Source organism: Stenotrophomonas sp. GW821-FHT09E08, from assembly GCF_059416125.1.
The window spans coordinates 1-112,545 of sequence record NZ_JBWKOO010000016.1 but is presented as its reverse complement, the minus strand read 5'-3'; the positions used below and the strand labels follow the sequence as shown (position 1 = coordinate 112,545).

Here is a 112,545-nt window from a genome sequence, read left to right as displayed (position 1 = left end):
GCAGGACCAGAAGCAGCAGGCAGCGGCCTTGGAAGTCGACCGCCGCGATCGCGCAAAGACTGTTGCCTCGCTGGACGAGCGCTTCAAGGACCAGCGCGAGAAAGAACAGGCGCTGGGCCAGGATGCCAAGGCGCTGGAAACGCTGCTGGCCAATCTGCGTGCGGCCGCCGCCCGTGCCGAGGCCGAGCGTCGCGCGGCTGCGCGCCGTGCGGCAGCGGAGAAGGCCGCTGCCGAACGTGCGGCACGGCAGGCCGCCGCGCAGGGCCGGCCGCCGCCGCCCACCAAGGTGCCGCCTGCCGTGGCCTCGGCGCCCGCCCCGAAGGTAGGAGGCCTGGGCTGGCCGTTGTCCGGCAATCTGCTGGCGCGCTATGGCGGCAAGTTGCCTGACGGTCGCACCAGCAGCGGTGTGCTGATCGGCGCACCGGCCGGTAGTACCGTTACTGCGGTGGCCGATGGCACCGTGGTGTTCTCCGACTGGATGACCGGCTACGGCATGATCCTGATCGTCGACCACGGCAACGGCTACATGAGCCTGTATGCCCACAACGACACCCTGCTGAAGGATGCCGGTGCCCGGGTCAGTCGTGGCGACGCGGTGGCCAAGGTCGGTAATTCCGGCGGCCAGGGCGTGACCGCGCTGTACTTCGAGCTGCGGCGTGGCGGGCAGCCGGTCAATCCGGACAGCTGGCTGCAGCGGCGCTGAATCCAGCGCTACCGCAGGCATGGCGGATTCAACGGGAATTTAGCTGTGCTTCGCGCATAATCGGCGCATGTGCCTTGGGCACGATGCCATCGTCGACAGGAGTGATCCATGCGCGCAGCCCGTACCGCCACCCTCTTGCTGGCTCTGTTGCCAGCGCTGTCCTGGGCGCAGCAGACCGCGCCCGCCCCGAGCCAGGAAACCAGCGGGCAGGCGGCGAACAGCGAGGAGGCGGTGACCTCGAAGGTACCGCTGGAGGAGATCCGCCGTTTCGTGGCCGTGTACAACGCGGTGCGTGCTGCCTACGTCGACCCGGTCGATGACAAGAAGCTGATGCAGTCGGCGGTGCGCGGCCTGCTGCTCGACCTTGATCCGCACAGCACCTATTTCAACAAGGAAGACGCGCAGGCTTTCGACGAACAGGCCAGCGGCGCCTACGAAGGCATCGGCGTGGAGCTGCAGCAGCAGCCGGACAACGCCAGCATGAAGGTGATCGCGCCGATCGACGACACGCCGGCGGCCAAGGCCGGCATCCTCGCTGGTGACCTGATCATCGCCATCGATGGCAAGCCGATCAGCGCGATCGACGCCAGCGAGCCGCTGCGGGGCGCCGCCGGAAGCAAGGTGGTGCTGACGATCGTGCGCGAGGGCAAGCCGAAGCCGTTCGATGTCAGCCTCACCCGCCAGACCATCCGCGTGACCAGCGTGAAGAGCCGCATGCTCGAACCGGGTTACGCCTACATCCGCCTGAGCACCTTCCAGGCCGATACCGGTTCTGATTTCCAGAAGCACGTGCAGCAGCTGCAGAAGCAGTCCGGTGGCCAGCTCAAGGGTCTGGTGCTGGATCTGCGCAGCAACCCGGGTGGCCTGCTGACCGCTGCCGTGCAGGTGGCCGATGATCTGCTCGACAAGGGCAATATCGTCAGCACCCGTGGCCGCATCAGCATCAGCGATGCCCGTTTCGACGCGACCCCGGGCGACCTGCTCAAGGGCGCACCGGTGGTGGTGCTGGTCGACGCCGGTTCGGCCAGTGCTTCGGAAGTGCTGGCCGGCGCGCTGCGCGACAACAAGCGTGCGCGCGTGGTCGGCAGCCGCACCTTCGGCAAGGGCTCGGTGCAGACCGTGCTGCCGTTGGACAATGGTGATTCGGTGAAGCTGACTACCGCGCGTTACTACACGCCCAGCGGCAAGTCGATCCAGGCCACCGGCATCGTGCCGGAGGTCGAGCTGAAGCCTGCGGCGCGCCCGGAAGACGAGGCGCTGCCGGCCAGCCTGAGCGACTACAGTGAAGCGACCCTGCCCGGTCACCTGCGCGGCGACGACGAAGGCACCGAGGGTTATCACGCAGGCGCAGTACTGCCGGGCGATGGCCCGATCAACGACGCGCTGGCCGAGCTGAAGAATCCCGGTTCGGTGGCTGCACGGTTGAAGGCCGATGCAGCCAAGGCCGCTGCGGCCAAGGCTGCGAAAACGGCGGCCGCGAAGCCGGAGGCCACGCCGGATGCAAAGGCCGAGCCGAAGCCGGAGGCCACGCCGGATGCGAAGGCCGAGCCGAAGGCGGAGAGCAAGCCGGAAGCAAAGCCCGCTCCGGCCCCGGTCAAGCCCTGACGGTAGTGCCGGGCCATGCCCGGCGACGAAACCCGCAGTCGAGCACGCTTGACGCTACGAACGAGCGGGTGAGCGTGGAGCCGGCCAGCGGCCGGCACCACCGGACCGGTCAGAACCCGTGGCGCTTGCGCAGCTTGCGGGCGATCGCGGCGCGCACGTAGACCCCGTACACCAGGCCGAACATGAAGCCACCGATGTGCGCCCACCAGGCGACCATGCCGAAGCTCGGGCCGATGTGGGCGAACACCACCTGCAGTGCGGCCCAGACGCCGATCAGCAGGTAGGCCGGGGCGCGCACGAACTCCAGGAACAGGCCGAGCGGGATCACCACGCCCAGCCGCGCGCCCGGGAACAGCGCCAGGTAGGCGCCGATCAAGGCCGAGACCGCGCCGCTGGCGCCGATGATGATCTGGTCCGGGCTGCCCATGGTGTAGATCGCCACCAGGTTGGAGACCGCACCGCCGACCAGGAACAGCAGCAGCAACCGCCACGGGCCCAGCACCCGTTCGGCGGGCAGGCCGAAGATCAACAGGAACACCAGGTTGCCCAGCAGGTGTGACCAGTCGGCGTGCAGGAACAGGGCCGTGAACAGCCGCAGCACGCTGCCGTCCTGCAGGGTCGCCCACCAGTCCAGCGGATGGGTCAGGCCGGTGGACAGGGCGCCCCAGTCCAGCCAGAGGCTGCCCCGGGCGTCGTCCGGACGCGAGATCGACCACAGGAACGCCAGCCATAGTGCCGCAAACAGCACGGGCGTGGCCCAGCGCAGGGCCGCCTTCTTGCGCGACGGGAGGGAGACGAACATGGGCAATAGCCTAGCGTGCGGGCGCCTGCGGCGGGATTTGTCCTGTTCAGCTTTTGAGACGAAAAAAGCGCCTGCGCTGTTATTGTTTCATTAACAGCTCTGGGTAATACTCGCATACGGCGTCGTATGTCGGGAGGGGAATCCGGCGCGCTCCGAAGGGCCCCAGGGCCTGCCGGGCGCAGGCGCACTCAGAGCACCATCACCGCTTACCGGAGAGAGAACTACGATGCAAACCGCTTCCACCATTGCCCGACTGACCCTGCTGGCCGTCGGCGTTGCCGGTGCGCTGGCCGCCGCCGATGCCAACGCTGCCGCCTTCCAGCTGAAGGAAAACAGCGCCAAGGGCCTCGGCCGCGCGTTCGCCGGTTCCGGCAGCGCCGAGGGCGACGCCTCCATCATCGCCGTCAACCCGGCCGGCATGCGCCAGCTGGAAGGCACGATGGTCCAGGGCGACCTGAGCGCCATCAGCTTCAAGGCCGAGTTCAAGGGCCAGGGCCGCAATGCGGCAGGCCGCCCGCAGACCGGTGGTGACGGCGGCGACGCCGGCATGATCGCTCCGGTTCCGGCCGCGTACTTCCACATGCCGGTCGGCGAGAAGGCCCACTTCGGTGTGTCGCTGACCGCACCGTTCGGCTTCAAGACCGAATACGACAACGGTTGGGTCGGTCGCTACAGCGGCCTGAAGACCGACCTGAAGGCCATCGACCTCGGCTTCGCCGCATCGTATGACGTCAACCCGTACGTGTCCTTCGGCGCGTCGGTGTTCGTCGAGCACCTGACCATCGAGCTGAGCAACGCCGTCGACTACGGCAGCATCCTGGCCGGCGCCGGTGCTCCGGGCTTCGCCCCGGGCAGTTCGGATGGCACCCTGAAGATCGAGGGTGACAACAATGCCGTGGGCTGGACCGTTGGTGGCCTGTTCTCGATCGACGAGAACACCCACATCGGCCTGAGCTACCGTTCCAAGGTCGAGCACAAGATCACCGGTGGTGATGCGACCTTCAGCGGCGCCGACCGCGCCCGTTCCCTGCTGACCAACTCGCCGCGTACTCGCGGTTGGTTCATGGACACCAGCGGCAAGGCCACGGTGACCATGCCGGCCTCGGCCACCCTGAGCGTGACCCACAAGGTCAACGACCGCTGGACCGTGATGGGCGACGTGACCCGTACCGCCTGGTCGACCGCGTTTGACAGCGTGACCGTTGACTACGCTTCGCCGCAGCCCGATTCGGTTCTGGAGTTCGGCTACCGCGACACCACCTTCGTGTCGCTGGGCGCCGACTACAAGCTGAGCGACACCGTCACCCTGCGCGGTGGTGTTGCACTGGACCAGACCCCGACCACCGACGCCCACCGCGACGTCCGCGTGCCGGATACCAGCCGCAAGTGGCTGTCGCTGGGCGTGGGCTGGACCCCGTCGCAGAACACCGAGTGGAACATTGGTTATACCCACCTGTTCACCAGCGATCCGAACGTGAACGTGCCGGCGACCACCGCCAACCAGGGCAACTCGCTGTCGGGCAAGTACAAGGTCCGTGGCGACGTGCTGGCAGCTTCGTTCCAGTACAAGTTCTGATTCGGGCTTCCGCCTGACGCAGTACACGGAAGGCCCCGCGCAAGCGGGGCCTTCTTCTTTTGTGGCCTCGGGTCATCCACGCGTGGCGTGGGTCTACTGAAGAGCACCGCCATCCACGGCATGGATCCATGACAATAGCGCCATGAACCTGTCCGACCCGAACTTCCAGCTGGAGCTGGCTGCCAACATCGCCGTCGCCGGCTCGATCCTGCTGGCCGGCCGCAACAACGTGCACACCTGGTGGCTGGGCATCGTCGGCTGTGCGCTGTTTGCCGCGGTGTTCGAGCGCTCGCATCTGTATGCCGACATGGTGCTGCAGTTCTTCTTCATCGCCATCAGCGTGCTGGGCTGGTGGCAGTGGCTGCGCGGCGACCATGGTGCGCCGCTGCCGATCACCTCGCTGCGACCACGTGCATGGGCCTGGCTGGCGCCGCTGGCGGTGGTGGCGACCTTCGGCTACGGCTGGATGCTGACCCGCCTGACCAATGCCTATGCGCCGTACATCGATTCGGCGGTGCTGGTGCTGAGCGTGATCGCGCAGATCCTGATGATGCGGCGCAAGCTGGAATCGTGGTGGGTGTGGCTGCTGGTGAATACCGTTGCGGTGCCGCTGTACTACAGCCGTGGCCTGCACCTGACCTCGATCCTGTACGTGGGCTTCTGGATCAACGCGCTGGTGGCATTGCGCCACTGGCGCAATCTGATGCGGGTGTAGCGCCGAGCCCATGCTCGGCTGCACCGTGCAAGCTGAGCATTGGCTCGGCGCTACAGGAAACAAGGCACAAAAAACCCCGCTTTCGCGGGGTTTTTCGTTTACCGAATGACGCCTGGAATCAGTCGCCCAGGGTCAGCAGCGAGGCGTTGCCGCCGGCGGCGGTGGTGTTCACCGTCACCGTCTTTTCGGTGGCGAAGCGCAGCAGGTAGTGCGGGCCGCCGGCCTTCGGACCGGTGCCGGACAGGCCCTGGCCGCCGAACGGCTGCACGCCGACCACCGCACCGATCTGGTTGCGGTTGACGTAGACGTTGCCGACGTGAACGCCGTTGCTGATGCGGTCGACGGTTTCGTCGATGCGCGAATGCACGCCCAGGGTCAGGCCATAGCCGGTGGCGTTGATCTGGTCGATCACCGCGTCGAGCTGGTCGCCCTTCCAGCGGATCACGTGCAGCACCGGCCCGAAGATTTCCTTCTGTAGCTGGCCCAGGTCCTTCAGTTCGTACGCACGCGGTGCGAAGAAGGTGCCGTTGGCCGCTTCGGCGGACAGTTCGGCCGCAGCGATCAGGCGCGCTTCGCGATCCATGCGCACGGCGTGGTCCTGCAGGATCTTCAGTGCATCGGCGTCGATCACCGGGCCGACGTCAGTGGACAGCAGGCCGGGGTTGCCGACCTTCAGTTCCTTCATCGCACCGGCCAGCATGGTCATCACCTTGTCGGCGATGTCGTCCTGCACGAACAGCACGCGCGCGGCCGAGCAGCGCTGGCCGGCCGAGGTGAAGGCCGAACCAATCGCATCCTTGACCAGCTGTTCCGGCAGCGCCGAGGAGTCGGCGATGAAGGCGTTCTGGCCACCGGTTTCGGCAATCAGCACGCCGATGGCGGCGTCACGTGCGGCCATCGCGCGGTTGATCGCACGGGCGGTGTCGGTGGAGCCGGTGAAGGCCACGCCGGCCACGCGCGGGTCGGCGGTCAGCGCAGCACCGACGGTGGCGCCATCGCCCGGCAGGTACTGCACCACGTCAGCCGGCACGCCGGCATCGTGCAGCAGCTTCACTGCGTAGTAGCCGATCAGGTTGGTCTGCTCGGCCGGCTTGGCGATCACGCTGTTGCCGGCGGCCAGTGCGGCAGCCACCTGGCCGAGGAAGATCGCCAGCGGGAAGTTCCACGGGCTGATGCAGACGAACACGCCGCGGCCGTGCAGCTGCAGCTCGTTGGATTCACCGGTAGGGCTGGGCAGCTTCTCGGCGTGGCTGAACTGCTCGCGTGCCTGCTTGGCGTAGTAGCGCAGGAAATCCACGGCTTCGCGCACTTCGGCGATACCGTCGGGCAGGCTCTTGCCGGCTTCCTTCACGCACAGCGCCATGAATTCCGGCATGCGCGCTTCCAGCTGGTCGGCGGCGTGCTCGAGGATGGCAGCGCGGCTGGCCGCCGGGGTGCGGTTCCAGGCCGGCTGTGCGGCCACGGCATTGGCCAGTGCCTTCTGCACGGTGGCGGCATCGGCGGCCTGCCACTGGCCGACCACCTCGCGGGTATCGGCGGGGTTGGTCACCGGCTGTGCGGCGCCGGCCGGGTTGGCACCCGGCACCAGCGGCGCGGCCGACCAGGGCTTCACTGCAGCGTTGAGCTGCTCGGCCAGGGCGCGCAGTTCGTTGTCGTTGGCGAGGTTGGCGCCCATGGAGTTCTTCCTGTCGTGGTTCTGGCTGCGCAGCAGGTCAACCGGCAGCGGGATCTTGGGGTGCGGAATCGATTCGAACGAGGACACCATCTCGACCGGATCGCGGATCAGGTCGGCGATCGGCACGCGCTCGTCGGTGATGCGGTTGACGAAGCTGGAGTTGGCGCCGTTTTCCAGCAGGCGACGCACCAGGTACGGCAGCAGGTCTTCATGCGAGCCGACCGGCGCGTATACGCGGCAGGGCAGGCCAAGGCGATCGGCCGGCACTACTTCGGCGTACAGGTCATCGCCCATGCCGTGCAGCTTCTGGTGCTCGTAGACGCCACCATTGGCGATGCTGCGAACTGCGGCGATGGTGTGCGCGTTGTGCGTGGCGAACATCGGGTAGATCGCGTCGGCATGGGTAAACAGACGCTTGGCACACGCCAGGTAGGACACGTCGGTATTCTGCTTGCGGGTGAACACCGGGTAGCCGGCATAGCCTTCGATCTGCGCGCGCTTGATCTCGGCGTCCCAGTAGGCACCCTTGACCAGGCGCACCTGCAGGCGACGACCGGCGCGGCGCGCCATGTCGGCCAGGTGATCGATCGTGTACGGCGTACGCTTCTGGTAAGCCTGCACGACCACGCCGAAGCCATCCCAGCCGGCCAGCGAGGCATCGCCGAACACCTGCTCGATGATGTCCAGCGACAGTTCCAGGCGATCGGACTCTTCGGCGTCGACGGTGCAGCCGATGCCGTAGCTCTTGGCCAGCTGTGCCAGTTCCAGCACGCCTGGTACCAGGTCCTTCAGCACGCGCTCGCGCTTGGCGTGCTCGTAGCGCGGGTACAGCGCCGACAGCTTGATGGAGATGCCCGGAGCGTTGTTGACGTCGCCGTCCGGGCGGCCACCGCGGGCCTTGTGGTCACCACCGATGGCGTGGATCGCACGACGGTAGTCCTCCAGGTAGCGCAGCGCGTCCTTCATGGTCAGCGCGCCTTCGCCCAGCATGTCGAAGGAGTAGCGGTAGCTGGCGTTGTCGCCCTTGTGCGAGCGCGACAGTGCTTCGCTGATGGTGCGGCCCATGACGAACTGGTGGCCCATGATCTTCATCGCCTGGCGCACGGCCAGGCGCACCACCGGTTCACCCACGCGGCCGACCAGGCGCTTGAACGCGCTGGGCGCATCAGCGCGGGTGGCATCGTTCATCTGCACCAGCTTGCCAGTCAGCATCAGGCCCCAGGTGGAGGCGTTGACCAGCACCGAGTCGCTGCCGCCCAGGTGCTTTTCCCAGTCGGCATCGGCCAGCTTGTCGCGGATCAGCTTGTCGGCGGTGTCCTGGTCCGGAATGCGCAGCAGCGCTTCGGCCACGCACATCAGCAGCACGCCTTCCTCGCTGCCCAGGTCGTACTGGCGCATGAAGGCTTCGATCGCCCCCTGGTCCTTGGCGCGCACGCGCACCCGGCCGACCAGATCGGCGGCCAGCGCCTGCACCTTGGCCTGTTCCTCGGCGGGCAGGCGGGCCTGCGCCAGCAGTTCGCGCACGTGGCTGGCCTCGTCCTTCAACCAGCCATCGGTGATGGCCTGGCGGAACGGGTTGGGGGACGCCGGCAGTTCCGGCGACAGCAGCGCGCCGGGACGCGGAGCGTCGCTGGCGGCAGGGGAGGAGAAGGGTGCGTTCATGCCGGTCCGGCCAATGGAAAACTTGGCGATTTTAATCATTTTTGCGTCTTGGGGAAGTGCCCCGCAGCCACCTTCGTGAAGGGCTGATAGCCCCTAACGGTGGTGGGTTCAGCCTGTTCAGAAAGTCCTGCAGAATTTGTGCCGAATTCGTCATTCGCGTTGCCGGGGTCATGCTGTGTTGCAGCATCGGAAAAAGTGTGAATGCACCCTTGCTACTGGCGAGAGGGCGGGGCTACCATCGAGACGTTTCCCGCGGCAGGAACGCGGTTGCGACATGATCGAGGTGCTTACAGCTCCAGATGGATCAGGTACGCAGCTGCGACTGCGTCCCCCACGGGCGCTCGATGCCCGGCAGTTCGTCCTGTTGTTTGCTGTGTTGTCGGGAGCGATGTGGCTGGTGTCCGCCCTGGGGTGGTTGGCCGGCAATGCATTCGCCCCCCTGTTCGCGCTGCTGTACAGCCTGCTGTTGGCAGTCGCGTTGCGCGCGTTGTGGCGCAGCGGTGAACGGCAGGAGGAGATCCGGGTAGTGCCAGCGTGCGTGGAGGTCATCCCCGTACCTGGTGGATCGCCGGTGTTCCGGGCTCATCCGCACTGGGTGCGCCTGCTCACCGACGACCAGAGGGTCCGGCTGGCATCCAGCGGCCGGCAGGTGGAGGTGGGGAGTTTCCTCGCGCCGGCCGAACGTCAAACGCTTGTTGAAACGCTTGAAGATTTGCTCGCCGCCAGCGATGGCGGCAACCGACGACGCTAAGGGTCTAGGCAATGAAGCAAAGCAGAGGGTGGGGCACGAAGTGCGTTGCAATGGTCGCCACGATGGCGGCCCTGCTGTCGATGCCGGGGACGGCACTGGCCCAGGCGGCCGATCCAAAGCCGTGGCAGCTGAACATGGGCAAGGGGGTGACCCAGACCTCACGCCTGGCCTGGGAATCGAACAATCTCTCGCTGATCGTCTGTACGGTGATCGGCGTGATCGTGTTCGGCGCCATGGCCTACGCCATGTTCAAGTTCCGCAAGTCGAAAGGCGCGGTGGCCGCCACCTTCAGCCACAACACCAAGGCCGAAATCATCTGGACAGTGATCCCGGTGATCATCCTGGTGGTGATGGCGTGGCCGGCCACGGCCAACCTGATCAAGATGTACGACACCCGCGATGCCGAGATGACCGTGAAGGTCACCGGTTACCAGTGGATGTGGAAGTACGAATACCTCGGTGAGAACGTCACCTTCACCAGCCGCCTGGACCGTGAATCCGATCGCATGCGGCAGAGCGGCAAGGTGCCGACCCGCGAGAGCCATCCGCATTACCTGCTGGACGTGGACAACCGGCTGGTGTTGCCGGTTGATACCAAGGTGCGCTTCGTCATCACCTCCGACGACGTGATCCACGCCTGGTGGGTACCGGCGCTGGGCTGGAAGCAGGACGCCATCCCCGGTTTCATCAATGAAGCCTGGACCAGCATCGAGCAGCCCGGTGTCTACCGCGGCCAGTGCGCGGAGCTGTGCGGCAAGGACCATGGCTTCATGCCGATCGTGGTCGAGGCGGTGTCCAAGGAAGAATTCAAGCAGTGGCTGGCGCAGCGCAAACCCGCGCCTGCACCGGCAGCGCCTGCCGCGCCCGCCGAACCCACCGCACCTGCCAGTGAAACGCCGGCGCAGCCGGCGGCACCGGCAGCCGCCGAGGCCGGCAACGCGCCTGCGGCGGCGGCCAGCGGAGCCTGATGTAACTGCCCGCGGCCGTATCGCGGCTGCGGCGACAACCGATCCTGAGAGGTGTTTTGCAATGGCGCACTCGGCAGTTGGGCACGACGATCACCATCACCCGCAGAGCTTCTTCGAGCGTTGGTTCTTCTCGACCAACCACAAGGACATCGGCACGCTGTACCTGGGTTTCAGCTTCATCATGTTCGTCATCGGCGCGTTCATGAGCGTGCTGATCCGGCTGGAACTGGCCCAGCCCGGCATCCAGTACATCCGTCCGGAAATCTTCAACCAGCTGACCACCGTACACGCGCTGGTGATGATCTTCGGCGGGGTGATGCCGGCCTTCGTCGGCCTGGCCAACTGGATGATCCCACTGCAGATCGGCGCGCCGGACATGGCGCTGCCGCGCATGAACAACTGGTCGTTCTGGCTGCTGCCGGTGGCCTTCAGCCTGCTGCTGCTGACCTTCCTGCTGCCCGGTGGCGCGCCGGCCGGTGGCTGGACGCTGTACCCGCCGCTGTCGCTGCAGGGCGGCTACAACGTGGCGTTCACCGTGTTCGCCATCCACGTGGCCGGCATCAGTTCGATCATGGGCGCGATCAACATCATCGCCACGGTGCTGAACATGCGCGCGCCCGGCATCGACCTGCTGAAGATGCCGATCTTCTGCTGGGCCTGGCTGATTACCGCGTTCCTGCTGATCGCAGTGATGCCGGTGCTGGCCGGTGCGGTGACGATGCTGCTCACCGACAAGTTCTTCGGCACCAGCTTCTTCAATGCGGCCGGTGGTGGTGACCCGGTGATGTTCCAGCACATCTTCTGGTTCTTCGGCCATCCCGAGGTCTACATCATGATCCTGCCCGCCTTCGGCGTGGTCAGCGAGATCATCCCGACCTTCAGCCGCAAGCCGCTGTTCGGCTACCAGGCGATGGTCTACGCCACTGCGGCGATCGCGTTCCTGTCGTTCATCGTCTGGGCCCACCACATGTTCACCGTGGGCATGCCGCTGGGCGGCGAGATCTACTTCATGTTCGCCACCATGCTGATCTCGATCCCGACCGGCGTGAAGGTGTTCAACTGGGTCAGCACGATGTGGCGTGGCTCGCTGACGTTCGAGGCGCCGATGTTGTGGTCGGTGGCCTTCGTGATCCTGTTCACCATCGGCGGGTTCTCCGGCCTGATGCTGGCCATCGTGGCGGCTGACTTCCAGTACCACGACACCTACTTCGTGGTCGCCCACTTCCACTACGTGCTGGTGACCGGCGCGGTGTTCGCGCTGATCGCGGCGGTGTACTACTGGTGGCCGAAGTGGACTGGGCGCATGTACAGCGAGAAGTGGGCCAAGGTGCACTTCTGGTGGTCGATCGTGTTCGTCAACCTGCTGTTCTTCCCGCAGCATTTCCTGGGCCTGGCCGGCATGCCGCGCCGCATCCCCGATTACTCGGTGGCGTTCGCCGACTGGAACCTGATCAGCTCGATCGGTGCGTTCGGCATGTTCGCCACGCCGTTCATGATGGCTGCGATCCTGCTGTCCTCGCTGCGCAATGGCGAGAAGGCCGAGGCCCGCTCCTGGGAAGGTGCGCGCGGCCTGGAATGGACGCTGCCGTCGCCGGCACCGGCGCACACCTTCACCACGCCGCCAACGATCCGCCCGGGCGACCTGGCGCACGACGATATCGGTCATTGAGGTGATGCATGCATAACGAGAGCCCGATCACCCCGGCCAGAGCCGAGCCACGCTTGGCCGCAAGCGCATCGCCAGGCCAGCGGCCGGGCACCGCGCCGCTTTATGCGGAGCAGCGCCAGCGCGCCAGGCGCACCGCGCTGTGGGTGGGCGCGATCGCCGTACTGGTCTACGTCGGTTTCATCCTCAGCGGCGTGATCGGTCGATGAGCGAAACGCCGACCACCGCTCCGTCACGCAGCGCCGGCCTGCCGCGCCTGATCGGCGTTGCGGTGGTGGTGTTCCTGCTGACGTTCTCGCTGGTACCGCTGTATCGCATCGCCTGCGAGAAGGTATTCGGCGTGCGCCTGGAACGTGGCCCGGGCAGCGAAGCCAGTACCGGTGCTGCCACCGGCAAGCGCACCGTGCGGGTGGAATTCGATGGTGGCGTCAATTCGCGGCTGCCGTGGTCGTTCCATCCCGAGCAGCTGACCATGGATGTGGTGCCTGGCGAGCTCAACGAGGCGCTGTACTTCGCCCGCAACGACAGCCAGCAGGCCGTGGTCGGCAGCGCAGTGCCGTCGGTGGCGCCGGCACGCGCGTCCGGGTTCTTCAGCAAGACCGAGTGCTTCTGCTTCACCGCGCAGACCCTGCAGGCCGGCGAGAAGCGTGACATGCCGGTGCGCTTCATCGTCGATCCGGACCTGCCGCCGGAAATCCGCACGATCACTTTGTCCTACACCTTCTACCGCAACGATGCGTTGTCCGATCGGTTGGCGCCCGCCGCCACGTCGGAAGGCGCCCACGCTGCTCCCTGACCCGGATACCGACCATGGCCCAGACACCTACCGACGCCAACGTGTACTTCGTCCCGGCCCAGAGCAAGTGGCCGTTCGTCGGTTCCATCGCGATGATGGTGACCATGGTGGGCGTGGCCAGTTGGCTCAATGACGCCAGCTGGGGCCGCTGGACGTTCTACATCGGCGTGGCGATGCTGGTGCTGACCCTGTTCTGGTGGTTCAGCGACGTGGTGCGCGAATCGCAGGCCGGCAACTACAACCATCAGGTCGATGGGTCATTCCGGATGGGGATGATCTGGTTCATCTTCTCCGAAGTGATGTTCTTCGGTGCGTTCTTCGGCGCGCTGTTCTACACCCGCAACCTGGGCCTGTCGTGGCTCAGTGGCGAAGGCCGCGGGGTGATGACCAACGAGCTGCTCTGGCAGGGCTACTCGGCGGGTTGGCCCACCAATGGCCCGGCGGCGATCGGTGGCACATTCCAGACCATTCCGGCCTGGGGCCTGCCACTGATCAATACGCTGATCCTGCTGACCTCCGGCGTGACCCTGACCATCGCCCATCACGCGCTGAAGGCCGGTAACCGCCGCCAGCTGCTGATCTGGCTGGGCCTGACCGTGGTGCTCGGCCTCGGCTTTTTGACCCTGCAGGCGGAGGAGTACATCCACGCCTACAAGGAACTGAACCTGACGCTCGGTTCGGGCATCTACGGTTCGACCTTCTTCATGCTGACAGGCTTCCACGGCGCACACGTGCTGCTGGGCACGATCATGCTGATCGTGATGTGGCTGCGTTCGGCGAAGGGACACTTCACCCGCGACAACCATTTCGGTTTCGAAGCTGCCGCGTGGTACTGGCACTTCGTCGACGTGGTGTGGCTGATGCTCTTCATGTTCGTCTACGTGCTTTGACCGAGCACGTATCGGTGGCCTCAGCCGCCGATGCCGTGCGGTTTGATCCAGCCCATGTAGATGCTCACGATCACCAGTACGATCAAGGCCACCGACACCCCGATGCGGCGTGTCAGTGCGTTGACCGTGCGCTTGGTCTGGCCGCGGTCGACCAGCAGGTAATACAGGCCGGCGCCCAGATTCCAGACGATGACGATCAGAAACGCGATTACCAGCAGGGTCTTCAGCGAATCACTCATGCGCGGCTCGAGGGCAGGGTGGATGCGCCTATCTGACCGCGTTTGCGCGGACTTGTCATGATGCGCCAGCACACGCGCGCGATCGGATGGCTGTTGGCGGTGCTGGCGATGGCCGGTTTCAGCGCATTGGGGCTGTGGCAACTGCAGCGCATGCATGCCAAACAGGCAATGTTGGATGCGCAGGGTCCAGCTGTGGCACAGGCGTTGCCGCTGTCGCAGGCACTCGCGGCCCCCGGCGCGTTGCACGGTGTGGCCGACCATGGCCGTTTCCTGCCCGGCGTGGTGCTGCTGGACAACCAGACCCGGCATGGCCGCGCCGGGGTGAAGATCTATCGCCCGTTCCGCAGTGACGAAGGCAGCGTGCTGCTGGTCGATCTGGGGTGGCGCGCGCTGCCGCCGGATCGCACGCTGCCGGATGTGCCGGCACCCCCTTCGCCAGTGGCCGTGCGCGGGCTGCTGGCGCCGCCGCCGTCAGCGGGACTGGCACTGGGGCCCGCGTTCTCCGCTACCGATGAGGCCGGGCGTTGGCTGGCCAGCCGCTTGCCCGCCAAGGGCCTCGCGGCGGCGCTTGGCCTGCCGGCATTGCCCGACCGCGTGCTGCGGCTGGATCCGGCGCTGCCCTTCGGCGACGAACGCGATCTGGACCTGCTGCCGAACACGCTGCCGCCGCAGCGCCACCTGGGCTACGCCGTGCAGTGGTTCGGGTTGGCCCTGACCGTGCTGGTCGTTGCGCTGGTGCTGGAGCGGCGCAGGAGACGGCCCGTTGCCCGGTAGTGCCGGCCGATGGCCGGCATCCCTTTCCCAACCATGAGAAAATGACCCGCATGAACACTGCTACGTCCCCGCAGGCGCGCGGCTCCGGCCGCCGGACCTTGGTGCTGCTGTTTGCCGTGTTCTTCGGGGCGATGGCGCTGGCCGCCGTGCTGCGCTTCACCGGCTGGCAGCCGACCGGGCATCGCAATGCCGGCCAACTGCTGAAGCCGCCGGTCGACCTGCGGCAGCAGGCTCCGGCCCTGGCCAATGGCCAACCCTACCCCTGGAACCCCGAGGCGCGTACCTGGCGTCTGCTGGTGGCGCCGGCCGGGGCCTGCGATGCGCAGTGCGTCACTTTGTCGCAGGGACTGGGCAAGGTGTGGCAGCTGTTCGGCCATAACGCCGATAATGTCGAGATTCTGTGGCTGGGAACGCCACCGGCGTCGATCGCCTCGCTGCCCGCGTTGCGGCCGCTGGCTCCGTCGCCAGCCCTGCGCGCGGCGTTGCCGGGCGTCGATGATCCGGCGGGCCTGCCGGTCTACGTGATCGATCCGAACGGCTTCGTGATCATGCGTCATGCCCCGGGCAGCGACCTCGGTGGCCTGCGCAAGGACATGGCCACGTTGCTGAAACTGAAGTGAGTCCTGTTTGATGAGCCTTTCCGCGCGTCCGGCGCTGCACCGCAATTTCCACCGCCTGGCGTGGTTCGCCATGATCATGACCGCGAGCACGATCATGTTCGGTGCGTTCGTGCGCCTGTCCGATGCCGGCCTGAGCTGCCCGGACTGGCCGACCTGCTATGGCCAGGCCACCTGGCCGCAACACGTGGAAGAGACCATTGGCCACCCGGCGGCAGAGATCCGCCCGCTGGAGACCCATAAGGCCTGGCGTGAGCAGGTGCACCGCTTCCTGGCCGGCGCGCTGGGCATCGAGATCCTGACCCTGGCGCTGCTGGCCACGCGCAAGCGGCGATTCGGAAGCACGGCGGTGGTGACCGCCTGCGTACTGGTGGCCGCCGGCATACCGCTGTACATGATGGGCTGGCATGGCACGGCCAGCGCCTTGGCGCTGATCGGCGAGGCGATCCTGCTGATCGCCGCGCTGCGCTGGAGCAACATCGACCTGGCGCGTGCGGCGTTGCTGACCCTGGCAGTGGTGATCTTCCAGGCCTTGCTGGGCATGTGGACGGTGACCCTGCTGCTGAAGCCAGTGGTGGTGATGGGCCATCTGCTGGGCGGCATGCTGATGTTCGGCCTGCTGGTGTGGATGGCGTGGCGCGCCACGCACATGCCGATCACCCTGGCCGAAGCACCGAAGCTGAAGTGGCTGCTGCGCATCGGCGTGGCGGTGCTGGTCACCCAGATCGCACTGGGCGGTTGGGTCAGCGCCAACTACGCGGCGCTGGCCTGCGGCGGCGGCAGTGCCTCGCTGGACAACTTCCCGCGCTGCGCCAACCAGTGGTGGCCGCAGCACAATTTCGTCGAGGGCTTCACCCTGTGGCGCGGCATCGGCGTGGACTACGAAGGGGGCGTGCTGGATGGCGCCTCGCGTATCGCCATCCAGATGGCGCACCGCATGTTCGCGGTGGTGGTGGCCGTCTACCTGCTGTGGCTGGGCGTGCGCCTGTTCCGGGTGCCGAGCATGCGTGGCTGGGCCAGCGCGCTGGTCGCGCTGCTGGTGCTGCAGGTCACCCTCGGCATCCTCAATGTAAAGCTGGCGCTGCCGCTGGAAGTGGCGGTGGCCCACAACGGCGTGGCCGTTGCCCTGTTGTTCGTGCTGGTCAGCCTGCTGGCCCGCCTGCGTGCCCCGGACTGATTCCATGTTTTCCAATTACCGCCAGTACTGGGACCTGACCAAGCCCAAGGTCGTCGCCCTCATTGTTTTCACTGCCCTGGTCGGCATGGTCCTGGCCATCCCCGGCGTGCCCAGCTGGGAGCAGGTGCGCGCCGGCGTGCTCGGCTTCCTCGGCATCTGGCTGGCGGCGTCGGCCGCGGCCGCGATCAACCAGCTGCTGGATGCGCACATCGATGCGCAGATGGCACGTACCTCGTGGCGGCCGCTGGTGGTGGGCAAGGTCAAGCCGTGGCAGGTGCTGGTGTTCGCCAGCGTGCTGATCGTGCTGTCGATGGTGATCCTGGTGCTGTGGGTGAACCTGATCACCGCGGTGCTGACCTTCGCCTCGCTGATCGGTTACGCGGTGATCTACACCGTGTACCTCAAGCGTGCGACCTCGCAGAACATCGTCATCGGCGGTCTGGCCGGCGCGATGCCACCGATGCTGGGCTGGGCCGCAGTGACCGGCATGCAGGGCTCGTCGGACTGGGCGTACTCGTCGCTGCTGGTGCTGATCATCTTCATCTGGACGCCACCGCACTTCTGGGCGCTGGCGATCTTCCGCCGCGAGGATTACGCCAAGGCGGAAATTCCGATGCTGCCGGTCACCCATGGCGTGGTGCACACGCGCAAGCAGATCATGGTGTATTCGGTGGTGCTGGCGCTGGTCTGCCTGCTGCCGTACCTGGTGGGCATGAGCGGTGCGTTCTACCTGGGCGGCGCGATCGTGCTCAACGCCGTGTTCCTCTGGTACGCCTGGCGCATGCTGGACCCGCCGGACGAACTGTTCTCGATGAAGATGTTCTATTACTCCATCGTCTACCTGATGGCGCTGTTCGCCTTCCTGCTGGTGGACCACTGGATCCTGCCCTGGTTGTAATCTCGGGGTCCGATCCCCGAAGGGGCTCTGACCCCGTATGCACCCAGCCGAGCATCGGCTCGGTTCTACAGTAGATCCACGCCACGCGTGGATGTTTCTTCCGCAGCAACCCGCGCGTCGGGTCAGGGCTTGCGCCGCGCATACCGCTGCGCGATCACGCCGCAGACGATCAGCTGGATCTGGTGGTAGATCATCACCGGCAGCACGATGGCGCCGAGGCTGCCACCCGCAAACAACACCTTGGCGATCGGCACACCCGTGGCCAGGCTCTTCTTCGAGCCGCAGAACACAATGGCGATCTCGTCCTCGCGATTGAAGCGCAGGCGGCGGGCGATGAAGGTGATCAGCGGCATGGCGATGCCGAGCAGCACCGCGGCGGCGACGGCCACGGCCAGCAGCGACAGCAGCGGCGTCTTGCTCCACAGCCCTTCGGTCACCGCTTCGCCGAACGCCGAATACACCACCAGCAGGATGGTGGCCTGGTCGGTGTAACGCAGCAGCGCACGCTGCTTTTCCACCCAGCCGGCGATCCACGGCCGCAGCAGGTGGCCGGCCACGAACGGCACCAGCAGCTGCAGCATGATGCCGCCGATGGCGTGCAGCGGGTCGTGCACGCCGCCGGAGGTGCCGGCCAGTGCGGTCAGCAACAGCGGCGTCAGGAACACGCCAAGGATGCTCGACAGCGAGGCGCTGCACACCGCGGCAGGCACGTTGCCGCGTGCCATCGAGGTGAACGCGATGGACGACTGTACGGTGGAGGGCAGGGTGCACAGGAACAGCACGCCCAGATACAGCTCCGGGGTCAGCAGCCAGCCCGACAGCGGCTTGAACAGCAGGCCCAGCAGCGGGAACAGGATGAACGTGCAGGCCAGGATGGTCAGGTGCAGCCGCCAGTGCAGCATGCCGCCGATGATCGACTCGCGCGGCAGGCGCGCGCCATGCAGGAAGAACAGCGCAGCGATGGCGACGGTGGTGACATCGTCGAGGACGATGGCGGCGGCGCCTTTCATCGGCAGCAGCGAGGCCAGGCCGACGGTGCACAGCAGGGCGAGGGTGAAGTTGTCCGGTCGCAGGCGCGACCACCAGCGGGTCATGGTGGGCAGAGTCCTTGGTGCGGAGGGTTCAGGGCGAGGTGACCGGTGTGGCCAGGCGCTGGCGGGTAGCGGCTTCCAGCGACTTCAGGCCGGCGCGCTGGCCGAGCTGCAGTGCCTGTTCTGGGCTGGCGTGTTCGTAGCGTGCGTTGACCAGGGCGAGCACGGCGCCGGCGCGGTTGCCGGAGGCGCAGTGCAGCAGCACCGGTCCCTGGCTCTGCTGCAGGGCCCGGTGCACGGCGCGCACGTTGACTGCATCGAGGCCGTCGGCGCCGGCCACCGGAATGCGTACATAGCGCAGGCCCAGTGATTCGGCCACGCGCGTTTCATCGAAGCCGCGGTCTTCGCCGGGCTGGCGCAGGTCGATCACGGTGCGCACGCCCTGCGCGGCCAAGGCCTGCAGCTGTGCGGCGCTGGGTTGGCCACCTGCATACAGGCCGGGGCGAACTTCGTTGAGGGGCGCGTCTTCAGCCCAGGCCACCAGCGGCAGGCAGAGCGACAACAACAGCAGGCAGGTCAGGCGCAGCAGCATGGTCCTCTCCGTGAAAACGTTCTGCCGCTACAGGCGCAGTCCGGCGCGGGCCTTCAGCAGCTCGCGCAGTTCGTACTTGTCAGTATCGTCCAGGCCTTGCTGGCGCTGCTTTGCCAACAACTCTTCCAGACGTTGCACCAGCAGCTGTTTCTCCAGCTGGGCGACGGCATCGTGCAGTTCCTGGGTCCACATCGCGTCGTCGCCGGGCATCGTCTGCGCGGCCAGTGTGTGCAGTGATGCCTGCTCCTCACGCCCGTCGAAGTGCTCCAGCAGGGCGCCGGTGCTGATGTCCGGTCGCTGCTCGACCAGCCCCAGCAGCTCCAGCAGCAGCTCCACGCCGGGCAGGCGCAGGCCCTGGAAGTGGTGCTTGCCGCCCAGCGTCAGCGCCAGCGAGGGCTGCTGCAGCAGCACGGCGATCGCGCCGCGCACCAGGCTGCGCTTGGCCACTGGCTGGATCGTTCGCGAGGGCTGGCGCTGCGGCATCGGCGCGCGCGCGGCCTGGGCGTTGCCGCCGAGCCCGGTCAGCTGCGCCAGCTGCTGCTTCATCAGGTCGCCGAAGGCGCCGTCGGGAATCTGCGCCAGCATCGGCTTGGCCCGCTCGGCCAGGCGCGCCTTGCCATCGAGCGTGCCCAGGTTGACCTCGCGGGTGAGCTCGTCGAAGAAGAACTGCGACAGCGGCGTGGCCTGCTTCAGGCGTTCGTTGAACGCCTCGGCGCCTTCCTTGCGCACGATGGTGTCCGGGTCCTCGCCATCGGGCAGGAACAGGAAGAAGGCCTGGCGGCCATCCTTCATGCGCGGCAGCACCGACTCCAGCGCCTTCCAGCCGGCGCGGCGGCCGGCGGCGTCGCCGTCGAAGCAGAAGAACACGTCCGGCGCGTTGCGGAACAGCAGTTCGGCATGGTCCGGCGTGGTTGCAGTACCCAGTGTTGCCACCGCCTGGGTGACCCCGAACTGGAACAGCGAGACCACGTCCATGTAGCCCTCGACCACGATCAGCCGCTCGATCTTCTGGTTGGCCTGGCGCACCTGCCACAGGCCGTACAGTTCGCGGCCCTTGTGGAACAGCGCGGTCTCGGGCGAGTTGAGGTACTTGGGGCCGTCGTCCTTCTCGAACACGCGGCCGCCGAAGGCGATCACCCGGCCGCGGCGGTCGAAGATCGGGAACATCACCCGGTCGCGGAACTTGTCGTAGACGTGGCCGCGGTCGTTCTTGGAGAACAGGCCGGCGCGGTCGAGCAGCTTCATGCGCCGCTCGTCCTTGCCCAGCGCATCGCGCAGGCCGCTGTAGCCATCCGGCGCATAGCCGATCTGGAAGCGGGCGCGGTTCTCTTCGTCCACGCCACGGCCATCCAGGTAGCTGCGTGCCTTTTCGCTGCCCTGCAGGTTGCTCTGGAAGAACTTCGTGGCCGCCTCAAGCGCCGAATACAGCTCGCGACTGTCGTCCTGCTGCTGGGGGCTGCGCGGGTTCTCGCTGCGGGGCACTTCCATGCCGGCGCGCTTGGCCAGTTCATCCACCGCGTCGAGGAATTCGAGGCGGTCGTAGTTCATCAGGAAGCTGATCGCGGTGCCGTGCGCGCCGCAACCGAAGCAGTGATAGAACTGCTTGGTGGGCGAGACCGTGAACGACGCCGAGCGCTCGTCATGGAATGGGCAGCGCGCTGCGTATTCCTTGCCCTGTCGCTTCAACGGCACGCGGCTGCCCACCACCTCGACGATGTCGGAGCGGGCGAGCAGGTCGTCGATGAAAGCGTCGGGGATACGGGCCATGGGCAACAGAACGGGGCGCGGCCGCCAGGGCGCGCAGCAGGGGCGGCAGGTTCCCCTAGTTTACTCGCTGGCGATGCCGGGGCTGGCCTGTTCGGACTCGACCCCAGCCCTGGCCAGTTGCGCCCGTGCATGCTGGCGTTCGTCGATCACCGCAGTCATCAGCGCGCCGACGAAGAACACGGCGGTGGCGTAGTAGATCCAGACCAGCGAGATCACCAGCGCGCCCATCGAACCGTAGGCACTGCCCGGGGCCACGGTGGCGATGTAGACGCCGATGCCATAGCGGCCGAGGGTGAACAGCACCGAGGTGATGGCACCGCCGATGAAGGCCTGCCGCCAGGCCACGCGGCGGTCCGGCAGGTAGTGGTAGAGGAAGGCGAAGGCCAGCGTGTACAGCAGCAGCGAGGTGAGGTAGCCGATTGCCGGCAGTACCGATGGCAGTTGCGCGAACACCACCTGCAGCGCAGTGGTGGCGGTCATCGACAGGATCAGCAGGAAGCCCAGTGCCAGCACCACGCCGAACGAGAACACGCGCTTGCGCAGCCAGGCCTTGATGCCTTCCAGACGCTGGCCGCTGGTGTGGAAGATCCGGTTCAGCGCATTCTGCAGCTGGGCGAACACGGCGGTGGCGCCGATGAACAGCAGCAGCGTGCTCCACAGCCCGGCCAATGAACCGACGCTGGGCTGGCTGTTGGCGTTGTGCAGCACGGTGTCGGCAACACTGGCCACGCTGCTGCCGGCCACTGAACCGATCTGGCTGATCAGCGTCTGTTGTGCAGGTGGGTACAGCGAGGCGGTCAGCCACAGCAGCAGCACCAGCAGCGGTGCCATCGACAGCAGGGCGTAGAAGGAGACCGAGGCGGCCTGGGTCAGCACGTCGATTTCGACGAAGCGCTTGGCGACGGCCATCGGGAAGCTGTCCTGCAGGCGGTCAGCGTAGTGGCGAAGCCGTGCGGGAATGCCGTGGGGACGCGTGTCGGCGGGGGAGTGCGATTGCTCGACCATGGGGATGTTGTAGCAGCCGGGGGTCGAAGGTGCGGTGAAGCGGGTGCATCAATGGGGTCAGAGCCCTTCCGCGATGCGAAAGGGATCCGACCCCGGCAATGGCTTACGCCAGCTGCTGCTTGACCAGCTTGGAGACCAGACCCATGTCGGCCTGGCCAGCGAGCTTGGGCTTCAGTGCGCCCATCAGCTTGCCCATGTCGGCCGGACCGGAAGCGCCGGTTTCGGCGATGGCGGCCTGGATCGCGGCGACGATCTCGGCTTCGCCCATCTTGGCCGGGAGGTAGGCTTCGATGACCACGATCTCGGCGCGCTCGATCTCGGCCAGGTCTTCGCGGTTGGCGGCTTCGAACTGGCTGACCGAGTCCTTGCGCTGTTTGACCATCTTGTCGAGCACGGCGATCACGGCGGTGTCATCCAGCTCGATGCGCTCGTCCACTTCGCGCTGCTTGATGGCGGCGTTGATCAGGCGGATCACGCCCAGCTTGTGCTTCTCGCCCGCCTTCATGGCGGCCTTCATGTCTTCGGTGAGCTGCAGCTTCATGCTCATGAGGAACCTCGTGGTGGTGGTGGGGCGGGGCGGATGCCCGAACCCGGAAACGCAAAAAGCCGGCGACGCTCGCGCGTGCCGGCTTCGGCTCCATCGCGACAGGCAAGCCCATCGCAATGAAGATGCGTCCGATCAGTACAGGCGCTGACGCTTGGTAACGTCGCGCGACGAGCGGCGCAGCTGACGCTTCACAGCAGCGGCGGCCTTGCGCTTGCGCTCCTGGGTCGGCTTTTCGTAGAACTCGCGCTTGCGGGTTTCGGCCAGCACACCGGCCTTTTCGCAAGTGCGCTTGAAGCGGCGAAGAGCAAACTCGAAGGGCTCGTTCTCGCGGACTTTGACGCTGGGCATGGAATCTCCGGGACACAGTAGAACCGGGTCACGCCCGGCGAGCCGCACATTATAGCGGCGAATAGACAAACTGCAAGCGGCCAACCCTGAATACGGGCCAGAGGTTCGAAAGCAGTGAGACCTGCGCGTCCCCCGAGGGGGCGGCAGGGGCGTCATAATAGCAGGCATGCGAGTCCTTGGCATCGAATCTTCCTGTGATGAGACCGGCGTGGCGGTGTATGACACCGACCTGGCTGGCAGCGCGGCCCTGCGCGCCCATGCGGTCTACAGCCAGATCGCCCTGCACGCCGAATACGGTGGTGTGGTGCCCGAACTGGCCAGCCGCGACCACGTCCGCAAGCTGCTGCCGCTGGTGCGCCAGACCCTGGCCGAAGCCGGCCTGGGTGTAGGTGATATCGACGGCGTGGCCTATACGGCCGGTCCCGGCCTGGTTGGCGCGCTGCTGGTCGGTGCGGGTGTGGCCCGCTCGCTGGCCTGGGCGCTGGAGGTACCGGCGGTGGGCGTACACCATATGGAAGGCCACCTGCTGGCCCCGCTGATGGAAGACGACCCGCCGCAGGCGCCGTTCGTGGCGCTGCTGGTGTCCGGTGGCCATACCCAGCTGGTGGCGGTGGATGCGATCGGCCAGTACCGCCTTCTGGGCGAGACCCTGGACGATGCGGCCGGCGAGGCCTTCGACAAGACCGCCAAGATGATGGGCCTGCCCTATCCGGGCGGTCCGCAGCTGGCCAGGCTGGCCGAGCAGGGTACGCCGGGCGCCTACCGCTTCGCGCGGCCGATGACCGACCGCCCGGGGTTGGATTTCAGCTTCTCCGGCCTGAAGACCCAGGTCCTGATGGCCTGGCGCGACAGCGATCAGAGCGAACAGACCCGTGCCGACATCGCCCGCGGCTTTGAAGATGCGGTAGTCGAGACTCTGTCGATCAAGTGCGAGCGCGCGCTGGAAGCGGCCGGGACCAACGTGATCGTGGTGGCTGGCGGCGTCGGCGCCAACAAGCGCCTGCGCGCACGCCTGCAGCAGATGGCCGAGCGCCTTGGCGGCCGTGCCTGCTTCCCGCGGCCGGCGTTGTGCACCGACAACGGCGCGATGATCGCCTTCGCCGGCGCGCTGCGCCTGCAGGCCGGCCAGCACAGCCCGCCAAAGGTCGAGGTTACCCCGCACTGGGACATGGCGACCCTGCCGGCGGTCTGAGCCCGTAGCGCCGGGCCACGCCCGGCGAACGCATTATGGATGCCCTGCCAACGGCGACGCCGCCAACACCGTCGTCGCCCGCTCATGGCGCTGCAACCACCCCAGCGTATGTGGGCAGCGGGCGTGGATCAGCCGCCCGATCGCCGCCAGGTCGGCACCGATGTCGCGTTCCAGGATGGGTTCGTGGTGGGCGATCCGATTGCGCAGGAGGCGGATGCGCCCGATGTCTGCGTGGATGTTCGTGCGAACCACGCTGAGAGCATTCTGTGGCGCGTTCGGCAACGCAATCTTCAAGCCCCGCGTCCAGATGGCTCCCTCGAAGCGCCGCGTGAAAAGCTGCTGCCAGAACGCGAAGCGAAGGCTGGCGATGATCTCCTGAGTGTCCATCCGACGATCTGCCTGTCTATGGATATCCTGCAAGGCCGACAACGCGCCATCTGCTGGCATCCGCTGCAGCAGTGCAGGATGCCAAGGCCAGCGCGGCCCATAGGCATGTGCCAGCGCCGCGGCCACCGCGTTGCGGATTACGATTTCACAGACGTGCAGGGGGGATAGCAGCGCGCCGCACATCTGCATGTTCCATACGTAAAGCGAGGCGGCATCCAAAGAGTGCCGGTCCGCGATACGTTTGTACGTCGCCCATCGTGGGCGTGACAGCGCTGCCTGCAGTATTCGTTGCTCTCTCATCAAATACGGACCACATGGCGGATCACCAGCCTGCGCTGGTTGCCGCTGGCGTGATATCGGGCAATGCCGCTGCGTCAGACAGCAGAATTCCTCTATCGCCTTGAGCTTCCACCAACATGTCGCGATTGACTCTGGACCGTAGAGGAAATGAACGTCATGATCTGCATCGTGTGCTCCGGGACTCGCGGCTGGATTCCAGCTCCCCCCGGGGACGTTGAGAGGTACCAAAGGGCCCCGCTAGCAGGGCCCTTTGTCTTTTCTGGAGCTGCGTCCCTGCCGGCCACCCATCGCCCGTTCCGGGCAGGCTCACCGCCGTGCCGTTACCATGGCCCCATGTATTCGGGCTGGTAAGCGCAATGGACAAGGTTTTCATCGAGGGGCTGACGATCGACGCCCTGATCGGCATCTACGATTGGGAACGACGGATCCGCCAGGACCTGGTGTTCGACCTGGAGATGGGCTTCGACAACCGTCGTCCTGCGGCCTCCGACGACATCGCTCACACCCTAAACTACAAGGCGGTCAGCAAGCGCCTGGAGCAGTTCGTGCGCGAGTCGGAATTCGGCCTGGTCGAAACCCTGGCCGAGCGCTGCGCGCAGATCGTGCTGGACGAATTCGACGTGAAGTGGCTGCGCCTGAAGCTGAGCAAGCCGGGCGCGGTGCGCGGCGCGCGCGCGGTCGGCGTGATCATCGAACGTTCGCGGGACTGACCCGGTAGTGCCGGCCGCTGGCCGGCAACCTCAACGGCAATGACGAAGGAGACAACTGATGGTGGACGCGGTGGTGGCGGTACAGTGGCTGGAACGGCTGCAGAACACACTGGAACCCTATCCTGGCGCCTACCTGGCGTTGATGATCTCGGCGCTGCTGATCGCAGCCGGCCTGGCCAACTGGGTGACCAAGCGCATCCTGGTGCGTGGTCTGCGGCGCCTGCTGCAGCGCCTGCCGGGCGCCGAGTCCGGGCGTGGCAGCCACCTGATGCGGGTCATCTCGCGCCTGTCCAACGTGGTGCCCAGCCAGGTGATCGCCTCGGGCATCACCCTCATCCCCGACCTGCCGCCCGGCCTGGTCAACGTGATCATCAAGCTGTGCATCGTGTGGGCCGTGCTGACGGTCTCGATGGCGTTTTCGCATGCGCTGGACGCGGCCAACAGCCTGTACGAGCGCAAGCCCGATGCGCGCAACAAGCCGATCAAGGGCTACCTGCAGGTGGTCAAGATCGTGGTCTTCGTGGCCGCCGGCCTGTCCATCATCGCGACCCTGCTGGGGGTGAAGCTGGGCCCGCTGGTGACCGGCCTGGGCGCGGCTACGGCGGTGCTGATGCTGATCTTCCAGGACACCATCCTGTCGCTGGTGGCCAGCGTGCAGATCAGTGGCGATGGCCGCGTGCGCATCGGCGACTGGATCGAGATGCCCAGCCAGAACGCCGACGGCGATGTGATCGACATCGCGCTGCACACCATCACCGTGCAGAACTTCGACAAGACCATCACCACCATCCCGACCAAGAAGCTGGTGACCGAGTCGTTCAAGAACTGGCGCGGCATGCAGGAGGCCGGTGGCCGCCGCATCAAGCGCGCGCTGTACCTGGACCAGCACAGCGTCGGCTTCCTGGACGAGGGCGACCTGGCCTTCCTCGGCCAGTTCGCGCTGCTGCGTGATTACCTGCAGGAGAAGGAGCAGGAGTTGGGGCAGTGGAACGGGCGCCTGCGCGAGCAGGGCGTGGCCGAGGTCAACAGCCGCCGGGTGACCAACCTGGGTACCTTCCGTGCCTATGTGGAGCGCTACCTGCGCAGCCACCCGGGCATCCATACCGACATGACCCTGCTGGTACGGCAGTTGCAGCCGACCACCGAAGGCCTGCCGCTGGAGCTGTACTGCTTCACCCGCAGCACCGCCTGGGGTGAATACGAGGCGGTGCAGTCGGACATCTTCGACCACCTGCTGGCGATCCTGCCGGCCTTCGGCCTGCGGGTGTTCCAGGCCTCCAGCGACGCCATGTTGATGGCCGGGCAGCGCCAGTTGGCCGGCTCGGAGTAAGCTGCGATGCCTCCGGCGGGGCCATACGGACCCCGCTGGTGGCTGAAACTGAATGAAAAAACCTCTCGCCAAATCGCCCGGGATCGCTAGAATGCCGGGCTTGTAAACGTTTTCATCAAGGACTGCCGGTGGCCTCCGATCGCATCGAATCCCTCATTGCCCAGATGACCGTCGAGGAAAAGGTCGGCCAGCTGGGTGTCTTCGCGGACATGGTCCGCCCGTTCGCCCCGGACGTGAACCCGGAAGCCAACGTGCGCAATGCCGACCAGGTGCTGCAGCAGGTGCGCGAGGGCAAGGTCGGCTCGCTGTTCAATGGTGTGGGCGCCGAGCTGGGCCGCCGCATCCAGCAGGTCGCCACCGAAGAGAGCCGCCTGGGCATCCCGGTGATCCTGGCTGCTGACGTCATCCACGGCATGCGCACCGTGTTCCCGATTCCGCTGGGCGAGGCCGCCAGCTTCGAGCCGGACCTGGCCGAGCGCACCGCGCGCGCCACCGCCGTCGAAGCCACTGCCGCCGGCCTACACTGGACCTACGCACCGGCCGTGGACATCGCCCGCGACCAGCGCTGGGGCCGTGGTGCCGAAGGTGCCGGTGAGGACGTGGTGCTGGGCTGTGCATTCGCCGCCGCCCGCGTGCGCGGCTTCCAGGGCAGCGACCTGCGCGCCGACGATTCGCTGCTGGCCACGCCCAAGCACTTCGCCGCCTACGGCGCGGTGATGGCCGGCATGGAATACAACATGGTGGACATCTCGCCGCAGACCCTGCGCGACGTGCACCTGCCACCGTTCAAGGCCGCCTTCGACGCCGGCGCGATCACCGTGATGTCTTCGTTCAACGACATCAACGGCGTGCCGGCCAGCGCCAACGCCGAGCTGCTGACCGACATCCTGCGCGGTGAGTGGAAGTTCCCGGGCGTGGTGATCTCCGATTACACCGCCGACATGGAACTGGTCGCGCACGGCTATGCCGCCGACGACCGCGATGCCACCGCCAAGGCGTTCACTGCTGGCCTCGACCTGAGCATGCAGAGCGGCTTCTATGCCGAGCACCTGCCGGGCCTGGTCGAGAGCGGCGAGGTGCCGATGGCGGTGCTGGATGAAGGCGTGCGCCGCATCCTGTGGCTGAAGGAAACCATCGGCCTGTTCGACGATCCGTACCGTTCGCTGGACCCGGCGCGCGAAGCCGACACCTCGCATATCGCCGACCATGACGAACTCTCGCGCGATGCGGCGCGTCGCTCGATCGTGCTGCTGAACAACCGCGACAACGTGCTGCCGTTGCAGAAGACCGGGCAGAAGATCGCCCTGATCGGCCCGTTCGTGCAGGACCGCGAAAACATCGAGGGCTGCTGGACGCTGTTTGGCGACAAGCAGCGTTACGTGGACCTGGAAACCGGCGTGCGTGCCGCCATCAGCGACGAAGCGCTGCTGGAGATCGTGCCAGGCTGCGAACTGGAAGTGGCCATCCCCGGTGGCACCGAAGCGGCCGTGGCCGCTGCGCTGCGCGCCGACGTGGTGGTGCTGGCGCTGGGCGAGCCGCAGCGTTACAGCGGCGAAGCGCAGTCGCGCGTCGAGATCACTCTGCCGCCGGCACAGCAGGCGCTGGCCGAGGCCGTGGCGATGACCGGCAAGCCGCTGGTGGTGCTGCTGCGCAATGGTCGCGCGCTGGCCCTGCAGGGCGCCGTGCGTAATGCGCAGGCGGTGGCGGTGACCTGGTACCTGGGCACGCAGACCGGCCATGCCGTGGCCGATGTGCTGTTCGGCGATTACAGCCCGTCGGGCCGCCTCCCGGTCAGCTTCCCGCAGGTGTCGGGCCAGCAGCCGTACTTCTACAACCACCCGCGTACCGGTCGGCCGGAACTGCCGACCATGTCGGAGTTCAAAGCGCGCTGGCGCGAGATTCCGAACGAGCCGCTGTATCCGTTCGGGCATGGCATCGGCTACACCACCTTCGCCTACGGCGCGCCGCAGCTGAGCGCAGCCCAGCTGGGCTGGGATGAGACCCTGACCCTCACCACCACGCTGACCAACAGCGGTGATGTGGCCGGTGAAGAAGTGGTGCAGCTGTACATCCACGACCGCGTGGCCAGCCGCGTGCGTCCGGTGCGCGAGCTGAAGGACTTCCGCAAGGTGGCACTGCAGCCGGGCGAATCCACCGAGGTGGTGTTCACCCTGACCCGCGAGCAGTTGGCGTTCACCGGCCGCGATGGCGTGCTGCGTGCCGAGCCGGGCCTGTTCGACGTGTGGGTGTGCGCGTCTTCGGCCGCCGGTGAAGCGGTGCAGTTCGAGCTGCTGAAGGGCTGATCGCGGGGTGGTAGCGCCGGGTCATGCCCGGCGTCCTCACCCATGGCAAACACGCCGGGCATGGCCCGGCGCTACCATCGGCATCCTTGAACCGATGGATGCCCGCGCATGCGCATGATCGCTGTGTTGATTCCCGCCCTGTTGCTGGCGGCCTGTTCGCAGCCGGCGCCGCCGGCCGAGCCTGCGGTGGATGCACCGCCGCCGATGGAGGCCAGTGCTGCAGCGACGCCTGCGGCTGAACCTGCCAAGCCTGCCGCCGAACCCGCCTCAACTGCACCCACCGCTACGGATGAGCCTGCGGCGGATGCGCGTGCGCGCATTGAAACCCTGCTCGGCGATGCCGCGCAGTACGAGAAGGTGTTCAACACGTTCAAGACCGCGGTGATCGGCGGTGATCGCGCTGCCGTGGTCGAGGAAGTGCGCTTCCCGTTGAACATCAGCGGTGGAAAGAAGATCACCGGCCCCGGTGAGTTCCAGCGCAACTACGAGAAGATCATCACGCCGGCGGTGGTCAAGGCGGTGTCCGAACAGGACTTCGGCAAGGTCTTCGTCAACCAGCAGGGCGTGATGATCGGCGATGGGCAGGTGTGGTTGAACGGCCAGTGCCTGGACCAGGCCTGCACGAAGACCGAGGTGAAGGTCATCACCATTCAATGAACGCAGACGGCCCCGCGTGCGGGGCCGCTGCAGACAAACCTGCCGGCCAGCGGCCGGCACTACCACCCTGTCAGGTCTTCGGGGTGAGCTTCAGCAGACGCGCCTTGTTGCCGTCTTCCAGCAGCCACAGTGCGCCATCCGGGCCCTGTTCCACTTCACGGATGCGTTCGCCCATGTTGAAGCGTTCGGCTTCGCGCGCGCTGTCGCCATCGAAGGCCACACGTACCAGCGAGGTGGATGACAGGCCGCCGATGAAGCCGCTGCCCTTCCACTGCGGGAACAGGTTGCCGCTGTAGATGACGAAGCCGGCCGGCGAGATCACCGGCGTCCAGGTCACCTTCGGGGCGGCGAATTCCGGGCGGGTGCTGTGGTCGGGAATCGGGCGGCCGTCGTAATGGTCACCATTGGAGACGATCGGGTAGCCGTAGTTGGCGCCGCGCACGATCAGGTTCAGTTCGTCGCCACCGGCCGGGCCCATCTCGTGCGCCCACAGCTTGCCGTTGGCGTCGAAGGCCATGCCGAGGATGTTGCGGTGGCCCAGCGTCCACACCTGCGCGGCAACACCGCCCTGCGAGGCGAACGGGTTGTCGGCGGGCAGGCTGCCGTCGTCGTTGAGGCGGATGATCTTGCCGAGATTGCCGCCCATGTCCTGTGCCGGATCGAACTTCTGCCGTTCACTGGAACTGATCCACAGCTTGCCGTCCGGGCCGAAGACGAGGCGGTGGCCGTAGTGGCCCTCGCCGCTGACCTTGGGCGTCTGTCGCCAGATCACCTTCAGGTCCTTCAGCTCACCGCCACCCTTGGCATCCAGCGCCAGCGTGGCGCGTGCGACGGCAGCGCCACGGGTGTCCAGCGTGCCCTCTTCGGCATAGCTGAAGTAAATGACGTGGTTGCGGGCGAACTGCGGATGCAGGATCACATCGCCGAAACCGCCCTGGCCACCATAGGCGACCTTGGGCACACCGGTGATTTCATGCTTCTGGCCACTGGCCAGGTCCAGATGCTGCAGCTTGCCGCGCTTTTCGGTCACCAGCAGGCTGCCATCGGGCAGGAACGTCATTGCCCACGGCTGGTCGAAACGACTGATTTCGGTGGCGGTGAACGGTCGCTGGTCGGCAGCGTCTGTGCTGGCGGCGGCAGCCTTCTGCCCACTGGCATCGGGGCCGGCGGCACTGCAGGCCGTGGTGGCGAGGATCGGCAACAGGCCGAGGGCGAGCAGCAGGGGCGTGCGGGTCATGGGTATCTCCAGCGGAAGGGGATGCGGATGGCCAGGCTCTCCCTTGTATACCACCGGGGCGGTGACGGTCCTGGCCCGAAGGTCCTGTTTCCCCCCTGTGCGGCGGCGGCGGGATCGTCTAGGGTGGGTTCGCCCGGGCAAAGCATGCCCGCCTGACTGCAAGGAACCGCAATGAACGCACCGATCATCCATCGACCCTCGCCGGCCTTCATTGCCGCCTCCTGGGTGGCCCTGCTGCTCGGCGCGGTGGCCTACCTGGTAGGCCTGTTCAATGCGGAGATGCCGCTGAACGAGAAGGGCTACTACCTCACCCTGCTCCTGTTTGGCCTGTTCGCAGCGGTGTCGCTGCAGAAGAGCGTGCGCGACCGTGTCGAGGGAATTCCGGTGAGTGGCCTGTATTACGCGCTGTGCTGGTTCGCATTGCTGTCTGCGCTGCTGCTGCTTCTGGTTGGCCTGTGGAACGCGACTCTGGTGTTGAGCGAGAAGGGCTTCTATGGCATGGCCTTCGCGCTGTCGCTGTTCGGCGCGGTGGCGGTGCAGAAGAACACTCGTGATCTGATCGCCGCCGGTGACGGTGAAAGCAAGCGCAGTGCGGGCGTGCCGCCGCTGCCGGAACAGGATTGACAAACGACTGGTAGCGCCGGGCCATGCCCGGCGCTACCGGCATCCGATCAAGTCAGGTACCGCGAGGCATGCCCTTGTCCAGCCGCTGGTCCAGATTGATCGCTTCCTCCCAGCCTCGGCGTACGGCATTGCGGGCCTGCGCCCACTCCAGCCGGCTCTTGCCACGTTCGCTGGCCCAGCGTGATTCCAGTTCGCTTTCCACTTCCTCGTAGGCGCGGATCATGTCCTGCGCGCGGGCCGAGTGGCCAATACGGTAGGCTGGTTCGTAGTCGTCGAAGAACAGCTGATCGTCATAGTACGGTTCAGAGGTGTAGCGCTCGCGCCAGTAGTTGCTGACCGCGTCGCGCGGGGTGCTGTCGTCCGGCACGCGGCCGGGAATCTGGTAGTCGGTCATGGAAGGGCTCCGTGGTGGACGAAGCCTGATCGTGCCTGCGCGGCGGTTAACGGCCCGGTCCGGCAGCGTGATCGTCAGATCAATCCGCCGGGCATGGCCCGGCGCTACCGATCACCCGGCGTCGGCATCCTTTCGCGGCAACTTGTAGATCACCGCGCCGATGGCGAACGCGACCAGCGCGGCCGCGATGTTCTGCCAGCTGGCACTGGCGAACAGGGCCAGGCACAGCAGCAGCGCCAGCACCGGAATCAGCGGGCCACCAGGCAGCTTCAGCGCACCGGGGCGATCGGCGTAGCGCTTCGCAAGTACCAGCACTGCCGCAGCGGTACCGATGTAGGCGAACAGGCGCGTGGTCATCGACAGCAGCGCCAGCTGCACGAACGAACCCGACAGCGCCAGCCCGAGCGCGATCAGGCCCTGGCACAGGATCGATGCGGCCGGCGTGTGGAAGCGCGGATGCACCTGCGCCAGGATCTTCGGCCCGTAGCCATCGCGCGCCAGCGCGAACAGAAAGCGCGGGCCCATCATCATCGTGTTGCTGTTGGTGCCGAGGATGGAAATGGTCGCGCCTACGGTCAGGATCAGCGCGAGTGCCTCACCACCGAAGCCGGCGGCGGCGTCAGCCAGTGGCGTGGCCGAGCTGGACAGCCCGGCCAGCGTGCCCTGCGCCACCACTTGCACCGCTCCATAGATGACGGTGACGGTGATGATCATGGTGATCAGTGCGAACGGAATATCGCGGCGTGGGTTGCGGTACTCGCCGGCCGCAGCCGGGATGTTCTCGAAGCCCGCGTAGGCGTACAGCAGCAGCAAGGCGGCTTCACCCATGCGCTGCAGGTCGTGCGGGTCCGGGCGCTGGCCGGAGAACACCAGCTGCGGATCGATGTAGAACGCGCCGATGGCCACGAACAGCAGCAGCGGCAGCATCTTGCCGATCACCAGCACCACGCCGGTCCGCGCGGCCGAGCGCACGCCGATGATGTTGACGCCGGTGAGGAAACCCAGCGATACCACGATCACCGCGATGCGGCCCATGCCGGCGCCGGCCCACGGCCAGAAGCGTGCCACCGCATCGGCCAGCGCGTTGCTCAATGCGGCCGCCGAGCTGATCCGGGTCAGCCAGATCATCCAGCCGATCTCGAACCCGGCGAAACGGCCGAACGCCTCGCGGGCATACAGGTAGCTGCCGCCGGGCTCGTCAAAGTAGCTGGCGGCCTGCGCATAGCACAGCACCAGCAACGCAACGACGATGCCGGCGGCGACCACGCCCCAGAGGCTGAAGGGGCCGAGCAGGGCGACGGTGGCGGCCGGCAACAGGTAGATGCCGCTGCCGATCACGTCGTTGATCGACAGGCCGACGATCTGCCAGCGGCTGACCGCGCGCTGCAGCTGCGGTTCGTCCTGCGCGCTCAACGGGCGTCTCCGCTCAGTGCGGGCAGCTGCCACCGTGCCTGCAGGCGCTTGTACTCGGCGCGCGGCAGCAGCACGAAGCGCGGCGTATCCTGCGGCCGCAGCCAGTCCAGCAGCGCCTGCATGCGCGGCTGCGGCATGGCGGTGCAGCCAGCCGTGGCCTCACCGGGCGCGCGCCACAGATGGGCGAAGATGCAGCTGCCCTTGCCGGGCTGGTTGTCCGGGTTGTGGGCAATCACGAAGCCTTCCTGGTAACGCACGTCGCCCTTGTTGTGCAGGTCCAGCCGCATCGGCTCGGTGGAGCCCTTGATCGCGGCGCTGCCGACCTTCTTCGCATCGACGATGCGGTTGTAGAACGGTGAACCGGGCACATCCATGCAGTAGCTGCTTTCAAGCATGGGCTGGTAGGCCATCGCGGTGCCGGGGCGGGTGATGGCATAGCCGAAGGCGCTGCCGAGCGCGAACACGCCGGCCGGGCTGCGGCCATCGCCTTCCTGCTTCTGCGGGCCTTCGCCCTGTGCCGGATGCAGGCCCAAGCCCCACGCGCTGCCGGTACGGCCGAGTGCGACCGGGAAGGCCTGCCCGTGCGCGTGCCAGCCCTTGCCGTCGCGTACATAGGCCTGCAGCTGCCCCTGGGTGCTGTCCCAGTTGTCGCTGGTAACCACGATCAGCTGGCGTGCACCATCGAGCGGCGCGGCGTGGACGGACACCGCAGCGGCAAGCAGCAGCGCAGTGGTGGCGAGGCGGGCCAGCGATTTCATTAACGTGCGCTCCGGTCAGGAATCCAGCAGGTGGTCGATCCGCTCCAGGTTCACCGCCAGTTGCTGCTGGCGGTCCGGATTGGCGTGGCAGAGCAGCACGAACAGGAAATCGAGCAGCGCGTGCATGGCGCTACGGTACAGCAGCTGCGCGACCTGCGGCGTCCGGTCGTACGCGCACACCGCCAGCGCGGCATCAGCATGCGCGCGCAGCGGGTTGGCGGTGTGGCGGGTAATGGAAATCACCTTGCCGCCCATGTCCTGGAACTGCCGCGACAGCTGCGAGAGCTGGGGCAGGTTGCCGAACTCGGAGAACATCAACAGCGCGTCACCCGGGCGTGCCGCTGACAGGTTGGCCAGCATCAGGATCGGGTCGGTATGTGGCACCACCAGCAGCCCGAGCAGCGACAGCCGCATGGCGAACTCACGCGCGTACAGGCCGTCATCACCCAGGCCGTACACGAACAGCTTCGGTGCCCCATCGAGCAGCTGCACGATGCGTTCGATCTCCTCGCGCGGGTTGGCCTGGCGGGTTTCCTCCTCGGCCAAAGCCTTGCTGCGGCGCAGGGCGTCGCCGAGGCGCAGGTAGTCGTCACCGCTGTCCGGTTCACTCGGCGCCTGTTGCGGATCGGCACCCGCGCGAGCCACGTCCTGGCCGATCGAATACTTCAGGTCCGGGTAGCCCTTGAAGCCGAGCTTCTGGCTGAACTTCACCACGCTGGACTGGCTGATGCCCAACGCGCTGGCCAGCTGCTGGGATGAGTAATCGCGCAGCAGGTGGGCGTTGTCGAGGATGAAGTCGGCGATGCGGCGTTCGATGGCCGACATCTGCCCGCGCTCAGTGCGGATTTTCAGCAGGGGCGGCATGCGGGGCGTCCGGGCATGTGTAGGCGCGTTGCGGTTGGCTGCGTAGAGCTTGTCATGGAGTGGGTCGGGCGGATGCCAGCCGCGAAGGGTGTACGGAGCGGGGCAAAAGCAGGAGCAAGGGCATCCACCCATGGCGTGGCTCTACCCGGAGCTGCTGTTGAGTCCGCCTTCAAGCGAGCCGAGCACCGCAGGTCCGGCGAGGGCGAAGAGGCGCGGGTGTCTGAGCGCAGCGAGTTCCGCGCCGTCCCTCGCCGGACCGAGGAGCATAGGGCACCGACGTGCGCAGCACGTCGGCTCGCGGCCGGCGGAGCGTTTCTTTTGGTTACTTTTCTTTCCGCAGAAAGAAAAGTAACGCCCGACCCAAAGTCAGTTGTACGCCAGGCCAGCCGCAAGGCAGAGATCAACCCAGCATCTCCAACCCCCGCACTTCGGTGATACCCAGCCCCGGCACGTCGCTGATGCTGATCTCCGATTCGTTGAAATGTACGCCGCCGCTGACCGGGTCGAACTGGCCCAGCGATGGGCCGTCGAGGTCGACCTTGGTGATCACATCGCTCTTGGCCACGGCCAGATGCACCGCGGCGGCCACGCTGATGCTCGATTCGATCATGCAGCCGATCATGCACGGCACGCCGTAGATGCCGGCAATATCGGCGATGCGGATCGCGTTGGACAGGCCACCGGTCTTCATCAACTTGATGTTGATGATGTCGGCCGCGCGCTGCTGGATCAGGTCCATCACCTGGCTCGGGCTGAACACGCTTTCGTCGGCCATCACCGGCGTGTTGACGCGGTCGGTGACGTACTTCAGGCCGCTGATGTCGGCGGCCTTGACCGGCTGCTCCAGCAGTTCCAGCACCACGCCGGCTTCTTCCAGCGTGCGCATTGCGTGCACGGCCTGCTTGGCGGTCCAGCCCTGGTTGGCGTCCAGGCGAAGCAGGGCGCGGCCTTCCACGGCGGCGTGGATCGCCTTGACCCGTTCGATGTCCAGACCGATGTCCTTGCCGACCTTGATCTTCAGCGACTCGAAGCCGCGTTCGATTGCCGACAGCGAGTCAGCCACCATCTTGTCGATGTAGTCCACGCTGATGGTGATGTCGGTGGTGATCACCGGGTCGCCGCCACCCAGCATCTGGTACAGCGGCGCGCCATGCAGCTGTGCCCACAGGTCGTACAGCGCGATCTCCACCGCCGCCTTGGCACTGCTGTTGCGCTCCATCGCGGTCTGCACCAACGTGCATAGATGGTTGAGGTTGACCACCTCCTGGCCGATCAGGCGCGGCGCGATGAAGTGGCGGATCGCCTCGATGATCGAGCCGTGGGTATCACCGGTGATCACCGCGGTGGCCGGCGCTTCGCCGTAGCCGGTGTGGCCAGTGTCGGTGCGGATCAGCACCACCACGTCTTCCACGGTCTCCACGGTGCGCAGGGCGGTCTTGAACGGTGTTTTCAGCGGCACGCGCAGCATGCCCAGTTCGATGGCAGTGATCTTCATTCAGGGGGTCTTGGCACGCAGGCGTTGGATGTTGGTGATGCGGTCGATGTAGCGGACGCTGTCGCTGGCCATCATCGGCTCCAGCGGGGTGACCGAGACACCATTGAGATGGGCCTGCACGCGCTTGCCGTCGGCACCGAACCAGCTGCCGCCCGCGGTATCGTGGATCACCCAGGTGCGGCCGTCGACGTGGCCGATGGCCATCATCACGTGGCCGGGGATGTAGACCAGATCGCCCACCTGCAGGTCGGTGACGGCGCGGTCGCGCACGGCCTTGCCGTCCTTGGTGGTGAACGGCAAGCGGTCCAGCGCCGGGCTGACCGCTTGCGCGCTGGTATTGCGCGGTAAGAGCGCGCCGAAGCTGCGGTAGATCTCGGAAACGAAACCGCTGCAGTCGCGGGTGTCGTAGTCGTGGCCCCAGCCGTAGCGTTCACCGAGGAATTTGTAGGCCTGCTGCAACAGCAGGCGCGGGGTCAGCGGCAGGTAGTCGGCTGCGGTGTCCTGCGAACGCGGCAGCAGCGCCGGCACCAGCTTCAACCGGCCATCGCTTTCGCGCACCGGCAGCTGCACCACCCACGCGGCATGTGCCTGCTGGCCGTTCACCGGCTCGGCGGCCGGCCACTCGGCCAGCACCGGCAGGCGCACGCCCATGTCCAGCTGCAGGCGCGACACGCGGGGTTCCTCCGGGGCGTAGGTGGTCTGTGCGCTGGCGCCGGTGACGATCCGGTACGGCCCCTTCGCGCCGTAGCCGAGCACGGTGGCTTTGTCGCCGCTGGCGATGGCATCGGCCTCGATCCACGCGCTGTAGCGTTCGCTGTGCACGAACAGCCAACGGCCATCGGCGCTGCGATGGACCACGGCGACCTTGTCGCCGGGGAACAGTGCCGATTCCTGGAAGCGGTCGATGTCGGTGTCGCCGACGGTGCTGAAGACGCGCTCGCGGGTGGGGAAGGTGCGCAGTGCGGCGCGCTTCACCACCAGCCCGTATTGCGGTGTCGTCTGCGCGGGAATCGCATCAAGACCGAGGTTGGCTTCGATTGCGCTGCGCAGTGCTGGGGTGATGGCCTGGCCCTTGTCGTTGTACAGAGTGCGGGCGGGCCAGCTCGACAGTGCGGTGATGCTGGCGCGCACCGCCGCCGCATCAAGCTGTGCGGGCAGCACGGCGATGTCCTGGATGTGGCTGTCCTGCGCCCGCATCCGCGCGTTCTGCGCGTCGATCTGCGTGCGGTCGAGGACCGGGGTGTCGGCGTTCTCGAGCCGTGCTGCCCAGTAGTCCGGCGTGAGGTAGGCCTCGTGCAGGCCGATCACATAGGGCAGCGGCGCGCCGGGATCAGGCGTCGGGGCAGCGAGTGCGAAGGCCGGGGCGGCCAGCACGCACAGGGCCAGGGTCAGCCGGCGCGGCCAGTGCCGGCGCGGTTCGCGGGAAGCCAGGATCATGCGCTGCACACCCTCCTCGAATGCCTGTTGGAATATTTATTCCTTTCGGCGTCGAAAGCAAGAATAAATTATTGACCGGTCTCCCGGCCCGTGTTACACAGCCGTTACCACCCGCGCTTGGGAAGTGTCGCTGTGGATCCTGCCGTTCGCAAACTGCGTCTGCCTGCTGCTGCCGGCCTGAGTGCTGCGCTGCTGCTGTGCGCGTGGTCGGCGGGAGCGGAGCCGCCACCCTCGGCCATCCAGTTCGCGCAGGTGGTGCAGATGATCGATGCCGGGCGGTTCTCCGAAGCCGGCAGCGAACTGGATACCTGGTCGGCTGCCGACGCAGCCGAGCCTGGCGTCAGCGAACAGGACATCGGCTTCCAGCAGGAGCGCATGCGGCGAATCCGTCTGGATTTCTCCTTGGACCAAGCCGCTGCCAAGGCGGCGGTGCGGCGCTGGATTCCCGACCTGACTGACGAAGAATTCGCGCGCTGGGACCAGCTTGGCCTGATCGAACATCTCGATATCGACGGCACGCGCTGGTACTTCAAACGCGCACCGTCGAACCTGTTCCTGCTCAGCGACCAAGCGCGCGCACGCCGCCGCGCAGATGCGCCGCTGCCGGCGCCCGGCCCGAACGAAGTGCTCAATGCACACCATGCGCGCGTGATCGCGGCGGCCGAACAGAGTGGCCAGGCCTCGGTGCTGCCGCAGCGCATCGAATTCACCCAGTCGCTGACGGTCAAGGCCGATGCGGTGCCTGCCGGTGAAATGGTTCGAGCGTGGATTCCATACCCGCGCGGAATTCCTGGCCAGCAGGAGCAGGTGCAGTGGCTGGGCAGCACCCCCGGCAGCGCGCGCGTGGCACCGGCCAGCACTCAGCAGCGCACCGCTTATCTGGAAGCAAAGGCGGTGGCTGGGCAGCCGATGCGCTTCGAGATCCGCTACGCGCTGACGATCTTCGCGCGCCACACCGCGATCGATCCGGCCAAGGTGCAGCCGACACCGGCCGACCCGGCACTGAAACCCTACCTGTCCGAGCAGCTGCCGCATGTGCGCTTCGCCCCGGCGCTGAAGCTGTTTTCCGACCAGGTGTTGCAGGGTGAAACACGCCCATACGAAGTGGTGCGCAGGCTGTTCGCCGCGGTCGATCGCATTCCGTGGGCCGGCGCGCGCGAATACTCCACCATCAGCAACATCAGTGATTACGCATTGCGCGCCGGCCATGCCGACTGCGGACAACAAACCTTGCTGCTGATCACGCTGCTGCGCATGAACGGCATTCCCGCGCGCTGGCAGTCGGGCATGGTGTTCTCCGACGATGGCAGCGGCTACAACAACCTGCATGACTGGGGGCAGGTCTACCTGGCGCCGTATGGCTGGCTGCCGATGGACGTGACCACTGGTGCGCTGGCCAGCGATACGCCCGCCCTGCGTGATTTCTACCTCGGTGGCCTCGACGGCTACCGCATCGCCTTCAACGACGATTTCGGCCAGGCCCTGGTGCCGGCCAAGCAGTACTACCGCTCGGAAACGGTCGACTCGCAGCGCGGCGAGGCCGAGTGGGCAGGCGGCAACCTGTACTTCGACCAATGGAACTACGACTTCCAGTGGCGGGTACTGCCAGCCGGGCAACGCTAGCGCGACACACCACCCACACCACCATTCAATTCTTGCAGGAGAGAGCAGGGGATGAAGGCTTACACCATCAAGCGGGCGGCCTTGTGCATCGCCCTCGGCACGTGCCTGGCAACACTGGCACCCAGCGCACTGGCACAGGATGGTGCCGTGGTCGGTCGCCTTACCAGCGACGCCGGCAGCGTACCCGCAGGCGCCACGGTCACCGTACGCAATCCGGCAACCGGCTTTGTGCGTTCCGTGCAGGCCGACAGCAAGGGCAGCTACCGTATCCCGCTGCTGCCGGTCGGCACCTACGACATGGAGGTGAGCCTGCCGGGCGGCGCGGCCAGCCGCGTGGGCCAGGTTACGGTCGGCCTGGGCAGTGCAACCACGGTGAACGTGCCGCTGGGTGCGGTCAGCACGCTGGGCACGGTCGAGGTGCGCGCTCCGCAGGTAGTGTCGATGGTGGACGTGAAGTCCACCGAATCAGCCACCAACATCACTCGCGAGGAACTGGCGCGGTTGCCGGTGGATCGTGACATCACCGCAGTGGCGCTGCTGGCGCCTGGCGCAGTGAAGGGCAAGGGCTCACTGGGCGGCCAGGGCATCTCATTCGGCGGCTCGTCGGTGGCCGAGAACACGGTCTACATCAACGGCCTGAACGTCACCGATTTCTACAACCGGGTCGGCTTCTCGTCAGTGCCGTTTGCCTTCTACCAGGAATTCCAGGTCAAGACCGGCGGTTACTCGGTGGAGTTCGGGCGCAGCACCGGCGGCGTGATCAATGCTGTTACCCGCTCGGGCAGCAACGAGTTCAAGGCGGGCGCCGAGCTGGTGTTCGAACCGCGCGCGTGGCAATCGCAGGCACGCGATCGTTATGACGGCACCGGCAGCCGCTACATCAGTGCTCGCCAGGACGACTACAGCCGCAGTGCGCTGAACGTGTTCGCCTCCGGCGCGCTGGTGCAGGACAAGCTGTTCTTCTTCGGCATGTACGAAGCCCGTGACTATCGGCCGAAATCCACCAACGATGCCGGCACGTTCCTCAACCAGGGCAAGGCCGATGAACCCTTCTGGGGCGGCAAGCTGGACTGGCAGATCACCGACAACCAGATGCTGTCGCTGTTCGGCTTCTCCGACCGCAACAAGACCCTCACCGATGTCTATCGCTACGACTACGGCAGCGGCGACATCATCGGTGAGCGCAGCAACCAGGTCGTCAATACCGTGGGCGGAAAGAACTGGTCGGGCACCTACAGCTGGCAGGTCAACAACGATCTGACCATGAAGCTGATGTATGGCGAGAACAAGCGCAACCGCGTGCAGAGCTCGCTGATGGACGACAACTGCAACCGCGTGTTCGACAACCGCACCGCGGCCGACGGCATTCCGCCCAGCCTGCAGGGTGACCGCAGCTGCACCAGCAGCTCGCAGCTGGAATCGGCGCTGGATACGCGCAAGGCGGCCCGCGCCGACTTTGAATGGTCCATCGGCAATCACCTGCTGCGCTTCGGCCTGGATCGCGAGGAGAATACCTCCGACTACGAGCGCGCCTATCCTGGCCCCGGTGGCCTACGTTATGACATCTACTACCGCACGCCAGGCAGCCCGCTCAATGGCGGTACGGTACCGGCCAGCGGCCTGGTGGCACGCACGCGCCGCTATGAAGTGGCCGGCTCGTTCGAGACCATCAACTCGGCGTATTACCTGGAAGACAACTGGCAGGTCACCCCGAACTTCCTGCTCAACATCGGTGCACGGGTGGAGAGCTTCGACAACAAGGGTGGCGACGGCGACAGCTACATCAAGATCGACAACATGGTCGCGCCACGCCTGGGCTTCTCGTGGGATGTGCGTGGCGATGGCACCACCAAGGTGTTCGGCAACCTGGGCCGCTACTACCTGCCGGTGGCCAACGTCATCAACATCAAGCAGGCCGGCGGCTTCCTCGATGAGCGCACCTGGTATGAGTTCCTGGGCTACACCGGTGCCAGCAACAACGTTCCCAACCTGGGCGCGCAGATCGGCCCGGTCGACAACTCGCAGGGCGATGGCAGCGTGCCGGACCTGCGTGCGGAAGTGAACCGCGACATGGACCCGGTCTACCAGGATGAAGCCATCCTGGGTTTCCAGCACATGCTGAGCGCGTCGTGGTCGGTTGCCGCCAGCGTCACCTACCGGCGCCTGCACAACGCCATCGATGACATGAACATCACTGCTACCGGTCAGTGTGGTGCGATCGACGGCGTGTGGATCATGGGCAATCCGGGGCGCACCAACAGGGTGTGGGGCGATACCAACTGCGATGGCAGCAACGATGGCTGGATCGACATCGACACCTCCAAGGAAGGCTGGGCGCTGTACGACGATGATGGCAACTACGTGGGCCAGCGCGGCTGGGTGAAGCCCAAGCGTGACTACAAGGCGCTGGAGCTGCAGGTCGACCGGGCATGGGACGGCAAGTGGGGCTTCAATGCGTCGTACACCCTGGCCTATGGCCGCGGCAACGCCGAAGGCCCGGTGAATTCGGATACCGACTTCGCCGATGCCGGCCGCACCGAGAACTTCGACAACCCGTGGGTCAACTACCGGGGCTATGGCTACCTGGCCAACGACCGCCGCCACCAGTTCAAGTTCCGTGGCAGCTACGCGTTGACCGAGAACCTGAGCGTGGCCGCGACCCTGGGCGTGCAGTCGGGCAGCCCGATCACCCGCTTCGGCGCCGGCAACCCGTTCGACGACACCGACTTCCACAGCTACTACGTGTGCGTGTCCAACTGCCAGTCGACGGTGCCGTCCGAGCGCGTCTTCGTGCATTCGCCGCGCGGTGGCGACGGCCGCACGCCGTGGACCTACGACCTCGATGTGAGCGTGTCCTACAAGGTGCCGATTCCCACCGATCTTCGTCTGAAGCTGGCGGTGTACAACGTACTGAACCAGCAGCGCGTGGTCACGGTGGACCAGGATTACGAGCCGCAGGACAGCATCGGCACGCCCAATCCGATGTATGGCTACGGTACCGGCTTCCAGTCGCCGCGCTATGCGCAGCTGACCGTGACCTGGGCCTACTGAGCTGAGGTCCCGGAGATCAAGGCGCCCATGTACAGCGTGCTGATTCTGGCGTCCTTGGCGGTTCCTTCCGCTTCGGCGGTCGATACCGCATCCATCGATGCGGATATCGCCGCCGTGGTCCGCGTCGAGCATCTGCCCGGGCTGGCCATGGCAGTAGTCGAGAACGGGCGCGTGGTCTATCGCCATGCCGAAGGGGCACGCGGTGATGGAGGCCGCATCGATGACGACACGCTGTTCAAGATTGCCTCCAACAGCAAGGCGATGACCGCCGCGCTGCTGGCACGGCTGGTGCAACAGGGCAAGCTGCGCTGGGACGATCCAGTGCAGCGGCATCTGCCAGGCTTCCGAATGCATGACGCGTGGGTCGGCCGGCAGATGCAGGTACGCGATCTGCTGATCCACAACAGTGGGCTCGGATTAGGTGCCGGCGATCTGATGCTGTGGCCGGAGCCGAACACGTTCACCCGCGCCGATATCATCGCCGGACTGGCGCACCTGAAGCCGGTCAGCAGCTTCCGCAGCCACTATGCCTACGACAACCTGATGTACGTGGTGGCCGGTGAAGTGGCTGCTGCGGCCGGTGGCAAACCGTACGACCAGCTGATGCGGGAGCAGGTGTTTGAACCACTGGGCATGACGCGCTGCCAGGTAGGGGCATGGTCGGTGAAGCGCGTGGGCAATGTGGCGCAGCCGCACGCCTGGCGTGGTGAACGCAACGAGGTGGTGAACGCCGACGGTGAGACCAGCCCTGACCTGCCGTCGATGGCAGCTGGCGGCATCCGCTGTTCGCTGCGTGACATGACGCGTTGGATGCAGGTGCTGCTGGATCCTGCCCTGGTGCCGGACTGGCTGGGCAACGAGCAGCGGCGCACGTTGTGGACCCTGCACATGCCGATGCCGCTGGGTGAGCGCCAGCGGCGCTGGGACAACGCACACTTCCATGGCTACGGCTATGGCTGGCGGGTGTCCGACATGGATGGACAGTGGAAGGTGGCGCACACCGGCACGCTGTCGGGCATGTATTCGTCGCTGGCGCTGCTGCCCGACCGCAAGGTGGGCGTGGTGATGCTGATCAATGGCGAAGGCGAGGACGCGCGCACGGCGTTGATGCAGGCTGCGCTGAAGCGCTTCACTACGCCGGACGATGCGAGCCCGGCGGATGTCTATCTGGCCGAACTGAAGGGCGAGAAGGCAACGCGGGCAGCGGCCGGACACCGGCGGCCAGCCGTCGCTGCGGCGAAGGAGACAAGCGGTGCCGATCTGTCGCGCTGGCAGGGCCGCTACAGCGATCCGTGGCTGGGCCCGGCCTCACTGTGCCCGGGCGCGGACGGCCTGCGCTTCAGCGTGGAAAAGTCGCCAAAGCTGCAGGCCACGGTGCTGCAGTTGCAGGGGCGTTGGCTGCTGCGCTGGGATACGCTGGGCGACGACGCGCAGGCGTGGCTGCAGCCCGGTGACGGTGCGCCGCCCACGCTGGACCTGCGTGCCATCGACCCGGACATCGACTTCAGCTATGACTTCCAGGACCTGCATTTCACTCGTACTGGCGATTGCCCTGGCGGCGAGCGCCAGCGCCGCTGAGCCGCCGCGCGTTTCGTTGGCCACCGATGCGGCCAGCGCCGGCCTGGTCGAGATCCGTTCGCTGTCGCCAGGCATCGAGATGGACATCCGCTACGCCGGCGCCAACAACTTCACTGGCGCGCGCGTGCCGGGCTACGAGGCACCGTCCTGCTATCTGCTGGCGCCGGTGGCGAAGGCGCTGGCGCAGGTGGAACAGGACCTGCGCGCGGATGGCTTTGGCCTGCGCCTCTACGACTGCTACCGGCCGGTGCGTTCGGTGCAGGCCTTCATGGCCTGGGTGAACGACCCCAGCGAGCTTTCGCGGAAGGCGCTGCAGTACCCGGACCTGGACAAGGCGCGCCTGCTGGCCGACGGCTACATCGCCGAGCGCTCCGGCCACAGCCGCGGCGCCACGGTCGATCTCGGTCTGCTGGACTGCCGCAACGGCCGCTGCAAGCCGATGGACATGGGTACCGACTTCGATTTCTTTGGCCCGCGTGCGCATACGCAGACGAGCGGACTGAGCGATGCACAGCAGGCCAATCGGCAGCAGCTGGTAAGCGCGATGGCCCGGCGAGGCTTCGCCAACTACCCGAAGGAGTGGTGGCACTACACCCTGCAGCCCGAACCGGACCCCGGCACCGCGTACGACGTGCCAGTGCTTTAGGGGGTATCGGCAGGGCTGCGCCCTGCACCTGCAGAGGCAACGGCAACGGCCGAAGCAACAGCTGGCATTCCGTGGGATGGCGGGGTGGGTCCGGTTGCGTGGGACGCTGCAAGTACGTCCATGTAAGCTCGGTCGCCGCATCCATGCGGCTCACGCCCCCGCAACCGGACCCACCCCGCCTTCGACAATTCCTCGCGCGGCCCATTGTAGAGCCGAGCCCATGCTCGGCTGCTCTTTGTTCAATCGTCGAATTATTCGATTTCGATGGAGATTCATCCACGCATGGCGTGGATCTACTGGCCACCGGGAAACCGTCGAAGGCGGGGCACTGTGAGTCTGCGGGGTGTGAGCCGCATGGATGCGGCGACCAAGCCCCCATGGATGGGTTCACGGCGGCCCCGCACACTCACAGTGCCCCGCCAACCCTCAGTATGCCGCTTTGGCTTTGGCTGTTGCTTGAAGCCTCGGCAGGTGCAGGGTGCAACCCTGCCGATACCCTTACACTGGCCGCCATCCCACCGTTGCCCACCCGATGAACCTTCCCCTGCACTTCGGCCTGCTCGGTACCCTGGAAGCCGGCGCCATCGCCCTGCTGGTCGGGCTGCTGGTGTACTTCCTGTGGTCGCAACTGTGCCGGCTTCTGCACTGGACGGTCGGCCACGCGATCGGCTGGTCGTGTGTCATCGCCGTGATCATCTCCGCCGGCATCGATGCCTGGAAGCTGTTCTACATGGGCATCGTGCGCCTGGAGTCGCCGCTGTATGCGCGCCTGTTCCTCGCCACCATCCACGATCCGAACGAACTCGGCAGCCGCGTGGTGCTGGAAATCGCCGGTGCGCTCGCCGGTGTTGCCCTCGGATGGGTGATGTTCAGTTCGCGGTCATCGGAACAAACCGTCGACTGACGCAGGTTTTTCGTTCGTACCCGGTTAAATCCAGGCGCGCTGAATGCGCAGCTTATGAGCCACTCACTCCCCCCTAACCACCGCGCTAATGCATGCGCGCGAGCCAGTGGTTAATCGTGCGTGTGGAGGCGGATCATGGCCCAAAATCGATTCAGAAAGGCGGTGGCAGGGTAGGTGCCGTGCGGAGACAACACGCCGCGCAACACCACCCAATTGGTAGGAGACACCCCTGATGACTATTCGCAACCGCAAGCCCCTGATCGCCCTGATCGTCGCCGCCGGCAGCGTGCTGGCCATTCCGGCGATGGCCCAGTCGGCCAAGCAGCAGGCCGCGCAGGCACAGAACGAGGCTGCACAGGCGCAGCAGTCTGCAGCGCAGGCAGGGCAGGCCGCTGACCAGGCGACCAATGCGGCCGCGGCGGCTTCGGCGCAGGCCAATGGCGGTGGCCAGACCTGGGCCAGCATCGATACCGATGGCAACGGCACCATCAGCAAGACCGAGGCACAGGTGAACGCAGGCCTGGCCCAGGTGTTCGACCAGGCCGATACCAACAAGGACGGCGAACTGAGCGCCGATGAGTACAAGGCCTACGTGGCCGCGCAGCAGGCCGGTGCGGGTGCCGGCGCGGCGCAGGGCCGCTGATCCACGCCTGATTTCGGGAAGACCGGTGCATGGGGACCCGGGCGGCTGCGGCCGCCCGGGTTTTTCTCGTCATCGCCGCCCCTGTATCCTTGCGCGATGAACACCTCCACGCCTGCGCCGTCGCGCGCCATCGGCCTGGTCGGTTTTGACGGTGACGATACGCTGTGGAAGAGCGAGGACTACTACCGCAAGGCCGAGCAGGATTATCTTGACCTGCTGTCGCGCTACGTCGACGTGCATGACACCCAGACCGCGCGTCACCTGCTGGAAGTGCAGCAGCGTCATCTGGGTACCTTCGGCTACGGCGTGAAGAGCATGACGCTGTCGATGATCGAAGCGGCCATCGACATCACCGGCCAGCGCATCGAGGCCAAGGACATCCAGCGCATCCTGGAGATCGGCCACGACACTCTGCGCCACCCGGTCGAGCTGATCGACGGCGTGCGTGAAGCGGTGGCTGCGATCGCCGAAGATTATCCGGTGGTGCTGATCACCAAGGGCGACCTGTTCCACCAGGAAGCCAAGATCAAGGTCGCCAATCTCGCCGAGCTGTTCCCGCGCATCGAGATCGTCTCGGAGAAGGACCCGGAAACCTACGCCCGCGTGCTGGCCGAATTCGACCTGCCGATGCAGCGCTTCGTGATGGTCGGCAACTCACTGCGTTCGGACATCGAGCCGGTGGTGACCCTGGGCGGCTGGGGCGTGCATACCCCGTACGCAGTGACCTGGGCACACGAGACCCAGCACGGCGTGGCCGACGACGAACCGCGCATGGTCACCGCCGACACCGCCCACGATTGGCCGGCCGCACTGGCGGCGATCGAGGCCAAGGCCTCGGCGGCGGCCTGACAGGACCCGGCGGCTGCGGCAGAATCGGGGCATGAACCTCCGACTGCGCGCACTGTTGTTGTCCCTGCTGCTGGCGCCGGCCACCGTGCTGGCCCAGCAGACCGCCGAGCGCTCGGCGGCCTACGAGGTGGAAACCGGCGACAGCTGGGTCGATGCCCAGCTGCAGGACGTCAATCACTACGCCGAACGCTACCCGGACGCCTTCCTCGACGAAGTGTCGCGTTATGCCAGCGTGCCGCGCGGCTACATCAGCGCGCTGTTCACCACCCATGGCTGGCAGGCCGGGGACATCTACTTCGCCTGCTTCTGGGCCAAGGCCAGCGGCCAGACCTGCCGCGACAGCGTGCGCGCCTTCAGTCAGGACCCGGAGGGCGGTTGGGAGGCGGTGGTGAAGCGCATGCCGACCAAGCCGGACAATCTGCATTACCGCGCCGTGCGCCACGCCATCGTGGCCAGCTACCAGCACTGGGACCGGCCGATCACCCTGGATGCCACCCTGAAGCGCCAGCTCAAGCGGTAGTGCTGGCCGCTGCCTGATTCTGGTGGGTGCGAACCTTGGTTCGCACGCCTTTTGCTCCTTCCCCCCCAGACCAGTGCGAACCAAGGTTCGCACCCACCAGGCCTACCGGGCTGGGCGCCATGTTGCTCTGCATATCGCCGCCGCGCCGCGCTCCGGCGACAATACGGGTTCGAGCTGTTCCCCGTTCCCGTAATCGAGTGACTGATGAGCGCCTCTTTCGTTTCGCCTGATGTGATCCGCCGCCTGTTCGCGCAGGCCATGTCCCGCATGTACCGCACCGAAGTGCCGTTGTACGGCACGCTGGTGGAACTGGTGGAGCGGATCAACGCGCAGGTGCTGGAGCAGGACCCGGCGCTGGCCGCGCAGCTGCAGCGCAACGACGAGCGTGCGCGCCTGGACGAAGAGCGCCACGGCGCGATCCGCGTCGGCACCGTGCAGGAGCTGGCCACGCTGCGCCGCCTGTTCGCGGTGATGGGCATGTACCCGGTCGGCTACTACGACCTGTCCGTGGCCGGCGTGCCGGTGCACTCCACCGCATTCCGCCCGCTCACCGGCGCGGCGCTGGCGCAGAACCCGTTCCGCGTGTTCACCTCGTTGCTGCGCCTGGAGCTGATCGAAGACGAAGCGCTGCGCGCCGAATCAGCGAAGATCCTTGCCCGCCGCCGCATCTTTACCGATGGCGCGCTGGCGCTGATCGACCAGGCTGAGCGTGACGGTGGCCTGTCGCAGGCCGATGCCGGGCGCTTCGTCGATGAAGCACTGGAAACCTTCCGCTGGCACGGGGATGCCACCGTCGATCTGCCGACCTACCACGCGCTGCACAACGCGCACCGGCTGGTGGCCGACGTGGTCAGCTTCCGCGGCCCGCACATCAACCACCTGACCCCGCGTACGCTGGACATCGACGCCGCACAGGCTGCAATGATCGAGCACGGCATGGCGGCCAAGGCGGTGATCGAAGGGCCGCCGCGCCGCGCCTGCCCGATCCTGCTGCGCCAGACCAGCTTCAAGGCGCTGGAAGAAGCCGTGCATTTCCCGGACAGCGAGGGGGGGGATGCCGGTACGCATACCGCGCGCTTCGGCGAGATCGAACAGCGTGGCCTTGCCCTGACCCCGAAGGGCCGCGCACTGTACGATCAGCTGCTGTCGCAGGCACGCGATGCCGGTGGCGAAGGCAGCACCGGTGGCGGCTACGGCCACCGCCTGCAGGCGGTGTTCGCCAGCTTCCCGGATGACCATGACACGCTGCGCCAGGAAGGACTGGGTTACTACCGCTACCAGCTGACCGACGCCGGCCGCGCCGCACCGGAGCGCGTGGCCGACCTGCCGGCCGAAGTGCTGGTGGCCGCAGGCCTGGCCACGGCCGACCCGATCGTCTACGAGGATTTCCTGCCGGTCAGTGCCGCAGGCATCTTCCAGTCCAACCTGGGCGGTGAAGAACAGCGTGCGTATGCCGCACACGCCAACCGCGAGGCCTTCGAGCAGGCGCTGGGCGTGGCGGTGAATGATGAGTTCGAAATCTACGAGCGGCTGCAGGCCGAATCGCTGGCGGCGCTGCGCACCGCGTGAAGGTAGAGCCGGCCGCTGGCCGGCTGTTCTGGGGAGCCGGCCAGCTGCCGGCTCTACCCGATGTCCGTACCTGGGGTCAGAGCCCTTTCCAATGGAAAGGGATCCGACCCCGACGGCAATCAGCCCTTCATCGTGCCGGTATCCAGCCAACGCTGGTGCCACGACAGCGCTTCCGGCAGCAGGTGTGGGGTGTGCTTGCCGTAGCTTTCGCGGCTGGCACGGTCGAAGTAGTCCTGCAGCTGCGCGCGGAAATCCGGGTGCGCGCAGTTGTCGATCAGCACCTGCGCGCGCTTGCGCGGGGTCAGGCCACGCAGATCGGCCAGGCCCTGTTCGGTCACGATCACCGACACGTCGTGCTCGGTATGGTCCACATGACTGGCCATCGGCACGATCGCCGAGATGGTGCCGTTCTTCGCGGTGGACGGGCTCAGGAACGCCGACAGGAAACCGTTGCGCGCAAAGTCACCTGAACCGCCGATGCCATTCATGATCCGGGTGCCCATCACGTGCGTCGAATTGACGTTGCCGTAGATGTCCACCTCGATCATGCCGTTCATGCCGATGCAGCCGAGGCGGCGCACCAGCTCCGGATGGTTGGAGATTTCCTGCGTGCGCATGATGATGCGCTCGCGATAGAAATCGATGTTCTCCTTGAACGTCTCGTTGGCCTGCGGGCTCAGCGCGAAGCCGGTGCACGAAGCGTAGCTCAGCACTCCGTCACGCAGCAGATCGAGCATGCCGTCCTGGATCACTTCGGTGAACGCGGCCAGGTCGCGGAAGCCGCTCTTGGCAAGGCCGGCCAACACCGCGTTCGGAATATTGCCCACGCCCGACTGCAGCGGCAGCAGGTTCGGCGGCAGGCGGCCCTTCTTCACCTCGTGCTTGAGGAATTCGATCAGGTGCGAAGCGATCTGCTCGCTGGTCACATCGATCGGGCTGAATGGGCTGTTGCGGTCCGGGCCGTTGGTGCGCACCACGGCCACGATCTTGTCCGGGTCGCAGCGCAGCGCGGTGTCACCGATGCGGTCGTTGGCGTTCACCAGCGGAATCGGCTTGCGGTGCGGCGGCAGCGCTGTGCCGTAGTAGATGTCATGCATGCCGTCGACGCCGGCCGGCTGCCATTCGTTGACCTCGACGATCACCTTCTTGGCCAGGTCCAGCCAGGTCTTGTTGTTGCCGACCGAGGTGGACGGCACCAGCGAACCGTCTTCGCGGATGGCCGAGACTTCGATCACGGCGGTATCGATCTCGCCATAGAAACCGAACCACACATGCTGGGCCACGTGGCTGAGGTGGATGTCGATGTAGTCCAGCTTGCCCTCGTTGATGCGGTTGCGCGCATCCGGGTCGCTCTGGAACGGCATGCGCATGGCGATGCCATCGGCCTTGGCCAGCGCGCCATCGAGTTCCGGCGCAGTGGAGGCGCCGGTCATCAGGCTGATCTGGAAGGGCAGGCCCTGGGCGTGCACCGCTTCGATGCGGCGGGCCAGTTCGACGGGAACAGCCTTGGGGTAACCAGAGCCGGTAAAGCCGCTCATGGCCACGGTTTCACCGGGCTGGATCAGCGCGGCTGCGGCCTCTGCGGAGACCACGCGGTCACGGAGACGCGCGTTGGCGATGCGATCAACAGACATGACGACACGTGTTGCTGGGGGGAATCCCGATTATCGGCCATCCCCCGCCGTACGGGGGGTTCTACCTTCGTGGAATGGCTTTTCCCGCAGGGGTCACCCAAACCCGCCGGTTTTGTTTTGCAGTGCAGCGTGCAAAGTGCTTTCGCAGCCCGCACGATGGACCTGCATCCCGACGTGGGGGAGGGAGCAGAGCCCGCTGGCAGTTCGCTGCAAGCGGGCTTTTTTATTGCCTGTCGCCCAGTATGAATGCGCGGTCTCGATTATCGGTAGTGCCGGCCGCTGGCCGGCAACTGCGGGAGGCTGCGGCGGAATCATCGGATCTGCCGGCCAGCGGCCGGCACTACCGGGTCCGTTGCGTCCCGGCCGGGTCGATACAATCAGCCCATGACCCTCGCCCCCGCTGACCTGCCCGCCTCCCTGCAGCCCCTTGTCGACCGCGCTTTGGCCCGTCTGGCCCAGGTCCTGCCCGAGCCCGTCCCGGCCGACCTGCTGCCGTTGCTGAACCAGCTGGCGGTGGCCAGCGACTTCGCGCTGGACACCCTCGTGCGGCAACCGGCCTTGCTGGCACAGCTGGCCGCCCCCGGCTGCCCGCCGATCCCGGCGCCGGTGCTCGATCCGCTGCAGCCCAGTGACTGGCCGGCGCAGATCCGGCGCTGGCGCACTGCGATGTCCACGCGGCTGATCTGGCGTGACCTGGCCGGCCTCGACGACGTGCCGCAGACCCTCGCCGGTGCCACCACCCTCGCCGAGGACTGCCTGCGGCTGGCACTGGACGCCCTGCAGCAGGAATTCGCCCAGCGCCACGGTGTGATCGCCGATGAACACGGCACGCCGCAGCAGCTGGTGGTGTTTGGCCTCGGCAAGCTCGGCGGTGGCGAGCTCAACTTCAGCTCCGATGTGGACCTGGTCTACGCCTATCCGCAGGGCGGTGAATCCGATGGACCGCGTCCGTTGGCGGCCGAAGAGTATTTCGCCCGCCTCGGCCAGCGCCTGGCCAAGCTGCTGGACGAAACCACCGTCGATGGTTTCAGCCACCGCGTCGACCTGCGCCTGCGTCCGTTCGGTAGCGCCGGCCGCGTTGCGCTGTCGTTCGCGGCGATGGACCAGTATTTCCAGCGCGAGGGCCGCGACTGGGAACGCTATGCCTGGCTGAAGGCGCGCGCGGTGGCCGGCGACATCGATGCCGGCGAGGCGTGGCTGCAGACGCTGCGCCCGTTCGTGTACCGCCGCTACCTGGACTTCACCGCGCTCGACGGCCTGCGCGAGATGAAGGCGGCCATCACTGCCGAAGTCGCGCGCCGGGAACTGCACGACGACATCAAGCGCGGCGCCGGAGGCATCCGCGAAATCGAATTCCTGTGCCAGGCGCTGCAGCTGATCCGCGGTGGCCGTGAACCGGCACTGCGCGAGCGTCGCCTGCTGGTGGCGCTGGACGCACTGGTGGCCGCCGGACAGATCGCGCCCGAGGATGGCAGCGCGCTGCGCGAGGCCTACCTGTTCCTGCGCCGATTGGAAAACCGCCTGCAGATGCTGCGTGACGCGCAGACCCATGTGCTGCCCAATGATGCACTCGACCGCGAACGCATCGCCGTGGGTCTGGGCTATCCGGATTGGGACGTGCTGCGTGCGGCGCTGGCGGAACAGCAGCAGCGGGTCAGTACTGAATTCGCCGCGCTGCTGGCGCCGCGCAAGGGCCAGGCCGCGCCCGACGCCCTGTCCAACTATTGGCGCAGCCTGCCCGAAGGCAGCAATGCACCACTGCTGGCCGAAGCCGGTTTCCTCGATGCCAACGGCGCCGACCAGTCGCTGCGCGATTTCGCCCAGGGCACCGGCGTGAAGTCGTTGTCCGATGCCGCGCGTGCGCGGCTGGATCGCGTACTGCCTGCGCTGTTGCATGCGGCCACGCGCTCGCCACAGCCCGATGCCGCGCTGAAGCGCGTGCTTGGCCTGCTGCAGGCGGTGCTGCGCCGGACCAGCTATCTCGCCTTGCTGGACGAACAGCCCAGCGCACTGGCGCGGCTGGTAGACGTGCTGGCGCGCAGCGCGTTGCTGGCCGAGCGCCTGGCAGCGTATCCGCTGCTGCTGGACGAACTGCTGGACGTGCGCGTGTCCGGGCCGATGCCGGATGCCGCTGGCATGCTGGCCGAGTGCCAGCAGGTGCTGACGGTGGAAGATCCCGAATCCGCGCTGCGTTGGCTCAATGAAACGCGGCTGGCACTCAGCTTCCGCATGGCGATGGCCACGCTGGATGGCCGCCAGGGCGCGGTCGACAGCACGCGTCAACTGGCCGAGCTGGCGCAGGCCGTGGTGGTCACCGTGTTGGCGATGGCCGAAGCGGACATGCACGCCGCACACGGCGAGATTCCTGGCGGGCGCTTCGCGATCATCGGCTATGGCAGCCTCGGTGGTCTGGAGCTGGGCTTTGGTTCCGATCTGGACCTGGTGTTCCTGCACGACAACCCGGCCGGCGTGGATGCCAGCGATGGGGCACGGCCGCTGGAACCGGGGCGCTGGTACGCACGCCTTGCGCAGAAGGTGATGGCGCTGCTCGGTGCAGTCACCGCCGCCGGCCGCCTTTACGACATCGACGTTCGCCTGCGCCCGGATGGCGGCAAGGGCTCACTGGTCTCTTCGCTGGCCAGCTACACCGAATACCAGCGCGAGCGCGCGTGGACCTGGGAACACCAGGCTTTGGTGCGCGCGCGGGGCGTGGCCGGTGATGCCGGTCTGCTGGCCGACTTCGAACAGGTGCGTGCGCAGACGCTGGGCCGCGAACGCGACACGGGTGTGCTGTACGCGGACGTGCTGAAGATGCGCGGCCGCATGCGCACCGAACTGGACCGCAGCGATGCCGCGCGGCTGGACCTGAAGCAGGGTGCCGGTGGCGTGGTGGACCTGGAGTTCCTGCTGCAGACCGGCGTGCTGGCGCGTAGCGCGCAGCATGTAGCGTTGCTGCAGCCGCGCGACACGCCGTCGTTGATCGATGCGCTGGCGGTTGTTGGTTTCCTGCCGGAAGACACCGCACAGGCGCTGCATGGAGCGCATGCCACGTTGCTGGACGTGGGCCTGGCCTGTACGCTGGACCGGCGGCCGCGACTGGCACCGACGACGCCGGCGATTGAAGAGGCATGTGCCGCGATTGCGGCGGCGTGCATCGCCGCGGAGCTGCCGTTCGCCTGAAGGTTGCACCCACCAGAGCAATGGCCTGGCGATGACCCGCCGGATCAATGATCTGACCGTTGGCCTGCCGTTGGTAGGTGCCAACCTTGGTTGGCACAACCCATCAGCGTTCATGATCCTGGCAACGGCGTGCCAACCAAGGTTGGCAGCTACTGGATCAATGGCCCGGCGATCGCCCGCCGGATCAATGATCTGACTGTTGGCCTGTTGTTGGTAGGTGCCAACCTTGGTTGGCACAACCCATCCGCGTTCATGACCCCGGCAACAGCGTGCCAACCAAGGCTGGCACCTACCAGAGCGACAGCGGTCAGCCGGCCGCGCGCAGCGGCGCCATCTTCCACAACAACGCGCGGAACGGGGCCAGCAGGCACACGCCGATCGCCAGCTTCACCGCCAGGTCGCCGGCGGCCCAGCTCACCCACGGCAGGGTCGAACCGGCAAACGCGATCGACCAGAAAATGGTGGTATCCACCGTCGCGCTGCAGGTAGTGGCCACCATCGGTGCACGCCACCAGCTGCCACGGCGCAGGCGGTCGAACACGGTGATGTCCAGCAGCTGCGCCACGATGAAGGCCGAGCACGAGGCAATCGCGATGCGCGGGGTGGCCACCCAGATCGACAGCAGTACCGCCACCGCGAAACCAATCCACGCCACGCGGCGGGCAGGGCCCGGGCCGAAGCGGCGGTTGATCAGGTTGCTGACCAGGAACGCGACCGGGTAGCTGAAAGCACCCCAGGTCAGCCAGTCGTTGATCGGGTACTGCACCAGCACGTTGGACAGCAGCACCACCGCGCCCATGGCCAGTACCGCCAGCACCAGGGCGCGGGCGGTCAACGGGGCAAACACAGGGGCAGGACGCACGGACATGGCGAGCCAGGGGACAAAGGGGATCGCCCATTATCCGCCCGGCCCGGGGCAATGCCAAAACCGGTCGTTCAGCTTTACAGCGCTTCGCTCATCACGTCGCCGGCGGCATAGGCGGTGGGCACATAGGCCAGCGCCTGGCCCTGCGCGCTCTTCACGGTCCAGCCGGCACCGGCCTCGGTGGGGTCGAAATGCACCTGCTGGCCGACCACGAAGGCCGCCGTCTGGTCCTCATGCACGCGCGCCGGCCAGCGCAGCGTGGCGGTCTGGTCGGCCTTGTCGGGCACCTGCAGCTGCACCTGGCGTTCGCCCGCCGCCGTGGTCTCCACCTTCTTCACTTCCATCGGTGGCAGCGGTACCGCCTTGGTGCGGTGGGCTTTCTCACGGCGCTCGCTGGCCTTGAACGGCGCCTTCGACAATTCAGACAAGCCCGCCGACGCAGCGAGGGGCACTGACACCACGATCAGCGAGGTGATCAGCACGCTGGCCTCGCTGCTGTTCAACTGCGGCGCAGCGCCGGCATGGACGGTGGGCACCACCAGCGCCGAAAGCAGCAGGGCAGTGGCGGGAACGCGCAGGCAACGGAACATGGAGACCTCCTGGTCAGGGTGGGGACGGCGGCTCAGCGCCGGGTATCGAAGATGTCGCGCGGGCCGGTGGCCTCGGGCAGGTATTCCAGCGGGCGGCCCTGGTTGTCCTTCAGCTGCCAGCCCTGGTCGGAACCGGTCGGCTCGAAGTTCACGGTCTGGCCCACCGTGAACTGCACGGCCGGATCGCCGATGCCGCGCGGGTACTGCATGGATGCGGTGTTCTGCGGATCGTTGGCATCACGCAGCAGCACTTCGCGGCGGCCATCCACGGTGGTGGCGATGGCGCTCACCTGCATCTGCGGCAGCTTGATCTGCTGCTGACGGGCCAATGGGCGACCCGCGTCGGCTGCATCCTGGGCTTCCTTCGCCGCTGCCGCGCGGGCCGACGTCACCATCTGCGTGGACATCTCCAGGCTCGGCCCCTGCGGGCCCGGGTCGTGGATGATCACGATGCGGCGTTCGGCGTGGGCGGCGGTCGAGCAGGCCAGGCCGGTGAGAATCAACAGCGGCATCAGGACAGCGTGCGAAAGGCGCATCTCGTTCTCCTTGCGGGATTCAGGGGCTGGCTGCGGCGGCACCTGCCACCGGCACGTGAGGGATCACCAGTTCCTGCTGCAGCTGGCTGCGCTGGTGCAGGAAATCGAACACCGATTCCACCGTCACCACCGAATAGTTGCCGGAGATGCGCTCGCCGGCCGGATGGTCGGTGGTGGTGGCGTTGGCCACGAACAGGCGCGCACCCACGCGCTTGCCCAGGCCGATATGCAGCACGCTGGGCTGGTACTTCTGCTGGCGCAGCCACTGCTGGGCCTGTTCGCGCTTGACGATGGCCGGCGCGCCATCGGCCTGCGCCATCGCCGCCGCCAGCACTTCCAGCACCCACTGGTTGGAGTTCTGGTAGTCGGTGGCGAACGGGTAGGCGACCACGTTGTACCTGGTTTCGTGCAGCGCCTTTGGCTGGATCGACGGCGACACCAGCATCGCCTTCAACGCGGCACGCAGCGGCGCCGACGGCACGCCGATGCGCAGGTCGGTATGGCCGCCGCTCTCGCCGACGAAGTTGCCCAGCCCTTCGTGGTACAGCTGCGAGCTGTCGGTCTTGCAGCGGTTGAGCAGGTGCATCGCGCGCCAGCGGCCATCGTCCTCGCGCAGCAGGAAGGCCAGATGGCTGTGACGCAGGCCGTAGCGGCTCAGGTCCTGGCCACCCCTTGCGGCGACCACCACATCCACATCGGGCAGCGCATCCAGGCGCTCGGCGGTGGTCCAGGCCACGTCCAGCATCGCCGCTTGCGAGGCCACGCTCGGGTAGCGCTCGCGGCACTCGGTGCTGTTGGCCCATGCCGGTGCGGTCGCCAGCAGGCTGGCGATCAGCAGCGCGGCGCGGGGCAGGCTGGAGAAACGATCCATGTCGATACCTTCAACGGCGGGCAGGCCCGCGCGCCGATCATACGCCGGTCAGCGCAGCGGGCGGTCCACGCCCTTGCGCTTGAGTTCCCGGTCACAGGCGTCGCTGATCGGCGCGATCGGCAGCGGTGGGCGCTCGCCAGTCTTCGGATCGCGCAGCGCTGGCTGTTCGCGGTATGCATCCAGCTGCTGCTGGCACTGGTAAGAAATCGGGTCCAGCTCGGTGGGCGTGGTGGAGCAGGCAGCGAGCAGGGCCAGGGGCAGCAGGAGCAGGGTACGCATGAAGACGTTCAGTGTGATGGGGGAAGCTGGACTCTAACCGCGCAGGCGGATCCAAATGTTCAGAAATCGCTGGACGAACGGGTAGTGCCGGCCGCTGGCCGGCAATGGCAGGGTCTTCGGTAATGCATACAGCGTTGCCGGCCAGCGCCCGGCACTACCTCAATGCCAAACGCTGCTTCACTTCCGCAGCGATCCGCGCCGTTTCGCGCAGCGGCTCGATGCGGTCGTACTGCCAGTCCAGCCAGTGCGCCTGCAGTCGCCCGCGCTCGCGCAGCTGCTGCTGGAAACGTGCCAGCCGCCCCTGCGCGGTATCAGCCAGCGCCACCATCACCGGCATGCGCGTGGCACAGGCTTCAGAAAGCAGGTTCACCGAATCGGGCGAGACGACCACGCGGTTGGACCAGCCCAGCAGGCCCGCGTACGGGTTCACGCCATCGCCGCCATCGCCCCAGATCACATGTGGCAGGTCGGCGAACTTCGCGCGCAGGATCTCGGCCAATGCCGGTGGCGTGCGCCGCGAAGTCGTGGCCAGCAGGCTGCCGCCCTCAGCGCGGATCTGATCGGCCAGCGCCTGGAACACGCCCACCATCGCTGCCTCGTCCCACGGGGCCAGCGGCGTCGGTCCACCCACCAGCAACGCGGTGCGCGGGCCGGGCAGGGTGCTGAAGCTGGCGAACGCGGCACGACCCCAGGCCAGCCAGTCGTCGTCCACCGGGTTGAGGCTGCCGAGCAGGGTCAGCACATTGCTGCCACGCAGAGCATCGTGCTCGGGCACCACCACCATGTCCCAGTGGCGGGCGCTGATGCGCGGGTCGAGGATCTGCACCACCTGGCTGCCACGCGCACGCAGCACGCGCAGGGCGCCGGCGGACTGGCGGCCACAGCCGATCGCCAACGGCGGGGCGTCCGCAGCCAGCGTCGCAAATGCCTCGCCGTAGCCGTCCACATCGCCCGGCAGGCGCCGTGGCGACAGCCAGCGCCAGGGCGCACGGGGCTGCAGGACCAGCGGCTGATGGGTACCCAGACGCAGCGCCGAGGCCAGCGCGACCGCCTGGCGGACATTGCCGGCACGGCCGTCAGTGACCGTCCAAGGCGCGCTCGATCGTTTCACCATTGGCATTAATTCGTTTCAGTCCTGCTGGGTGTTGCAACAGTCGCGACACTCTACACTGCGGCTCGTCGATTCGCCCCGCGCCGCCCGCGGGCACTGACCTTCCCTTAGCCGCCCTGGAGATCCACTGATGTCCCACGCGCTCGACGCTGCTGCCCTCGACCAGCTGTTCCGCACTGCCCGCACCCAGAACGCCTTCCTCGACAAGCCGGTCCCGGCCAGCCTGCTGCAGGAACTGTACGACCTGGTGAAGTGGGGCCCGACCGCGGCCAACACCACGCCGGCCCGTTTCGTCTTCGTCACCTCGAAGGAAGCCAAGGCCAAGCTGGCCCCGGCCCTGTCCGAAGGCAACCATGACAAGACCATGGCCGCCCCGGTCACCGTCATCATCGGCTTCGACCTGGACTTCCACGAGAAGCTGCCGTACCTGTTCCCGCACACCGATGCCAAGGCCTGGTTCGACGGCCCGCAGGAAGGCCGCCACGAAGCCGCCATCCGCAACGGCAGCCTGCAGGGTGCCTACCTGATCCTGGCCGCGCGCGCGCTGGGCCTGGACGCCGGTCCGATGTCCGGCTTCGATGCGGCCAAGGTGGATGAAGCCTTCTTCGCCGGCACCTCCATCAAGTCGAATTTCCTGGTCAACCTGGGTTACGGTGACTCGGCGGGCCTGTTCCCGCGTCTGCCGCGCCTGTCGTTCGACGAAGCGGCGCGCATCGCGTAAGTCGCTGTATCGATTCCGGGCCGCCCCCTTGGCGGTCCCTGCTGTACCCACCCTACGATCCGGAGAGTTCCTGAGATGAGCGCCACCCGTAAACTGCTGCTGCCGCTGGCCCTGACGCTGGCCATCGCCGCCTGCTCCAAGCCGGCCGACACCGCTGCCCCGGCTGCCGATGCCGCCGCCCCGGCCACCACCGAACAGGCTGCCACCCCGGCTGCCGATGCCGCCGCTGCTGCGCCGGCCGCCGAAGCGATCAAGATCGCCTCGGGCACCTACAAGCTGGACCCGAGCCACACCGACGTGCTGGCCCAGTGGAGCCACTTCGGCTTCTCCAACCCGAGCGCGCACTTCGGCAACGTCGAAGGCACCCTGGTGTACAACGCCGAAGACGTGACCAAGTCCACCGTGGAAGTGAAGCTGCCGCTGAGCGGCCTGAACAGCTTCACCGCCAAGTTCGACGAGCACCTGAAGAGCGCCGACTTCTTCGACGCCGCCAAGTTCGCCGATGCCACCTTCAAGAGCACCAAGGTGGAAGCCGCCGGCACCAACAAGCTGACCGTTACCGGTGACCTGACCATCAAGGGCATCACCAAGCCGGTCACCCTGGATGTCACCGTCAACGGCGGCGGCGAGCACCCGATGGCCAAGGTTCCGGCCGCCGGCTTCGATGCCACCACCACCCTGAAGCGCAGCGATTTCGGCGTCGGCGCCTACGCCCCGAACGTCAGCGATGAAGTGAAGATCCGCATCACCACCGAAGCCACCGGCGAAAAGCCGGCTGCTTGATGTACCCAGCTCACTCGTCGTGAGAAGGCAGAAGGCCCGCTGAAAAGCGGGCCTTCTTTTTGGGTTCTGGTAGAGCCGGCCGCTGGCCGGCTGCGGACCTGGATTCGGTGGGTGCGGACCGTTGGTCCGCACGATCCCTCAGCGCAACGCGCCCAACCATGCAACGCACGCCTCGCTCGGGCTCTGCTTGGCCTTCACCGTCATCCCGCTCACGCGCGCGAAGGTCTGCGCGGCCTGCGCCACCACCTGGCGCGCGATCAGCGCTGCCTGCTTGGTCGCGGCCTGTTGCTTGCGCAGCTGCACGATGTTGATCGAAGGCCGGCCCACCGGCGCGTACTTCTGGTCGCGGCGCAGCACGTCGGCCACCTGCGCTACTTCGAATTCGGCCTGCAGGTAGCGGTGCTGTGCCTCCACCAGCTCACGCAGCGGTACACGCAGCGCAGCGGTGTCGGCGAAGGCGCCCAGTGCCGCGTCGCAGGCGGCGTCATCGGCAAAGCGGGTACGCAGCGCGTCCACGCTGGCCAGGGTCAGTTTGGCCATGTGGGCCTCGTTGCTGCAGGAAAGGAGCGCGATTGTCGCATTGCTTGCCGGCTGATGCGTTGAACCGGGCGGCGGAATACCTGTAGAGCCGAGCCCATGCTCGGCTCATCGCGCGCAGCGCGAGGGTTCTCCGATGGCGGAACGAAAAGCAGCCGAGCATGGGCTCGGCTCTACAATGGCCCGCTGTACCACCCACGGAAGGAAGACCCATGCAGGACACGCAGTACTGGTTGAACGAATTCTGGACGGGCCTCAGCGTGCTCGATCTGCTGGGCGGCAGCCTGCTCGGCACGTTGCTTGGCCTGGTGCTGGGCATCTTCGCCTGGCGCTGGCTGCACCGCCGCGGTTGGCTGCAGCGGCGCAAGCGCTGGCATCACTGGCTGCTGGCCAGCTACGTGGTGCTGCTGTCGCTGGCCACCGCCTTCTTCGGGCTGCAGCTGGGCTTTACTGCCGGCGCACACCGCGCGCTGTTCAAGCAGCTCGATCACTTCCAGCCGCACCTGCAGACCCTGGTGGAAGGCTGGAGCGAAGGCTTTACCGATTCACTGGACGACCCGCGCATGCGCGAGGCATTGCGCAGCCAGGGCACGGTGGGCGATGTGGCCGACACCATTGCCTCGGCCTATCTGAGCGAACATCCGTTGCCCGGCCTCGATCGTCTCGGTGACGGCCCATTGGCACGTGGCGCGGGATGGGTGATCGGCAAGGTGCGCGAGGGACTGCTGCGCGGCATGCTGGAAGACACGCTGGTGGACAAGGCCGGCACGATCGGCCTGGAGCCCAAGGTGGTGCGCGAGGCACTGACCATGCACGTGGATGAGCTGCTGCACACCCGTGGCGTGCTGCGGCTGGTGAAGGCACAGATCAACGGCATGATGCCCGGTGTTTACTTCGGGCTGCTGCTGCCGCTGCTGCTCATCGCGCTGCTGGTGGCGCTGGAGATCTGGGCCGCGCAACGGTTCGGGTGGACGCGGTGGGTGGCATCCAGCGCGGTAGTGCCGGCCGCTGGCCGGCAGCTGCAGGTTCCTGCCGAAGGTTCATGAGGTTGCCGGCCAGCGGCCGGCACTACCCATCGGAGGGCGTGCGGACCAACGGTCCGCACCTACCGTCTTTTGCTCAATCGCCGTCGGTTTCGTCCGGGTGGGCCTTCCAGTAGCCGGTCGAGCGGATCCAGTCGCGCGGCACGCCCAGGTGGCCTTCGATGAACTTGCGCATCATGCGGGCGCGGCGCGATTCGGTGGCGATCCAGTAGAAGACATCGCCGTCCGGCGCTTCGAAGTCGGTCAGCATGTCTTCCAGCAGCGTGCTGCTGGCCGCCGGGAAGCCGTTGCGCTCCAGCCAGTGGATGCGCACGTTCTCGTACTGCGGCAGGGCCTGGCGTTCGGCCTCGTCGCTCACTTCAATGAAGGCCTGCACTTCGGCGCCGTCCGGCAGCACGTCCAGCCAACGGGCGATGGCCGGCAGCGCGGTTTCATCGCCGATCAGCACATAGGCATCGTAACTGTCGGCCACCACGAACGAGCCGCGCGGGCCGCCGATCACCAGCACATCGCCAGCCTGCGCCTGCTCGGCCCACGGCCCGGCAATGCCCTGGTCGTGCAGCACGAAGTCGATGGCCAGCTCGCCGGTTTCGTGGTCCCACCAGCGCGGGGTGTAGTCGCGGGCCGGCGAGGGCTCCTTGCCGTCCGGGTAGCTGCGGCCTTCGGCGGTCAGCACCGGCAGCACCATCTCGCCGCTGGCGTTGGGGAAGAACAGCTTGATGTGGTCGTCGGCGCCGGGCGAATCGAAGCCGGCCAGATCGTCGCCACCCAGCACCACGCGGCGCATGTGCGGGGTGACCTCTTCGGTGCGCAGCACGGTCAGTTCACGGAAGCGCACATCCAGGCGCAGGCGCGTGTTGTTGTGTTCGGTCATGGGGCTACCTGTAAAGGTGTCGCGCGGGGGCGCGCGGCGTAGGGGCGACCTGGCTGGATTCAGTCTGGCTGGGTCGTTGAAAAGGATTGGGTCTCGCTACCGGCCGTACCGTTGAGCAGCGCGGACGCCCGCGTCAGCAGCGCCGCTACTTCTTCCGCCTCGCCCTCGGCCCAGCGGCCGTGGTGATGCACCAGCGCCCGCTTGAACTCGCGCAGGGCGCCGGCCAGCGGCGGCGGCAGCGAGGCCTTGGTGATCTCGCGGGCGCGGTCGAAGGCGCGTCGCTGCGCCAGGCGCACCTGGGTGCGTTGCACCTTCAGCTCGAACTCGCCGGCGGTGGTGATGCGGAAGATCCGCTTGCCGTCCACTTCCTCGGCCTCGATCCAGCCGGCCTGCTCGAAGCTGGCCAGCAACGGGTACATGGTGCCGGCGCTGGGCGTATAGGCCTGCATGAACTGGTTGCTGATCAGCTGCATCAGCTCGTAGCCATGGCGCGGCTGCTCGCCGATCAGGGCCAGCACCAGCAGGCGCAGGTCGCCGCGGCTGAGCACCCGCGGCTGGCCGTTGCGGCGCGGCACCGCCGGATCGGTGGAACGGGCTCTGGGAGAAGCGGTACGGCTCATTTCGATATATCGTTAAACGAGTGTGCAAACGATATATCGATATATCGAAGCCGACAATCATCGATCCGGCCACAAGCAGGTCCGTTTTGGGCCACGGCCGGCCCCGCGCACAGCAAAAGGGGCGCCCCTTGCGAGGCGCCCCGGCGATGCTGTGGAAGGGAGCGGGGCGGCCAGGCCCCTCACTCACGGTCTACCCTGGGCTCAATGCCAGCGCCGATCCAGAGGCAGGTGCGACACGTTGTCGCCGGTTCAGCGCCAGCACCGGCGCGCTCGCGAGCAGGCCTGCCACGCTGCCCCACAACCGTCATCGGCAGCGGTAACACTGCGTCCTGCACATGGGCGCAGCGGCCCGCAAGCGACAGCCCGCGCGGCCAACAAGGCCCGCCGCAGGGCCTTCAGCGGGCCCGGCAAGCCCCTTGCGGACACTGGCCGGTTGCATCCATACGCCTGCGTAGCCAAGTGACGAAAGCCCTTGGTGCGCTACACTTTGCGGTCTAGAAATCTATACAACAGTCGCGCGCGTGCGTGCGGTTATGGGAGCGCTAATGAACTGGTTGAACGAGGTGCTGAACAACGACCCGAATCCTGTGGAAACCCAGGAGTGGATCGAGTCGTTGAAGGCCGTTATTGATGTCGAGGGCTCCGAGCGCGCGCATCAGCTGCTGGAAGGCATGGTGGAACTGACCCGTCGTTCGGGTGCCTACCTGCCGTTCTCTCCCACCACCGAGTACGTCAACACCATCGAGCCGCAGCTCGAGGCCAAGAGCCCGGGCAATGCCGAGCTGGAATGGCGCATCCGTTCGATCATCCGCTGGAACGCGATGGCCACCGTGGTCCGCGCCAACCGCAAGCCGGGTGACCTGGGCGGCCACATCGCCTCGTTCGCCTCCGGCGCCACCCTGTACGACGTGGGCTTCAACCACTTCTGGCGCGCCCCGAGCGAAAACCACCCGGGCGACCTGCTGTTCATCCAGGGCCACAGCGCCCCGGGCATCTACGCGCGTTCCTTCCTGGAAGGCCGCATCAGCGAAGAGCAGCTGGACAAGTTCCGCATGGAAGTGGACGGCGGTGGCCTGTCCTCGTACCCGCACCCGTGGCTGATGCCGGAATACTGGCAGACCCCGACCGTGTCGATGGGCCTGGGCCCGCTGGCCGCCATCTACCAGGCGCAGTTCATGCGCTACCTGGAAAACCGTGGCCTGATCGAGAAGTCCGACCGCAAGGTGTGGTGTTTCATCGGCGACGGCGAGAGCGACGAACCGGAAACCCTGGGCGCCATCGCACTGGCCGGCCGTGAAGGCCTGGACAACCTGATCTTCGTGGTGAACTGCAACCTGCAGCGCCTGGACGGCCCGGTGCGCGGCAACGGCAAGATCATCCAGGAACTGGAAGGCGTGTTCCGTGGCGGCGGCTGGAACGTGATCAAGCTGCTGTGGGGCGGTTACTGGGATGCCCTGCTGGCCAAGGACAGCGACGGCGTCCTGAAGAAGCTGATGATGGAAACCGTCGACGGCGAATACCAGAACTGCAAGGCCTTCGGCGGCGCGTATACCCGCGAGCATTTCTTCGGCAAGTACCCGGAAACCGCTGCGATGGTCGCCGGCCTGAGCGACGACGACATCTGGCGCCTGAACCGTGGTGGCCACGACCCGCACAAGGTGTACGCCGCCTACCACCAGGCCGTGAACACCAAGGGCATGCCGACCGTCATCCTGGCCAAGACCGTGAAGGGTTACGGCATGGGCAGCGCCGGTGAAGCGCTGAACCCGACCCACCAGACCAAGAAGCTGGACGACGAAGCGGTGCGCCACTTCCGCGACCGCTTCAACATTCCGGTGACCGACGCGCAGCTGGCCGACGGCCAGGTGCCGTTCTACCACCCGGGCCCGGATTCGCCAGAAGTGCAGTACCTGCAGGAACGCCGTGCATCGCTGGGTGGTTACCTGCCGCAGCGCCGCCGCAAGGCCGAAAAGAGCTTCAATGCACCGAAGCTGGAAAGCTACGAGCGCCTGCTGAAGAGCAGCGGCGAGCGCAGCTACTCCACCACCATGGCCTTCGTGCAGAGCCTGAACATCACCCTGCGCGACAAGGAACTGGGCCCGCACATCGTGCCGATCGTGGCCGACGAAGCCCGTACCTTCGGCATGGAAGGCCTGTTCCGCCAGATCGGCATCTACGCGCCGTTCGGCCAGAAGTACAAGCCGGTCGATGCCGACCAGCTGATGTTCTACCGCGAAGACCAGAGCGGCCAGGTGCTGCAGCAGGGCATCAGCGAGCCGGGTGCGATCAGCTCGTGGATGGCCGCCGGTACGAGCTACTCGGTCAGCAACGTGCCGATGCTGCCGTTCTACATCTACTACTCGATGTTCGGCTTCCAGCGCGTGGGCGACATCGCCTGGCAGGCCGCCGACATGCGTACCCGCGGCTTCCTGCTGGGTGGCACCGCCGGCCGCACCACGCTGAACGGTGAAGGCCTGCAGCACGAAGATGGCTTCAGCCATCTGGTGGCCGGTGGCATCCCGAACGTGCGCAGCTACGACCCGACCTTCGGCTTCGAAGTGACGGTGGTTCTGCAGCACGGCACCAAGCGCATGATGGAAGACCAGGTGGACGAGTATTACTACGTCACCCTGATGAACGAGAACTACACCCACCCGGAAATGCCGGAAGGCGCGGCCGAAGGCATCGTCAAGGGCATGTACCTGCTGACCGACGCCGGCAAGCCGAAGAAGGGCGAGCTGCGCGTGCAGCTGCTGGGTTCGGGCACCATCCTGCGCGAAGCCATTGCTGCTGCCGAGCTGCTGGATAAGGACTTCGGCGTGACCGCCGATATCTGGAGCTGCCCGAGCTTCAACGAACTGCGTCGCGATGGTTTCGACGTGGAACGTGCCAACCGCCTGCATCCGGAAGGTGAGCAGCGCAAGGCCTACGTGACCGAGCTGCTGGAAGGCCGTCAGGGCCCGGCGATTGCCGCCACCGACTACGTGCGTGCGTATGCGGACCAGATCCGCGCGTTCGTGCCGATGAGCTACACGGTGCTGGGTACGGATGGGTTTGGCCGTTCGGATACGCGGGCTAACCTGCGTCGTTTCTTTGAAGTTGACCGGTACTACATCGCGCATGCCGCGATTGCGGCGCTGGCGAAGGAAGGGAAGATGACCGCGAAGGACGTGGCCCGGGCGATCAAGCAGTACAAGATTGATCCGGAGAAGGCTAATCCTGTTGGGGTTTGATGTAGTCAATTAATTGACGAAAAAAGGCGGCCATTGGCCGCCTTTTTTTGTCCGTCGAGCTGTGTCATTTTAGAAGGTCGCAAGAGCGGATAAGTCTGATTCGAACTGTGCGGATAAGCTTAGTTGTGCAAACAAAAGGAGATGCTTGTGAGTCTTTTGGATGAAATTAGAAAAGAAAAGCACGTGGAGCCAACACGAAGGAAGTTCAAGCGCAAAATTTGGGAGGAGTGGGCGAGTTCCTCTTCCAGTCGCGAGGACAAAAGTCTGGCTCAGACTGCTCTTTGGATAGCGGATCAGTTATCGAATATTCGAAAGCTAGTAGTGATGGTGGGTGCGGATTACCCCGCATCGAAGTATGAAAGATGCAGAGCAATCGTTTCCGCGTGTAATCGCGAGACCATTTTGGCAGGGCTTCATGCCAATAAAGTAATGGGGCAGGGCAAGCCTTCAGGATCTTTGGTTCCAGTCAATGCATTCGTTGAGCTCAAAGTTGATCTGGATTTCGGGAGGTTTTCGCCCGACGAGATAATTCAATCTGTTGTGGATTCTTGCCAAATCCCTCTTTCTCTAATTGAAGAGAATTCCAGTTGTGGGGTAAATGGAAAGGTTGATGAGAAAGATCTGATTATAGCCATAAATATTGGGATCGCTTATGGATTTGTAGAGGATCTTTGGGATAAGGTCGTCTGGCGAAATTATGGCGTGATAAATGATGGGGTTGGACTCTCAAAGTTCCTCCCCAATGATGTTGATCTGATTGACTGGCAGGCAGAGTCAACGTATAGGGAGGGCTATCTTAGGCTTCAAGAGGTTAGTGCTGCTATAGGATTCGCGCAGCGATCAGCAAATAATACGGAAATATTTAAGAGAAGAATAAATAAAGTCATTGGATTGCGCAAAGATGGGAAAAGAAAGGTTATTGATATTGGGAGGGTTGACTACGAATCTCTCGATGATAGAGCTGATTTAACTACGTTCTATGTTCAGCTTCCCGTCTATTATCAAGACGTGAGGGCAATTGAATGGGAGCGTCAAAGCGGAGTCACACTAGAAGTCCTTGTGGAATCGTGGCGGATCCTGGGGGGGCTTGGTAAGGTGATGAAGAAAGAAATGAGTAAGCTGGAAGAGCGTTTTGTCAATGGGGACGCGACTCCAGATGATAGTTCGCTTGACGTTATCCAGTATCTTCGCCCTCTAAGCATTTCGGCGTTGGTAAGTCTTATTCAGCGGAGCTTGGATTTAAGCCCAGTAGTCGCTCGCGGCGTCATTGATTTCTTTACCTTTGATCCCGAGAGCAACTCGGAACTCTGGACGCAACCATTCGTGAGGGTCTCCGATGATTCGGTTGCCCCAGTTATCGCTTGTCTGGTCGACGCTAATATTTCAAGAAATGTAGATAAGTGGCTTCAGCAGTTGGGCCAGGATCTTACGGTAAGAGGTCCAATGTTCGAGAAATATATTTACAGTTCATTCTCTGATGGTGATGTAAGTAATATTATATCTAGCAACTTTAAATGCCTGGAGGGTGGTATAAAGTTCTCTCCCGAGTCTGGGCGATCAGAGCAGATAGATGTTGTTATTCGGGCAGGTGACATGCTCTTGCTGGGAGAGGCTAAATGTACTCTACGCCCTACGGATGACAAGATGTGGGCTCGTCACATGGATGTCATTAATGGTGCCGTAACTCAGATTAATAGAAAGGTGGAGTGTGTTAACTCCAACAGGACGGAGTTTGAGGCGTTGCTTCGGAAACATGGTGTTGTTTTTGAAGGTGAATTCAGTGTAGTGCCCGTTGTGATAATGAGTTGCCCAATTCACGTTGGCAAAATAGTTGATGGGGTGATGATTGCAGACATGCCTATGCTATCTGTGTTCTTTAATAACAAGCTCGAGCAAGGGGTGGTTGATTTCGCAGATGGTAGACGAGAAGTGGCGAGCGTTGAGACATTCTTTGATTCGAGTGTGAATATGAAGTCTGCAATTGAGCGCTACTTTAATGATCCACCCCAGCTTCGTCCTATACGCGATGGTTTGAAATGGCGAGACGTTGACTTCAGTTTGCCTTCGGATGCACGCACCGAAGTTAAGCTTCGGTCCAGGATGGTCGAGGTTGACGTCGAGGCGGCTATTTCGAAGGTTGGCATCCCGCAAGCTATCAATCAGAACGCTGAGATGTTCTAGCGCGCGTTGCGAACTTAGGCGGGGCAGGATAAGCACTAGTACTGCCTCGCCTTTCGGAATGACGAATTCGATCAATAATTCGCATCTTCCGTTTAGTATCTAACGCCGATGTATCCTTGAGATATACGTGCGGGTGTCAGGCGTGACCGACATAAAACGCGATGTGTAGGATAAGACGAGCGAAGCAATTTGTTGCTCAATAGTGAGTCACTGAAGACCTGTTCAGGTGTTGCTTTTCCCGAAGGGAACAACGATGGGCGAAGTGTTGGAAGAAGATATCAAGCGCTGGACCGATCGCGCAGTTCGGCGCCGTACCTCAAGACCATCCAGGGCAAGATGACGGTGGCAACAACCAGCTACAATTTGAGTTGACCCCGGTCGAAAACGAGAGCGGGGTCGGGGATGGCAAGCGTGCCATGGAGAGTGTCTTGCGTTTCAAGCCGGAAGGCGTGTGCCAGCAACGAGCGGCAACTGAAGATCCTGCGGCAAGCGTATAGCGCGGCGATGTTGAGGATTCACTCCTGAAAAAAGTTGGCATCCCTGCTAGGAAAGGAAGAGAGCTGACGCGTTCGATCCAGCAAGGCCTGACCTGACCTTAAAAATCCTGCGGTATGGGATGGTGTCTATCAAAAACAGTATCTTGGTGAAACTCCAAGAAGCCAATCTGCTTTGGGGAGAAGACTCCATATCGAAGTGATGCGTCTAAGTTCAGACCTAAACGAGCTTGTACGTCGGTAGGTAGGGCGTTCGAAACTAGTAGGCGACCGCTCGACGAAAAGCTAATCCACCCCCGATCAAACAGCAGATCCGCGTGCGGAGCCAGCAGAAGCCCGTTCTCGCCATCAACGCGCTCGCTGTCAGTACTGTTTGCCCATGGTTTGATATGGCTCGCGCGAAGGAATCTCAGATCCTCAATGCCGGTCAGTCGACAGCCCTTCTCAACGCCAATCAGGCGCTCACGGAACAGGCGTTGCTTCGTCCGCACTTCGGTTTCGCGTCTTGTGCTGGTGGCGGCAACGTCATCGACAGCGGCATCGATCTCAGCTCGGTCCGTCCCACCTGCTGCGAGGCCCAGTGAGGATTCCAGTGATTTCAAGCGGAACACGATCGCAGATCGTGGCTGCCCTTCTCGATCTGGCGTGCCAGGCTGAACGTAGGAGGACTGGCACATGAACCTACCGAGGTACCGATAGGGACGCCCCTTGCCCATCATCTGAAATACCACCAGCGTCTTGCCATCCTTGACGTGCTCACCGATCGCTCGGTTGCCCGCCACGTACTTCATGTCCCCCACTTGACCCTCGCCGAAGTAATGAAAAACTTCGTCGTCGTCCCAGAAATCACGGTAGCCATGAGGTACGCCGGCCTCGCCAGTGAACGCGATGACTAGCGGATACTCCTTGGGTGTCGAAATGCCGCCTTGCTGTTGCCCGCCAAATACACCGTGGATCTGCTTTTGGCGGTTGTAGAGCGCGCCCACCTCGAATGGGAGTTCCATCCTAGATCCCTGTCCCAGTAGCTAAGTGCCCAGGATTCTAGCCAGAACCAGGTTCTTTGTGTCATTGGTTGACGGGTTTGGCTACTAGGACAGGGTGCAGATGGGGTCTATTGGGACGCAGGTCTGGGGCAGACGTTCTCAGGTGGGCTCAAGTTCCTTCTACGTTCCTCGGGTGAGCCCCATCCATATTTCCAGCGCTGTAGCTGTATTGCATCGCTTGCAACCGTGGATATGGTGACTATCAGAAGACTTGGCCCAGAGTTGTCCACGAACAATATGGCATCGCCACGTACGCTCATATCAAAGAAGCGTCTACCGAAATCATGCTTTCCGATGGTGATGCCTTGGCAAGCCAACTCTTCGGCAAAGCTCTCGGCGTCGGCCCGAAACAGGGCAAACTCCGAGTCGGTGAGTCTTGGGTAGACCTCAAAATTCATCGTGTTGGCCGGCGCATGGGCCCTGCCAATGATCAATCCCAGTAGCGCTGCCGCCGTCAGGGCAAGTAACGTCCGGCTCGGCATAGTGAGGCCAGTGTTGGAGGCTAAAGGGCTCAGACAGCGGCGAATGCTTAGGGCCGTGCATACGATCCGGCGCATTGCATTCGATGTGCGTAGCGAAGCACGCTCTATTCCCGAACCTGCAACCGCTCAATAGCCTGCGCAGTCAACGCAACACACGCCATCTTCAGCCCCTCCATCACCCGATCCCCCAGGTACTCCTCGGGCGCGCCATTCTGCCGAGTCCGCTCCGCAGCCAGCATCAGCTCCGCGACCACGCGCAGCCCCGCCAGCGCGCAATCCGCATCTGCAAGCTGAAGACACCGCCCAGGCAGTTGATGCCGCTCTGGCCAAGGCTGGCCGTCCGCAGCCACACCGCTGCCAATGCGGCGCAGCGTGGCGACGAAGGTGTTGGGATCGGGGGACGGTTCGCGCTCGGCGTCGGCGTTGTCCGGATCGTACTGCGCGTGCAGGGAACGGAAGTCCGATGTGGTCATGGCAATGCTCCGTACAGGACAGATAGCAGCGCCACCAGATAAAGGCGGCGGACGATGCGTGGTTCGAAAGCCGGACAGTAACCATGCCGGTGGGTCCGAAGACCCCCACGCACCGCCCGCCATGGAACGCGAACGGATTGCCAGCCGGCGTCACACAAGGTGACGCCGGCTGACAAGCGCAAAACACAAGGTTACTGAGCGGGCTTTCGAACCCCGCGCCACCCTTTTCCGGTGGCACGCCAAGAGATACCCGTGCAGCAACCAAATGCCAAGAAGCCACAGGACTGATGATCGCCAGTCCTGACGCTTTCGGCATTGTCGCACACGGTGTTAAGCCGGCAAGCGATTGCGCCGCAACGCTCTTGAAGGGCTTGGCGCTGTTGGCCTCAAGCGCATGAGCGCCCGCAGCCAGCGCGATGGCCTAGGGTCAATCGCGACAGATTGGACCAGTGGTTCAGCCGGGCGGCGCCTCGGCCGTGGGCACGAAGGTCAGGCGGACCCGTACCCGTGCATACCGCGCGACACCCTCAACCACGACCGGATCAAAGCGCCATTGGTCCACTGCGGTAAGGGCCGCACGATCAAACTCCCGCAGTCCGCTGGACCGCGCCACCATCACGTTGGAAACGTGGCCAAGCTCATCCAGTTGAGCAACCAGCAGCACCGCCATGGGAGCCTGCAGAAAGGTATCGGGCGGCGTGGCAGGGGCCGTTGAATACTCAATGGCAGGTGCCTGCTGCAGCTTGAAGGAGGGATTGTCACCGGCCTCTACAAACACTTCAGTGGAAACCTGCGGGTCTGCCGCCATGGCCATGGCAGGTGTAGCGCCCAGCAGCATCAGAGCGAGGTTCAGTGCCAGGGCGGTGTTCAAACGGGTCATACGTGGTTTCCATTCCGGTGCGCTGCCAGCATAGCGGTCATCCCCTGGCATCGCCTGCCTTGAATGCCGGCGTGCGGGATTTCTGCGCGGATCACATAGGCGCGCCCGGCCGTGACCACAGCGAATCGTCGCGCTCCAGGTCATAGTCGCTGCCGAACGCCAGCGCCGCCTCGCGTGGCGGAAGGTCTGCGTAGCAGCCCAGCAGGTACTCATCCATGCCGGCATCGCGGTGGTCGATGGCGAACAGGTGGAGGAGCTCCTTGTCGAAGGCTTCCAGCCATGTGGGGTCGATCTTGGTCATGGTCATCCTCCAGTGGGGGAAGAGAAGATGGCTTAGGGCTGTCTCAGCGACTGTGACGGTGCGGCCCCGCCCAACTTTGGCGGGGCCGCATCCGCTTCGCTTTCGGCCGTTGATCAACTCGTATGGCAAGCTGCAGCGCAAGTGGCACAGCCATTCGACTGCCGGTACCACCTCTGGGCTTCAGCCACGGCCGTCCTGCAGCTGGTGTGCAAGCCGAGGTCCTGCGTGGACTGTGCGCGAGCAAGCCAATAGCATCCCTGTTTATGCACCTCATGGTCTCCATTGGCCTGCGGCGTTCTGTTCACAAAGTAGCGGTCCATTTACTACCCCCTATGCGTGTACGTAAGCGCACCATTGCGCGTGGTCGACTTTGATCACTCCCAGTCGCAGGAGCCGCGACGCAGCGAACTTCGTCGCAGAATCATCTGCGGCCGGGGTGTATAAGTACGGGCGAAGGCGCCTTCAACGGCTTCGATGAGCCTTGGAAGAGGAAAAGCGATGTTTCGACAAGGAAGATGGTTGGTCTGCCTGGCCTTGGTACTGTCAGGTTCCCTGCTGGGTGGCTGCCGAGCCAGCTCCGAGGCGGTACCCGGGCCGCGCGCCCCGGTAGAGAACGGGACCCTGGTGCCCTTCGTCAGGCCGCTGCCGCTGGTAGCGATGACCACACCCATGGTGGTCGAGTTCACCCTACCGTCCCCAGGGGAAAGCTCCTCGCAAACCTTGTTTCTTGGAATTCGGGTGAGTGGAGAAGACGGGCTGCAATCACTGAATGCGGGCCGTGAGGTCCGCAGTACGGGCCTGCCCGCCGAGGTGAAACTGGAGCGGCTTGAGGCCCAGCAGCGCATTCCTGTTCCGTTGGTGAGGGTGGCGTCGGTGGCAGGAACGCCCGCGCGGATTGAGCCCATCGGACCCACGGGCCGGGTGGCAGGCGGGTGGTTGGATGACGTCGATCATCAGTCTCTGCAGTCAGCAGGATTGGAGGCGCCCGACAGCCACCACACACAACTGGCCCTCGCTTGGGCTCAGGAACTGCAGCCTGGCCACTACAGGCTGAGTATGCAGATACTGAAGCCTGATGATCGGTTGGCGGCCGTACAAGCCGAGTTGCTGGTGGCCTACGTAAACAAGTCGAAGTAGGAGTGCGTCATGGACGACAAGTACACAGTCACAATCTTCGTTGCCGCTCCCGGCACGCCGCTGCTGGCGGGAGGGACATCCAGCGCCGGCCACGTCTACTACAAAGTGGCGCATGGCAAGGACGAGGTGAGTTTTGGCTTTGCACCCATCGAGCATGGCGTCGTCACTGGGCCCGGAATGGTCTACAACAATGACGCCGAGCAGTACAAAGACCCGTACTACACGCGGACGATGGAGATCAGCAAGCAGCAGTACGACAAGCTGGTGGAATTCGGCGCAAAGCCCGGCGAGCATGGATTCAATACCGAGTATCACGGTGTAGAGAACAGCTGTATCGACTACACGTGGGGCGCACTGAATCACGCTGGGCTTCATCGAACCAACCTTCTCTTCATGCAAGACAAGAGCTTCGAAGGTGGCCTGAAACCGCTCAGCAATGTGGAGCACATCCGCAGCATCCGCGCGCCCTTCCCAGATAGCGCGCTGAATACCGAGCACTACAACAAAATGCCGGAGAGAACGCTGATGCAGCGAATCATCAGCGATGAGCAACTGCCGCGCGGCGATCGAGATATGCTCGATTCCATCCGCAGGGGAGTGGCGGGCATCGATGAGGTACATGGCCGTTCCTACGATGGGACCAGCGAGCGGATCTCAGCGGGGTTGTTGGCTACGGCCAAGGAGAGCGGGCTGGAGCATGTCGATCATGTGGTATTGGGCAATGCTCCAAGCGATGGCTCGGCGCAGCGACTGTTCGTCGTGCAGGGGGAGCTTAACGATCCCGCCCATGTGCGAGCTTCGATGACGGCGGAGGAGGCTGCGCGAACGCCGGTGGAGCAGTCATTCGCCAAGGTCGAGCAGATTTCGCAGGCCCAGCAGGAACGAGCCTCGTTGGCGCCGCAGGAGCCGGCTCTGGAGCAAACCCGGGCGCCGCTGCAGATGGGCTGACTTCCAGCGATTGCACGGCAGATCACAGTTTCGAGCGCCTCGGCCTCGAAACTGCTTTCATCTCCACCTGCCTCCCATCCCACCTATGCCATCATCCGCCCAGGACCGCAGCACCCATCAAGGCTGAACAGGCATGGAGCAGGAAACACGCTACACGGCAACGCTGTACCTGGCCGCCCCCGGCACACCACTGAAGAGCGGGGGCATCTCGCCGCGCGGCCACATGTACCTGCAGGTAGCAGCAGGCGACGAGGCCCACAGCTACGGCTTCGCACCGCCGCGTCAGTCGCCGGGCGAAACCCACACCGGCGTGCAGTACGCGCAGGTGCGCCACGACGATGCCGACGAGCATCTGGACCCGTACTACAGCCGCACCCTGGAAATCACTGAGGAGCATTACGGCTGCCTGCGTGACTTCGCCGAGGAGCCAGCTGAGTTCGAATTCGACGTGGATCGCCCGGCCACCATCAACCGCTGCAGCGATTTCGTCTGGGCGGCGCTGCACTACGCCGGCCTGCATCCGCTGCCGGCGCCGCTGGACGGCGGCAGCAACCTGGGCGAGTTCGCGGTGCTGTTCAACCTGCCGGAAATCCAGTGCATTGCCGCGCCGTTCCCGGGCAGCGATCTGAATGCCGAAACCCACCATGCGATGCCCGAGCGCGAGGCCGAACATCATCGCCAGGGCGACCGTGCCAGCGATGAGCCGCCACCGACGCCGATTGAGGTGGCCGGCACGCTGCTGGACCCTTCGCATCCGGACCATCGCCTGTTCGCGCAGTTGATCCAGAAAGTGGCCGAGCTGGACGCCGCGCATGGCCGCCCGTTCGATGCCGCCAGCCAGCGCATCAGCGCCAGCCTGCTGGTGCTGGCCAAGCAGAACAATCTCTCGCGCGTGGACCACGTGCTGCTCAGCCAGCCGACCCAAAGCAGCCATGCCGCCGAGAGCATCTTCATCGTGCAGGGCGATCGCAACGACCCGGGGCACCGCCGCGCCAGCATCGCTACAGAAGTGGCGGCCAAGACCGATGTGGCCGATTCGCTGCGCTTGAAAGAGCAGTAATCCGCGCGCCTGCCATACGCGCGCCGGCGCACGCCACGCCCCCCACCTGCTACCATTCCCCCGCTACCCAGCCAGCCCACCCCGCGCAGACAGATGCAGGTCGGGCCGTCGTAGAACGGCCCAGCGAGCCAGGACACCCTCCCGTGCCCATTCAAGGACGCTCGCATGTTCCGTAATCCTCTTTTCCGCTCGGCCGCCCTGGCCGTTGCCGTTTCGCTCAGCCTCGGCGTGCCCTCCGCGTTCGCCGACAACGCACCCGCCGCCAGTGCCACCGCCTCTGTGCAGCGCCAGGCCGTGGCCAAGGGCCTGTACGAGCTGGCCTACAGCCCGAAGCAGAACGCCGTGTTCGTGGCCTCCTCTGGCGGCTTCGGCGATGACGCCGGCCCGGCCCAGGTGCTGCGCTTGAACCCGACCACGCTGGCCGTGGAAACCCGCATCCCGCTGGAGCGCAAGGCGTTCGGCGTGGTGCTGGATGACGCCCACGACCGCCTGTATGTGGGCAACACCGTGGACCTGTCGGTGACCGTGGTCGACACCGCGCAGAACAAGGCCGTCGGCACCATCCAGCTGATGGAGAAGAAGACCGGCAAGGACGGCAAGGCTGCCTACACCCACGACCTGCGCGAGCTGGTGGTCGACAGCGCGGCCAACCGCCTGTACGTGACCGGCCACAGCAGCCAGCCGGACGTGAGCAGCGTGCTGTTCGTGATCGATACGAACACGCTGAAGGTGATCAACACCATCGACGGCCTGGGCAATGCCAAGGCACCGGGCCTGGCGCTGGATGCGGCCAACAAGCGCGTCTACACCAGCAACCTGCTGGCCGACCTGGTAGTGGTGGGCACCGATTCGAACAAGGTGGTGGCGCAGCACAAGATCGCCGCCGAGCAGCCGATGAACATCGCGCTGGACCCGGCCGGCAAGCGCCTGTTCGTGACCGACCAGGGCTCGGAATTCCTGCGTGGCTACCAGGCCAAGAGCAGCGGCCTGGTCAGCAAGCATCCGGGCCAGCGCGTGCTGGTGCTCGACCGCAGCACCGGCAAGGAACTGGCCAGCATCCCGACTGATGCCGGTCCGCTGGGCATCCTGCTGGATGCACCGCGCAAGCGCCTGTACGTGACCAACCGCGAAGCCGGTACGGTGACTTCGTACAACAGTGACAGCTACCAGAAGGTGGCCACCTACACCGTGCCGACCCACCCGAACAGCCTGGCGCTGGATGCGAAGAACAACGTGTTGTTCGTGAGCATCAAGAACGGCGAGAAGGATGACAAGGGCGCTGACGAGAGCGTGGCGCGGATTCAGCTGTAACGTTCGCGCTGGATTGAACGGGCCCGCGCCCTCGGCCGTCGTTCGTGGAGCGGGCCTTTTCTATTGATGCGGATTGCATGACGCTGGACTAGGAAGTGTTGCAAAAGCAGGAGCGTCGCTTGTTGCGGTGGGGTAGTACATGTAGCGTCATCAGCCTTCCAGGGGAGGCTTATCCAATGAGTACGTATACCGCGTTCGTCGAGCTGGCATTTGAGAGGCTGAACAAAGAGTTGGCGATACCGAAGGGATTCGCCGTGGCACTCTACGAAGAGGAAGACTCGTGGAGCTTCATCTCGAAGCTGGCGCAGCTCGTCGAGGCGGTCTTCACGCGGGCTGTCGTCGATGCCCTGCGGGAGCCGCTGATACTCGAAGTGATCAGCAATCTTCCGCAGGAAGTGAGGATAAACTTTCTGCGCAAGATGAACATCATCGACAGCGAACAGAAATCGATGTTCAAGGCCGTTGCAGAGATCAGGAACCAGTACATCCATGACCTCTCCAACATCGACGTTCCGCTGGATGCCTACATCAAGAATCTGGAGGACGGCGCAAGGAAGGGACTCTTCAAACGGTTCAAGCCGTACTTCGTCGACCCGAAGATGTCCATTGAGGAGTTCATCTCAGAATGCAGGCCACAGGTTTTCCATGTGTGCGTGCTGGAGCTGCTGAAGGTGCATGGAGCGGTGGCCTCCATGAACATCAAGAAGGATCACGAGGAATTCCTTCTGGCACAGACAAGAAGGTTGCTTCCGGAGAGGAATGAAAAGCAGTTCCTGCAGACTTACGAATTGGATGTGATGGAATACGTGCGTAAAGCGAAGGACGTCCTGAAGCGCGAGGGGTTGTACACCCTCCGGTTTCAGTAGCCGGGCGCCAAAACAGCCTCCGCGCCTGCTTACCCCATCCGCGGCGCGGGATTCTGCATCTCCTGCGCCTGAGCCTCGACCTGCTGCGGCATACCCATCCCCAGCTTCTGCATCGACTGCTCCACCGGCGTCTGCGCCGCCACAGCGGTCGGCATCATCGCCCGCAGATGCGCGGGGTTGGCCGGGTCGCCCTGCACCACAAAGATGTTGTGCCCGGCCGGCTGGTTGGTCGTCGCATTGCTGACCAGCACGTGGTCGACCTGCTGCAGGCCCTGCTCGCGGGCGAGCACGGTCAGGCTGGCAGTCAGGCGTTCGCTGGTCTGGTCGAACGGACGGCCGTGCTGGGCGTCCAGCGCGGCCACGCCTTGGCGGACCTGCTGGTTGAGGCCATAGTCGGGGTGATTGGGGGTGATGTCTGCCATGGCGATCGAACGGTAGCGGTGGGTCGTGGTGGGCCCGGTCAGTATAGATCCGGCCCGTGAAGCGCGCCCGACGAATCAGTCCGCCGCATGGTGGTCGTAGCTGATCACCCGCTCGGCCAGCCAGCGCCCGTCCACGCGGTGCCAGACCTGGATGAAACGGGCCTGGCCCACCCAGCGCTCCACGCCGTCCTTGCCGCGCTCGTGGAAGCGGTGGTCGCCGATCTCCAGCGCCCGTTCGTCGTGCAGCGGGAACACTTGCAACGAAGGTTCCACCAGTTCACGGCGCAGGCTCCAGCCGCCCTTGCGCGCATTGCTGCACATGTTGGCCACGCTGCGGCGGAAGTCCTCGCGGCTGCTGGCCGACTTGCCGTCCTTGTCATGGAAGAACTCCATGTCTTCGGTGGTCATCGCGGCGGCCCTGTCGGCATCGCAGGCCTCGAACGCCACTGCGAACAACTGTGTATCCGCCTGGCGGATCTGTTCGCGCAGGTCATCGGTGGACGGCGCTGTGGCGGCGAGGCCGGCGGCCAGCAAGGGCAGGGTGAGCAGCAGCATGACGAAGCTCCAAGGGTGGTTCACGCAGGCTCGCATGGACTTTGGCCCGTTGCAGCCGACCTGCGACGAAACGGGCTTTCCGCGGAGCGAATGCCCGCATTGGCGGCCCGGCCGAGGCGGCGTCGCCTGTGCAGGCGATGTCATGGCGACCGACGATTCCATCACGGTCGCGATAGGCGGCGGCCAATAACCTGAAAGTCTCCCCTTCCACAGGAGCTGCCATGCCTGCTTCCCGCATTCGCCTGCACGTTGAAGACACCGGTGGTGACGGCCGCCCGGTCATCCTGATCCACGGCTGGCCGCTGTCCGCCGATGCCTGGAAGACGCAGGTGTCGATCCTGCGTGATGCCCGGCACCGGGTGATCAGCTACGACCGGCGTGGCTTCGGCCGCTCCGACAAGCCGGCCGAGGGCTACGACTACGACACGCTGGCGGCGGACCTGGCCGGGTTGATCGAGGAGCGTGACCTGCGTGACGTCACCCTGGTCGGCTTCTCGATGGGCGGCGGTGAGGTGGCGCGCTATGTGGCCAATCACGGGCAGGATCGACTGCACAGCGTGGTGTTTGCTGCTGCTGTGCCGCCGTATCTGCTGCGCAGTGATGACAACCCAGAGGGCCCGCTTACCCAGGAAAAGGCCGATGAAATGCGCAGCGGTCTGGAGAAGGATCGCGAGGCCTTCTTCGATGGCTTCACCCGCGACTTCTTCAGCGCCAATGGCCAGTTGATGGTGACCGAAGAGACGCGTCAGGCGGCGATCGCGCTGTGCCATCAGTCCGATCAGACGGCGGCGCTGGGGTGCATGAAGGCGTTTGCTACCACCGACTTCCGCGAAGACCTGAAGAAGATCACGGTACCAACCCTGATTCTGCACGGCGACAGCGATGCCATCGTGCCGTTCGAGGGTTCTGGCGAACGTACCCATCAGGCGATTGCCGGCAGCGAAGTGGTGATCCTGGAAGGTGCGCCGCATGGCTGCAACACCAGCCATGCTGATCACTTCAATCTGGCACTGCTGAACTTCCTACGTTGAGTGACGTGATTCCCATTATCTTTGTGACTGGATCGATAATTCTCATCACATTTGGCTGGAGTTAATGAAGACTTATACGTTCGGGTCGATACCGTTGCCGGTACTCCAGCGAGATGAAAATGGCAACGGAACTAGCTTTCAGCATTGAATTCAACGACACCATCAACGCAGAGCGCGCCTACGAGCTGTACTGGGCGGACGTGATTACGGACAAGCGCGCGTTTCTTTGCCCCGAGCACGAGAGTGGCTGTCCAGCAAAGTACACCTGCGCGAACTTGGATACCGAGCAGCTTCAATTGAAGCAGGTGCCCCACTTCCGCAATCAGCACGATAGCGAGCTGCACATGGAGGGCTGCCCCCACGTCGCTGAGCTCGAGGTCCGGGGAGGCAGCGGAGAAAGCCGTCCCAGCGAAGTGGGGCAGCCGGCGCCCGACCGATTTCTTCTGACGCGCCCTGTGGGACATTTCGATGTTCGCCAGGGGACAGCGAGTGAGACTGGCTTTGGTGCCGGCGGCCGCAGCGGCAGCGGGGAAACAAGCGGAACGCGCAGCCGTCGCACCCAGTTCTACTCGCTCGCCGCGCTGGTATCGCGCTGGCTCAAGGCCAGGCAGGACAACATGGATGACACGATGATTGTCAGCGCAGGTACACAGGAACCAATGACCTATCGGGAGCTGTTCGAGAATTTCTTCGAGAAGCGCCCTTACCTTTCTGGGAACACGCGCGTGTACTGGAGTAAGGCATGGATCCGGAAGACAGACGATGGCTTCAAGATCATTTTCTGTGAACCGGTCACGGCCCTTGCCGGCGAAATGCTGGCGGAACCTTTGCGTCCCTCTGCGATGGTGTGGAACAGCGTCTTGGCGGCATCGGAGATGAAATCCCTGCATGCCAGGCGTCTTCAGCGCTTCGCGGAAAGCGAAGCGCCCTGCGTGGTATTCCTCTATGGGGCTCCCGCGCTGCAGGAGAAGCACTCACGGACCTATCTGAACTTCGACGTGAAGAGCTTGGATCTTGTTGATGTGCAGGGTACCGATATCTTTGACAGGATCCGACGTCCCCAAGACTGAGTAGCTTTGGCCCATCAGTAGGACTAAGGGGACGCCAGCCTTGGCCTTCCAATGTCCCGCCAGCCGGATTCGTGATACGTGAGTCTCGCTGGCGGGCAGAGGTCCGCAAATTGAGCGCAGTGACTTCACCAGCGTCATGATTGCCGCTTCATTCGCGAGTTTGTCCTGCGTCCGAATCGAGCCCTGCCACGTTCGGGCAGTAGGATGCCACATAGGGATTGTGAGCGGTACCGGGAGATCATATGAGTGATGTGGCGATGTTGTTGGATGCTGGGCTTCCCGTAGCTGTCGTCGCGGTGATCAGTGGCGTAGTTCTCGGCGCGAAAGTAGTACAGGCGCTATACGCGTACCTTCGTCAGTGGCGAAAGGAGTGTCTGGAGCTGTGGGATCGCTCAAAGGTAGATGATGCGTTCTGGCTGGAGTCATATATCAACCATCGATACAACGTGCGTTCTCCCCGGCGGATCTGGTTCGAGCGTGCCTAGAGGCAGGTAATTCGACAACGATGATGAGGGATCTTGTCATGAACTGGCGATTCTTCCAGGGGAATTCCCTGCCTACATTGCGCTAGCGTGGCGCCAGCAGGAACCACCCGATTCTTCTCTGGGTTGAGCTGGCGATGCTCCCTCTGGTCTATTTTGGTTTCGTTGTTCTGGGCCTGTTGGTTATCGATAAGGGGGGGAGGGGGGGGCTGCGGGCCCGTTGATTTCATTGGGTGCACTGAGCTTCTGGTCGTTCCTGACATTTATCGGCGCACGAAGAGCGCTATCTGATCTGAGACGGCAGGATGAAACAGATGAGCGGGTTTCGTTGTCGTATCCGCCAGCCGACAGGCACAGGGCGCTTGGTTAGGATGGTCCTTTGTTGTCACGGATGAACCGATGGTCTCTGCTGCTACCCGCTTCTGTCGTATCTGTGGTCCCGGCCCGATCCTGATGGTGCTGCAGGTGGTGGCGCTGCTGTCGATGGCGCTGGCTGCCGGCTTCTTCCATTACCGCGTGGATCTGCTGTTGGAGCCGGTGGATGAAACCTGCGGCGGCCCGGATCCGGTGGCACGCATGCAGGTGGCGGAGCAGTTGATGGCCCGTTCGCTGGCGCTTGAGCCTTGGCAGCCGTTGCATTGGATTCCGCTGGCCGGCGTGGTGCTGGCCATGCTGGGCGCGATGTCGATCAGTCTCTATCGGCTCGGGCGCCTGCCGGGGAGACTGCGCCTGGCCAACTGGGGAATGATGGCACTGCATGGCGTGATACTGGCGTTGGCCAGTTGGGCGCTGCGTCTGTACGACACGGCATGGACCAGCGTGGCGACGCTGTCTCCTGCGGCGTGCATGGTTGAGCTGGGTGAGCAGGGCAGGTTGCCGCTGGCGCAGGCGCAGCAGGTGGTGTTCGAGATCCTCACCCATGAGCATGCGCCGCTGCTGCGCAACCCTGATGACCTTGCCCTGGTGCTGGTCGCGTTGATGCTGATGGCGATGGCTGCGGGATTCATGCTGTGGCGGGCGATCGTGCGCGAACGTCAGGTGCCGTCGCCCAGCCCATAGCGGGTGTGTGACCAACCACGCGCCCGCAATCGCGCTAAAGTCAGCACTTCGCTCCTGCAAGGATGTGCTGATGCGTTGGTTGCTGCGTACTGTGCCATTGCTGTTGTGTTCGTTGGCGGTGCACGCCGCCGAAGTGGATCGCCGGATCGCGGTGACCATCGACGACCTGCCCTGGGCGCGGGTGGACGAGATCATTCCGCCGGACCTGCAGTCGCGGCATGAAGCGCTGATGGCACAGCTTCGCCAGGCGGGCGTGCCGGTGGTCGGCTTCGTCAACGAGAACAAGCTGGAGGTAGACGGACAGGTGCAGCCGGCGCGGGTGCAGATGCTGCGCGACTGGCTGGACGCCGGCTACGCGCTGGGCAACCACACGTACTCACACATGGATCTGAATGCCAAGGGCGTACCTGCGTTCCAGCAGGATTTTCTGCGTGGCGAGACGGTGCTGCGGCCGTTGCTGGCCGAGCGCGGCCTGAAACCGCAATGGATGCGCCATCCCTATCTACGTGCCGGGCGCACGCCGGAAGAACGGGCGGAGATGGACGTGTTCTTCAAGGAGCACGGCTACCGCGTGGCTCCGGTGACGGTCGACAACGGCGAGTGGGTCTGGTCGTTCGCCTATGCCAACGTGATGAACGAACAGCCTGACTCACCCGAGCGCGAGGCGACGCTGGCACAGCTGCGCAAGGGCTATGTGCCCTACATGCTGAACAAGTTGGACTACTACGAGAAGCAGTCGCAGGCGCTGCTGGGCCATGCGCTGCCGCAGGTCTGGCTGATGCATGCCAACGAACTCAATGCAGCCACGTTCGCCGAACTGGTGGCGGCGACCAAGCGCCGCGGGTACCGCTTCATCTCGCTGGAGAACGCGATGCGCGATCCTGCTTACGCGCGTGGCGCCGAGGGCTACAGCGGTCGCTATGGCCCGAGCTGGCTGCACCGCTGGGCGATGGCCGAGAAGAAGCCGAGAGACTTCTACGCCGGTGAACCGGTGGTGCCGGCGTGGGTGATGAAGCTGGCCAAGGTGGATTCGGAGTGAGGCTCAGCGCTTGACGGCCAGCACACCGTCCAGCGCCAGTTCGGCCTTGAAGCCGGCCTTTTCCAGGCGCTTGGCGACTTCGCGTGGGACATCGCGTCCGCTGGTCAGCTTGTTCGGCGCACCGGTGTAGTGGAACAGGCGCCCGCCCTTGCGGATGACGCGGGCGAGGTGGTCGTAGAACACCTGCGAGTACAGTTCGCCGGCGATGCCGAAGCGCGGCGGGTCGTGCAGGATCGCGTCGACGCTGCTGCTGGCCACCTGTTCGATCTGCTGCGAGACATCGCCATGGCTGAACTGCAGGCGGCCACCGGCGGCAGCCGAATCCGGATCCGGGGACCACGAGTTGAGCGTGCGCAGCCACATCACGTCGGCATTCTTCTCGAACGAGCGGATCTGGCCGACACCGGCCTCCAGCGCGCAGGCGGCGAAGTAGCCCAGGCCACCGCAGGTATCGAGGATGACCTTCCCGGCCGGGGCGACCAGCTCCACCTTGCGGCGCGCGTCCTCGAACGGTGACAGCTTCGAGGTGGGCAGCATCTTGATACCGTCGATCTCGAAGGTCGGTGCGCCCCATTCGGTCGGCACCAGCTTGATCAGCGAACCGCTGTAGCGCGAGATCGGCGCGAAGTCCTCGCCGTCCCAGTAGTACAGCGTGCGGTCCTTCAGCTTGCCCGGCCACGGGTAGGGCTGGCCGCGGAAGTGGAAGCCGTCGGTGTTCAGGGCCACGGTGTCCTGGCTCCGGCCCAGGTCGAGCGATCCCTGCCAGTCGGCAGCGCCCTTGTCATGGGCACGGCGCAGGGTGTCAGCGCTGTCGCGGGTCAGCAGGGGGCCGGTGTAATGGGGCACGGCGGGTACCGGGGCGGTTCGGGGGAGGGCATGGTACCGCAGCTGTTGTAGAGCCAAGCCGATGTCAAAGTAGATCCACGCCATGCGTGGATGCAGGCAGGGAGGAGTCGAGCGTAGGCCCGACGCTACCGCTGGTACAGCTGAAGCCGTGCGTGGCTCCTTCCCCTGAGATCATGCCGACGCCACGCGATGGCTGCATGCCCTGCAGCGCGCACGACCGACGATGGACCTCCTGGGTTTCCGGTGGCTGCCGATCAAAGTCATAGCGCAGGCTGCCGTCTTCCTGCAGCAGCCAATGCACGGTAACGCGCTCATGGCGACCATCACCGAGATCCCAGTCAAGTGTGCGCATGATCAGGGTCTGGCCATCGGGCAGTTGCCGGACTTCGTCATAGGCGCCCTGGGTCTTCGGCGCGCTTACCGCAAGCAGCAGAAAAAGCAGCATTGGCATCGCTCCTCAAAGAAGACAGGTTGTACCCATAGTGCCCTGCGCCGCCATCAGAATCATTGCGTCTTACGGGCACTTCACTGCATACACCGGCCCGGCCCCGATCAGCATCAACGCCATGTAGTCACTGTCGCTGGCTTTGCCCTTCAGCGTCGCGCCCTTGTTGAAGTGGAAGATGCCGAAGCCGCCGGCCATGCGGATCAAGGCGCTGTCGATCTGTTCGGCGTCGTCGCGGAAGTAGCGGCTGATTTCACTGCGGGTGGCCTTGTGCAGGGCATTCGGCTCGCGCTGCCACTGGTCGCCGCGGCTGAAGGAGACGAAGTACTGGCCGCCTTCCTTCTCGATGCGGAAGTCGGCCGGTTTGCGCGCGCTGGTGGCGAAGCAGCCCTGCAGTGGGTCGGCGGAGAAGGGAAGCCCGGCGTCACCGTTACAGGCAGTGAGCAGCAGGAGTGCACCGGGCAGCAGCAGGCGGAGCATGCGCATGGGATGTCCCGACGGGGCAGGTGCGGCTAGTGTAGGCAGCACACGGGCACGGTCCGTACAGAAATTCGGCAAGCGCAAAGGGGTTTTCGGATGGCGCAGGGCAAGGCACCGTGGTGCGGCGTGGCCAGTTGGCTGGGGATCGTGGTGGGCTGGGCCGCGGGCACCTTGGCAGCGCAGGCGGCAGGAGACAACAGCCTGGCGGCGGGGCTGGGTGTGGGCGTGCTGGGCGCGGCACTGGTGGGTGGTGGCCTGGCGGTAGCTTCGCGCGTGCGCGGTGAGCGCTGGCCGTGGATCGGCATTGCCGGCGCGGTGCTGAGCGCGCTGCCGCTGCTGATGTACCTGCTGCGGATGATGTTGAAGCTCTAGCGGTAGCGCCGGCCGCTGGCCGGCACCAACAGGGTGCATCCGTCGTTCATGAGGTTGCCGGCCAGCGACCGGCACTACCCGGCGTGGATCATGCGCTGCGGTGAATCTCCACCGTCACGTGCACCAGCTCCTCATGAATCGCCAGCGCGTTGCGCACGGTATCGGCATCCAGACTGACGTCGCTGGTGACCACGCTGGCGCTGACCGCGTACTTGCCGCGACCCACTTGCCAGACGTGCAGGTCCGCTAGACGTGCCGGCCACGGACCCTGTTCGATCACTTGGCGGACTTCGGCCACCACCGGTGCATCCATCTGCGCGTCGAGCAGGATACGACCACTGTCACGCAGCAGGCCGATCGCCCAGACAGTAACCAGCACGGCGCCGACCAGGCCCATCACCGGGTCCAGCCAGGTCAGGCCGAGCAGCTTGCCGCCGAGCAGGGCGACGATGGCCAGTACCGAGGTGGCGGCGTCGGCCAGCACGTGCACGTAGGCCGAGCGCAGGTTGAGGTCGTGACCGTGTGCATGGCCGTGATCGTGGTGTTCGTGGTCATGCCCGTGATGATGGCCATGGTCATGCCCGTGGTGATGATGCGCGTGGCCCGGGCTGTCGTGCAGCCACCATGCGCAGAGCAGGTTCACGCCCAGGCCCACCGCAGCGATGGCGATGGCTTCGTTGTAGTGGATGGGGGCGGGCACCCACAGCCGTTCCAGCGATTGCACGGCCATCAATGCGGCGACGCCAAGCAGGGCGATGGCGCTGGTGTAGCCGGCCAGGATCTCGATCTTCCAGGTGCCGAAGGCGAAGCGCCGATCGTGTGCGTAGCGCCGCGCACAGCGGTAGGCGAACACCGAGAGGCCCAGCGCCAGCGCGTGCGAACTCATGTGCCAGCCGTCGGCGAGCACGGCCATGGAGTTGAACCACCAGCCGCCGACGATCTCTACCAGCATCATGGCGACGGTGAGCCACAGGGCGCGGCGGGTATTGCGTTCGGCCAGCGGGTTGCCATCGTCGAAGCGGTGTTCGTGGCGGCGGGCGGCGGCGAGGGCGTCCAATTGCATGGCGGTGGGAGCTGGAGTGGATACCCCCATAGGGTATATGATCCCGCCATGGCCCATGTACACAAGAATCGAAAGCAGCTGCTGACACGGGTACGCCGTATCGCGGGTCAGGTGGCGGCGTTGGAGCAGGCCCTGGACACCCCCGAGGGGGAAGCGGGTGACTGCGCGGACGTGCTGGTGCAGGTGGCCGCCGTGCGCGGTGCAGCCCACAGCCTGCTGATGGAGCTGCTGCACGAGCACCTGCAGGAACACGTGGTGGGTGCCGACGACCCACAGCAGCGGGCCGCCGAGGCCGAAGTGCTGGTGGAGCTGCTGCGCCGCTACGGCAAATAGCAGGGGTAGTGCCGGCCGCTGGCCGGCAACTGCAGGTTGCGTCCGAAGCTCATGCGGTTGCCCGCCAGCGGCCGGCACTACCCGTGGCGTCCGAAGCTCACGCGGTTACCGGCCAGCGGCCGGCGCTACCCCGCGTGCCGGTGCCGCGCGTTCCAGATATGCGTGGCGGCCAGCAGCAGGCTGCCGGTGACGCTCATCGGTGTTTCCCAGGCATGCGTTGGCAGCGCGAGCGCGCCGGCCAGCAGCAGGCCTAGACCCACGCCGGCGGTGGCCCAGGCCAGTACCGGCAGCGGGTGACGGCGCTCGGCCCGCCACAGCGCGTAGCCGGTCAGCGGCAGGGCGATGGCCACGAACAGCAGGTGCACCCATTCCGCTTCGGCCCAGGTGCCGAACAGCGGCAGCGCGGCGGCAAGCAGGGGCAGCGCCAGGCAATGCAGCAGGCACAGGCTGGACAGGGCGACCGCGCCGGCATCAAGCAGGGCAGCAGAAGGCGACTTCATCGGGGGAGGTTCCTTGCGCGACAATTGTTATACAGTAACATTTCCGTTCCGCAGCCAACCCGCTCCGACATGAACACTGTTTCCCGCGCCGACCGTCGCCTTCCGGTCACCGTGCTGTCCGGCTTCCTGGGGGCCGGCAAGACCACCCTGCTCAACCAGATCCTGCGCAACCGCGAGGGCCTGCGTGTGGCCGTCATCGTCAACGACATGAGCGAGGTCAATATCGATGCGCAGCTGGTGCGCGAAGGCGGCGCCGAGCTGCGCCGCACTGAAGAGACGCTGGTGGAGTTCAGTAACGGCTGCATCTGCTGCACGCTGCGCGATGACCTGTTGCAGGAAGTCCGGCGCCTGGCCGATGCCGGCCGCTATGACTATCTGTTGATCGAATCGACCGGGATCGGCGAACCGATGCCGGTGGCCGCCACCTTCGCGGTACGCGACGAGCACGGCTTCAGCCTGAGTGACATCGCGCGCCTGGACACGATGGTGACGGTGGTCGACGGCAGCGCGTTCCTTGCCGACTTCGGTTCGACCCTGCGGCTGGCCGAGCGTGGCCAGCAGGCCGGGCCGGATGACGACCGAGGTGTGGTCGACCTGCTGTGCGAGCAGGTCGAGTTCGCCGACGTGATCGTGGTCAGCAAGGTCGACCAGGTGGACGACGAGGTGCTGCAGGACACGCTGGCAGTACTGCGTGGCTTGAACCGCGACGCCAAGCTGCTGCTGTCCAGCTTCGGCGACGTGCCTCTGGCCGAGCTGCTGGATACCGGCCGCTTCGACATGGAGCGTGCGCAACGCGCGCCGGGTTGGGTGAAGGAGCTGCGTGGTGAGCACACGCCGGAGACCGAGGAGTACGGCATCGGCAGCTTCGTCTACCGCTCGCGTCGTCCGTTCCACCCCGCGCGATTCGCCCGCGCGCTGCAGTCGGGTATGCCCGGCGTGATCCGCAGCAAGGGCTGGTTCTGGCTGGCCAACCGCATGGATTGGGTAGGTGAACTGAACACCGTGGGCGCGGCGACGCGCACGCAGGCGGCGGGCTTCTGGTATGCCGCGCGCGACCGCGTGCGGGCTGGGCTGGAAGACACCACACCGTTGTTGCCGCCGACGCCGTTGCCTTACAGCGACCTGGGATGGGCGCGGCAGCAGGCCGATTGCTGGAGCGCGCCGCTGCCGGGGCTTGAGGAATTCCCGGATTCGGCCGCGCACACGGCGATGCAGCGGCTGTGGCACCCACTGTGGGGTGATCGCCGCCAGGAGCTGGTGGTGATTGGTGTGCACATGGACGAGCGCGCGGTGCGTGCGGAGCTGGATGCGTGCCTGCTCAACGACCAGGAGCTGCGTGCGGGGCCATTGTTGTGGCACCAGTTGCCGCAGGCGTTCCCTGTGTGGAAGCGTTGACGGTGCATTGATGATCCATGGGTTGCCGGCCAGCGGCCGGCACTACCCCTGGTCGATACGTCATGCGTGGATGGATGCATGGCGGAGTCGAGCATGGCTCGACTCTACAGACTGTCGCGCCATTGCCAGCTGTTGGCGGTGACCTGCAATACCTGCGTCGGCCGCAATGCCTGCAGCAGATGCAGGTCGTGGCTGACCATCATCAAGGCACCCGGCCATGCCGCCAGCAGTTCTTCCAGTGCCTGCAATGCGCTTAGGTCCAGTGCATTGCCGGGCTCGTCCAGCAGCAACAGCTGCGGCGCGGGATCGGCGTACAACACGCTGGCCAGTGCGCCTTTCACCCGTTCGCCATCGCTGAGGCTGCTGGCGGGGCGCTGGATGCGCTGTGCGTCCAGACCCAGCAGCGCGAGCCGAGTGCGCAGTTCGCCCGGGTCCGCACCCGGATTGGCGGCCTGTACGCTATCGAGGATGCTGTGCTCGCCGGACAATCCCAGCAGTTGCTGGTCGAGCAGCGCCAGTGGCGCGTGGCGTTGCACCGTGCCATCGCGCGCTCGCAGCTGGCCGGCCAGCACACGCAGCAGGGTGGATTTGCCACTGCCGTTGTCACCGACCACGGCGATGCGCTGGCCGCGACGGATCTCCAGCTGCAACGGGGCACTGCAGCCATGCGGCAGCACCAAGGCCTCGGCCTGCAGCAGGCGCGTGCTGCCACGTTCCCCCGCACCGGCAAACAGCGCCAGCTCCGGTGCCGCATGAACCGCGGATGCCGCTGCACGCAGCTGCTCTGCACTGGCCTGCAGGCGTTCTGACTGCACCTGCTGCGCGCGCCCGTGACTGGCTTCGGCACGCTGCTTCTGCCGGCCGAGCAGGATCGGTGCCTGGTTGGCCTGCTTTGCATCTCGGGTGCCACGTACCTGGCGTTGCTGTTGGCGTTCGTGCTGTTCGCGCGCGCTGCGTTGCTGCTGTCGGTGCTGGGCGCGTGCATGGTCGAGCTGGGCGGCGGCGGCTTCGCGTTCGGCGGCGCGCACTTCGGCATAGTGCTGCCACGCGCCGCCATAGCGATGTAGGCCACGCCCATCGAGTTCGACAATCTGCTGCATGCGGCTCAGCAGCTCGCGGTCATGGCTGATCGCCAGCAGGCCGCCGCGCCATTGCTGCAACTGCTCGTACAGTTGCTGGCGATGACGGGCATCGAGGTGGTTGCTGGGTTCGTCCAGGATCAACCAGTCGGCATCGCTGGCCCACGCGCCGGACAGTGCCACCTGCATCGCCTGGCCGCCGCTGAGGCGCGCAGCAGGGTGGGCGTGATCGAGATCATCGGGCAAGCCCAGCGCCTGCCATTGTTGCTGCAGGCGTTCGCGCAGGTCCCAACGGTCGCCAACGCAGGCGAAGTCGGCCTCGTTGACGCTGCCGGCTTCGATGCGTGCGAGCGCGGACAGCGCTTCACCCACACCGGCCAACTCACCCACGGTGCCGGCTGGTGGATAGCCCGGTGTGGGCAACAGGAACACGCGGCCACTGCCACGCACCTGGCCACTGTCGGGCGACAGCCGCCCGGCCAGCAGGCGTGCGAGCACGCTCTTGCCGGCGCCATTGGCACCGACCAGGCCGGTAGCAACCGGTTCGAAGGAAAACGTCAGATCGGAAAACAGCGGACGGCCGTCGGCCAATCGATACGACACGCGATCGAGCGTGAGGGAATGCGGGGTCATGCGACCTCCATGGATGCCGGGATCTCCCCTGCGCGCAGGGGCGGGAAGAGTCAGGCCGTCTGTTGGGAAGACGGCGGCATCAATGGCGCATTGGTCGCGAGCCTCTGGGAGGAATGAGCGGCCAGTATAGCGGCAGTGGCTGAATGGTCAGGTGTGCGGCCGCCGGGCATGGCCCGGCGCTACCGGTGTTTGGGTGGTTCCGTTGTAGAGCCGAGCCCATGCTCGGCTGCGCTTCGCTTGGCATCTGGTGAGTCGAGGATGGCTCGACCCTACAAGGGCATCCACGCATGGCGTGGATTTGTTGGGCCTACGGCACGGTTTCCAGGCGTTCGCTGACGAAATCGATGAACACCCGCAGCTTCGGCAGCACATGGCGGCCGGAGGGCCACAACAGGTGGAAGATGCCGCAGGAATGCACATGCTCGTCCAGCACGGTGACCAGGCGACCATCGGCCAGCGCATCGCGTACCGAGTGCACTGGAACGAAGGCCAGTCCGATATCGCGCAGTGCCAGTGCCACGCGCGCTTCGATGGTGTTGGCCACCATGTGCACGGGCAGTTCCTGCGGGGCTTCATTGCCGGGCCACTGGATCGGCCACAGCTCCAGCTTGCCGGTGCTGGGGAAGCGGTAGTGCAGCAGGGTGTGTTGGAGCAGGTCGGCCGGCGCACGCGGAACGCCGCGGCGCTGCAGGTACGCCGGCGAGGCAACGATGCGGCGCGGGAACACGCCAAGGCGTCGGGCGTTCATGCGTGAGTCGCTGGGTTCGCCGACGCGCAGCACGGCGTCGAAGCCTTCCTCGATGACATCGACCAGCCGGTCGCTGAAATCCAGGTCCAGACGGATGTCCGGGTAGGCGGCCATGAACTCGGCCATCAGCGGCAGGGTGAGATCACCCACCAGCGGCAGGCCGATGCGCAGCGTGCCGCTCGGTGCGGCATGCGGCTGCGCCAGTTCGGTGCGCGCGGCATCGCGCTCGTCGAGGATGCGCCGGCAGCGCGCCAGGAACAGCTGGCCCTCGGCGGTGAGGGTGATGCTGCGCGTGCTGCGGTGGAACAGGCGCACGCCCAGTGCGTGCTCCAACCGCGCAACGCACTTGCCGGCGGCCGAGGCGGAGATGCCCTGCACGCGGCCGGTGTCGACGAAGCTGCGGGTGTCGGCGGCATGCACGAAAGTCTGCAGATTGGCGAGGTTGTCCAGGACTGACATGGGCGTGTGGGGGAATGAAAGCGGCAGGGTAGGTGGCTGCGATCACGTGGGAAGGCACCGCCACCGCAACACTGTGGTGCGGGGCGGCGCGGCGACCGTTGCGGCCTTGCAGTTCCGGCCATCATGCCGATTGCGGACTGCACGGTCCATGATGCCCGGAGCGGCAACCGGCTTTTTGCACGGTGACATGCTGCCTAACGTGGCGGCCTCTCCCCACGGATCACCGCGATGAACGCTGCCCTTTCCCTTGACCGCGCGCCGGCCCTGCCGTCGGTACAGCGGTTGCTGCAGCAGGTCCACCCACAACGCCTGGTCGGCGCGGTGGTGCTGGTGCGCGAGCACGGCGTGCTGCGTCATGCCAGCGCCACCGGCCTGGCTGATCGCGAGTCGGCCACGATGATGCGCCGCGACCAGCTGTTCCGGCTGGCATCGGTGAGCAAGCCGCTGCTGACCACGGTGATCCTGCGCCTGGTGGCCGATGGCGTGCTGGACCTGGATGCGCCGGTACAGCGCTGGTTGCCGGACTTCCGTCCGGCGCTGGCCGATGGCAGCACGCCGCCGATCAGCCTGCGCCAACTGCTCAGCCACAGCAGCGGGCTGGGTTACCGCTTCCTCGAAGCCGATGCGGATGGCCCGTACGCACGGGCCGGCGTCAGCGATGGCATGGATGCGAATCCGCTGACGCTGGCCGACAACGTGCATCGCATCGCGCAGGCGCCGCTGTTGTTCGCACCGAGCAGCCAATGGATGTACTCGCTGGGCGTGGATGTGGCCGGTGCCGTGGCCGAAGCCGCGACCGGTGAAACCCTGCAATCCCTTTACGCGCGCCTGCTGGCCGCACCACTGGGGCTGGCCGACACCGCATTCGCGACCACCAACGCGGCGCGGCTGGCCACGCCGTATGTGAGTGACGCACCGCAGCCGCATCGCCTGCAGGAGGGCGAGGTGGTCGCACCCTTCGAAGGTACGGTCGGCATCGAGTACAGCCTCGATCGTGCTACCGATGCCAGTCGTTACCCCTCGGCCGGTGCTGGACTGATTGGAAGCGCCGACGAGGTGATGGCGGTGCTGGAAGCACTGCGTGACGTACAGGCCTCGAATCTGTTGCCGCCCGCGCTGGTGGCGGAGATGGCCACTCCGCAGGTGGGCGAGCAGGGGCCGCCGGAGCCGGCCGGCTGGGGCTTCGGGCTGGGATTTGCGGTGCTGCGCGATGCCGCCGCCAGTGGCACGCCACAAAGCGAAGGCAGCTGGCGCTGGGGCGGTGCCTACGGCCACAGCTGGTTCGTTGATCCCGCGCGCGGACTGAGCGTGGTGGCGCTGACCAACACCCTGTACGAAGGCATGGATGGCGCCTTCGTCGATGAACTGCGTGACGCCGTCTATGCCGATCTGGAGGCTGCGCGATGAGCGGCCATGCCATTGATGCGGCGAGTCCTGCCGGCGAAGCTACACGCCTGCCGTGGGCCGGCCTGCTGGCGCTTGCGGGTGGCGGCTTCATCACCCTGCTGACCGAGACCCTGCCGGCCGGTGTGCTGCGACCGATGGGCGAGAGCCTGGGTGTGAGTGATGCGGCGGTGGGCCAGCTGGTCAGCGTGTATGCGCTGGGATCGGTGATGGCCGCACTGCCGATGACCGCGTTGACCCAGCGCCTGCCACGACGCCCCTTGTTGCTGGCCGCCATTGCCGGCTTCGTGGTGGTCAACACGCTGACCGCAGTGAGCAGCAGCTATCCGCTGATCCTCGCCGCGCGCTTCCTTGCTGGCGTCTGTGGTGGCCTGCTGTGGTCGCTGGTGGCCGGCTACGCCGCTCGCATGGTGGTGCCGTCACTGCAGGGCCGCGCGATTGCGGTGGCGATGGTCGGTTCACCGTTGGCGCTGTCGCTGGGTGTACCGGCGGGCACGTTGCTGGGCCAACAGATCGGCTGGCGCTGGGCATTCGCGTTGATGAGCGTGCTGGGTGTCGGGCTGCTGGCGTACGCGCGCCGGACACTGCCGGCGTTGCCGTCTGCCGGTGCCGGCCAGCGCATGTCACTGGGCACGGTGTGGCGCATGCCCGGCGTACGCAGCGCGCTGGCGGTGATGGTGCTGTACGTGCTGGCGCACAACGTGCTGTACACCTACATCGAACCGCTGGCGGTGGACGCCGGTGCCGGTCCATGGCTGGACCGCCTGCTGCTGGCCTTCGGTGTGGCTGCCATCGTCGGTATCGGCATTGCCGGTTGGGGCGTGGATCGCCACTTGCGTGCGCTGGTGTGGGCGGCGGTGATCGGCTTCCTGCTGCCGGTGCTGGCCCTGCTGCTATGGCCGGGACAGGCAACGGCGCTGCTGCTGGCGACGATCCTGTGGGGCGTGGCGTTCGGCGCTGTGCCAACCCTGTTCCAGACCGCACTGGCACGTCGCGCGGGTGCTGCCGCGGATCTGGCGCAGTCGATGCTGGTGACCGGCTGGAACCTGGCGATTGCCGGCGGTGGCGTAGCGGGTGGCGTGCTGCTGCAGGCCAGCGGCCCGAGCCAGCTGGGCTGGCTGCCGTTGCTGTTGCTGGCGGTGAGCGTGGCCTGGCTGCTGGCACGGCCGAAGGCCTGGGCGTAGGCGTTGATCAGAGATGGCGCGGTGCCGGCCAGCGGCCGGCACGACCGTGGTCCACGCAATCCACGCATGGCGTGGATCCACCGAGCGCAGCGACCCGCGTTTGCTTTTGCTTTCTTCTGTTGATTCCGTGGTGGGACGCCGCCGGAACCTGTCAGAGGCCGGGGCGGTCGGGTTCGCGGGGGTGTCTGCGGCATGGATGCCGCGGCCAAGCCCCCATGGACGGGTTTACGGCGTCCCCCGCGAACCCGACCGTCCCGGCCAACCCCGGGATAGCCGTACGCGACCCACCACGAGGGGCGCCGCCGTTGGCCGTCCTACTCGATCCCCTCACGCTCGATCGGCACACTCCGCGGGTTCTGCATGTGCTCCCGCGCCGCGCCATAGCGCTGCTGCCGCTTCTGATGGAACACCACGAACTCATCCCGTGGCAGCGGCCGCGAGAACAGCCAACCCTGCGCGAACTCGACCTTCCGGGTATGCAGATACGCCAACTGTGCCTCGGTCTCCACGCCCTCGGCGACCACCCACAGGCCCAGCTCCTTGGCCATGTCGATGATGTGCGGCGTGACCGGACTGGTCGCACTCTCGGTGTCGATCGCATCGATGAACGACTTGTCGATCTTCAGTGCATCCAGTGGCAGCTGCTCCAGGTACTGCAGGCTGGAAAAGCCCACGCCGAAGTCATCGATCGCCACGCTGTGGCCGGCCCGGCGTGCCTGCGCCAGCATCGTGCGTGCGCGGTCCAGGTCGAGGAAGCCGTGCTCGGTCGCTTCCATCCAGATCTGCTGCGGCAGGATGCCGCTGCCGGCCATGTGCTTGGCGATCAACTTCAATGCACGACCACTGCTGATGTCCTCGGCGGCGAGATTGATCGCGATGTGCGCGCTGCGGTCGGCCACCAGCAGCTCGCGCATGTCGCGCACCACGTTCTCGATCACCAGGTCGGTGATCGCGCCGATCATGCCGGTCTCTTCGGCCAGGGGAATGAACAGGTCGGGGCGGACCTGGGTGCCATCCTGACGCTGCCATCGAATCAATGCTTCGGCGCCCACGCAGATGCCGGTATCCAGTTCGATGATCGGCTGGTAGTGCAGGTACAGCTCGCGGCGGCGGATCGCGGTGGCCAGTTCGCCGCGCAGGGACAGCCGGCGGCGCGACAGCCAGATCACCAGGCCGGCACCCACGGCAGCCATCAGCAACCCGAGCGGCACGTACAGCCATGCCTGCTGGCGGAAGGTGGCGGCCAGTGCCGTGCGTGGCGTGGTGGCGATCGCCAGCCATTCGCCATTGCGGGCGGTGGCGTAGAGGGTGTTGCGGTCAAGCCCTTCGCCCGGGTTGCGCAGCAGGGTCTCCAGCAGCGCCGGATCCATGCCGTCCTGCTTGGCCAGCAGGCGGCCGTCCGGGCTGGCCAGGGCCAGGCGCACGTTGGGGTCGGCGATGACATCGACGAAACGGCGCGGGTCGACCAGCACGTCGTAGGCGCCGTACAGGATCGACAGCACCTGGCGGCGCCCGCTGGTTTCGGGGCGCACGTCCACCGCGATGCCGGCCCCTTCGCTGGTCACATGATCGGCCTTGGGCTGCTTCACATCGGCCAGGAACGGGCCCCACGACGTGCAGCGCAGCGTGCCGCCTTCGAAATAGCCCATCTGGTCGATCGACGGCGTGGTCATCACCAGGGTCTGCATGCGCCGGATATGGTCCGGGCTGCACGGCACGTGGACGCCTGCCTCCGCCGACTTCAGCGCGGCCAGCGCGTCATGGTAGGACTGGTCGGAACGGCGCAGTGCGCGGCCGGCGATGTCGCGCAGGCGCTGCTGCTCGACACTGACCGCACGGTCCCAGGTGGCATAGGCCATCACCGCGATCGGCACAGCCGCGGCCAGCAGCGCCAGCGCGGTGCCACCAATGATGATGCGCAGGCGGCTCATGGCTGGAGCTCCGGCGGGGCAGGCAGGTCAGGGCGCATGGTCAGGGCCGGTCCTTGGGCAGGTGCGGCTATCTGAGCATGGCGCCGGGCCGGGCGGAATGGGACGAATCCGGTATTCGGTCACAATGTGGTGAAAGCGACCGCCATTGACGTAATCGGGCCATCCGGCGCTGGCGCTCCTGGCCGGGGAGGACTAACGTCGAACGCTTCGCCCGCCCCAGTCCACGCCCATGACCGAGCCCGCAACGCCCCCCGAGCACCTGCGCCGCAGCCTGTCCAACCGCCACCTGCAGCTGATCGCCATCGGCGGTGCCATCGGCACCGGCCTGTTCATGGGCTCGGGCAAGACCATCAGCCTGGCCGGCCCGTCCATCGTCTTCGTCTACCTGATCATCGGCGCGATGCTGTTCTTCGTGATGCGCGCGATGGGCGAGCTGCTGCTGTCCAACCTGCAGTACAAATCCTTCATCGACTTTTCCACCGACCTGCTAGGTCCCTGGGCCGGCTTTTTCTGTGGATGGACGTACTGGTTCTGCTGGATCGTCACCGCCATCGCCGATGTGATCGCCATTGCCGCCTATGCGCAGTTCTGGTTCCCGGGGCTGGATGCCTGGATACCGGCACTGGCCTGCGTGATGCTGTTGCTGGCGCTGAACCTGGTGACGGTGAAGCTGTTCGGCGAAATGGAATTCTGGTTCGCGCTGATCAAGATCGTGGCGATCTGTGCGCTGATCATCACCGGTGCGGGCCTGGTGGCGTGGGGCTTCACTTCGCCCAGCGGCCATACCGCCGCGCTGTCCAACCTGTGGAATGACGGCGGCATGTTCCCGATGGGCCTGGTCGGCTTCTTTGCTGGTTTCCAGATCGCGGTGTTCGCCTTCGTCGGCATCGAGCTGGTTGGCACCACCGCCGCCGAGACCGCCAACCCCGAGCGCAACCTGCCCAAGGCGATCAACTCGATCCCGGTTCGCATCATCATCTTCTACGTGCTGGCGCTGATCGCGATCATGGCGGTCACCCCGTGGCGCCAGGTGGTGCCGGACAAGAGCCCGTTCGTGCAGCTGTTCGTGCTGGCCGGCATCCCCGCCGCGGCCAGCCTGATCAACTTCGTGGTGCTGACCTCGGCCACGTCTTCGGCCAACAGCGGCATCTTCTCCACCAGCCGCATGCTGTACGGCCTGGCCGAGGAAGGCCACGCGCCGCGCGGGTTGTCGAAATTGTCACGCGCCGCAGTGCCCGCCCGTGGTCTGCTGTTCTCCTGCCTGTGCCTGCTCGGCGGCACGCTGCTGATCTACCTGATCCCCAACCTGGTGACCGCCTTCACCCTGGTCACCACGCTGGCGACGGTGCTCTTCATCTTCGTCTGGTCGCTGATCCTGGTGGCCTACATGGTCTACCGTCGCCGCTACCCGGAGCGCCACGCCGCCTCGATCTTCAAGATGCCCGGCGGCGTTGCGATGTGCTGGGCCTGCCTGGTGTTCTTCGCAGGCGTGCTGGTACTGCTGAGCCTGCAGGCCGACACCCGCCAGGCCCTGATCGCCAGCCCGGCGTGGTTCGTGCTGCTGGGCGTGGGGTATTGGGTGCGTCGCAGAACGGCGAAATGACCGGGAATGCGGGGTTTCGGGAACGTCGGGAATCGGAAATCGGTAGAGTCGACTGTTAGTCGACTGCTCTTCCATGGGCCTCCGGAAAACCCCGCGCTGCGCGCGATAGTCGACTAACAGTCGACTCTACCGGTGCCGATGCCGGGATCCGTCCCATCCCCCATTCACTTGGTGTTAGCGGGCGCGGCCGGATCATCCGGCCGCCATGTCCCGCCACCCCTTCCTGCTCGCGCTGTTGCTGCTGCCCAGCCTGTGGCCCGGGCTGGCCGCCGCACGCACGGTCTACCGCTGCGTGCAGGGCAATACGGTCAGCCTGGCCACCGCTCCCGAACCCGGCTCGCGCTGCACGCCGAAGGAGATCGACGACAACGCCGTCCAGGCCCCGAACCTGTGGGGCAACATGGGCGTGTTCAGTGGCGTGCTGTACGAACGCGAGCAGGACGGCGCTCTGGTCTATTCCACCCGCAACCTGCCCGGTTCGCGGGTGTTCCTGAAGTTCACCGTGGCCACGCCACCGGGTGAGCCCGCGCACGAAGGACTGGGCAAGGTCGGCAAGCCGCAGCTGGCGCAGCATGCCAAGCAGTTCAAGGCCGCTGCCAAGGCCACCGGCGTGGATGACGCATGGTTGCGCGCGATCGCCCACGCCGAAAGCAATTTCGACGCGCTGGCGGTCTCGACCAAGGGCGCACAGGGCGTGATGCAGCTGATGCCGGATACCGCGCAGGAGTACGGGGTGAGCGATCCGTTCTCGCCGCAGCAGTCGATCGATGGCGGCGCCCGCTACATGCACGCGCTGCTGCGCCGCTACAACGGTGATCGGCCACTGGCCGCTGCCGCCTACAACGCCGGCATCGGAGCGGTCACCCGCTACAAGGGCGTGCCGCCCTATGCCGAGACCCTGGCCTACGTGGACAAGGTGATGGCCCTGTATGCGCGCTACCGCGAAGCGATGGGCATCCGTACCGAAGTGCCCGCGCGATAGGCTGGCGGTGCTGGATGTGTCGTGTAGAGCCGAGCCCATGCTCGGCTCATGGTGCCGGCAGCCGAGCATGGGCTCGGCTCTACAGGGCGTCTGCTCAGCGTGAGGTCGCGCTGCCGACCAGTTCGTAGCGTTCGATGCGGCCGACGCGGGTGATTTCTGCCTGCACGTCGGCGCGCTGCTTCAGCGCACGCCAGGCCGCATCGATCTTCACGTCACCCGGCAGCGACGGATAGGTACGCATGTCCTGCAGGCTGGCCAGTGTTTCGCCACGCTCGACGGGGGAGCGCAGTTGTTCGATCAGCACGGCGGCCGCGCCATCCAGATTGCCCTCGTCCAGCAGCATTTCGCGATGGAACAGGCGGGCGTCATCGCCCTCGGCGAGGATCGCCGCGCGAGCGACGTCCATTGCCTTGGCATCGCCACGTTCGCGCGCGGCGGCAAACTGCAGCAACGCCTGTGCTGCCTTGCCGTAGCCGCCGAGGCCCGGCATGTCATTCACCGCTGCGGTGGCGTCCTGCAGGCGGCCCAGCGAGCTGAGCACGAAGCCGACGTTGAACTGGTGCTCGGCGCCATCCGGGCCCAGCGCACCGATGCGCGCAGCCAGCTTCGCGGTGGCCAGCGCGTCGTCGGTGCGTCCCAACCGACGCAGCGCGGTGAACCGGCTGTTGAGCAGCCACGCGACCCATTCGGCTTCGGCCGCCGACGGGGATTCACCTTCGGCCGCTGCGCGGGCCATGCCATCGGTCAGGGCCAGGACTTCCTCGTTGCGGTCGAGCATCAGCAGCGTATTGCTGAACTCTGCCATGCGCGCGTCCAGGGCGCGGTCGAGCAGGCCGGACACGCGCAGCTCATCGAGATGCTTCTGTGCGGCCTGCACCGGATCGAAGCGTGCATCGCCGCGGTCGACATAGCGATCGAAGCGCTTGTCACTGCGCAGGCGGATGATTTCGGCCGGGCCATTGATGCGTGCCAGCGTGGCCGGGATGCCGTCGCCGCGACCGTTGTCGGCCTGCAGCGTGGCCAACGCCAGCCACAGCCCGGTCGGCTCCACGCCACCGCCTTTCCAGCCGTTGTCGAACAGTGCCTGCAGCAGTTCCATGCGTCGCTGTGGCTGGTCGCGCAGGCGGTACTGCAGGTAATTGATCGGCTGGCGCTCGATCGGCAGCGGGCCCTCGGCGTGCTTCAGTGCCTGAACCAGGTACCGGGTAGCCGGAGCCGGCTGGTTTTCGGAAAGTTCCAACGACACCAGGGTCAGCAGGATCTGTGCATCGTCCGGCAACGATTCCTGCGCCTGTTGCAGATAGCGCCGGGCCTGTGCCGGCTTCTTCTGCATCAATGCGGTCCAGCCCGCTACCTGCGCGGCGCGACCACGATGCTCGGCATCGAAATCATCCAGCAGCGGATCTTCCATCAGCTGTTCCATGGCGATCAACGCGCCCAGCGTATTGCCGCTGCGTGACTGCTGGATCGCTTCGTCCCAACGGGTGGCATAGGCCGTATGCACCGCGTCGCTGGTGACGGACGGCTTCTGTGGCGCCACCGCGATGGAGGCGGAGGCAGGGGCAACCGACAGGGCGGCGAGCAGCAGGGCAGTGAGGGGGAGAAGGCGGGGCATGGAGATTCTCCATCCGTGGGAAGAGCATTGAACCTGCTGCAGCCAGCGAGGACAAGCGCGATGGATGGAACTCTGGCGATCAGGAGTACGTTTGGCCATGGCGGATCGCGCGCGCAGCGTCTATCGTCGGTGCCTCTTCAGATTGCAGGCAGAGGCAACGCAGCACGATGGCACGGTGGCAATGGATGGCGGCGGGGGTCGCGTTGGCAACGGCGGTGGCATTGGCCGCGACCTGGTGGGATTCACCGCTGCAGACCTTGGCTGAACCGGCAGGCCCGGCGCCCACGCCGCTGGCCTGGACCGCACAGATCGAGATGCTGGCCGGCGATGGTCATCCCGGTGACCGCGATGGTGCGTCTGCGCAGGCCCGCTTCGCCGATCCCCATGCGTTGCTGCGCAGTGCCGACGGCAGCATCTACTTCACCGATGCCGGCGACAACAACCGCATCCGCCGCCGCCTGCCGGATGGCCGCATCGAGACCGTGGCCGGGCAGGGCGAGGGGCGCATCGACGGCCCTGCACTGCAGGCCAGTTTCAATACGCCCTCGGGCATCGCCGCCGATGCGCAGGGCAACCTGTATGTGGCCGACACCGGCAACCACGCGATCCGCCGTATCGGCACCGATGGCCAGGTGACCACGCTGGCCGGTGGCGAGCAGGGTTACGCCGATGGGCCGGCCGCGCAAGCGCGCTTCGATGCACCGATGGGCATCGCGGTGGACGCGCAGGGCCAGGTCTATGTGGCCGACACCTTCAACGACCGCATCCGGATGATCGGTACCGACGGCAACGTGCGTACCCTGGCCGGCGGCGAGCGCCCGGGGTTGGCCGATGGCCTGGGCGTCGCGGCGCGCTTCGATACGCCGGTGGCGCTGGCCTTCGATGCCCATGGCGCGCTGCTGGTGGCCGACCTGTTCAACAACGCGGTGCGTCGCGTCGGTGCCGATGGCACGGTCAGCACGCTGCTGGGCGATGGCGGCGTGATCAATGGGCCGCTGTCGCTGGCCACCACGCACGATGGCGTGCTCTACGTGGGTGACCTTGATGGCCGCATCGTGCAGGTAACACCGCAGGGCCACCAGATCGCACTGGTGGGCAACGGCCGCCTGCCGCGCCTGGCCCGGCCCAGCGGTCTGGCGATGGATGCCGACGGCAGTGTGCTGGTCGCCGATTCCGCCAGCTATCGCCTGCACCGCCTGCGCCCGCTGCCAGTGGGTGATTTGCCGGCACCGGCGCTGGTCGGGCCCGCTGCCGATGCAGCGTTGCCGGACACCGGTGGTCGCTGGCCATTGGCACCGCAGGACGGCTGGCATGAAGTGGTCGGCACGCTGGGCGAGGTGCGCGGCAACTTCAAGGGCGAGAGCCGCCACCACCTGCACGGCGGTTTCGATGTGCGCGGCGATGTCGGCCAGACCGTGTTGGCGATCGCCGATGGCAAGATCAGCAGCCCGGTAGCGGCGTGGAGCCTGGGGGGGCAGGCCGAGGGCCTGGCAGTGGACCGCCTCAAGTACATCCACATGCGGGTCGGCCGCACCCCGCGCGACCAGCCGTTCGATGCGCGCTGGCAGGCGCTGTACGACGAACAGGGCAAGCTGGAGCGCATGCGGGTGCGTCGCGGCACGCGCATCCACGTCGGCGATCGCCTGGGCAGCATCAACAACCAGGCGCACGTGCACCTGGCGGTGGGCACCGGCGGCTTCGAAACCAACGCCGTGGCGCTGGGCTTCCATAACTACGCCGACCACTTCGCACCGCGCATCACCGATGTCGCGCTGCTGGACGACAACGACCAGCCGCTGGCGGCGGGCAGCGACGGCGTGGTGATGCTGGCGCGGCAGGGACGTGGCGTGCAGATCGTGGTCGAGGCTTGGGACCAGGTTGACAACAACCTGCCGCGGCGCCGGCTGGGCATGTACCAGGTGGGCTACCAGATCCTCGATGCCGGCGGACAGCCGCTGCAGGGCTATGAGCAGCCGCGCTGGAACATCGTGTTCAACCGCATGCCGCCGCAGAACGAAGCGGTGCGCGTGGCCTATGCGCCGGACAGCGGCATCACCGTGCATGGCAGTGCGGTAACCCGCTTCCGCTACCTGGCCACCAACACCGTGCGTGATGGCCTGATGGAAACCGGGCGCTGGCAGCCGGCGGCATTGCCACCGGGCGAGTACACCGTGCGCGCCAGCGTGCGCGACTACAGCGGCAACGAAGGCGTGGGTCCGCGCGAGATCAGAGTACGGCTGCTGCCATAGCCGCAGCCGGGGCGCCGCAGCGTTCGCGCTCGGCGTCCATGTCTTCCAGCGGCCGCACTTCGATGCTGCCGAAGCGCGCCCACGGGAAGTCGCGGGCGACGCGCATGGCTTCGTCGCGGTCGCGGGCGACGATCAGGTTGAAACCGGCCAGCAGTTCGCGGGTCTCGGCGAACGGGCCATCCAATACACGGCTGTGGCCATCGCGCACGCGCAGGGTCTGCGCGGTGTCGACCGGCTGCAGCTTCTGCGCGGCAAGCAGCGTGCCTTCGGCCTGCAGCTTGTCTGCGTGGGCCAGGCAGTCACGCATCAGCGCGTTGAATTCTTCGGTGGGCAGGGCCTGGAGCAGGGCAGGCTCGATGTAGATCAGAAGCAGGTACTGCTGCATGGCACGGTCCTGGCGGGGGCGGGGTGTCCATGATGGCGCAGGTTTGCCTGCGGGCATGCTGCAGCGCGAAAAGCCGCCTGCGGCGGGCGATCGGCGAACGGCGGAGCCCCTCCGTGGTGGGTGGGTTGGTCGCTGAAAGCTCGGGTTCTTGGATTTGGCCGGGTGGGGAGGCAGGGCAGGGGGCGCTGCAAGTACGTCCATGTAAGCTCGGTCGCCGCATCCATGCGGCTCACGCCCCTGCCCTGCCTCCCCACCCGGCCTTGGACAGATCTCTGCGGCTGACCCACCACGGAAAATCACAAACAAGAGCAAAAGCGGGTCGCCTCGCTCGCAAAGCCGAGGCCGCCGGCCAACCGCCGTTGCCGTTGCCTTTGCTTCTGCCTTTTTTCTTGATCTTCCCGTGGCGGCCAAGCCCCATGGACGGGTTCACGGCGTCCCCGCCAATCCCACCCGCCCGGACCACCCACAGGAAACCAGCTTCCAGCGACAAACCCACCCACCACGGAGGGGCTCCGCCGTTCGCCGACCTCCGCCGAAGGCGCGCTTTCCACGGAAGAAATAATTTTCAGAGGACGTGTCGATTTCCAGCCCCCTGGTTCGTTGTACCCAGTGAAGGGCACGCACCACGCGTCCCCACGGGAGACCGCAATGAAAGTGATGGTGATCGTGAAGGCCAACGCCGACTCCGAAGCCGGCCGCATGCCCAGCGAACAGGAACTGTCCGAAATGGGCGCCTTCAACGAACAACTGGTGGCCGCCGGCATCATGCTGGCCGGTGAAGGCCTGCACGCCACCCAGCGCGGTCGCCGCATTCATTTCGGCAGTGGCGCGCCCAAGGTCGAGGCCGGTCCGTTTGGCCCCGCCAGCGAGCAGATCGCCGGCTTCTGGCTGTGGGACGTGCGTTCGCTGGATGAGGCTGTCGAGTGGGCCAGCCGCGCGCCGTTCAACAGTGGCGGCACGCTGGAGCTGCGCCCGCTGATCTCCGCCGAGGATTTCGGCGAGGCCTTCACCCCCGAATTACAGCAGCAGGAACAGCGTCTGCGTGCGCAGCTGGAAGGTTGACCCGATTCATTTCCCCCGCCGGGCATGGCCCGGCGCTACCACCCTGAAACCCACGACGGAGCATTGCCATGAAATTGATTCCCTTCCTCGGCTTCAGCGGCCAGGCCCATGAGGCGATGGCGTTCTATGCCAAGGCACTCGGTGGCCAGGTCACCTCGGAAATGAAGTACCGCGACATGCCGCCCTCCGATGGCTCGCCGGGCTGCAACGAGATGTCGCCGGAAACCCTGGACCACGTCGCGCACAGCCAGCTGGAAATCGGCAGTGCCATCGTGATGGCGGCCGACGGTCCCGGTGGTGGCGAGGGTGGTTCGACCACCATCAATGTCGACGTCGACAGCATCGAAGAAGCCGAACGCGTGTTCGCGGCGCTGGCCGAAGGTGGCCAGGTGCAGATGCCGATCGCTGAAACGTTCTGGGCGCATCGCTGGGGCATGCTGATCGATCGCTACGGCAAGCCGTGGATGGTCAACTGCATGAAGCAGCCGTGATTCCTGCCTCTTTCATCCACAAGGAGCTTCACCGATGAGTGCACCGCAACCGCAGATGATCTTCGTCAACCTGCCCGTGCAGGATCTGAACGCGTCCAAGGCCTTCTTCGCCGCACTGGGCTACAGCTTCAACCCGACCTTCACCAACGACGATGCGGCCTGCATGGTCGTCAGCGACAGCATCTTCGTGATGCTGCTGACCCAGCCGTTCTTCAGGCAGTTCACCAACAAGGCGATTGCCGATGCGCACAGCCACACCGAGGTGATCACCTGCCTGTCGGCCGACAGCCGCAAGGCGGTGGACGTGATGGTGGACAAGGCGCTCGCGGCGGGTGCCAGCGAACCGCAGCCGGCGCGCGACTACGGCTTCATGTACCAGCGCGGCTTCCAGGACCTGGACGGCCATCTCTGGGAAATCGCACACATGGACGGCGAGCCGGGCTGACGGCCGCCGCAAGGGAGAACCCTCATGGCTTACGTGGATGCTTACGTGCTGCCGTGCCCACAGGACAAGGTGGCGGCCTACCGCCGCCTTGCCCGCAAGGCCGGTGCGGTGTGGAAGGACCATGGAGCGCTGCAGTACATGGAATGCGTGGCTGACGATGTGGAACCGGGAAAGAGCACGTCGTTTCCGCGTGCGGTCAAGGCCAAGCCTGGCGAAACAGTGATCGTCGCCTTCGTGGTGTTCCGTTCGCGCGCGGCGCGCGACCGTATCAACGCGAAAGTAATGGCGGACCCGCGGCTGGCATCGCTGGGCCCGAAGGACATGCCGTTCGATACCAAGCGCATGTTCTGGGGCGGCTTCAAGCCGATTGTTGAAGCGTGAGCTGCGGCGCTTGTGCGGGCCCGGTGCGCGTGCTGTGATCGGCGCATGCTCGAGCCCGCACTGACGCAGCGTCTGGAAACCCTCTGGCGGATGGAATCGCCGGTGTTGATCGCGCGCCTGGCGCGGCTGCTCGCGGGCGATGTCGGCCGCGCCGAGGAGCTGGCCCAGGACACCTGGCTGGCCGCGCTGGAGCGCTGGCCGGAGCAGGGCATCCCGGACAACCCCGGAGCCTGGCTGATGACCACTGCGCGCAACCGTGCCATTGATGTGCTGCGCCAGCACCAGCGGGTGGCGCAGCAGCATGCGCAATGGGGCGAGGAGCTGCATCCGGTACCCTTGCCGGCACCGGATGACAGCCAGGCGCTGGAAGATGATCTGGGTGACGACCTGCTGCGGCTGATGTTCGTGGCCTGCCATCCGGTGTTGCCGGCTGACGCACGGGTGGCGTTGACCCTGCGCCTGCTTGGTGGCCTGACCACCGTGGAGATCGCGCGCGCGTTCCTGCAGCCCGAGCCGACCATCGCGCAGCGCATCGTTCGTGCCAAGCGCACGCTGGCGCAGAAGCAGGTGCCCTATGAAGTGCCGCGCACGGAGGCGATGCCCGAGCGGCTGGGGTCGGTGCTGGAGGCGATCTACCTGGTGTTCAACGAAGGCTATGCGGCCAGTGCCGGTGACGACTGGATGCGTCCGGCGCTGTGCGAGGAGGCACTGCGGCTTGCGCGCATCCTGGCGCACCGGCTGCCGGTGCCGCCGGTGCTGGGCCTGCTGGCGCTGATGGAGCTGCAGGCCTCGCGTGCCGCAGCACGGACCGATGCGCACGGCGCGCCGGTGCTGCTGGATCAGCAGAACCGTGCGCGCTGGGATTGGCTGCAGATCGAGCGCGGGCAGCAGGTACTGGCACGCGCGCTGGCAGCCGGTGGTGGCGATGATCCCTATGTGCTGCAGGCACGCATCGCGGCATGCCATGCGGCTTCGCGCCACGCCGAAGCCACGGACTGGCCGCGTATCGTCTCGCTTTATACACAGTTGCTGCAGGTGCAGCCTTCGCCGGTTGTCGCATTGAACCGGGTAGTGGCGGTGCTGCGCTGCGAAGATGCCTTCGCTGCATGGGCACAGTTGCAGCCGTTGCTGGACGATGCGCGCCTGCGCGATTACGCACCGTTGCAGGTGGTGCGTGGCGAGGTACTACAGTCGTTGGGGCGCGAGCACGACGCACGTCACGCTTTTGCGGAAGCCGCCAGACTCAGCCAGAACCAGGCAGAGCGCGGACTGCTGCGGCAAAGGGCCGGTCTGCCCTCTGTGGAGTGACCCCGACGAAGGCAGCACTTGTCGGCGGGCGCGCGAGCCGTTATGTTTCGCGCCCAGTGGACGCATGCGCGTCTGCTTTCCGTGCGTATTGACCGAGGAGCGGTTGGATGTATTCAAGGACGAAGAGCGCATCGCGCGCTTTTGCGCGTCTGCTTGCCTGTGCCCTGTGCGTGGCCGTATGGCCGATGGCCGTGCAGGCCGCAGACAAATCGCAGCAGGCCTACTGGGCCGGTTTTGCCTATACCGCCGATGCCGCAGCCGTGCAGGCGACCACGCCGCATGCGCACGCGGTGCTGGAAAAGCGCGGCCTGATTCCACTCAACCAGACCCTGGTGCAGGCGCTCAAGCGCCGTGCGCCGGCCCACCTGGAGTTGATCGATCAGCCGGTCGCGATGCTCGACGGCACCACAAGCGCCACCGTGCTGGCCGCAGCACTGGATCGGGAGCTGGTGTCGGTCGAACCGATCGGCAACCAGTACAAGGTGCTGGTCGAGGTGGCGCTGCAGGCGCTGTTCTTCGACTTCCGCGAGCGCCAGGTGATCGCTTCCTATCCGCTCACCCTGCAGCGCATCGACGTGCAGGACTACCGTCCTGACAGCGACGATATCGACGCGATCGTCGCTGATCTGCTGTATGGCAACGCCAGCACCAGCCTGTCGCAGGTCCTTGCGGCCAGCCTGGCCCAGGCCAAGCTGCCGGATGCTGCGGTGCGCCGCCTGCAGGTGGGCGGTGTGACCCTGTCCGATGCAGTGCGGGCCAAGTTGCCGGACGCGAAGTGGGAAGCGCCGCTGCGCGCCACCCTGGCCCATGAACTGTCCAAGACGCTGTCGTCCAACACCGGTGTCGGCCTGCTGCCGCCGGCCTCGGGCCAGGCGATCGGTGGTGCAATGGCTGCACGCTTTGCCGACGGCAAGGTCTACCAGCTGAAGATTCCCGAGCCGGACTACGTCATCAACGTGCAGGTCGATGCGCTGAAGAACGGCGTCATCGAAGAAACCGCGGCGATGAAGACGATGCTGTTCGGCGCCTTCTTCACCGCCAAGGTGACCGAGCCGTTCTCCGGCAAGGTCTATTTCGAACAACCGCTGCGCAAGGGTGCCACCAAGGTGGTGCCGGTCACGCAGTGGCAGGTTGACCAGTGGTCGGCCAGCTACGAAACCCTGCTGGCCGGCTTTGATGCCTTCGCCGGCGCCGCCGCCAAGCGTGCCGATTCGCGCGCCTGGCTGGACGAGCAGAAGCCGGGCGGCCGCCCGTTGCAGCAGCAGACCCAAGCCCTCCAGGAGTTGATCAAGTCATGTCGTTGATGCGTACCATCCTGCTGTTCCTCATCGCCCTGGCGGTGGCCTCGCCGGTCGCCGCGCAGACCGCCAGCTCGCGTGGTACCGGTTCGGCCAGCTACAGCCTGCGCCTGAGTGCCGACACCCGCGCCCAGGCCATGAACAAGGCCAAGGTCAATGCGCTGGAGGCGTACATCGCTGAAACCGGTGCGGCCAAGCTGCGCCTGTTCGAAGCCCGTCGCGCCGAGTTCATCGGCGAGATCGACCGCTACGTGCTCAGCGCCGTGCAGCTGTCGGACACCGAAGACAAGAAGGCCAAGACCTACAGCGTCACCGTCCGCGCAGAGATCAATACCACCCTGCTGCAGACCAAGCTGGATGCTGGCTCGGCCGTTGCTGGCGCCACCGCTGCGCAGCGCTCGCTGTTGACCTTCCTGTTCATGGCACGCTCGCAGGACACCGTGCAGTCGTTCCAGGACAAGGAATACCGCCGCACCGACGTCAGCTCCAGCTACAACGAGAACACCCGTGAAGGCGACAGCTTCCGTGGCAACTCGGTCAGCACCAACGGCAGCATCAACCAGAATGCGTCGATGTCGGTCACCAGCGGCGGCAGCACCACCCAGCGCAGCGACAACATCAGTTGGAAGGTGGCCAATGCCGCCGAGGTCAACACCGCGATGACCGGTGCCTTCAGCGCCGCCGGCTACGAAGTGGTCGAAGCCGAATACGTGGAAGGCGAGTCGCGTGGCCTGCTGAGCATTGAACGCATCCGCAAGGATTTCAGCACTGGCAACGATCTGTCTGCGGCCACTCTGCGTGACACCGCCAACGGCATCCGTGCAGCCAACATCCCGTACATCGCCGTCGGCACCCTCGACGTCGGCATGCGCGACCGCGACCCGGCCAGTGGCAACACCCGCGTGTTCGTTACCGTCACCGGCAAGGTGCTGGACGTGACCGGGCGCTTCCCGCGCACCGTGTCGTCGGTGGGTCCGGTGCAGTTCTCCGGTACCGGTCCGAATGAAACGGTGGCCCGCACCAATGCCCTGCAGCTGGCCGCCGAGAAGGCTGCCCAGCAGATGATCAACGAGCTGAACGTCAAGGCGGTTCGTTGACGTTACCGCTGCGCTCGCCGGGCATTGCCCGGCGCTACCGGCTCTGGTGGGTGCCGCGCTTGCTCGGCACTGACCCGCTGCAATACCCGTTCTTGCGCGCCGCAGTGCGGCCGTCTCTCCCAAAGGAATCTCACATGATCCGTACCACTGCTCTCACCCTGGCCATCGCGGCTGCGACCCTGTCGATGCCGGCCCACGCCCAGTTCGGCAAGCTGAAGGACCTGGCCGGCGCCGCTACCGGCACCTCCAGCAGCAGCGCCTCCAGCGCCGCCGCTCCGGACGAAGCCGCGCAGGAAGCGCTGGTGCGTCGTTTCGTCAGCTCGCAGTCGCACTCGCTGCAGGCCCAGACCTCGTTCGCCCGCGCCTTCGGCCTGGCCGAGCAGGTGCAGCTGCTGGAAGCGGAGCGCCAGGCGCTGTCGTCCGGTTCGGTCAGCGTCGATGCCATGAAGAAGTCGGTGTCGGTCAGCGAAGCCGCCCAGGCGGCGATCAATGAGCGCCAGGCCGCACAGCCGGAACTGAACGCTGAGTCCAAGCAGCACTACGCCGAAGGCCTGGTCTCGCTGCTGTCTTCAGCCGCTGAAGCGCAGAAGCTGGGTGGCGAAGCCAGCAGCTTCACCGCCGGCATGAAGAACCTGGGCGCGACCCAGCTGGCCACCGTCGGCCGCAAGCTGGCTGCCGGTGCATGGGTGGCCAAGGAATCGCCGGGCTTCATCAAGGGCCTGTACGGCTCGTCGAAGCAGGCGCTGACCTTCGCCAAGCAGAGCAAGGTGAAGGTGCCGTCCAACGCCGACTCGATGCTGGGCCAGCTGGACAAGATGGGCTGATCCGAGGCGAATCTCCATGCGTATGACTACCCGTTTGATCGGCCTGGGCCTGGCCGCCACGCTGCTTGCAGCGTGCGGCAAGCAGGACGCCCCGGCCGCCGCGCCTGCCAAGGACAAGGCAACCAGTGCACTGGCCAGCAATGCGCCAGTGGAAGCAGCGCCGCTGCGTGGCACGCCGGATTTCGGCGGTACCACCCAGGTCGCGCGTGAAGCCGACGGCATCGGCAGCACCCCGGAACTGGCGGTGCTGGCGGCATTGCAGTCGGCGGTGGCGCAGGTCAACGGCGAACGCGTGGCCAGCCAGATGCAGAGCCTGCGTGCAGGCCTGCATGTGGATGTGGATGGCGAACACGTCGGCGATATCCGCGCCGACGCGTTCACCCAGCAGATGATCGCCGGCTCGCAGGGCGCAGTGCTGGGCTATGAAATCCTGTCGCAGGATGAAGTGCGTCAGCTTGACGAGGAAACCATCGCCCGCGTGCGTGCCAGCGATGAAGGCTGGAGCTTCAGGGGCTCGGCCTCGGCCAGCGCTTCCGGCGAAGCCTCGGCCAAGGGCGGTTCGGCGTCGGCCAGCGTCAAGCAGAGCTATGACGAGAAGGTCAACGTCGATGCCAAGCGTGGCGCCAGCTCCTACGATTCCGATGTGACCCATCGCAGCATGCGCAGCTACTGGAAGGTGCGCGTGCGCGCACAGATCGCCCAGTACCGCGCACCGGACGAGCAGGGAAAGCCGAAGATCGTGGTCGCCCTGCCGCGCACCAAGGCCGGCAGCTATGCCGTCGGCGACGGCCGCGTGGACGCGGACGAAGTGGCCGATGCGATCCGCGCACGCCTGTCCGACACACTGACCCAGACCCAGCGTTTCATCGTGCTGGATCGCGAGTTCGGCGACGAACTGCAGGCCGAGATCGACCACATCAACAGTGGCAACGTGCGTCTGCAGGACACCGCTCGCGTCGGCCAGCAGCTGGCAACCGACCTGATCCTGATCCCGACCATCGAACGCTTCGAGTACCCGCGCAGCGTGCGCAACCTGCGCATGTCCGACCGCCAGGTGACCTCGTACTCCGGTGGCGGCCGCATCACCCTGCGTCTGATCAACGCCACCACCGGCCAGGTGGTGATGTCCGACAGCTTCGATCATCAGCTGGCCTCGACCGGTCCGAGCACCCTGCCGCGCGTGGTCAATGGCCGCAACATGGCCGCGGCGATGATGGAATCGCTGTCCGGCCAGATCGGCACCACCATCGTCACCACGCTGTTCCCGGTGTCGGTGGTTTCGGTGGACGGAGACCAGGTGGTGCTGAGCCAGGGCGGTGACACCGTGCAGGCCGGCCAGCGCTGGCAGGCCGTGCGCCTGGGCGAAGAACTGAAGGACCCGCAGACCGGCCGCTCGCTGGGCCGCAGCGAGCACCCGTGCTGCACCATCCGCATCGACCGCGTCGCCGCACAGACCTCCTACGGCACCATCGAAGACGGCGTCGACGCCATGCGCGGCGGCTTCCGTCCGGGCCAGATCGAACTGCGCCAGAAGCTGGGCAGCAAGCCGGCTGCCGCCGCTGCTGGCGGCGCGACTGCCTCGGCTGCGCCGGCCGCCGCTGCACGCCCGGCCGCCAAGCCGAAGCCCAAGCCTGCCGCCGCCCCGGCCGAAGACCCGAACTGGTAACACGCCAAGGCAGCACACAGATGGGGTCAGAGCCCTTTCCCGCCGGGAAAGGGATCTGACCCCTTCTTGTTTTCGTCCGTGTCGACCAAGGTCGACACCTACCAACAGCGGTGTGTCGACGAAGGTCGACACCCACCAACAGCAGCGGAAACCTGTCGAAGGCGGGGTGGGTCCGGTTGCGGGGGTGTCCGCGGCATGGATGCCGCGGCCAAGCCCCCAGGGAAGGGTTTACGGCGTCCCCCGCAACCGGACCCACCCCGCCATCCCACGGAATGCCGCTGTTGCTTCGGCTGTTGCTGTTGCCCTGGCTTCGGCAGGTGCAGGGCGCAGCCCTGCCGAATCCCATTACACTCCAGAAGGATTTCCCTGCTGGAGAGAACAATGAAACGAGCAGTACTGGGCCTGCTGGCCCTGTCAGTGTCGAGCGCACTGATGGCGGCCACCCCGAAATTCGATGGCGCGCGGATCTCCGCCGACGTCAAGGAACTGGCCTCCGACGCCTATGAAGGCCGCTCGCCGGCCACCGCCGGCGAAGAGAAGACCGTCGCCTATCTCAGCAAGCAGTTCGCCGACGCCGGCCTGCAGCCGGGCGGCGATCTCAAGGACGGCAAGCGCCTGTGGACCCAGGCGGTGCCGCTGCGCAAGGGCGACATCGTCGGCGCACCGCAGCTGGCGCTGCACCAGGGTGGCAAGACCGTGCCGCTTGAGCAGGGCAAGCAGATTGCCGTGCGCGCTGCCATGAACGGCGCCAGCAACGTTGACATCAGCAAGGTCCCCCTGGTGTTCCTCGGCTACGGCGTGAAGGCGCCGGAACGCAACTGGGACGACTTCAAGGGCGTGGACCTGAAGGGCAAGATCGCCGTCGTGCTGATCAACGACCCGGACTTCGAAACCGGCCAAGGTGATTTCGGCGGCAAGGGCATGACCTACTACGGCCGTTGGACCTACAAGTACGAAGAGGGAGCACGCCAGGGCGCGTTGGGTGTGCTGATCGTGCACGAGACCGCACCGGCTTCCTATGGCTGGGCCACCGTGGCCGGCTCCAACACCAACACCATGTTCGACGTGGTGCGCGACAACCCGGCCGAGAGCCATCCGCTACTGGAAGGCTGGATCCAGCGCGACCTGGCCGTGGAGCTGTTCCGTTCGGCCGGGCAGGATTTCGAAGCGCTGAAGAAGAAGGCGCAGCAGCGTGACTTCACGCCGGTGCCGCTGACCGGTGCCAGCCTGGATGCGAAGTACGCGGTGAAGACCGAAGTGATCACCTC

The 112,545-nt window shown here is 65.7% G+C and carries 104 protein-coding genes and 1 pseudogene (1 of these 105 only partly in view); 62 read left to right on the top strand and 43 right to left on the bottom strand.

Annotated features, from left to right (window positions below):
• Both AC07M7_RS17840 and AC07M7_RS17835 read left to right on the top strand, forming a co-directional pair.
• Nucleotides 1–703, top strand: partial view of a murein hydrolase activator EnvC family protein gene (locus tag AC07M7_RS17840; protein ID WP_495207962.1) — the 3' portion only. Its footprint begins 596 nt before the window's first position; only the last 703 of its 1,299 coding nucleotides appear in the window; its start codon lies off the left edge, out of view; it ends in the stop codon at nt 701–703.
• 108 nt (nt 704–811) lie between these two features.
• On the top strand, nt 812–2,308 hold the full coding sequence (locus AC07M7_RS17835; RefSeq protein ID WP_253079360.1) for a S41 family peptidase: 1,497 nt from the start codon (nt 812–814) through the stop codon (nt 2,306–2,308).
• 109 nt (nt 2,309–2,417) lie between these two features.
• Here the strand turns inward: AC07M7_RS17835 and AC07M7_RS17830 are convergent, their stop codons facing one another.
• Entirely contained in the window at nt 2,418–3,110 is a 693-nt protein-coding gene (locus AC07M7_RS17830; RefSeq protein ID WP_004138280.1) for a rhomboid family intramembrane serine protease, read from the bottom strand.
• Nucleotides 3,111–3,336: 226 nt separating this feature from the next.
• Here AC07M7_RS17830 and AC07M7_RS17825 point away from each other — a divergent pair, with 226 nt between their 5' ends.
• The gene (locus tag AC07M7_RS17825) at nt 3,337–4,686 is read left to right on the top strand and encodes an outer membrane protein transport protein (protein ID WP_046983902.1); all 1,350 of its coding nucleotides are present in this window, start codon (nt 3,337–3,339) and stop codon (nt 4,684–4,686) included.
• A gap of 142 nt (nt 4,687–4,828) precedes the next feature.
• A complete protein-coding gene (pnuC, locus tag AC07M7_RS17820; RefSeq protein ID WP_019338979.1) occupies nt 4,829–5,401 on the top strand; it encodes a nicotinamide riboside transporter PnuC in 573 nt (190 codons plus the stop codon).
• A 118-nt stretch (nt 5,402–5,519) separates the two neighbouring features.
• On the opposite strand, the gene putA is transcribed toward pnuC, so the two are convergent.
• On the bottom strand, nt 5,520–8,738 hold the full coding sequence (gene putA, locus AC07M7_RS17815; RefSeq protein WP_495207961.1) for a bifunctional proline dehydrogenase/L-glutamate gamma-semialdehyde dehydrogenase PutA: 3,219 nt from the start codon (nt 8,736–8,738) through the stop codon (nt 5,520–5,522).
• A gap of 274 nt (nt 8,739–9,012) precedes the next feature.
• Between putA and AC07M7_RS17810 the strand changes: the two genes are divergently transcribed.
• The 6 genes from AC07M7_RS17810 (at nt 9,013) to AC07M7_RS17785 (ending at nt 13,809) form a co-directional block, all read left to right on the top strand.
• Nucleotides 9,013–9,489, top strand: a complete 477-nt coding sequence (locus tag AC07M7_RS17810; RefSeq protein WP_495207960.1) for a DUF2244 domain-containing protein — start codon at nt 9,013–9,015, stop codon at nt 9,487–9,489.
• Between the two features lie 11 nt (nt 9,490–9,500).
• Nucleotides 9,501–10,457, top strand: a complete 957-nt coding sequence (gene coxB, locus AC07M7_RS17805) for a cytochrome c oxidase subunit II (protein ID WP_253079362.1) — start codon at nt 9,501–9,503, stop codon at nt 10,455–10,457.
• A 61-nt stretch (nt 10,458–10,518) separates the two neighbouring features.
• A complete protein-coding gene (gene ctaD / locus AC07M7_RS17800) occupies nt 10,519–12,126 on the top strand; it encodes a cytochrome c oxidase subunit I (protein ID WP_025878294.1) in 1,608 nt (535 codons plus the stop codon).
• Between the two features lie 8 nt (nt 12,127–12,134).
• On the top strand, nt 12,135–12,332 hold the full coding sequence (locus tag AC07M7_RS17795) for a hypothetical protein (protein ID WP_025878293.1): 198 nt from the start codon (nt 12,135–12,137) through the stop codon (nt 12,330–12,332).
• Complete coding sequence (locus tag AC07M7_RS17790; RefSeq protein ID WP_426354592.1) at nt 12,329–12,919, top strand: cytochrome c oxidase assembly protein; 591 nt, start codon at nt 12,329–12,331, stop codon at nt 12,917–12,919. Before AC07M7_RS17795 ends, AC07M7_RS17790 begins: the two co-directional genes overlap by 4 nt.
• 14 nt (nt 12,920–12,933) lie before the next feature.
• Entirely contained in the window at nt 12,934–13,809 is an 876-nt protein-coding gene (locus tag AC07M7_RS17785; RefSeq protein WP_046983897.1) for a cytochrome c oxidase subunit 3, read from the top strand.
• A gap of 20 nt (nt 13,810–13,829) precedes the next feature.
• Here the strand turns inward: AC07M7_RS17785 and AC07M7_RS17780 are convergent, their stop codons facing one another.
• On the bottom strand, nt 13,830–14,048 hold the full coding sequence (locus AC07M7_RS17780) for a twin transmembrane helix small protein (RefSeq protein ID WP_010484233.1): 219 nt from the start codon (nt 14,046–14,048) through the stop codon (nt 13,830–13,832).
• A 57-nt stretch (nt 14,049–14,105) separates the two neighbouring features.
• Between AC07M7_RS17780 and AC07M7_RS17775 the strand changes: the two genes are divergently transcribed.
• The 4 genes from AC07M7_RS17775 to cyoE are packed head-to-tail and all read left to right on the top strand — an operon-like array spanning nt 14,106 to nt 17,514.
• On the top strand, nt 14,106–14,822 hold the full coding sequence (locus AC07M7_RS17775) for an SURF1 family protein (protein WP_495207959.1): 717 nt from the start codon (nt 14,106–14,108) through the stop codon (nt 14,820–14,822).
• 50 nt (nt 14,823–14,872) lie between these two features.
• A complete protein-coding gene (locus AC07M7_RS17770; RefSeq protein WP_012509837.1) occupies nt 14,873–15,442 on the top strand; it encodes a redox-active disulfide-containing membrane protein in 570 nt (189 codons plus the stop codon).
• Nucleotides 15,443–15,452: 10 nt separating this feature from the next.
• On the top strand, nt 15,453–16,616 hold the full coding sequence (locus AC07M7_RS17765; RefSeq protein ID WP_495207958.1) for a COX15/CtaA family protein: 1,164 nt from the start codon (nt 15,453–15,455) through the stop codon (nt 16,614–16,616).
• A gap of 4 nt (nt 16,617–16,620) precedes the next feature.
• A complete protein-coding gene (gene cyoE, locus AC07M7_RS17760; RefSeq protein ID WP_004138490.1) occupies nt 16,621–17,514 on the top strand; it encodes a heme o synthase in 894 nt (297 codons plus the stop codon).
• Between the two features lie 122 nt (nt 17,515–17,636).
• Here the strand turns inward: cyoE and AC07M7_RS17755 are convergent, their stop codons facing one another.
• The 6 genes from AC07M7_RS17755 to rpsU all read right to left on the bottom strand — a co-directional run bounded on the left by AC07M7_RS17755 (nt 17,637) and on the right by rpsU (nt 22,804).
• Nucleotides 17,637–18,608: a bile acid:sodium symporter family protein gene (locus AC07M7_RS17755; RefSeq protein WP_495207957.1), complete on the bottom strand. Its 972-nt coding sequence runs from the start codon at nt 18,606–18,608 to the stop codon at nt 17,637–17,639.
• Nucleotides 18,609–18,636: 28 nt separating this feature from the next.
• Nucleotides 18,637–19,137: a protein tyrosine phosphatase family protein gene (locus AC07M7_RS17750; protein WP_136639632.1), complete on the bottom strand. Its 501-nt coding sequence runs from the start codon at nt 19,135–19,137 to the stop codon at nt 18,637–18,639.
• A gap of 27 nt (nt 19,138–19,164) precedes the next feature.
• Entirely contained in the window at nt 19,165–20,904 is a 1,740-nt protein-coding gene (gene dnaG, locus AC07M7_RS17745; RefSeq protein ID WP_430767152.1) for a DNA primase, read from the bottom strand.
• Nucleotides 20,905–20,964: 60 nt separating this feature from the next.
• Entirely contained in the window at nt 20,965–21,909 is a 945-nt protein-coding gene (locus AC07M7_RS17740) for a YihY/virulence factor BrkB family protein (RefSeq protein WP_046983890.1), read from the bottom strand.
• Nucleotides 21,910–22,012: 103 nt separating this feature from the next.
• Complete coding sequence (locus AC07M7_RS17735) at nt 22,013–22,456, bottom strand: GatB/YqeY domain-containing protein (protein ID WP_046983889.1); 444 nt, start codon at nt 22,454–22,456, stop codon at nt 22,013–22,015.
• Between the two features lie 132 nt (nt 22,457–22,588).
• A complete protein-coding gene (rpsU, locus tag AC07M7_RS17730) occupies nt 22,589–22,804 on the bottom strand; it encodes a 30S ribosomal protein S21 (RefSeq protein WP_002808376.1) in 216 nt (71 codons plus the stop codon).
• Nucleotides 22,805–22,970: 166 nt separating this feature from the next.
• Between rpsU and tsaD the strand changes: the two genes are divergently transcribed.
• On the top strand, nt 22,971–23,996 hold the full coding sequence (gene tsaD, locus AC07M7_RS17725; protein WP_495207956.1) for a tRNA (adenosine(37)-N6)-threonylcarbamoyltransferase complex transferase subunit TsaD: 1,026 nt from the start codon (nt 22,971–22,973) through the stop codon (nt 23,994–23,996).
• A gap of 33 nt (nt 23,997–24,029) precedes the next feature.
• Here tsaD and AC07M7_RS17720 read toward each other — a convergent pair whose 3' ends face one another.
• Nucleotides 24,030–24,683, bottom strand: a complete 654-nt coding sequence (locus tag AC07M7_RS17720; RefSeq protein WP_253079368.1) for a hypothetical protein — start codon at nt 24,681–24,683, stop codon at nt 24,030–24,032.
• A 356-nt stretch (nt 24,684–25,039) separates the two neighbouring features.
• Between AC07M7_RS17720 and folB the strand changes: the two genes are divergently transcribed.
• The 4 genes from folB (at nt 25,040) to AC07M7_RS17700 (ending at nt 29,683) form a co-directional block, all read left to right on the top strand.
• Nucleotides 25,040–25,393 carry a dihydroneopterin aldolase gene (gene folB, locus AC07M7_RS17715; protein ID WP_025878255.1) on the top strand — a complete coding sequence of 118 codons (354 nt, stop codon included), beginning with the start codon at nt 25,040–25,042 and terminating at the stop codon, nt 25,391–25,393.
• Between the two features lie 58 nt (nt 25,394–25,451).
• A complete protein-coding gene (locus AC07M7_RS17710; RefSeq protein ID WP_046983886.1) occupies nt 25,452–26,723 on the top strand; it encodes a mechanosensitive ion channel family protein in 1,272 nt (423 codons plus the stop codon).
• A gap of 128 nt (nt 26,724–26,851) precedes the next feature.
• Complete coding sequence (locus tag AC07M7_RS17705; RefSeq protein WP_136639636.1) at nt 26,852–29,026, top strand: glycoside hydrolase family 3 N-terminal domain-containing protein; 2,175 nt, start codon at nt 26,852–26,854, stop codon at nt 29,024–29,026.
• Nucleotides 29,027–29,134: 108 nt separating this feature from the next.
• A complete protein-coding gene (locus tag AC07M7_RS17700; RefSeq protein ID WP_253079370.1) occupies nt 29,135–29,683 on the top strand; it encodes a hypothetical protein in 549 nt (182 codons plus the stop codon).
• Between the two features lie 70 nt (nt 29,684–29,753).
• On the opposite strand, the gene AC07M7_RS17695 is transcribed toward AC07M7_RS17700, so the two are convergent.
• Nucleotides 29,754–30,920, bottom strand: a complete 1,167-nt coding sequence (locus AC07M7_RS17695; protein WP_295378833.1) for a PQQ-dependent sugar dehydrogenase — start codon at nt 30,918–30,920, stop codon at nt 29,754–29,756.
• A gap of 171 nt (nt 30,921–31,091) precedes the next feature.
• Here AC07M7_RS17695 and yiaA point away from each other — a divergent pair, with 171 nt between their 5' ends.
• Entirely contained in the window at nt 31,092–31,544 is a 453-nt protein-coding gene (gene yiaA / locus AC07M7_RS17690; RefSeq protein ID WP_046983882.1) for an inner membrane protein YiaA, read from the top strand.
• Between the two features lie 52 nt (nt 31,545–31,596).
• Here the strand turns inward: yiaA and AC07M7_RS17685 are convergent, their stop codons facing one another.
• From AC07M7_RS17685 to AC07M7_RS17660, 6 genes are all read right to left on the bottom strand, one after another.
• The gene (locus AC07M7_RS17685) at nt 31,597–31,938 is read right to left on the bottom strand and encodes a hypothetical protein (protein ID WP_253079371.1); all 342 of its coding nucleotides are present in this window, start codon (nt 31,936–31,938) and stop codon (nt 31,597–31,599) included.
• A gap of 111 nt (nt 31,939–32,049) precedes the next feature.
• Nucleotides 32,050–33,351: an APC family permease gene (locus tag AC07M7_RS17680; RefSeq protein ID WP_012509853.1), complete on the bottom strand. Its 1,302-nt coding sequence runs from the start codon at nt 33,349–33,351 to the stop codon at nt 32,050–32,052.
• A complete protein-coding gene (locus tag AC07M7_RS17675) occupies nt 33,348–34,109 on the bottom strand; it encodes a L,D-transpeptidase family protein (RefSeq protein ID WP_495207955.1) in 762 nt (253 codons plus the stop codon). The genes AC07M7_RS17680 and AC07M7_RS17675 overlap by 4 nt, the downstream gene beginning before the upstream one ends.
• A gap of 15 nt (nt 34,110–34,124) precedes the next feature.
• Nucleotides 34,125–34,973, bottom strand: coding sequence for a MurR/RpiR family transcriptional regulator (locus AC07M7_RS17670; protein ID WP_495207954.1), 849 nt, complete (start codon nt 34,971–34,973; stop codon nt 34,125–34,127).
• Nucleotides 34,974–35,373: 400 nt separating this feature from the next.
• Nucleotides 35,374–36,468 (bottom strand): dipeptide epimerase, encoded by a 1,095-nt coding sequence (locus AC07M7_RS17665; RefSeq protein WP_495207953.1) that lies wholly within the window; start codon nt 36,466–36,468, stop codon nt 35,374–35,376.
• Entirely contained in the window at nt 36,469–37,905 is a 1,437-nt protein-coding gene (locus AC07M7_RS17660) for a C40 family peptidase (protein WP_495207952.1), read from the bottom strand.
• A 132-nt stretch (nt 37,906–38,037) separates the two neighbouring features.
• Here AC07M7_RS17660 and AC07M7_RS17655 point away from each other — a divergent pair, with 132 nt between their 5' ends.
• The 9 genes from AC07M7_RS17655 (at nt 38,038) to hglS (ending at nt 49,288) form a co-directional block, all read left to right on the top strand.
• Entirely contained in the window at nt 38,038–39,528 is a 1,491-nt protein-coding gene (locus AC07M7_RS17655; protein ID WP_495207951.1) for a transglutaminase-like domain-containing protein, read from the top strand.
• Between the two features lie 51 nt (nt 39,529–39,579).
• Complete coding sequence (locus AC07M7_RS17650) at nt 39,580–42,579, top strand: TonB-dependent receptor (protein ID WP_495207950.1); 3,000 nt, start codon at nt 39,580–39,582, stop codon at nt 42,577–42,579.
• A gap of 27 nt (nt 42,580–42,606) precedes the next feature.
• Nucleotides 42,607–44,157, top strand: a complete 1,551-nt coding sequence (locus AC07M7_RS17645; RefSeq protein WP_495207949.1) for a serine hydrolase domain-containing protein — start codon at nt 42,607–42,609, stop codon at nt 44,155–44,157.
• The gene (locus tag AC07M7_RS17640; protein ID WP_495207948.1) at nt 44,090–44,803 is read left to right on the top strand and encodes a M15 family metallopeptidase; all 714 of its coding nucleotides are present in this window, start codon (nt 44,090–44,092) and stop codon (nt 44,801–44,803) included. Before AC07M7_RS17645 ends, AC07M7_RS17640 begins: the two co-directional genes overlap by 68 nt.
• A gap of 532 nt (nt 44,804–45,335) precedes the next feature.
• Entirely contained in the window at nt 45,336–45,707 is a 372-nt protein-coding gene (locus AC07M7_RS17635) for a hypothetical protein (RefSeq protein ID WP_253079823.1), read from the top strand.
• 232 nt (nt 45,708–45,939) lie between these two features.
• Entirely contained in the window at nt 45,940–46,350 is a 411-nt protein-coding gene (locus tag AC07M7_RS17630; RefSeq protein WP_004139214.1) for an EF-hand domain-containing protein, read from the top strand.
• A gap of 96 nt (nt 46,351–46,446) precedes the next feature.
• Complete coding sequence (locus AC07M7_RS17625) at nt 46,447–47,199, top strand: HAD family hydrolase (RefSeq protein WP_253079822.1); 753 nt, start codon at nt 46,447–46,449, stop codon at nt 47,197–47,199.
• Between the two features lie 31 nt (nt 47,200–47,230).
• Nucleotides 47,231–47,719, top strand: a complete 489-nt coding sequence (locus AC07M7_RS17620) for a hypothetical protein (RefSeq protein ID WP_253079821.1) — start codon at nt 47,231–47,233, stop codon at nt 47,717–47,719.
• Nucleotides 47,720–47,923: 204 nt separating this feature from the next.
• Nucleotides 47,924–49,288: a 2-oxoadipate dioxygenase/decarboxylase HglS gene (hglS, locus tag AC07M7_RS17615; RefSeq protein WP_428710424.1), complete on the top strand. Its 1,365-nt coding sequence runs from the start codon at nt 47,924–47,926 to the stop codon at nt 49,286–49,288.
• Between the two features lie 119 nt (nt 49,289–49,407).
• Here hglS and scpC read toward each other — a convergent pair whose 3' ends face one another.
• Complete coding sequence (gene scpC / locus AC07M7_RS17610) at nt 49,408–50,922, bottom strand: succinyl-CoA:acetate CoA-transferase ScpC (RefSeq protein ID WP_495207947.1); 1,515 nt, start codon at nt 50,920–50,922, stop codon at nt 49,408–49,410.
• A gap of 384 nt (nt 50,923–51,306) precedes the next feature.
• Between scpC and glnE the strand changes: the two genes are divergently transcribed.
• Nucleotides 51,307–54,102, top strand: a complete 2,796-nt coding sequence (glnE, locus tag AC07M7_RS17605) for a bifunctional [glutamate--ammonia ligase]-adenylyl-L-tyrosine phosphorylase/[glutamate--ammonia-ligase] adenylyltransferase (protein ID WP_495207946.1) — start codon at nt 51,307–51,309, stop codon at nt 54,100–54,102.
• Nucleotides 54,103–54,409: 307 nt separating this feature from the next.
• Here glnE and AC07M7_RS17600 read toward each other — a convergent pair whose 3' ends face one another.
• The 6 genes from AC07M7_RS17600 to AC07M7_RS17575 all read right to left on the bottom strand — a co-directional run bounded on the left by AC07M7_RS17600 (nt 54,410) and on the right by AC07M7_RS17575 (nt 58,357).
• The gene (locus tag AC07M7_RS17600) at nt 54,410–54,970 is read right to left on the bottom strand and encodes a queuosine precursor transporter (protein WP_136639534.1); all 561 of its coding nucleotides are present in this window, start codon (nt 54,968–54,970) and stop codon (nt 54,410–54,412) included.
• Between the two features lie 74 nt (nt 54,971–55,044).
• Nucleotides 55,045–55,557 carry a hypothetical protein gene (locus AC07M7_RS17595; RefSeq protein ID WP_295554861.1) on the bottom strand — a complete coding sequence of 171 codons (513 nt, stop codon included), beginning with the start codon at nt 55,555–55,557 and terminating at the stop codon, nt 55,045–55,047.
• A 32-nt stretch (nt 55,558–55,589) separates the two neighbouring features.
• Complete coding sequence (locus AC07M7_RS17590) at nt 55,590–56,093, bottom strand: hypothetical protein (protein WP_495207945.1); 504 nt, start codon at nt 56,091–56,093, stop codon at nt 55,590–55,592.
• A 19-nt stretch (nt 56,094–56,112) separates the two neighbouring features.
• On the bottom strand, nt 56,113–56,964 hold the full coding sequence (locus AC07M7_RS17585) for a DUF2145 domain-containing protein (RefSeq protein ID WP_253079212.1): 852 nt from the start codon (nt 56,962–56,964) through the stop codon (nt 56,113–56,115).
• Nucleotides 56,965–57,012: 48 nt separating this feature from the next.
• Nucleotides 57,013–57,243 carry a hypothetical protein gene (locus AC07M7_RS17580; RefSeq protein ID WP_046984459.1) on the bottom strand — a complete coding sequence of 77 codons (231 nt, stop codon included), beginning with the start codon at nt 57,241–57,243 and terminating at the stop codon, nt 57,013–57,015.
• 154 nt (nt 57,244–57,397) lie between these two features.
• Entirely contained in the window at nt 57,398–58,357 is a 960-nt protein-coding gene (locus AC07M7_RS17575; protein WP_482997318.1) for a mitochondrial fission ELM1 family protein, read from the bottom strand.
• Nucleotides 58,358–58,484: 127 nt separating this feature from the next.
• Between AC07M7_RS17575 and AC07M7_RS17570 the strand changes: the two genes are divergently transcribed.
• Nucleotides 58,485–59,075: a malonic semialdehyde reductase gene (locus tag AC07M7_RS17570; protein WP_004139510.1), complete on the top strand. Its 591-nt coding sequence runs from the start codon at nt 58,485–58,487 to the stop codon at nt 59,073–59,075.
• A 75-nt stretch (nt 59,076–59,150) separates the two neighbouring features.
• A complete protein-coding gene (locus tag AC07M7_RS17565; RefSeq protein WP_005415047.1) occupies nt 59,151–59,858 on the top strand; it encodes a YceI family protein in 708 nt (235 codons plus the stop codon).
• Nucleotides 59,859–59,996: 138 nt separating this feature from the next.
• On the opposite strand, the gene AC07M7_RS17560 is transcribed toward AC07M7_RS17565, so the two are convergent.
• On the bottom strand, nt 59,997–60,398 hold the full coding sequence (locus tag AC07M7_RS17560; RefSeq protein WP_046984456.1) for a hypothetical protein: 402 nt from the start codon (nt 60,396–60,398) through the stop codon (nt 59,997–59,999).
• Nucleotides 60,399–60,607: 209 nt separating this feature from the next.
• On the opposite strand from AC07M7_RS17560, the gene AC07M7_RS17555 reads away from it, so the two are divergent.
• The gene (locus AC07M7_RS17555; RefSeq protein WP_495207944.1) at nt 60,608–61,441 is read left to right on the top strand and encodes a hypothetical protein; all 834 of its coding nucleotides are present in this window, start codon (nt 60,608–60,610) and stop codon (nt 61,439–61,441) included.
• A gap of 73 nt (nt 61,442–61,514) precedes the next feature.
• On the opposite strand, the gene AC07M7_RS17550 is transcribed toward AC07M7_RS17555, so the two are convergent.
• Nucleotides 61,515–62,312 carry a siderophore-interacting protein gene (locus AC07M7_RS17550; protein ID WP_495207943.1) on the bottom strand — a complete coding sequence of 266 codons (798 nt, stop codon included), beginning with the start codon at nt 62,310–62,312 and terminating at the stop codon, nt 61,515–61,517.
• Between the two features lie 59 nt (nt 62,313–62,371).
• Entirely contained in the window at nt 62,372–62,932 is a 561-nt protein-coding gene (locus AC07M7_RS17545; RefSeq protein ID WP_136639541.1) for a PadR family transcriptional regulator, read from the bottom strand.
• Between the two features lie 545 nt (nt 62,933–63,477).
• Here AC07M7_RS17545 and aceE point away from each other — a divergent pair.
• A complete protein-coding gene (gene aceE / locus AC07M7_RS17540; protein ID WP_495207942.1) occupies nt 63,478–66,165 on the top strand; it encodes a pyruvate dehydrogenase (acetyl-transferring), homodimeric type in 2,688 nt (895 codons plus the stop codon).
• 147 nt (nt 66,166–66,312) lie between these two features.
• Nucleotides 66,313–68,346 (top strand): hypothetical protein, encoded by a 2,034-nt coding sequence (locus AC07M7_RS17535; RefSeq protein ID WP_495207941.1) that lies wholly within the window; start codon nt 66,313–66,315, stop codon nt 68,344–68,346.
• 595 nt (nt 68,347–68,941) lie between these two features.
• Here AC07M7_RS17535 and AC07M7_RS17530 read toward each other — a convergent pair.
• The 4 genes from AC07M7_RS17530 to AC07M7_RS17515 all read right to left on the bottom strand — a co-directional run bounded on the left by AC07M7_RS17530 (nt 68,942) and on the right by AC07M7_RS17515 (nt 72,019).
• The gene (locus tag AC07M7_RS17530; protein ID WP_495207940.1) at nt 68,942–69,844 is read right to left on the bottom strand and encodes an HNH endonuclease; all 903 of its coding nucleotides are present in this window, start codon (nt 69,842–69,844) and stop codon (nt 68,942–68,944) included.
• A gap of 625 nt (nt 69,845–70,469) precedes the next feature.
• Nucleotides 70,470–70,838 carry a hypothetical protein gene (locus AC07M7_RS17525; protein WP_495207939.1) on the bottom strand — a complete coding sequence of 123 codons (369 nt, stop codon included), beginning with the start codon at nt 70,836–70,838 and terminating at the stop codon, nt 70,470–70,472.
• Between the two features lie 454 nt (nt 70,839–71,292).
• Nucleotides 71,293–71,718, bottom strand: coding sequence for an energy transducer TonB (locus AC07M7_RS17520; protein ID WP_495207938.1), 426 nt, complete (start codon nt 71,716–71,718; stop codon nt 71,293–71,295).
• Nucleotides 71,719–71,809: 91 nt separating this feature from the next.
• Entirely contained in the window at nt 71,810–72,019 is a 210-nt protein-coding gene (locus AC07M7_RS17515) for a hypothetical protein (RefSeq protein ID WP_495207937.1), read from the bottom strand.
• A 669-nt stretch (nt 72,020–72,688) separates the two neighbouring features.
• Between AC07M7_RS17515 and AC07M7_RS17510 the strand changes: the two genes are divergently transcribed.
• The 5 genes from AC07M7_RS17510 (at nt 72,689) to AC07M7_RS17490 (ending at nt 77,341) form a co-directional block, all read left to right on the top strand.
• Nucleotides 72,689–73,156 carry a hypothetical protein gene (locus AC07M7_RS17510; RefSeq protein ID WP_495207936.1) on the top strand — a complete coding sequence of 156 codons (468 nt, stop codon included), beginning with the start codon at nt 72,689–72,691 and terminating at the stop codon, nt 73,154–73,156.
• A 9-nt stretch (nt 73,157–73,165) separates the two neighbouring features.
• Nucleotides 73,166–74,104 carry an XVIPCD domain-containing protein gene (locus AC07M7_RS17505; protein WP_495207935.1) on the top strand — a complete coding sequence of 313 codons (939 nt, stop codon included), beginning with the start codon at nt 73,166–73,168 and terminating at the stop codon, nt 74,102–74,104.
• Nucleotides 74,105–74,237: 133 nt separating this feature from the next.
• A complete protein-coding gene (locus AC07M7_RS17500) occupies nt 74,238–75,164 on the top strand; it encodes an XVIPCD domain-containing protein (RefSeq protein WP_495207934.1) in 927 nt (308 codons plus the stop codon).
• A gap of 165 nt (nt 75,165–75,329) precedes the next feature.
• Nucleotides 75,330–76,475, top strand: coding sequence for a YncE family protein (locus AC07M7_RS17495; RefSeq protein WP_495207933.1), 1,146 nt, complete (start codon nt 75,330–75,332; stop codon nt 76,473–76,475).
• A 176-nt stretch (nt 76,476–76,651) separates the two neighbouring features.
• On the top strand, nt 76,652–77,341 hold the full coding sequence (locus AC07M7_RS17490; protein WP_495207932.1) for a hypothetical protein: 690 nt from the start codon (nt 76,652–76,654) through the stop codon (nt 77,339–77,341).
• Between the two features lie 29 nt (nt 77,342–77,370).
• On the opposite strand, the gene AC07M7_RS17485 is transcribed toward AC07M7_RS17490, so the two are convergent.
• Both AC07M7_RS17485 and AC07M7_RS17480 read right to left on the bottom strand, forming a co-directional pair.
• A complete protein-coding gene (locus AC07M7_RS17485) occupies nt 77,371–77,763 on the bottom strand; it encodes an XVIPCD domain-containing protein (RefSeq protein WP_495207931.1) in 393 nt (130 codons plus the stop codon).
• A 75-nt stretch (nt 77,764–77,838) separates the two neighbouring features.
• The gene (locus AC07M7_RS17480) at nt 77,839–78,318 is read right to left on the bottom strand and encodes a nuclear transport factor 2 family protein (RefSeq protein WP_495207930.1); all 480 of its coding nucleotides are present in this window, start codon (nt 78,316–78,318) and stop codon (nt 77,839–77,841) included.
• Nucleotides 78,319–78,539: 221 nt separating this feature from the next.
• On the opposite strand from AC07M7_RS17480, the gene AC07M7_RS17475 reads away from it, so the two are divergent.
• The 4 genes from AC07M7_RS17475 (at nt 78,540) to AC07M7_RS17460 (ending at nt 82,999) form a co-directional block, all read left to right on the top strand.
• Nucleotides 78,540–79,349 (top strand): alpha/beta fold hydrolase, encoded by an 810-nt coding sequence (locus AC07M7_RS17475; protein WP_495207929.1) that lies wholly within the window; start codon nt 78,540–78,542, stop codon nt 79,347–79,349.
• A gap of 119 nt (nt 79,350–79,468) precedes the next feature.
• Entirely contained in the window at nt 79,469–80,419 is a 951-nt protein-coding gene (locus AC07M7_RS17470) for a hypothetical protein (protein ID WP_495207928.1), read from the top strand.
• An 881-nt stretch (nt 80,420–81,300) separates the two neighbouring features.
• Entirely contained in the window at nt 81,301–81,960 is a 660-nt protein-coding gene (locus AC07M7_RS17465; protein WP_495207927.1) for a hypothetical protein, read from the top strand.
• Between the two features lie 70 nt (nt 81,961–82,030).
• Nucleotides 82,031–82,999: a polysaccharide deacetylase family protein gene (locus AC07M7_RS17460; RefSeq protein ID WP_495207926.1), complete on the top strand. Its 969-nt coding sequence runs from the start codon at nt 82,031–82,033 to the stop codon at nt 82,997–82,999.
• A gap of 3 nt (nt 83,000–83,002) precedes the next feature.
• Here the strand turns inward: AC07M7_RS17460 and AC07M7_RS17455 are convergent, their stop codons facing one another.
• From AC07M7_RS17455 to AC07M7_RS17445, 3 genes are all read right to left on the bottom strand, one after another.
• Complete coding sequence (locus tag AC07M7_RS17455; RefSeq protein ID WP_495207925.1) at nt 83,003–83,929, bottom strand: class I SAM-dependent methyltransferase; 927 nt, start codon at nt 83,927–83,929, stop codon at nt 83,003–83,005.
• Nucleotides 83,910–84,290 carry a hypothetical protein gene (locus tag AC07M7_RS17450; protein WP_046984485.1) on the bottom strand — a complete coding sequence of 127 codons (381 nt, stop codon included), beginning with the start codon at nt 84,288–84,290 and terminating at the stop codon, nt 83,910–83,912. Before AC07M7_RS17450 ends, AC07M7_RS17455 begins: the two co-directional genes overlap by 20 nt.
• A gap of 69 nt (nt 84,291–84,359) precedes the next feature.
• Nucleotides 84,360–84,776, bottom strand: coding sequence for a hypothetical protein (locus AC07M7_RS17445; RefSeq protein ID WP_495207924.1), 417 nt, complete (start codon nt 84,774–84,776; stop codon nt 84,360–84,362).
• Nucleotides 84,777–84,866: 90 nt separating this feature from the next.
• Between AC07M7_RS17445 and AC07M7_RS17440 the strand changes: the two genes are divergently transcribed.
• Nucleotides 84,867–85,142 (top strand): hypothetical protein, encoded by a 276-nt coding sequence (locus AC07M7_RS17440; RefSeq protein ID WP_495207923.1) that lies wholly within the window; start codon nt 84,867–84,869, stop codon nt 85,140–85,142.
• Between the two features lie 88 nt (nt 85,143–85,230).
• Here the strand turns inward: AC07M7_RS17440 and dmeF are convergent, their stop codons facing one another.
• Entirely contained in the window at nt 85,231–86,205 is a 975-nt protein-coding gene (gene dmeF / locus AC07M7_RS17435) for a CDF family Co(II)/Ni(II) efflux transporter DmeF (protein ID WP_495207922.1), read from the bottom strand.
• A 48-nt stretch (nt 86,206–86,253) separates the two neighbouring features.
• Here dmeF and AC07M7_RS17430 point away from each other — a divergent pair, with 48 nt between their 5' ends.
• On the top strand, nt 86,254–86,538 hold the full coding sequence (locus AC07M7_RS17430; RefSeq protein ID WP_046984489.1) for a metal/formaldehyde-sensitive transcriptional repressor: 285 nt from the start codon (nt 86,254–86,256) through the stop codon (nt 86,536–86,538).
• A 125-nt stretch (nt 86,539–86,663) separates the two neighbouring features.
• Here AC07M7_RS17430 and AC07M7_RS17425 read toward each other — a convergent pair whose 3' ends face one another.
• A complete protein-coding gene (locus tag AC07M7_RS17425; protein ID WP_495207921.1) occupies nt 86,664–87,038 on the bottom strand; it encodes a MerC family mercury resistance protein in 375 nt (124 codons plus the stop codon).
• Between the two features lie 69 nt (nt 87,039–87,107).
• On the opposite strand from AC07M7_RS17425, the gene AC07M7_RS17420 reads away from it, so the two are divergent.
• Complete coding sequence (locus AC07M7_RS17420; RefSeq protein ID WP_253079186.1) at nt 87,108–88,433, top strand: GTP-binding protein; 1,326 nt, start codon at nt 87,108–87,110, stop codon at nt 88,431–88,433.
• 104 nt (nt 88,434–88,537) lie between these two features.
• Here AC07M7_RS17420 and AC07M7_RS17415 read toward each other — a convergent pair whose 3' ends face one another.
• Together AC07M7_RS17415 and AC07M7_RS17410 are read right to left on the bottom strand one after the other, a co-directional pair.
• On the bottom strand, nt 88,538–90,145 hold the full coding sequence (locus tag AC07M7_RS17415) for an ABC-F family ATP-binding cassette domain-containing protein (protein WP_495207920.1): 1,608 nt from the start codon (nt 90,143–90,145) through the stop codon (nt 88,538–88,540).
• A gap of 307 nt (nt 90,146–90,452) precedes the next feature.
• Nucleotides 90,453–91,352, bottom strand: a complete 900-nt coding sequence (locus tag AC07M7_RS17410; RefSeq protein WP_430766252.1) for a LysR family transcriptional regulator — start codon at nt 91,350–91,352, stop codon at nt 90,453–90,455.
• A gap of 228 nt (nt 91,353–91,580) precedes the next feature.
• On the opposite strand from AC07M7_RS17410, the gene AC07M7_RS17405 reads away from it, so the two are divergent.
• Nucleotides 91,581–92,759, top strand: a complete 1,179-nt coding sequence (locus tag AC07M7_RS17405) for a serine hydrolase domain-containing protein (protein ID WP_495207919.1) — start codon at nt 91,581–91,583, stop codon at nt 92,757–92,759.
• Nucleotides 92,756–93,940, top strand: coding sequence for an MFS transporter (locus AC07M7_RS17400; RefSeq protein WP_495207918.1), 1,185 nt, complete (start codon nt 92,756–92,758; stop codon nt 93,938–93,940). The genes AC07M7_RS17405 and AC07M7_RS17400 overlap by 4 nt, the downstream gene beginning before the upstream one ends.
• A gap of 314 nt (nt 93,941–94,254) precedes the next feature.
• Here the strand turns inward: AC07M7_RS17400 and AC07M7_RS17395 are convergent, their stop codons facing one another.
• Entirely contained in the window at nt 94,255–95,871 is a 1,617-nt protein-coding gene (locus AC07M7_RS17395; protein ID WP_495207917.1) for an EAL domain-containing protein, read from the bottom strand.
• A gap of 229 nt (nt 95,872–96,100) precedes the next feature.
• On the opposite strand from AC07M7_RS17395, the gene cycA reads away from it, so the two are divergent.
• A complete protein-coding gene (cycA, locus tag AC07M7_RS17390) occupies nt 96,101–97,474 on the top strand; it encodes a D-serine/D-alanine/glycine transporter (RefSeq protein WP_004139828.1) in 1,374 nt (457 codons plus the stop codon).
• Between the two features lie 205 nt (nt 97,475–97,679).
• Complete coding sequence (locus AC07M7_RS17385; RefSeq protein ID WP_495207916.1) at nt 97,680–98,456, top strand: lytic transglycosylase domain-containing protein; 777 nt, start codon at nt 97,680–97,682, stop codon at nt 98,454–98,456.
• A 94-nt stretch (nt 98,457–98,550) separates the two neighbouring features.
• Here AC07M7_RS17385 and AC07M7_RS17380 read toward each other — a convergent pair whose 3' ends face one another.
• Nucleotides 98,551–100,071: a hypothetical protein gene (locus AC07M7_RS17380; RefSeq protein ID WP_430766248.1), complete on the bottom strand. Its 1,521-nt coding sequence runs from the start codon at nt 100,069–100,071 to the stop codon at nt 98,551–98,553.
• 167 nt (nt 100,072–100,238) lie between these two features.
• On the opposite strand from AC07M7_RS17380, the gene AC07M7_RS17375 reads away from it, so the two are divergent.
• On the top strand, nt 100,239–102,320 hold the full coding sequence (locus AC07M7_RS17375) for a gluconolaconase (protein WP_495207915.1): 2,082 nt from the start codon (nt 100,239–100,241) through the stop codon (nt 102,318–102,320).
• Here the strand turns inward: AC07M7_RS17375 and AC07M7_RS17370 are convergent.
• Nucleotides 102,298–102,705, bottom strand: a complete 408-nt coding sequence (locus AC07M7_RS17370; RefSeq protein ID WP_049449291.1) for a YciI family protein — start codon at nt 102,703–102,705, stop codon at nt 102,298–102,300. The two genes, AC07M7_RS17375 and AC07M7_RS17370, sit on opposite strands and share 23 nt — an antisense overlap.
• 648 nt (nt 102,706–103,353) lie before the next feature.
• Between AC07M7_RS17370 and AC07M7_RS17365 the strand changes: the two genes are divergently transcribed.
• From AC07M7_RS17365 to AC07M7_RS17320, 10 genes and pseudogenes are all read left to right on the top strand, one after another.
• Nucleotides 103,354–103,767 carry a YciI family protein gene (locus AC07M7_RS17365; protein ID WP_049424778.1) on the top strand — a complete coding sequence of 138 codons (414 nt, stop codon included), beginning with the start codon at nt 103,354–103,356 and terminating at the stop codon, nt 103,765–103,767.
• A gap of 68 nt (nt 103,768–103,835) precedes the next feature.
• The gene (locus AC07M7_RS17360; RefSeq protein ID WP_495207914.1) at nt 103,836–104,258 is read left to right on the top strand and encodes a VOC family protein; all 423 of its coding nucleotides are present in this window, start codon (nt 103,836–103,838) and stop codon (nt 104,256–104,258) included.
• Nucleotides 104,259–104,292: 34 nt separating this feature from the next.
• The gene (locus AC07M7_RS17355) at nt 104,293–104,703 is read left to right on the top strand and encodes a VOC family protein (RefSeq protein WP_253077892.1); all 411 of its coding nucleotides are present in this window, start codon (nt 104,293–104,295) and stop codon (nt 104,701–104,703) included.
• 24 nt (nt 104,704–104,727) lie between these two features.
• Complete coding sequence (locus tag AC07M7_RS17350) at nt 104,728–105,084, top strand: DUF1428 domain-containing protein (protein WP_032128771.1); 357 nt, start codon at nt 104,728–104,730, stop codon at nt 105,082–105,084.
• 45 nt (nt 105,085–105,129) lie between these two features.
• Entirely contained in the window at nt 105,130–106,392 is a 1,263-nt protein-coding gene (locus AC07M7_RS17345; RefSeq protein WP_495207913.1) for an RNA polymerase sigma factor, read from the top strand.
• A gap of 107 nt (nt 106,393–106,499) precedes the next feature.
• Nucleotides 106,500–107,696, top strand: coding sequence for a hypothetical protein (locus tag AC07M7_RS17340; RefSeq protein ID WP_495207912.1), 1,197 nt, complete (start codon nt 106,500–106,502; stop codon nt 107,694–107,696).
• Complete coding sequence (locus tag AC07M7_RS17335) at nt 107,687–108,787, top strand: hypothetical protein (protein ID WP_136639237.1); 1,101 nt, start codon at nt 107,687–107,689, stop codon at nt 108,785–108,787. Before AC07M7_RS17340 ends, AC07M7_RS17335 begins: the two co-directional genes overlap by 10 nt.
• A 134-nt stretch (nt 108,788–108,921) precedes the next feature.
• Complete coding sequence (locus AC07M7_RS17330; protein WP_136639238.1) at nt 108,922–109,611, top strand: hypothetical protein; 690 nt, start codon at nt 108,922–108,924, stop codon at nt 109,609–109,611.
• 16 nt (nt 109,612–109,627) lie between these two features.
• Nucleotides 109,628–111,277: a CsgG/HfaB family protein gene (locus tag AC07M7_RS17325; protein WP_495207911.1), complete on the top strand. Its 1,650-nt coding sequence runs from the start codon at nt 109,628–109,630 to the stop codon at nt 111,275–111,277.
• Between the two features lie 381 nt (nt 111,278–111,658).
• Nucleotides 111,659–112,545 (top strand): annotated as a pseudogene (locus AC07M7_RS17320) (peptidase M20); the annotation flags it as partial.

Bases quoted from the DNA above. Each gene is read 5' to 3' on its own strand.
- AC07M7_RS17835 (WP_253079360.1), top strand. From the start codon at position 812: ATGCGCGCAGCCCGTACCGCCACCCTCTTGCTGGCTCTGTTGCCAGCG.
- AC07M7_RS17830 (WP_004138280.1), bottom strand. From the start codon at position 3,110: ATGTTCGTCTCCCTCCCGTCGCGCAAGAAGGCGGCCCTGCGCTGGGCC.
- AC07M7_RS17825 (WP_046983902.1), top strand. From the start codon at position 3,337: ATGCAAACCGCTTCCACCATTGCCCGACTGACCCTGCTGGCCGTCGGC.
- pnuC (WP_019338979.1), top strand. From the start codon at position 4,829: ATGAACCTGTCCGACCCGAACTTCCAGCTGGAGCTGGCTGCCAACATC.
- putA (WP_495207961.1), bottom strand. From the start codon at position 8,738: ATGAACGCACCCTTCTCCTCCCCTGCCGCCAGCGACGCTCCGCGTCCC.
- AC07M7_RS17810 (WP_495207960.1), top strand. From the start codon at position 9,013: ATGATCGAGGTGCTTACAGCTCCAGATGGATCAGGTACGCAGCTGCGA.
- coxB (WP_253079362.1), top strand. From the start codon at position 9,501: ATGAAGCAAAGCAGAGGGTGGGGCACGAAGTGCGTTGCAATGGTCGCC.
- ctaD (WP_025878294.1), top strand. From the start codon at position 10,519: ATGGCGCACTCGGCAGTTGGGCACGACGATCACCATCACCCGCAGAGC.
- AC07M7_RS17795 (WP_025878293.1), top strand. From the start codon at position 12,135: ATGCATAACGAGAGCCCGATCACCCCGGCCAGAGCCGAGCCACGCTTG.
- AC07M7_RS17790 (WP_426354592.1), top strand. From the start codon at position 12,329: ATGAGCGAAACGCCGACCACCGCTCCGTCACGCAGCGCCGGCCTGCCG.
- AC07M7_RS17785 (WP_046983897.1), top strand. From the start codon at position 12,934: ATGGCCCAGACACCTACCGACGCCAACGTGTACTTCGTCCCGGCCCAG.
- AC07M7_RS17780 (WP_010484233.1), bottom strand. From the start codon at position 14,048: ATGAGTGATTCGCTGAAGACCCTGCTGGTAATCGCGTTTCTGATCGTC.
- AC07M7_RS17775 (WP_495207959.1), top strand. From the start codon at position 14,106: ATGATGCGCCAGCACACGCGCGCGATCGGATGGCTGTTGGCGGTGCTG.
- AC07M7_RS17770 (WP_012509837.1), top strand. From the start codon at position 14,873: ATGAACACTGCTACGTCCCCGCAGGCGCGCGGCTCCGGCCGCCGGACC.
- AC07M7_RS17765 (WP_495207958.1), top strand. From the start codon at position 15,453: ATGAGCCTTTCCGCGCGTCCGGCGCTGCACCGCAATTTCCACCGCCTG.
- cyoE (WP_004138490.1), top strand. From the start codon at position 16,621: ATGTTTTCCAATTACCGCCAGTACTGGGACCTGACCAAGCCCAAGGTC.
- AC07M7_RS17755 (WP_495207957.1), bottom strand. From the start codon at position 18,608: ATGACCCGCTGGTGGTCGCGCCTGCGACCGGACAACTTCACCCTCGCC.
- AC07M7_RS17750 (WP_136639632.1), bottom strand. From the start codon at position 19,137: ATGCTGCTGCGCCTGACCTGCCTGCTGTTGTTGTCGCTCTGCCTGCCG.
- dnaG (WP_430767152.1), bottom strand. From the start codon at position 20,904: ATGGCCCGTATCCCCGACGCTTTCATCGACGACCTGCTCGCCCGCTCC.
- AC07M7_RS17740 (WP_046983890.1), bottom strand. From the start codon at position 21,909: ATGGTCGAGCAATCGCACTCCCCCGCCGACACGCGTCCCCACGGCATT.
- AC07M7_RS17735 (WP_046983889.1), bottom strand. From the start codon at position 22,456: ATGAGCATGAAGCTGCAGCTCACCGAAGACATGAAGGCCGCCATGAAG.
- rpsU (WP_002808376.1), bottom strand. From the start codon at position 22,804: ATGCCCAGCGTCAAAGTCCGCGAGAACGAGCCCTTCGAGTTTGCTCTT.
- tsaD (WP_495207956.1), top strand. From the start codon at position 22,971: ATGCGAGTCCTTGGCATCGAATCTTCCTGTGATGAGACCGGCGTGGCG.
- AC07M7_RS17720 (WP_253079368.1), bottom strand. From the start codon at position 24,683: ATGAGAGAGCAACGAATACTGCAGGCAGCGCTGTCACGCCCACGATGG.
- folB (WP_025878255.1), top strand. From the start codon at position 25,040: ATGGACAAGGTTTTCATCGAGGGGCTGACGATCGACGCCCTGATCGGC.
- AC07M7_RS17710 (WP_046983886.1), top strand. From the start codon at position 25,452: ATGGTGGACGCGGTGGTGGCGGTACAGTGGCTGGAACGGCTGCAGAAC.
- AC07M7_RS17700 (WP_253079370.1), top strand. From the start codon at position 29,135: ATGCGCATGATCGCTGTGTTGATTCCCGCCCTGTTGCTGGCGGCCTGT.
- AC07M7_RS17695 (WP_295378833.1), bottom strand. From the start codon at position 30,920: ATGACCCGCACGCCCCTGCTGCTCGCCCTCGGCCTGTTGCCGATCCTC.
- yiaA (WP_046983882.1), top strand. From the start codon at position 31,092: ATGAACGCACCGATCATCCATCGACCCTCGCCGGCCTTCATTGCCGCC.
- AC07M7_RS17685 (WP_253079371.1), bottom strand. From the start codon at position 31,938: ATGACCGACTACCAGATTCCCGGCCGCGTGCCGGACGACAGCACCCCG.
- AC07M7_RS17675 (WP_495207955.1), bottom strand. From the start codon at position 34,109: ATGAAATCGCTGGCCCGCCTCGCCACCACTGCGCTGCTGCTTGCCGCT.
- AC07M7_RS17670 (WP_495207954.1), bottom strand. From the start codon at position 34,973: ATGCCGCCCCTGCTGAAAATCCGCACTGAGCGCGGGCAGATGTCGGCC.
- AC07M7_RS17665 (WP_495207953.1), bottom strand. From the start codon at position 36,468: ATGAAGATCACTGCCATCGAACTGGGCATGCTGCGCGTGCCGCTGAAA.
- AC07M7_RS17660 (WP_495207952.1), bottom strand. From the start codon at position 37,905: ATGATCCTGGCTTCCCGCGAACCGCGCCGGCACTGGCCGCGCCGGCTG.
- AC07M7_RS17650 (WP_495207950.1), top strand. From the start codon at position 39,580: ATGAAGGCTTACACCATCAAGCGGGCGGCCTTGTGCATCGCCCTCGGC.
- AC07M7_RS17645 (WP_495207949.1), top strand. From the start codon at position 42,607: ATGTACAGCGTGCTGATTCTGGCGTCCTTGGCGGTTCCTTCCGCTTCG.
- AC07M7_RS17640 (WP_495207948.1), top strand. From the start codon at position 44,090: ATGACTTCCAGGACCTGCATTTCACTCGTACTGGCGATTGCCCTGGCG.
- AC07M7_RS17635 (WP_253079823.1), top strand. From the start codon at position 45,336: ATGAACCTTCCCCTGCACTTCGGCCTGCTCGGTACCCTGGAAGCCGGC.
- AC07M7_RS17630 (WP_004139214.1), top strand. From the start codon at position 45,940: ATGACTATTCGCAACCGCAAGCCCCTGATCGCCCTGATCGTCGCCGCC.
- AC07M7_RS17625 (WP_253079822.1), top strand. From the start codon at position 46,447: ATGAACACCTCCACGCCTGCGCCGTCGCGCGCCATCGGCCTGGTCGGT.
- AC07M7_RS17620 (WP_253079821.1), top strand. From the start codon at position 47,231: ATGAACCTCCGACTGCGCGCACTGTTGTTGTCCCTGCTGCTGGCGCCG.
- hglS (WP_428710424.1), top strand. From the start codon at position 47,924: ATGAGCGCCTCTTTCGTTTCGCCTGATGTGATCCGCCGCCTGTTCGCG.
- scpC (WP_495207947.1), bottom strand. From the start codon at position 50,922: ATGTCTGTTGATCGCATCGCCAACGCGCGTCTCCGTGACCGCGTGGTC.
- glnE (WP_495207946.1), top strand. From the start codon at position 51,307: ATGACCCTCGCCCCCGCTGACCTGCCCGCCTCCCTGCAGCCCCTTGTC.
- AC07M7_RS17600 (WP_136639534.1), bottom strand. From the start codon at position 54,970: ATGTCCGTGCGTCCTGCCCCTGTGTTTGCCCCGTTGACCGCCCGCGCC.
- AC07M7_RS17595 (WP_295554861.1), bottom strand. From the start codon at position 55,557: ATGTTCCGTTGCCTGCGCGTTCCCGCCACTGCCCTGCTGCTTTCGGCG.
- AC07M7_RS17590 (WP_495207945.1), bottom strand. From the start codon at position 56,093: ATGCGCCTTTCGCACGCTGTCCTGATGCCGCTGTTGATTCTCACCGGC.
- AC07M7_RS17585 (WP_253079212.1), bottom strand. From the start codon at position 56,964: ATGGATCGTTTCTCCAGCCTGCCCCGCGCCGCGCTGCTGATCGCCAGC.
- AC07M7_RS17580 (WP_046984459.1), bottom strand. From the start codon at position 57,243: ATGCGTACCCTGCTCCTGCTGCCCCTGGCCCTGCTCGCTGCCTGCTCC.
- AC07M7_RS17575 (WP_482997318.1), bottom strand. From the start codon at position 58,357: ATGGTGAAACGATCGAGCGCGCCTTGGACGGTCACTGACGGCCGTGCC.
- AC07M7_RS17570 (WP_004139510.1), top strand. From the start codon at position 58,485: ATGTCCCACGCGCTCGACGCTGCTGCCCTCGACCAGCTGTTCCGCACT.
- AC07M7_RS17565 (WP_005415047.1), top strand. From the start codon at position 59,151: ATGAGCGCCACCCGTAAACTGCTGCTGCCGCTGGCCCTGACGCTGGCC.
- AC07M7_RS17560 (WP_046984456.1), bottom strand. From the start codon at position 60,398: ATGGCCAAACTGACCCTGGCCAGCGTGGACGCGCTGCGTACCCGCTTT.
- AC07M7_RS17555 (WP_495207944.1), top strand. From the start codon at position 60,608: ATGCAGGACACGCAGTACTGGTTGAACGAATTCTGGACGGGCCTCAGC.
- AC07M7_RS17550 (WP_495207943.1), bottom strand. From the start codon at position 62,312: ATGACCGAACACAACAACACGCGCCTGCGCCTGGATGTGCGCTTCCGT.
- AC07M7_RS17545 (WP_136639541.1), bottom strand. From the start codon at position 62,932: ATGAGCCGTACCGCTTCTCCCAGAGCCCGTTCCACCGATCCGGCGGTG.
- aceE (WP_495207942.1), top strand. From the start codon at position 63,478: ATGAACTGGTTGAACGAGGTGCTGAACAACGACCCGAATCCTGTGGAA.
- AC07M7_RS17530 (WP_495207940.1), bottom strand. From the start codon at position 69,844: ATGGAACTCCCATTCGAGGTGGGCGCGCTCTACAACCGCCAAAAGCAG.
- AC07M7_RS17525 (WP_495207939.1), bottom strand. From the start codon at position 70,838: ATGACCACATCGGACTTCCGTTCCCTGCACGCGCAGTACGATCCGGAC.
- AC07M7_RS17520 (WP_495207938.1), bottom strand. From the start codon at position 71,718: ATGACCCGTTTGAACACCGCCCTGGCACTGAACCTCGCTCTGATGCTG.
- AC07M7_RS17515 (WP_495207937.1), bottom strand. From the start codon at position 72,019: ATGACCAAGATCGACCCCACATGGCTGGAAGCCTTCGACAAGGAGCTC.
- AC07M7_RS17510 (WP_495207936.1), top strand. From the start codon at position 72,689: ATGGTGGTCGAGTTCACCCTACCGTCCCCAGGGGAAAGCTCCTCGCAA.
- AC07M7_RS17505 (WP_495207935.1), top strand. From the start codon at position 73,166: ATGGACGACAAGTACACAGTCACAATCTTCGTTGCCGCTCCCGGCACG.
- AC07M7_RS17500 (WP_495207934.1), top strand. From the start codon at position 74,238: ATGGAGCAGGAAACACGCTACACGGCAACGCTGTACCTGGCCGCCCCC.
- AC07M7_RS17495 (WP_495207933.1), top strand. From the start codon at position 75,330: ATGTTCCGTAATCCTCTTTTCCGCTCGGCCGCCCTGGCCGTTGCCGTT.
- AC07M7_RS17490 (WP_495207932.1), top strand. From the start codon at position 76,652: ATGAGTACGTATACCGCGTTCGTCGAGCTGGCATTTGAGAGGCTGAAC.
- AC07M7_RS17485 (WP_495207931.1), bottom strand. From the start codon at position 77,763: ATGGCAGACATCACCCCCAATCACCCCGACTATGGCCTCAACCAGCAG.
- AC07M7_RS17480 (WP_495207930.1), bottom strand. From the start codon at position 78,318: ATGCTGCTGCTCACCCTGCCCTTGCTGGCCGCCGGCCTCGCCGCCACA.
- AC07M7_RS17475 (WP_495207929.1), top strand. From the start codon at position 78,540: ATGCCTGCTTCCCGCATTCGCCTGCACGTTGAAGACACCGGTGGTGAC.
- AC07M7_RS17470 (WP_495207928.1), top strand. From the start codon at position 79,469: ATGGCAACGGAACTAGCTTTCAGCATTGAATTCAACGACACCATCAAC.
- AC07M7_RS17465 (WP_495207927.1), top strand. From the start codon at position 81,301: ATGGTCTCTGCTGCTACCCGCTTCTGTCGTATCTGTGGTCCCGGCCCG.
- AC07M7_RS17460 (WP_495207926.1), top strand. From the start codon at position 82,031: ATGCGTTGGTTGCTGCGTACTGTGCCATTGCTGTTGTGTTCGTTGGCG.
- AC07M7_RS17455 (WP_495207925.1), bottom strand. From the start codon at position 83,929: ATGGCGTGGATCTACTTTGACATCGGCTTGGCTCTACAACAGCTGCGG.
- AC07M7_RS17450 (WP_046984485.1), bottom strand. From the start codon at position 84,290: ATGCTGCTTTTTCTGCTGCTTGCGGTAAGCGCGCCGAAGACCCAGGGC.
- AC07M7_RS17445 (WP_495207924.1), bottom strand. From the start codon at position 84,776: ATGCGCATGCTCCGCCTGCTGCTGCCCGGTGCACTCCTGCTGCTCACT.
- AC07M7_RS17440 (WP_495207923.1), top strand. From the start codon at position 84,867: ATGGCGCAGGGCAAGGCACCGTGGTGCGGCGTGGCCAGTTGGCTGGGG.
- dmeF (WP_495207922.1), bottom strand. From the start codon at position 86,205: ATGCAATTGGACGCCCTCGCCGCCGCCCGCCGCCACGAACACCGCTTC.
- AC07M7_RS17430 (WP_046984489.1), top strand. From the start codon at position 86,254: ATGGCCCATGTACACAAGAATCGAAAGCAGCTGCTGACACGGGTACGC.
- AC07M7_RS17425 (WP_495207921.1), bottom strand. From the start codon at position 87,038: ATGAAGTCGCCTTCTGCTGCCCTGCTTGATGCCGGCGCGGTCGCCCTG.
- AC07M7_RS17420 (WP_253079186.1), top strand. From the start codon at position 87,108: ATGAACACTGTTTCCCGCGCCGACCGTCGCCTTCCGGTCACCGTGCTG.
- AC07M7_RS17415 (WP_495207920.1), bottom strand. From the start codon at position 90,145: ATGACCCCGCATTCCCTCACGCTCGATCGCGTGTCGTATCGATTGGCC.
- AC07M7_RS17410 (WP_430766252.1), bottom strand. From the start codon at position 91,352: ATGTCAGTCCTGGACAACCTCGCCAATCTGCAGACTTTCGTGCATGCC.
- AC07M7_RS17405 (WP_495207919.1), top strand. From the start codon at position 91,581: ATGAACGCTGCCCTTTCCCTTGACCGCGCGCCGGCCCTGCCGTCGGTA.
- AC07M7_RS17400 (WP_495207918.1), top strand. From the start codon at position 92,756: ATGAGCGGCCATGCCATTGATGCGGCGAGTCCTGCCGGCGAAGCTACA.
- AC07M7_RS17395 (WP_495207917.1), bottom strand. From the start codon at position 95,871: ATGAGCCGCCTGCGCATCATCATTGGTGGCACCGCGCTGGCGCTGCTG.
- cycA (WP_004139828.1), top strand. From the start codon at position 96,101: ATGACCGAGCCCGCAACGCCCCCCGAGCACCTGCGCCGCAGCCTGTCC.
- AC07M7_RS17385 (WP_495207916.1), top strand. From the start codon at position 97,680: ATGTCCCGCCACCCCTTCCTGCTCGCGCTGTTGCTGCTGCCCAGCCTG.
- AC07M7_RS17380 (WP_430766248.1), bottom strand. From the start codon at position 100,071: ATGCCCCGCCTTCTCCCCCTCACTGCCCTGCTGCTCGCCGCCCTGTCG.
- AC07M7_RS17375 (WP_495207915.1), top strand. From the start codon at position 100,239: ATGGCACGGTGGCAATGGATGGCGGCGGGGGTCGCGTTGGCAACGGCG.
- AC07M7_RS17370 (WP_049449291.1), bottom strand. From the start codon at position 102,705: ATGCAGCAGTACCTGCTTCTGATCTACATCGAGCCTGCCCTGCTCCAG.
- AC07M7_RS17365 (WP_049424778.1), top strand. From the start codon at position 103,354: ATGAAAGTGATGGTGATCGTGAAGGCCAACGCCGACTCCGAAGCCGGC.
- AC07M7_RS17360 (WP_495207914.1), top strand. From the start codon at position 103,836: ATGAAATTGATTCCCTTCCTCGGCTTCAGCGGCCAGGCCCATGAGGCG.
- AC07M7_RS17355 (WP_253077892.1), top strand. From the start codon at position 104,293: ATGAGTGCACCGCAACCGCAGATGATCTTCGTCAACCTGCCCGTGCAG.
- AC07M7_RS17350 (WP_032128771.1), top strand. From the start codon at position 104,728: ATGGCTTACGTGGATGCTTACGTGCTGCCGTGCCCACAGGACAAGGTG.
- AC07M7_RS17345 (WP_495207913.1), top strand. From the start codon at position 105,130: ATGCTCGAGCCCGCACTGACGCAGCGTCTGGAAACCCTCTGGCGGATG.
- AC07M7_RS17340 (WP_495207912.1), top strand. From the start codon at position 106,500: ATGTATTCAAGGACGAAGAGCGCATCGCGCGCTTTTGCGCGTCTGCTT.
- AC07M7_RS17335 (WP_136639237.1), top strand. From the start codon at position 107,687: ATGTCGTTGATGCGTACCATCCTGCTGTTCCTCATCGCCCTGGCGGTG.
- AC07M7_RS17330 (WP_136639238.1), top strand. From the start codon at position 108,922: ATGATCCGTACCACTGCTCTCACCCTGGCCATCGCGGCTGCGACCCTG.
- AC07M7_RS17325 (WP_495207911.1), top strand. From the start codon at position 109,628: ATGCGTATGACTACCCGTTTGATCGGCCTGGGCCTGGCCGCCACGCTG.